The following is a 98,295-nucleotide window of genomic DNA, read 5'->3' as shown; positions in this document are numbered from 1 at the left end:
GGTCGCGCAGGTCCTGCATGGGCACCCATCATGCAAGCCCAGCTGCTTCGCGTCATTGGGAGTTGCGCTGTCAACGCACTCGCCGTTCGGCGGCCTATAGCCGCGTGATCAAACTCATCTCCGGCAGACGCTCCCAAGGCAGTCCCACCACCAGCGCATCGAACTGCGCCTGCGTCAACGACAGCGGGGCCACAGCGCTGCTTTCGCTCGGCCACACGAAGCGGCCGGCGTTGAGCCTTCGGGCGGCACACCACACGCCGAAGCCGTCGTGCACGAGAAGCTTGATACGGGTGGCCCGCACGTTGGCGAACAAGTAGCCGTGGTGCGCACGAGCGCTGCCAAGGGCGTGCACGACATGAGCCATCAAGCGCTCGGCGCCGGCACGCATGTCCAGTGGCTGAGTGCACAGCCACAGGGCATCGATGCGGATCATCGCAACAGCTCGCGCAGCCACGCTGCGCAGTCGCCCGCCGCCGAGACCGGCCACGCGACGCTCACGCCGAGAGCGCCGCGCTTGAGTTCGAGCCGGATGGTCTCGGCGGGTGCGGACGCCGTGGGTGATGACGCCGGTGAAGGAGGCGGCGCCGGCAACGACAGCGCAACGAACTCCGGCGCAGGTTCGGCGACCGTTGTCGATCCTGCCGATCGAACGGGACTCGCTCCGCGACCGCGACGCCATTGATGCACGAGGTTGTCGTTCAGCCCGAACGACAGTGCAACCGCTGCGACAGAGGCGCCAGGCTCGGCGCATGCCGCCAGAACCTGCGCCTTGAACGCTGCGCTGTGACGCCGGCGTTGCTTCGGATTGACGTCCATAGATGTCCAGCTAACTTAGATGGACAGCATGGTCTCCGTCTTGGCCTCAGATCTCAAGGTGGGGCGGCTGGCCGCTTACGTTCCGCCCGCAAAGCATCGACAGTAGCGAGCGCGCGAGCCCACGCCCGTCCTATGCTCAAAAAGTCCGGCGGCGCGGACGTTGTAGTGCCGAAAGCGCGCAATGCGCTTCAGGCTTACACCCGCGAGCGGCTCGACCGCGAACGCCAGGTGTTTAGTCCAGTCCCAAGCCCTGCCTCGGCCAGACAGAGGCCGTGGCGGCTGTCTTGAACTCCGCCGAAGCCACAACGATGGCTTTCCTCACGCGACTGACGTCAAGCTGAACGACCGCTTCGGAGCAAATCGAACTTCGGCTTAGGGCCCTAACCGGGCTTACAGCGGACAGCAATGGGGCTCGGAAGCGGCTGTTGGATGCTCGCTGCGCCGGCTCCGGCAGAACTTTGAATAGCCGACCGATGCAACTTTGAAAACGGTGCTCGCAAGCTATTGATTTCCTTGGGTGAACCAGGTGAGACAACCTTGGAGGAACTCACCGGCCGGCTGAGTTCGTTCAAAGTTAGACCGGACTCCCATCAAATTTACACCCTAACTTTGACGAGGACGCGCGCAAGTCGTTAATTCGATGGGAATTCGGCCGCCGCGCTGCTTAACGCGGTCCTCGAGCGACGGCGCCCATCCAAGCAAGGTGTTCCTTTTTAAGTGCTCGGGTCACCAGATCCACCGCATCAATAAAGCGCTCTACCGCTCGGGCAGCCGCTATGCATGAGTACGACGTTCGACTTAAGACCAGAGTCGAGCGGGTACTTCGGAGTGGATTGTTGTTGTTCAATGTTGTTCTATAGCGTATCGTCGCGTAACACAAATTCCCCAGCGAGACCTGACTTTGGGCGGTGCGGACGTGAATGTTGCTGCCCAAGAGGATGCCTCTGGGCCGCGCGAGAGTGACGGAATGCGGGGCACGTACCCCCAGCTCATCGCGCTTTGTACCTTGGCCCGGCTTCATCAGGTAGCCGCGGATCCGCACACGCTCGCGCACCAGATGGGCCTGTCGTCAGGCGAGGCCATCACAACGGATCTCCTGGTCCGTGCTGCTCGACTTCTAGGCTTGAAGGCCAAGGTGACGCGCACAACGCTCGACCGGCTGGCGCTGACGCCCGTACCATGTTTGGCTCTCCTGTCCGGCTCGGAATCAGCATCGGCTTCGGGCCAAGTGCCGGCCCGCTGCGTAGTCCTGGCGCAATGCGACGCCCAGCGTGTGCTGATCCAGGACCCTACTGCAGGCACTGCGCGTCCGGTCATCGAACCACTCGAAGTCTTCGGTCAACAATGGACCGGTGAGCTGATCCTCGTCACGAGCCGCGCCAGCCTGGCGGGCGAGCTCGCCAAGTTTGACTTTTCCTGGTTCGTGCCCAGCCTCGTCAAGTACCGCCGCTTGATTGGCGAAGTGCTGGCTATCTCGCTGATGCTGCAGCTCTTCGCACTCGTCAGCCCTCTGTTCTTTCAGGTGGTGATGGACAAGGTACTCGTGCACCGCGGGCTTACTACCCTCGACGTGCTCGTCATCGGGCTGGTTGTCGTGGTGGTGTTCGAAAGCGCACTCACGGGCCTTCGAGCCTACGTCTTCAGCCACACAACGAGCCGCATCGACGTCGAACTGGGCGCACGGCTATTCCGCCATCTGGTTCAGCTGCCGCTGTCGTACTTCCAGGCACGCCGGGTAGGAGACTCTGTGGCCCGCGTACGCGAGCTGGAGAACATCCGCAGCTTTCTCACCGGCAACGCCCTCACGGTGCTGCTGGACGTGCTGTTCTCGGTGATCTTTTTCGCTGTGATGCTGTTCTACAGCGTATCGCTGACCCTCATCGTACTTGCGAGTCTGCCGATGTATTTTGGGCTCAGCTTGGCCGTCGTGCCTCTCCTGCGGCGTCGACTTGACGAGAAGTTTGCTCGTGGCGCCGAGAACCAGGCCTTGCTGGTGGAGATGATCGGCGCTATTCAGACGGTCAAGGCCTCTGCGCTCGAGCCTGCCTTCGCGCGCCGCTGGGACGATCAGCTCGCTGCCTATGTGTCTTCGGGATTTCGCACTCAGAACCTGGCAAGTTGGGCGCATGAGGGCGTAAACCTGATCGGCAAGCTGGTCAATGCCGCAACCCTCTGGTGGGGAGCACGCCTGGTCATGGATGGCCACCTCACCGTCGGCCAGTTCGTGGCATTCAGTATGTTTGCGCAGCGCGTTGCGCAGCCCATCATGCGCATGGCGCAACTGTGGACAGACTTCCAGCAGACCGGCATCTCCATGGCAAGGTTAGGGGACATCCTGAATACTCGGACGGAGGTTCCATCCCATGCGACGGCGCAGTTTCCAGCATTGAAGGGCAAGGTTACGCTGGACAACGTCACGTTCCGGTACCGGCCCGAAGCTTCCCCGGCACTCCACGGCCTCAGCCTCGACGTCCGACCTGGCGAGATCGTCGGCATTGTTGGTCGGTCAGGCTCGGGCAAGAGCACTCTGACCAAGTTGGTGCAGCGCCTGTACAAGCCTGAGCAAGGGCGGCTGATCATAGACGGCATTGATATTGGGTTGATCGACGCTGCGCAGTTGCGCAGGCAAGTCGGTGTGGTCTTGCAGGAGAACGTCTTATTCAATCGGAGCGTGCGCCAGAACATCGCGATCGTCGATCCCTCCGCGCCCCTGGAGGCCGTCATCCAGGCCGCGGAGCTCGCCGGCGCTCACGAGTTCATCAGCGAACTACCCGAGGGCTACGACACGGTCGTCGGCGAGCAAGGCGCCAGCCTTTCGGGTGGACAGCGCCAACGCATCGCAATCGCCAGGGCCCTGTTCACGCAGCCGCGAATCCTGATCCTTGACGAGGCCACCAGTGCGCTGGACTATGAGAGCGAAGCCGTGATTCAACAAAACATGGCCCATATTTGTCGCGGCCGTACCGTCTTCATCATCGCCCACCGGCTCTCGGCCGTGCGCCACGCGGATCGGATCATCGTGATGGAACAGGGGCGCATCACCGAAAGTGGAGCGCACGGGGCGCTCCTAGCCAAGCCCGGCGGCGCCTATGCGCGGCTGTGGGCTTTGCAGGACGGTGGCCGTCCCACCAAGGAGGCTGTGCTGTGAACGCCGAGTTGTCGACCTCGACCCCAGCGGCCAACGCACCGAGCTTGCGGCATCCCGCTTTCGAACTGATCTCGCGCTATCGCGCTGTCTTCCGAATCGCATGGCAGCGGCGCCGTGAACTGGCCGGCCCAAGGCGACTCTCTGACGAGGCAGCGTTCCTGCCCGCGGCATTGAGCCTGCAGGACACGCCCGTGCACCCGGCTCCTCGGCGACTGGCCTTCGCCCTGATCGCACTTTTCCTTGTCGCCATCGCGTGGTCCGTCTTCGGGCAGATCGACATCGTCGCGGTCGCGCCGGGCCGCATCGTCGTGAGCGAGCGCACCAAGGTCGTCCAGCCGCTGGAGGTCAGCGTCGTCAAGCGGATTCTGGTCAAAGATGGGAGCCATGTGCGAGCCGGCGAACCCCTGGTGGAACTCGATCCCACCAGCGCCATTGCGGATAAGACCAGCGTGGACGAGCAGTTAAAGTCAGCACAGTCCGAGGTGCTGCGAACCCGCGTGCTGATGCAAGCGCTTCAACAACTTGCGCGAGAACCCGGACTAGGGAAGCACATCCCAGCGAACTGGACAGATCTCGACGCCAGTGCCGCACGCGTCCAATTGGCCGACGAGTGGAGCGATATCCAGGCCAAGCTCTCCAAGGCCGGGGCCGAGATCCAGCGCCGCCAGGCCGAGATCGCCACGGTTCGCGAAATGGTGGCCAAGTTGGAAACCACGCTGCCAATCGCCAAGCAGCGAGAAGCCGACATCAAGCGTTTGGCCGACCAGGGCTTCATGTCCAACCATGCCAATCAGGACCGAACAAGAGAACGCATTGAGCTGGAGCGCGACCTTGCTACGCAGCGCGCCCGGCTGTTGGAGGCCAACGCTACCCTGAGAGAAAGTGAGAACACCCGCAGCGCGTACATCGCCGAGACGAAACATAGCTTGAGAGCGCGCGAGGCTGCGGCAGAACTCAAGCGACAACAGGGAACCCAGGAACTCGCGAAGGCCACTCAGCGCGAGCGCCTGACAGTGCTAAAGGCCCCTGTAACCGGTACGGTGCAGCAGTTGGCCGCGCACACTGAGGGCGGCGTGGTGACGGAGGCGCAGCCAATCATGATCATCGTGCCGGATGGCGCGCACATCACGGCCGAGGTGACCCTGGAGAACAAGGACATCGGCTTCGTCAACGTCAATCAGGAAGCAGAGATTAAGCTGGAAACGTTTCCCTTCACACGCTACGGGACGGTCGGCGCAATAGTCAGCCGCGTGACTGCAGATGCGGTAAATGACGAGAAGCGCGGGGCGATCTTCCCTGTGACATTGCGTCTTAACGCCGCCACGATCGCTGTGGATGGCAAGTCGACCAGCTTGAGCCCTGGGATGAACCTCACGGCCGAGATCAAGACAGGAAAGCGCCGCATCATCGAATTCTTGCTTAGTCCGGTGCAGCGGGCGAGCAGCGAGAGCATGAGGGAAAGATGAAGACGGAAAGAATGAAACGTTTGCGATGAATCCATCGGCTTTACTCAACCCCTGTTGTTCAATCCAAGTCGGCGCACAGCAAGGCCGCGAAGGCAAATCATGAACCGAACCGATCCCGAGGCGGCAATGCAATCCGAAGGTGCTAGCCTGCCCCAACCTACGACGTCGGTTTCGCCAGCCTTTGTTGTGTTGACGTACTTCGCTCCGCTGTGTCTTTACGCCTTTGTCGTCCTTCTCGCACCTTTGGACGTACTCGACCGAGCGCCATTGTTGACAGTGTTCGCGAACGCTACGCAGCGATGGCTTTCTTCAATTTCCCCAGCAATCGACATATACCAGCACGCTCGCTCAACTAGCTTCCCGCAGATCGCAAAGCTTGCTAGTGCGCTTGCAGTATTCACGACTGCTTACATAGCGATCGCCATACTAGTGCGAACGCATCTGCGCTTCCGAGAGGTCAGGCCGCTCATACGCAATGTTGTGCGAACGACGAAGAGCCGCCTAGGCGGCTTGATCGTACTCCCTTTAGCCAGTCTGTCATGTTTCTGGGTTGCATTCTGTATTGGCGGAGATTGGAGCATTGCCGGAGGTTTGACAACGAAGTCTCGCCTAGGCTATCTGCTAATTGCTCTTCCATCCATAGGATTCGTCGGCGTTGCCCTTGGAAGTTGGCCACTCCAGGTAAGGCTTCTTTTGCTTGATTTTTTCTCTAGGAGAAACTCATGAGTACTTCGGCATATAGCGATGCAGTCTTTGCTGCTTGGGGGTCCCCGGATGCGTGGGATGCGGGGGGCTCTGCATTCGGAGGTTCGGAGCAGGCGTTCAAGGAGTTCGGGGAACTCGCTGCAAAGCAGAATGCTGGAACCCTCAGCGTCGCGGATGCAGAGCGCATGGACAAGGTAGCGAAGTACCTTTCGTCGAGCTTGGCGAAGGTTGCAGCTGCGGTGAGTGCTATTGACATACCAGCAGTAACTCCCGACGAGCTAAAGCTTAAAGCGTTCGTCTCTTCCATTGCTCAGCAGGGGCAGAAGCTTGCGCAGGGGACGGGGCTTCTTCTGGACGAAATTGCAGCCGGTGTTCCTTCGGCCGCCCAGACGCTTTCGGCGACGTCAGCCTTGCTTCTGAAGATCGGAGGTACCGTTCTTGCGGCGACGCAAGTGGGAATGGCCTACTACTTTGACGGAGCAGATGAGGGAGCTAAGAAGCTTGTCGGAGCATTGGCTGGTCTTGCACTCGCTCCGGCGGGCGCTTGGGCCGGAGGATTGGCGGTCGAAATAGCCGCCGCAGGAGCTGGTGCAGTCGCGTCAGGATTGGCAGTTGCTGCAGGCGCAATCATTGGTTCGGTGCTCGTTGGCTTTACGGCCGGTAAGGCATTCGAGGAATCGTACTCGCACATTATTCGCCCGTTCCTGGGCGAAATGTTCGACGCAGGCGGGGCAGCCATGGCTGCGGCAGAAACAGCTTGGACAGATTCGCTAGCGGCCATGGGTGAATTTGATGGCACATGGCTAGCGAGCTCAGAACTGGGCGATATGAGCGAAGAGGCTAAGGCTGGGCTGAGCACGCTAATTGCAGGTGCTTCACAGTTGCCACCGTCGGACGAACTGTATGCCGACGTAAATCGGATCTTTATTGCACCCTTTGTGGAAGGTGAACTTCTAGGGAGGGATGCGTTGCTTCGCTCGGTGCTCCTAATTGCTAAAGAGCAGAGCGCCTATGTAAGCGAACGAGTGACTCTTGTCGATGGAATCCTTTCGTTGGACTTCCCTGCTGGGGCCCCCGCAGCCCTTGACGCGTTGAGGGACCTAGTGCGCTCATCACTTACGGAATTTGATCAAGTTGGCTTCTCTCTCAAAGGTCCACGCCGTGTCGTCGTCGCACCTCAAGGTGGAACGCTTTCCGCTGAAAACGGCAAAGACAACATGCTCGTTGGCAGTAGCCAAGTGGACGGATTGATTGGCGGCGATGGAGCCGACGACCTCATCGCTGGGGATGGCGACGATACGCTGCTTGGCGGTAGCAATACCGACGATCTGTTCGGTGGCGAAGGCAACGACGTTCTCGATGGTGGGGCAGGTTCAGACTACTTGCGCGGTGGCACGGGGAGCGACCTCTACAAATTCACCGGTGAATGGGGTAGCGACACTATTATTGATAGCGACGGAGTGGGACGGATTGAGATCGACGGTGTTGTTCTGGAGGGCGGGAAGAAGGTCGGTGAGGGAGTCTGGATCAATAGGACACAAGGTGTGGTCTATTCACTCGCAGACATTGGGGGCGAAGCGATTCTCACCGTCCAGCGTGATTCGAGCCTAAACAGCATCCGCATCAGAGGCTGGCAGCCGGGAAATCTTGGCCTCACGATGGATGACGAGGAAGAAGAGCAGCCTGCCGGCGTCCAAGCCTATCTGGGTGATCAGCGCGCATTGATTCGAGGTGTCGAGATCGATCTCGACATTCTTCCGGGGGATGCCCGTTACAACACATACAAATGGGACGCAGCAAGTTGGGCTACTGATGGAACTCTTGTTGGCGGAGTCGTAGAAGAGAATTTCGATGACGTCATCTCCGGCGGTACGGGCGTCGACAATATCAGCGGACTGGGCGGAAACGATGCGCTCAGTGGTGGGGATGGAAACGACCAGATCGAGGGAGGTATAGGTGACGATCTCATCGGTGGCGGCGCAGGAGTTGACACCATCCACGGGGGCAGCGGCAACGACTATATTTTTGGAGCGACCGGGCTCAACGTGATGCAGCGCATTGCTCCGACCGATCAATGGAACCCTCCCCAAGGTACGACACTGGTGATCCGGGGCAGCACGTGGGGCGTGTACGACAACGGGGGTAGTACCGTCACAGTCGATGGCGGAGGTTCATTGTCGATGGACAGCGCCGGCGACATCGTCTATGCAGAGGCCGGAAATGACCGCGTGACTGGTGGACTAGGCGGAGATTACATCAACGGTGGCGATGGGGACGATGAGTTGTGGGGCCATGGTGGCGACGATGTCGTCGTGGGCGGCATTGGCGCGGATTTCGTGCACGGAGATGGAGTCAATCACTCTGGCGTCTACGAATCTGTTAGCGAGGCCCTGCACGGCGACGACGTGCTCGACGGCGGCGATGGCGATGATGGCTTAATAGGCGGGGGCCGTGATGACGTGTTGTACGGAGGCGCTGGAGCCGACTCCCTCTTTGGCGATGACCAGGACGAGACATATCTCGCCGGCGAGTACCATGGCAATGACTACCTCGACGGCGAAGCTGGAAATGATTTCTTAGCCGGAGGTGGTGCAGAAGACGTCCTTTTGGGCGGTACGGATGCCGATACCCTGTATGGCGACGAACGCGAATCGAAGCTGGCTGGCATCTTCCACGGATCAGACTGGCTGGATGGAGGTGATGGGATCGACTGGCTCATGGGAGGCGGAGCAGGCGACACGCTCTATGGCGGAATCGGCAACGACTTTCTGTTCGGCGATGACCAGACCGAAGCGTCGCTTGCGTCCGTATTCCATGGCAACGATTTTCTTGACGGCGAGGAAGGTGACGACCAGGTCGTGGGCGGTGGAAAAGATGACACCTTATACGGCGGCGCTGGCAACGACTCCATGTGGGGGGACAACACGGTGCAGAACCTCGCCGGCACCTCCCACGGCAATGACTTCATGGATGGCGGCGAAGGCAACGACTACCTGATTGGTGGAGGTAGGGACGACACCATCATCGGCGGTGCCGGTGTGGATGAACTCCAGGGAGACTCGTCGGAGACGTCCCTTGCAGGGGAGTTTCACGGCAATGATTACCTAGACGGAGGCGATGGTGACGATCTGCTGATCGGCCACGGCGGCAACGACATCCTGCTCGGCGGCGCGAATGACGATACGCTGAACGGCGACGCCAGCATATCCATACTCGCCGCAGCTTTCCACGGCAATGACTACCTCGATGGGGGTGACGGTAACGATACGCTATTTGGCGGAGGCGGCAACGATGAGCTCATAGGTGGGGCAGGTAATGACTGGCTCTCGGGTGAAATTCAACAAAGTACAGATCCCACCACCTCATTGGCCGGGAACGACACGCTGTACGGCGGAGAAGGCGACGATGTCCTCGTGGATGGCAGCGGGGACAATTTTCTTTCCGGAGATGAAGGTAACGACAATCTAGTCGGAGGAAGCGGGAATGATGTACTGTGGGGTGGAGCGGGTAACGACTCGATCTCGTCCGGCGGCGGAAACAATTCCATGGACGGTGGCACTGGCGCTGACACTTATTTTGTTTCTCTTGTTGGCGGTGGAACTACGCGCCTTTCGGACGTAGAGGATGGCAGTGTCAATAGTCTCGTGCTGGATGTTGAGTGGGACGATCTGAACCTCTCCCGAGGGTCGCAGGGTGAGCTAATCATGACCAACGCACAGGTCGGCGGCGGGCAGATTATCTTGGAAGGAATCGATCTCAGTGATCTCAGCACTTCACCAATCGACGAGATCTGGTTTTCGGACGGCTACCGAATGGATTTCGCTACTGGTATTACCAATCTATATGTGACTGGAAACTTTCTACAGTTTGCCGGAACAGAGGGTGCAGATATTCTCAACGGCAGCGTGTTCGGCGATGAGTTTCAAGCAATGGACGGCGACGATGTCGTTTATGGACTTGCCGGCGCAGACAAGTTGTTCCTTGGCGCGGGGAACGACATCGGCTATGGCGGGCTCAATAACGACATTCTTTACGGGGAGCTTGGCAACGATGAGCTCCACGGGGGTGATTCATTGGATCAGCTTTATGGCGGCGACGGTAATGACACGCTTTATGGGGACGAGTTGCGCGACATTCTTTGGGGGGATGCGGGAGATGACTGGCTCTATGGTGGCGACGGCAACGACGATTTGATCGGCGGCAGCGGATCTGACATGCTGTTCGGGGGACTTGGGAACGACTCATACAGTGCGGATGGTACCGACACGATTGTGGAGAACCCAGGAGAGGGCATCGATCGGGTGGGTACGACCGGTTCCTACGTCTTAGGCGCGAATATCGAGAATCTCTCCGGGGGGAGTGATCTATCATCTGCGACATTCACCTTGACAGGGAATGAACTGGATAACGTGATTCAGGGGGGACACAGCAAAGATACGTTAGTCGGTGGTGCGGGCAACGACACACTAGACGGGGGCTACCTCAACAGAGACATCCTGCTAGGTGGTACGGGCAACGACACCTATGTCGTTGATGATCTGGATCAAGTAACTGAGCTGGATGGCGAAGGGGACGACACGGTCCGAACTTCGTACACTTACACGCTTGGTGCCAATCTTGAGAACCTTACCCTACTTGGAACCTCCGCTAATAATGGCACGGGCAATGGGCTCAACAACGTACTGATCGGCAATAGCGCTACCAATATATTGAGTGGCGGTGCCGGCGACGACACGCTGGATGGAGGTGCCGGCAATGACGCCTTGAATGGGGGCGTTGGCAATGACATCTATGTTGTCGATTCTGGGGATGTCGTAACTGAAAACGCAGGCGAAGGCACCGACACCGTTCGCACATCGCTGACCTACACACTGGGAGCTAACCTAGAGAATCTGGAACTCACAGGAACGTCCGCGATCAACGGGACCGGTAACGCATTGGCCAACACGCTTATAGGTAATGCAGCGAGCAACACGCTCGACGGTGGTTCGGGCATCGATTCAATGATTGGCGGCGCAGGGGACGATGTCTACCTCGTCGACGCAACTGCGGATTCAGTGACCGAGCTGTCAGGTGGCGGCACTGATCTTGTGCAAAGCAGCGTTAGCTACACACTTTCTGCCAATGTCGAGAATCTCACACTTCTCGGTAGTTCAGGGATCAGTGCCACCGGCAACTCCGAAAACAACGTTCTTTCGGGGAACTCCGGAAAGAACACCCTCGTGGGTGGCGCGGGCGATGATCAGCTCGATGGAAAGGGAGGCAGCGACACGTTGCAGGGCGGCTCCGGGAACGATGTTTACTTCGTCGATGTGGCTCAGGACGCTGTGACTGAGCTGGCTAACGAAGGAACAGACACGGTCGTAGCAGCAATCAGCTATACCCTCGGATCCAATGTCGAGAATCTCCGCGTTGCCGGATCTTCGAACATCAATGGGACGGGCAATACCTTAGACAACGTACTATACGCAGGCGCTGGCAGTAACGTGTTAAATGGAATGGGTGGCATCGACACCGTCAGCTATGCTGATGCGGGCGCGGCCGTGACGGTGAGCCTGGCCTTGACCACCGCTCAAGCGACGGGCGGCTCCGGTAGTGACACCTTGCAGAGTATCGAGAACCTCACCGGCAGCAACTTCAACGACAGCTTGACCGGCAGCTCTGGTTCGAACGTGCTCGACGGAGGAGTTGGCAGTGACGCCCTTGCTGGCGGCACCGGCAACGATACGTACCTGCTGGGGAGGGGCTCCGGCGGCGACACGATCACCGAGAACGACACCACGTCGGGCAACACCGATGTCGCCCAGTTCGGATCAGACATCTCGATCGAGCAGCTGTGGTTCAGACAAGTGGGCAACAACCTCGAGGTGAGTGTGATCGGCACCAGCGACACGTTCACTCTGAACAACTGGTACCAGGGCGGCCAGTACCACGTGGAACAGTTCAGGACGAGCGATGGTCACCTCCTTGTGGATAGTCAGGTGCAGAACCTAGTGCAGGCGATGGCAAGCTTTTCGCCGCCTGCAGCGGGCCAGACGACATTGCCGCCAAATTACCAGAGCAGTCTGGCACCGGTGATTGCAGCCAATTGGCAATGATTAGATGCGTCCATAGACTTGCTCTATGAAGGGCCGCTTTCGGGGAGCTGTGATGTCCGCTTAGGGGCGGCCGTATCCTGCCATCTGCAGGACTAGGCCAGCGGGCCCCAAGCGGGCATACGGCGGAAGTGGAACCTGCCCGGAAGCCGTCGTTGAATGTCACATGCCGAAGGGCCAGCAACTTTGAAAAAACGGGCCGCGCAACTTTGAAAGCGGCGCTCGTAAGTCATCGATTTTCTTGGGTAACCAAGTGCGACAGCTTTTTAGAGGAACTCATTCGGAGGGAAGAATTCGAGCTGGATATCCGCTCCAGGTGCTGGCGGCCCAACGAGCTCCCGATCAAGGCCATTCGAGTGCGTCGAGCCGCCTTGCAGTTCGTGCCCTGACTCATTGGAGACCAGAGGCGTCAGCGGTGGCTGCTTACCGGCCTACGACCAAGACCGACCGACACTTCAAGGCATCGAGTTCGACTGGGGCGAGGAGGCACGGAATTTCTTTGTCTTAGAGAAGACCCCAGGGATCCTGTTCGGAGGGAATCTTTTGTACGCCGGCCGTTCGCAGGCAGGGAGGAATCCGAGCTGGATGTCCGCTCCAACTGCGGGCGGCCCCAACGGGCTTTCGATCAAGGCCATCCGAGTGCGTTGTGCCGCCTCACAGGTCGTGCCCTGACTCATTGGAGACCAGAGGTGTCAGCGCTGGCTGCTTACCGGCCGCGACCAAGGCCGACTGACACCTCAAGGCATCGAGTTCGACTGGGACGAGGAGGCACGGAATTTCTTTGTCTTAGAGAAGGGGCCCCAGGGATCCTGTTCGGAGGGAATCTTTTGTTCGCAGGCAGGGAAGAATCCGAGCTGGATGTCCGCTCCAAGTGCGGGCGGCCCCGTGGGCCTTGATCGAAGACCTGGATGAAGACCACCATCGCTGGCGGCTGACCAAACTGCTCTGGCAGGCGCGCGCCGAGCGTCGTGGCGGCTCGGAATCGGAGGACTTATTGTTGCGGTCATTGTTGCGTTGCGAATCAATGAGCGCAACAATGTTCGAACCCTGACGGAGCGCCGGCGACCCACCTTGGGCGATTAGATCCTGGACACTTCGCACAACCGGGTCGAAGCGGGCCGTGGGGCCGGATGGCCTCCGCGCGTGCGGCTCGTTCACGATGAGTCCGACGCCCCGTCCCGGTGACGAGGAGGCACGGAATTTCTTTGTCTTAGAGAAGGACCCCCGGGAATCCTGTTCGAGAGGAATATCGTTCGAAAGGAAAGAATCCGGTCTGGATTGTCCCTGCCATGTGCGGGCGGCCTCGAAGGCGCGTCTTGGATGTGTTTCGGCGATTGTTGCGCTGCGAACTAATAAGCGCAACATAGTTGACGCCTCTCGGCGCGACGCAGACGCAAGGGGTGGGTCCGTCGGGCCAGAGGAGGTCGGCCTCGCGCCAGATCACGCCCACCGGTACTGGCGGAAGCCGTCCTTGTTGCATTTATTGTTGCGCCGGGCAACAAAGAGCGCAACAAAGTCGACATCTCCCGGTGCAGCGCGAACGCACGGCCGACGCCTCGACCTGGAGCGATGGTGGCTCGGGGCCCTCTTTGTTGCGTTTATTGTTGCGCTGAGCAACAAAGAGCGCAACAAAGTCGACATCTCACGGTGCAGTGCGAACGCACGGCCGCCGCCTCGACCTGGAGCGATGGTGGCTCGAGGCACTCTTTGTTGCGCTTATTGTTTCGCTGCGCAACAAAGAGCGCAACAATCCGCGGCCGTGACGATCACGCGGCGACAGCCGCGGCGAGTTGATCGAGAGCGCGCGTGGCGGCGGCACCCTTCGACGCTTGCTTCGAGGAGCCGCTGGCCCGCGCTTCGAACGCGCCGTCGGCCAGATCGAGTCGAACCAGGCACTCGAACGAGCTCGGCGTCTTGGAGATCTCGACGAACTCGTAGACGGGGTGCGGCAGCCGGGCCTTCTGCGCATATTCCTGGAGCAACTGGATCGAGCGGCCGCGCTCGCTCACCGCCGTCGGCGCGGGCGTCACCGTGTTCGGGCCGGCCTCGGCCGCTGCCGGCGCTCGCGCAGGAGCTTCGACCTGGCCGCCACGCGCTTGGCGCGAGATGAGCTGCTCGAGCAGAGCGGCGGCAGCGAGTGCTTCAGCCTGGCGCTTCGCCGGCGTCGAGGCGGAGCTCGCGCAGAAGGTTTCCTCGCCAACGGTCAGTTCGGCCGTGCAGGCGAAGGCAGGAGCGTTCGACGGGCCAGTGCCCGTGCTCGTGAAGGTCGGCGTTCCCAGCTTCTGCTTCTGGCAGAACTCGAGCAGCGCTCCCTTGGAATTCGCGGTCTGGGGAGGCTGGAGCGCCTCGGGTTGCGGCGCACGAGTCACCGTGGGAGCAACCGGAGGAGGAGAGGAGGGCGCCGCGTCTTCGACGCAGCTGGGCGCCGGGCGGGCCACGCCCATCAGATCGCAGAGCGCCAGCAGCGCAGCGGCCTGTTCAGCTGCCTTCTTCTTCCCCTCGGTGGCCACCGCGCGGTAAGTCAGGCCGCGCTCGGCATCGCGCATCGTGGAGGTCGCCTTGAAGGATGGACCCGTCGGGCTTGGGAACTCCTCGAACTGCACTTCGAAATCGCTCACCAGATTGATGGCGCGCGCATGGTGCAGGAACGACACGGCCGCGGCCGGCTTGGCCCGGATCATCGAGATGAAGCCCTCGGCAACCACCGGGGGAAGGGCGGCACGACCTTCGATAAAGCGCACCGAGATCTTGTCGGCCAGCGTGCCGGCGGCCATGCGGCGAAGCAGCTCGTCGACCAACGCTGGCGCAAAGGTGCCCGCGAGGCCCGCTTTCACGGCCTGGCCCACTTCGTTGTCGGCGAGGGCGCGCAGCGCGTGCTGGGCGTGCGGCTCCAGGGCGGCCTGTGCCTTGGCGAGCACCGGCGCCTTGTAGAAGTCGGAGGCTTCTGCGGTGATCGCTTCCGAGACCTCGAACAGCTCGTTGCCGATCGCCGTCAGTTCGTCCTGCGAATAGGGGAGGGCGGCGCCCTGGATCAGCGCAATGAGCTGGCGCTGGTCGACCAGGTCGGCGTAGCGACGAAGGGGCGAGGTGATGTGTGCGTAGGCCGGAACGTTCAGCCCGTAGTGGCCCGTGAGGGTGCTCGTGTAGCGCGCCTTCTGCGTGATGAGGTTGAGCCGCTCGATCGCGGCCGCTGTGCTGGCATGGCCGCCGGCGAACCATGCCTCGAAGGACTCCGCCGCGGCGAGGCCTCGTGGCGCAGAGATCCGCGGCTCGTGGCATCTATATAGGAAGGGGACGTCGCTCCTGGCGGCGAATTCGGCCACGGCGGAGTTGGCCGCGATCATCAGTTCCTGCACCAGCAGGTGCCCGACCATCTCGCCGGCGGCGAAGTGCTGCACGCGCCCCTCCTCGTCGGTGAGGAGCAACTGTTGCTGGTCGAGGAATGCCAGCGCGCCGCGCGCGCGCCGCTGCTTCAGGAAGCCTCGAGCGATGGCGATCGCGTCCACCATCGACTGGTGTAGCGGGTGGCCCTGGTCCGCTGCGATGGCCGGAACATCCTGATATGAGAGGCGCTGCGCCACCGTGATGTCGCCCAGGGAAAGGCGTGTGTCCGACAGCTGGCCTGCCTGGTCGAGATCGAGGTCGATGACGACGGCCGATCGGGGAACGCCAGCTGTCAGCGTCGCTTGGTCCTCGGAGATCGCACGGGGCAGCATGGGCCTGGTGGCCTGGCGGGCGCGATAGATGGTCGCGCCTTGCTTGCGGGCCTCGAGGTCCTCGGTGCTCCCGATCGCAACATGGGCGGAAGGATTGGCGATGGCCACGCGCACCGTCCAGCCGGACTCATTCCTGGCGATCCCGATCGCGTCGTCAAGGTCGCGGGAGTGTTCGGCGTCGATGGTGAAGAGATGCATAAATCATTGTGCGCACGAGGGATGGCGCGCCGTCAAGGATGAAGCCCCGCGTGGAACTCCGCGCCAGGCAATCAAAAAAAAGTCGTCATCGCGATCGTTTCGAGTATTGTTGCGCAACGAAACAGAACTCGCACCAATGGTACAGCGCAAACTATACATTTGGGCCGTGCCAGCTCAAGCGAACTAAAGGCAACATGGCGATCCTTCCCCCACCACCCGGATCGGCGAAGCCTGCCGCGCCCGCCCGCCCGCCGCCTGCGGAGCAATCGGGCGGCGGCGGGACCGCCGCGCTCATCGAGCGTGCGCGCACGCTGCGCTTCCAGTTCGACCAGAAGGCTCGCGCGCAGTCGGTCGTGTTCCAGGCAGCTCGCGCGGCGGCCGACGCTGCCGCCGTCACGACGCCGGGCGCTGCGCGACGCGACGTCAAGTACGACGAGAACCAGCAGCAGTTGATCGACGCCAAGGACCACATCGTCATCGGCGAGGCCGTGGCCGGCTCGGGCAAGACGACCACAGCGGTTGGCTACGCCGCGGCGCGCCCGCGTGAAAGGATGATCTACCTGTGCTTCGGCCGCGCGAACGCCGACGAAGCACGGCAGCGGTTCCCGTCCAACGTCGACGTGTTCAATGTGCATAGCCTGGCGTTCAACGCCATCGGCCACAAGTTCAAGGACCGCCTGGTCAAGTCCTGGCGCCCGCGCGACATCGCCGAGCAGCTCGGGGTGGAGAACCGCATCGCGGGCTGCATCGGGAAGACGCTCGCCTCGTTCTATTCCAGTGTGGACTCCGACATCAACGCTTCGCACCTGGCTGCCGTAGCCGATTGGGGCCTCACGCCGTTGGAGGAGGAGCTCGTGCTCGGCCACGCCCGCAGCGCCTGGCAAAAGATCATCGCCCCCGGCTCGACGATGCCGGTCACGCACGACACGTACCTGAAGCTCTGGACGATGTCCGGCCCGCGGCTCGCCTACGACTGCATGATCCTCGACGAGGCACAGGACACGAACCCGCTCACCGAGCAGCTGGTCATGACGCAGCTCGATCACTGCCGGCTATTGGCGATCGGCGACCGCCACCAGTCGATCTTCGGCTTCCGTGGAGCGACAAATGCGATGCAGAACCTTCGCGCGATCGAAGGCAGTCGCGTCGTCACGATGCCCCGCACCTGGCGCTTCGGCCCGAGGACGGCGGACGTGGCCAACAAGATCCTGCAGAACCTGAAGGGCGAGTCGATCGTGATCCAGGGCATGGGCAAGGACACCGGCTGGGGCCGCCAGTCGACGCTGCTCACGCGCACGAACTCGGGCCTCTTCGAGGAAGCCGTCTCTCGCCAGGGCCGCGGCGTGCACTGGCTCGGCGGCGTGGAGAACTACAACCTCGACGTCATCGTCGACGCCTACAACATCTGGGCCCGCTCGCTCCATGCGGTCCGTGCGCCCTTCATGAAGCGCTTCCGCTCATGGAATGAGTTCGTCGACTACTCCGAGTCTTCGCGCGACGCCGAGACCCGCATGCTTATCAAGGTCGTCGAGCGCCACGAGCACAAGATCCCGCAGCTCGTCGCCCAGGTAAAAAAGCACGAAGTGAAGGATCCGGCCGCGGCCGAGCTCACCCTGACCACGCTCCACAAGTCGAAGGGCATGGAGTGGGACTGCGTTCGGATCGGCAACGACTTCGAGTTCCTCTTCGAGGCCGAGAAGGAGATCTGCGAGACAGGCGAGCTCTCCAAGGCCACCGAGCAGGAGGTCCACCTTCTCTATGTCGGCATCACCCGCGCCCGTGGCATGTGCAAGGTGAACGACGAGACCGAGCAATGGCTCAAGGAACTGCCCCAGCTGCAGGCCGAGCGTATTCGCGCACTCGAACTCATGAACAGCGCCGGCGCCACGCGTCCTGCTCACTGAATCCCCATGACTGATCCCATCGACAAGATCACGCTCGAAGGCGGCAAGTACACCGTCGAGCTCGGCGTAAAGAACGGCCGCTTCTCCTTCACCGCGCTTCGCCACGGCGAGCCCTGGAGAGACATGTCTTCCGACGGCGACAACCTCATGCTGGCCATGTTCCAGAAGATTCGAGAGCAGAAGGAACAGATCGCCAAGCTCGAGCGAGGCGTACAGGCGCCGCTTCAGCGCACATTGCGCCGCTGGGACGTCGAAGACGGCTCCACCGAGCCTGTGGAGGCCGAGCCCACTTACACGATGACCATGGACGCAGATCGAGGGCTGCTCGAGATTCGTCCAGCCGGCCTGAACGACGAGCAGCTCGACGGCGTTCCTCAGCTGCTCGTCATGGTCGAGATCATGAAGGGGCTCCCTCGCCTTCTCGTTCACACAGACATCCTTGGCGGCGAGGTGGAAGCCCAGTTCGTCTCGCTTCCTGACGGTCGCCTTGTGGACCGGCTCTACGCAACGCCTGACATCCAGGCGATTGGGGAGCAGATCCGCTCGCGCGCCGCGGCCCCATCCGAATTCCCCGAGTCCAACCAGGCGCCCCGCGTCTGACCGCAGTTTCCCCATCAGCAACACGGCACCACTAGAGCCATTCACCAAAGGCGTAAGCATCATGACGAACCCAGCAACTCCAACCGCCAACGTGGCACCTGTCCGCCGCTTCTTCGGATTCGGCGTCCCACGTCCGAGCGCGGCAGTCCCGCTAGCCTCGGCTCCCGCAGCGGCTGTTGCCGAGCCGGTCGCGACCAACAATGCCCCCCCCGTTCAGGAAGCAGCCTCCGCCGCACAGGTAGCCCATGGCGCAGCTGGTGCAGAAGGTCAAGCGATCGCCGCCGCGACCGAAGATGTCACGATCATGTTGCCGACCGGCGGCCGCTCGGGCCAGGTGTTCGGCGGCGTCTTCGGGCGGATGGAAGGCGACAAGTTCCGCACCGACCCGCTGCTCAAGTCCATCTACTTGCTCGAGCTGATCGACGGCGCTGTGCCGGCCGGTGGTCGCGATGACGAACGCGGCGAGATGCTGGAGCAGATGGGCGGCATGCCGGAGACGGTCACGGTCTCGGTGCCTGCCGAACTGGCCGCTTCCTTCAAGGCGACGCTCGCCAACCTGAGCGGAGCTCGCTGGCAGCAGCTCTACGGCCAGGCCGGTGCCAATGTCAATTCGATGGTCAAGTTCGCGCTCGACAACGAAGCGCGTGTGGCGCGCGAAACCGTCGCGCAGATCGCGCGCACCGGCGGTGAAGTGTTCAGCGTGCAGGTGGCCGAGCCGAAGGAACTGCGCTTCATGATGGTCGACGGAGACGACTACGACGACTACGACCGCGAGCTCTCGGGCGTTCCACAGACCGTCGCAGGATCGCCTGTGGTGACCGCAGTGGCCGGCGAGGTGACTGATGCAGCGCTGGGTCAGGAAACCCTCGCGAGCGCCTGTGGCGGGCCCCAGGAAGGCGACACGCTGACCTACACGCATATCGAGCTCTTCACGGTCCTGGCGGACAGCGCCGAAAACGCGGTCAAGGTGCAGGCGTTGGTGCCGGCCCAGCTCATGACCCGCACTGCGATGAGCGCCAGCGACGTGATGGTGAACGGCCAGCCGTTCGTCATGTCCGCCGCGCTGCTGGAAGACGAAAGCGCGACCGCCGACGTCCCGCGCTGAGGCGACGCAACTCGGTGCGATCGCCCAGGGTCGAAGCGTAGGAGCTCGCCCATCGTCCGGTCTGAGACCTTATGTTTTCAGGCGCGTGCCGAGTAATTCCCGCGAATGCAAAAGTAGCTGAAAACCTTGCGGAGAATCCGCGCCTCGATGGACAATAGTGCGCAAGGAGGGCCCTTCGGGGCCCCCTTAGGAGCGATGCAAGGGTCTCGGCGTCTCGCGCGTGCGGATGAGCTGGACCCGCCAGCACACGACCTGGAGTGGCTTCGGCCCTGGGGCTCGGTGCGTCACGGAGTAGTTGTGCGCCTGCTGTCAGGCGAGCCAGGAGAAAAGGGCAAAAAAAAAGCGAGCACCGGATAAATCCAGAATGCTCGCTGCAGGTGACCAAGTCACCGATCCAGACTGAAAGTGAAATCGAAGAGCGGGAAAAAAGCGCTTCGAACACCAACTCCAAACCGTTGCCTCGGTACCGAGGAAGATGCCTTAAGGCGGTCTCTCAGTACCAGACAGCGGTGCGGATAGGATAAGGAAGAAGTCTCTACCTAACAACGCGCCACCACCAGAGTGTGAAAAACACCAAAGGGCTTAACTTGGCGCAATTATGGTAGAGACTTCGACAAAGTGTCAACGCGACTCCCGCTCTACGGCGACTTTTTCCGTCCGGATCGGCTCTCGATGAGTCATCTGTGGCGGCATCCTCGGCGACTTAGGTCAGACTTAGGCCAGACTTCTACCAAGTAGTAGAAAGGTTCAGCTGAGCTGACTTTCCCCCGATGACCTCCACGTGTGAGGGATTCGGAGCAAGTCGATCGCAGGGTGCGGGCTCGGCCCGGCATTCTCGAAAAAATGGCCTTCAGGGCCACCGGCGCTCGCTCATTTGCGTGCGAGCAGTGCAAGAAAACGGTGTTCTATTTGAGGATGAGGCGCATGAGGCGCCGGGTCTTTCATCCTCGCTGCGTCACCTCCAGATGGGCGGCGTGCAGGAGTCATCATCGTGTCTTGGCATCTTGGGCATGAGCGATCTCCAGCTGGCTTCTGCTGGCTATACGGTGTACTTCAACCTGGATCCGAACGCCAAGAAGCGTCAGATGATCTGTCATGCATCCATGCACCCCGAGGTGGTCGCCGGAGCAGAGAAATCGCGCCTGAAAGACTTCTACTCAGCGGCCGCACTCTTCAAGAGCAAGGCCTCGCGCCAGATTGGGAACGTAAAGTCACTTCAACTGTGTTGGGTTGACCTGGACTGCTACAACAAGGGCATCGTACCGACGGACGAGTTCGTTCAGAAATTGGTCGACCGGGCAGTCTTCTCCGGGATCCCCCAGCCGAGTCACATTGTTCACTCGGGGCGTGGGCTCTACATCAAATGGCTCCTCGACGCTCCCGTTCCCGACAGCCACTTGAAGGTGTGGAACGAGGTGCAGCTGAAGCTGAACCAACTTTACCTAGATGTAGGCGCCGACATTGCTGCGAGGGACGCAGCGCGCGTTCTGCGGGTCGTGAACACGATGAACGGGAAGGTACTACCCGGAGAGGGCGGCGACCAAAGTGGCCTCGTGCGCGTGACCTGGCAGGGTGGCCAACGCTGCTCGTTCGAAAGTTTGGTGAGGGCGGTGAGCCTTCTCGACGACCAAACCGCCATGGACATCAAGAAGGCAGGCGCGAAATTCGCTCACCAGGTCGGGACGGCTGGGGCGCTGCTCGACTTCAGCCTTCCCGAGTCGGCGCTCGGCGACATCGGCCTTCTTGCGCAGTATGAGCTCTTGCGGCAACCCCGATTCGACCTCGAAGCAAGGTGCAAAGCCGAGGGCAAGGGCAACGGCTTCTCGACGCAGACGTTGGGCTGGAGCCGCTTTCTTGACATTCGGGACGTGATGGAAAGACGCATCGGGGCTACGGGTAGGAGCGGGATCCCGGAGGGTTCAAGAGAGTTGTGCCTCATGTGGATGGTGAACTCCCTCGCCCAATCAGGCGTCGTCAATTCGAGCAATGTTCAGGCGGAGATCAATTGCCTGCTGCGGGCCTTTGACGGGGTCGGGTTTCCGGGCAAGCATGGGTTCGAGCATCCGATGAAATCGGGGGCGCTGAACACCTTGATCGAGCGAATCAAGGCTAGCGAGGCGGGCCACCGTGTCCGTTTTGCTGGAGGGCTTTGGGATCCGAAGTACACGCCATCAAACGATTACCTGATCAACCTGTTCGGGATCACGCGTGAAGAGATGCCACTACTGCGCACCCTTATCGACCAGGACGAGAAGCAGGCCCGGGCGGACCGAAAGGTAGAGGGCCGGGCCGAACGTCGCGAAGTGCGCAAGTCGTGGAATGCAGAGGCGCTTCGGATGCGCGACGCGCAGGTCGCGGCCCGCAAGGCCGGGGACGAAGAGGCGGTCCCTGAGGAGAAGGTCTGTGCCACGATTGCGAAGGCGCTGGAACTTGCTCCTCGCGCCGTTCGGGAGTTCTTCCGCAGGCATGACGATGCGACAGCGCTCAAGGAAGCGCGGAAAGTGGGGAAAGCACCACCGCGGGCCTACAGGAAAGCAGCTGACCTCAGCCCTGACGAGCTCGACGAGCGGAACCGGCGAAACGCGAAGCGCAAGCACGCGCGACTGGTCGCGGGAATACGCAAGAACGGATACACGGGCGACGGAACCCCCGAGGACGTTCAGGCCTGGTTCGATGCGAAGAAGGCCGACTTCCAAGCCGAAATGGCCCGAAGTGCCGCTGCCGCGGCTGAGGAAGCCCGAGCGAAGCAGCAGGAAGGGGTGCGCAACATGAATGCGCAACTGGAGCGCCTGATGCGAATGGTCAGGGAAGGCGCGGGTGTGCCCGATGTTCTCGACCAGCTCCCAGTTGGCGCCTTCGAGTCCGAATCGCCACCGGCGGCCGTGTCTTCCAGGCCAGCTGCCATGGATCCCGACCACTCCAGTGGTGGTGGTGGTGGCGACGATCTGCCCATATCGCCGGAAGCTGCCGCAATGGCCGAAACAATATTCCGCGAAATAATCGCGCGGCGGGACAATCCGACAAACAAGGATTCTCCGCCGATCATGACCATGTTACCCGCTTCGCCATCGAGCTCTGTCCAACCGGCCGTTGCTGCCAGTAAGACGTCTTCCAAGCGTGCGCTGCTGGATAAGGCTCGCAAGGCCCAGGTCAAGGGGGCGTTGCCGGCGCCGGCGAGCGCAAACGATCCTTTGATCGGCAGCCCTGCCTCGGCAGCCGCCGAAGCCAATCCCCCTGGCGAGGCTCACATCGCCAGGAGCGTGATCCCCCCGGATCTGCTCGAGTCCTGGGAAGGAAACCCCGCGGACGAGCCCGATCGGCCCGGTATGCCGGATCTCGATGATGGCTACTTGGATTCCTTCGCGGACGGGGATTCGGCACCGGCTGGGCAACCGGCGCCGGCCGGACCAGCGCCCATCGTGTCCCCACCCGTCGCCGCCTCGCGGCCGCCGCCGGTTCTGGCGTTCGCTCGCGGGACGAAGCCCGGATCTCCAGCCGCGGCGCGAGGGTTCGGCTTCAACCGCCCAGCATCGTCTCCTGCACCAGGCGCGCCAGCCCGAACGGCGGCGGGGGCACCTGCAGCTTTTGCGCGCAAGCCAATCGTCGCGCCGTCGAGGCCTTTGGGGTTTGGCGCACCAGCGCGCCTCTCAACCGACCAGGCGCGAGTCAATGGCCAGTCCCAGGACTTCGCCAAGCTCTTCGACGAGCCGCAGTACAGCGAGGACGGCGTGCCGGCCACTTACCCGGCCGCGAGTGTATGGCCCAACAAAGATCTGCCCGCTGGCAGCCGCTACAAGCCGGAGGAATGGGCCCACGCGCGTGAGCCCGACGCAGAACTCCCGGCAGGGCACGTGGTCGTCGAGTTGCAGGTGGGCAATCCCGTCAGCTCCGCGCTGATCAAAGTGCCGCGCAAGGCAGCTCCCGAGTCGAACGAGAAGCCGGCGGCGCGAACGATCGTGGTCAATGGGAAGGTGGTCAAGCAGGAGCCGCATCGAGGCATTGACGACCCGATGGCCGATGCAATCGCCGACACGATCGTCGTCTCGAGGAAGGCGCCCATCGCTGCGGAAGTGCGGGGCGCTGTGGAGGGCGGTATCGAGATCTCGCACGGTGGGGTGAGCTCGTACTTCCGAATCATCCGCCCGCGCAGCCACTACTCGGATCCGGAAAAGTTCATCTACATCAACTCGAAGCTGCGTATGACCGGCTCGCTGAGCGACGCAGGCGCGCGGATGGCTCCCAAGGAGCCAGAGACGCTTGCGCACAATACCGTGGAGCAGGGCCAGCACGAGCAGCACGAGCAGCACGAGCAGCACGAGCAGCGCGAGCAGCAAGGCGTCGATCACCTGGACGACAGCCTGGTGGAAGAGACGAGCGAGCCGATGGAACGCATCGGCATGTAGCCGCGAGGTCACCCGGTCTGGTGCTGCTTGGGTGCGATATTGCACCGTTGCCTTGCGCGATTCGCGTCGCGACTGCTATGTTGAATGCATCACCCAGATCGGCACGCAGCTGTCCGCTCAAGCATTTCACCCATCACGCAGGCGACCTCATGGAGAAGACCCACGCAACCGTAGCTGCCCGCTTGGCCAAGGCCATCGCTGACGCCGAGACGAGCGCCCGCGCCGACGCCGTCGAGTGGCTGCGTGAGGATGCCAGCTCGGCGCGAGAGCACGATCCAAAGGCAGGCATCCATGCGAACCGCGCCCTGGCCGATCTACTCGATGTGATTGCTGATTGCCTCGGGGAGCCCGGATCGCAAACGGAGTCTTTCCCCGATCCTGCCGTGGTGTCGAAGGAAGATCTCGAGATCCTGAGCCACGTCGAAGACGTGGTGCGTGGCAGCGGCTTCGCCGAGAAGGCCGATCGCCTGGCGTACCTGCACGGAGTGCTGACGCGCGTAGCCCAGGGCCGAGAGGCCTCGCACTATCGTGAGTCCTACGAGCGCGCCGTGCAGCGCCTGGTGCTCATGCGCCAGTTGATTCCCGTGGAGGCCCTTCGCGCATTCGAGGTGGAGTGGCGCACGCGCAAGCGGGAGCCTCTCGCGAGCGCGGCGAAGCTGGATCTTCCAGACGCTGTTCGCGGGGAGCTGCGCCAGATGGCGGAGCACTGCGGCGCGGTGAGCTACTCGCCGCCGCCGATGCGTGCGGTGCGCGGCGTCAGCCTCACTTTCGAGCAGCTGGAGGCCCTGGCTGTGCTGATCTCGGGAGCGGTGTGGCCTGTGCCGGGTGGAGAGTCGCGATGAGCAAGGATCTGAACGCCTGGCTCAAAGCAGGGCGTCACCTGCCGACCGAGATGCGTGATTTCCACGACCAGAAGTCCCTGTTCGCTGCAATGCACGCGCTGCAGGATGACGGCGCAACGCGGCCGAAGAGCGCTGTGGATCAGCTGTACGAGGTCTCGCCCGTGGTGGGGCATGTCTACGTCGTTGACCGATTTCTCTGGTTCATGGCGCGCCGGGGATGGACGCTGCAGCGCAGCCGAGCAGATATGCCGTTCTCGGACCTCTCCACTGACGTGCAGACCGTGGCCGCCGAGCGCCGTGCTCAGTTTGGAGAGCTGATCGCCCCAGGAGGCTCTCGTGGCGCATAGCACCGAGTCGCTCGCGCCGTCGAGCACACGCCGGCATGCCAAGTCTAGAAAGTAGAAGATGAACGCTCGAACAAAGAACGCAGATACCACGGAGCGAGACAATCCCTGGCGAGACCTGGTCTGGACGCTGGCGGCCGAACTCAACTGCCTGCCAAGCGCTGCCGCAAGTGGCAATGATCACCTGATTGCAGCTGCGCGCAGGCTCGCCGATGGTGCGCCGGCGTTCCGAAGGCCACTCTCCGATGAGCAGATCCTGCAATGCGAGGCCTTCGCCTCGAGGTCGGCTCGCACCACGCGCGACCTCACGGTTCGGACGGTCCGCCTTGCGTCTGTCGTCGAGTCCACGCCGATGACCGTTGCAGCGGCTGCACGCTCGCTGGGCAAGCGCTATCTCGTCCGCAAGTCGAGGGCTGGTTGCGCCAGTGACCCGGAGCCGACGACCTGGATGGAGCGCTTCCGCGAGGCGATGGCAGTGATGTGCGGCGGCAAGATGCCTCCCCTGGACATGTGCGAACAGTGGGTGCGCAACGAGCAGGTCAACGGGGTCGATCTGCTCCAAGAGTGGGTCATCGACCACGCGGCGGTTGCGGTGAGCTGGCACACAGGCATTGGCACCATCGAGGCCGCCCAGGTATGGGCTGACACCCCGGAGGAGGGCGTCGGGCACGAGTACCGCGAGGACGCCTATCCGCGAGTCGACGATGAGTCTGAGGACGCGACCCAGGAGCGGCAGGCATGAAGGCGGACGAGATTGTGGCGAACGCGACCGAGTTCTACGTGGCCAACTTGAGCCACACGAACAAAGAGAACCGATACATCTCCTTCTGGAGGCCTGATGACAAGGGTTACGCTTGGCCGCTGCCTTGGGCAGGACGGTACGCACGCGCCAGGATCCTTGCAGAGCTCGACTACTACAACAGTGGCGAAAACATCGCGGTGCCCTGCGAGATCGTCGAGCAGCTCGCGGTCACACCTGCTCCGGGCTTGATCGATGGCAACGTCGGGCCGGTAGTCCCCAGCAACGCCGAGTGCTGGGACGTGCTCATCGCCTACAAAATCGCCGAAACCAAGTACGAGCCGAAGCCGGTGTTCCGGAAGGCGCCGCGCAAGCGCAAACCGCAGGCCCGTAGGCATCCTTGCTACGGGCTTGGCGATTCCGCCAGGTAGCCCATGGGGTCCACCGCCTTCCCCTGGCGGCGAAGTTCGAAGTGGAGCATCACACGGTCAGCGTCAGTGCTCCCCATGCGGGCAACCAACTGCCCACGTTTCACCGTCTGGCCCGCTTTTACGAGCAGCTCGCTGTTGTGCGCGTAGGCGCTCACGAAGGTGGCGTCGTGCTTGATCAACAGCAGGCGGCCGTACCCGCGCAGGCCATTGCCGGAATAGACCACCTTCCCACCGCGTGCGGCGTAGACCGGATCGCCCTCGACACCGCCGAAGTCGACACCCTTGCTGCGCTGCCCATCGAAGCGCGCCAGCACCGCGCCCTTCGCAGGGCGCAGGAATGTCCGCTCAGCGCCCGGCGCCGCGGCTGCCGCAACCGGCGCGGGTTGCTGACTCTGCGGCATTGATGCCCGCGGCCGATGCGCAGGGTGACTTGCCTGCTTCGACGAGGGCATTCCTGAGGAGGGCTTGGACGGCTTGGCGACCCGAGCCGCTGGCTTGCTCTCCGGCTTATTCATCGCTTCGGACTGGTGGCTGGCGGACGCCGGTGAACGCGGGGTCGCCGCATTTGGAGGCGTAGGTGGCGCGGCGCAAGCGACGGCGAGTGCTGCGCACACGCCGAAGACGAGTGGACGCAGGGACCAGCGGATCGCTGCCTCGAGCCATCCGCCAGAAGCCGGGTGCCAAGGTGGCAAGGGAATCAGGGCATGCGGCTTCACTTTAATGCTACTCACTATCTTCCAAACAACATTGCGCATTTTCGCACCGTGTCGCTATGCTGGTACGAAACGAACATAGCGCACAGATGAGTAGTACCAAAGAGATAAACATGAAGCCGATCCGGCCCATCACCATAGGCCAGGTCTGGGCGCCCGCTGACCCGAGGCTCCCCGAGGCTCCGCACGTCGAGGTGATGGCGATCGGCGAGCCCCGCAGGCATCTGTTCCCGCGCAACCGCGTCGCCGTCGTGCACGACATCTCGATCAGGAACGTGGCCACGGGCCGCACGTCGAAGGCTCGCAGCGATCGCTTCAACGGCAGGAAGGACGGCTACGTCTTCGTGCGGGAAGCCTTGGCATGAGCGAGCTGCCGCGATTCCCCCGTGTCTTGAGCAAGCGAGACGGCATGCCCTCGGGCGCCGTCTACGTCGGGCGGCCGGGTCGCTTCGGCAATCCGTTCGTGATCGGCCGGCATGGCGACCGCGCCGCTGTGGTTGCCCGTTTCGAGGCCTGGCTCCTGACGAACCCCGAGCTGGTCGATGCGGCAAAGGCGGAGCTGCGCGGCAAGGACCTGGTGTGCTGGTGCGCTCCAGAAGCGTGCCACGCCGACGTCCTCCTGCGGATCGCCAACGTCTAGCGCGCGATTCCTCATCCACTCTCTTCGCCCGGGCGCCAGCGCGGGCGCCTTAGTTTCCCTTAAACCCATTCCCTTCCCCATGAACTTCTCCAACGCGACCATCTATCGGATCACCGTCGATCCGGCCCTGCACACCGTCGACATGCTCGATGAGGCTTTGCAGAAGCTCGCCTTCATTCCCTGTGGTCCGACGCAGGAGTCGTCTTTTGGCTGGGTGCCCCCGCGCGGCGAGGAGCATGGGCCGATGCTGGAGTCCGTGGCCGGCCAGTGGCTCGCCAAGTTCATGACCGAGACGCGCTCGGTGCCGGCGTCCGCCGTGAAACGCAGGGTCGACGAGCGATGCAAGCAGATCGAGCAGGCCACTGGCCGCAAGCCCGGGAAGAAGGAGAAGAAGGAATTGAAGGAGGACGTGCTCCACGAAATGCTGCCGCTCGCCTTCACCAAGATCGGCACTATCTCCGTCTGGATCGACCCGGCCAAGGGCCTGATGGTGCTCGACACCGCCAGCGCCTCCCGCGGCGACGATGTCGTCACGGCGCTGGTGAAGTCCGTGGAGGGATTCGCCTTTACCCTGCTGAACACGCAGACGGAACCTTCGGCCGCCATGGCCATGTGGCTGTCTGAGCAGGAGCCGCCGCAGGGCTTCACGGTTGATCGCGAGGTGGAGCTGCGCGCGACCGACGAGTCGAAAGCGGTGGTGCGTTATGCGAAGCACGCCCTGGACATCGATGAGGTGCGCGGGCACATTGCGGCCGGCAAACGCCCAACTCGTCTGGCGCTCACCTGGAACGACCGCGTGTCGCTCGAGCTCACTGAAGGCTTCGCGCTGCGCAAGATCAAATTCCTGGAGGGCGTGGACGAGAAAACCGGACCGACGGCGGACGACTTCGACGCGGACATCGCGATCGCTACGGGCGAGCTTTCGGGCCTCATCGCTGACCTGGTCGACGCGCTTGGCGGCGAAATGGCCCTGGTCACCGCTGCTGGTGCTGGTGGCGGCGACGTAGCAACCAACTCTGTCGCTACTGCCGAGGCAGCGGACAACGACGATCTGTACGACACGGCAGTGCGCGTCGTCCGCGAACAGCAAAAAGCGAGCGTCTCCCTCATCCAGCGACACCTGAAGATCGGCTACAACCGGGCCGCCAGGCTGCTTGAGGCGATGGAAGCTCGCCAGCTGGTTTCACCGATGGCGGCAGACGGCTCGCGTGAGATCCTGAAGGCGGCCTGAGCCGGTGTCGAGCCCGCTCATTCTCATGCCCTGCTCGGGAACGAAGTTGGCTCACTCGGCGCCAGCGAGGGACCTTTACCAAGGGGTCATGTGGCAGTCGCTGCGGGCGAACGAGCCCGACGGTCGGCTGCCGCACATCGTGGTCCTCTCCGCGCTGCACGGGTTTGTTGCAGCCAATAAGGTGATTGAGCCGTACGACAAGTTCATGACGCCTGTGCGCGCTCGCGAGCTGGAATTCGACCTCGAGCAGTTCATAGAGTCGGTGGAATGGCCGCAGGACGCCACCCGCATCTTGATCGCAGGCGGTGGGCTCTACCGCTACCTCATGCGCCGGATGGTCGGCGAGCTGATTCGAGCTGGAACGTTGGCGCGAAACCTGGAGATCTCCGAGGTCACCGGTGGAATTGGCCTCCAGCGCTCGCAGGTGGGCAAATTCGCGCGCGACCCGTCCTCTCTGCCGGTGGTCCATGCGGGCTACCACCCCAACGGCACGCCCCTCCTGCGCGAAGCCTGGGGCCTGCGCGTCGGCGACCGCGTTCGCACGACCGGCATGTTCGCCGCCACCAAGACCGGTCCTCGCTTCGGCCGGGTGGAGGAGCTTTTCATGGGGCCCTCCGGTCCGACCGCAAGCGTCGAGTTCGAAGATGACCGCCCGCCGCTGGCGAACGGGAAGCCTCGCGTTCCGCGCCCGAGCCAAGGTGCTTGGGTGGGCGTCAGCATGCTCGCACGTGCCCGTGAAAAGCTGGCGGCCAGCGCGCCGCGGGCTCTCGATCCGGAAAGTTCCTGCAAGCCGATCGCGGAGTTGGCTCTGCTGGACAACTTCGAAGGCGAGGCTGACGAGGTGATGGGTTCGCTGTGCCCTCACGAGGACGCAGAGGACCAGGCCGAGCGCCCTGGGATGCGTTGACCATCGCACCCTGGCTCGACACGAGCGAGAGCGTTCGTGATGCTCTGCGCATGTGCACCGTGCGATTGCTTGTCGCCGTGCGGATGCGGGTGCAGAATCCGCTCCCAGCAATGGCAATTGTTGGCCGCAAGGCCTGTCGACGAAGGGCGCGAGCGCTGAGATGCAGGAACGCACCGGCGACTCGCCCGCCCGCTGAACGGCTTGGCCTCGAGCCAGACGCCGGGCCCCCCGACTTCTGCCTAACCACCCGCGCAATCATCGCGCAGCTGACGCTCGGAACATCTGAGTTGGCAAGGTAATCCGTTGCCGCTGCCCTTGCGGAACCGCGGTCTGTGCCGATATCCTTCTACGGAAGAATGAAGAACAGGCCGCCTCCTGCGGCTCGCCCATGGCCTCCACCCCGACCTTTCTGTCTCGCCTCAAGCTTTCCGACCCGGACCTGGCGCTCCTGTGCGTGCCGGCCGCGTATGTCGACTGCACGAGCTCGATCTCGGATCTGGACGAGGCTGACCAGTCGGGCAAGACCTCCCACCTGCTGAGCCTGGTAGTGACCGATCGCGTCATGGCGGTGAACAAGGACAAGTCACCCGCGTCCTGGGGCGGCCGCGTCATCACGTCCATGGCGGAACTGCAGGAGAAGCAGTACCCGTTCTGGAAGAACATCGGTCGCCTGCAGATCGAGGTCGCGGACGACACGGGCCGTATCGCCTACCTGAATTCCTTCGCTCCCTGGGGCTGGCGATCCACGCAGATTGGCTCGAAGGTCCATTTCCTCGGCACCGTGAAGCGCTTCGGCGACAAGCTCTATGTCGAGCCCGGCGCGGAGCAGCCGCACAGCGCAGCCATCGGCGGGATCTGGGCGCGCTACCTGGGCATGCCGGGCCGCGTCACCGGCGAGGCGGTCACTGGCGCGGTCCACGCGGTGCTGGACAAGGAAGCTGCCTACCTGAAGTGCGAGCGCCACATCGTCGCCGCGATGCAGCTGGACGAGGCGGGCGTGCTCGCGTGCGTGCAGTACGACCTGGCCGATCTCGCCAAGGGCGTGCCGGTCTTCTCTAGCCTGCGTGAACTGCTGGTCGCCCTGCACCGGCCCGGGTCGGTTGGCGCCGGCGAGAGGGCGCTCCAGCTCGCTCAGCGTATCGACGCGGCGTCGATCCGAACCGCCGCCCGCACCCAGAGCAAGCGGCAGCCGCATCGTGACGCGCCACTCATCGTGCCGGATCAGCAGGTGCTCGCCTTGGCCGCCAAGCAGGCCGAGACCCTGACGGACGATCAGCGCAATGCCATTCTGGGCATCGCGAGCGCGCTGCGATCGCCGGTGCCCATGAATGGCCTCATCCCGGGCGACGTCGGTACCGGCAAGACGCTCACCTTCCTGCTGCCCGCCATCGTGGCCCACCAGAACGGCGCGAGCGTCGTCATCATGGCGCCCACCATCATCCTGGCCAACCAGATCGCCAAGCAGATCGTGCGGCGCTTCGCCGGCGAGATCCGCGGTGTGGAGCGTGTCGAGGCTGGAAAGAAGATCCGCAACAAGGACCACATCCTGGTCGGTACCAGTGGGCTCACGAGCGCCTGTTCGAAGGCGGGCATCGTGCCCAACGTGCTGGTGATGGACGAGCAGCACAAGCTTTCGGTGCAGACGCGCGGCGCGCTCGTCGGCCCGGCAACGCACGTCATCGAGGCGACCGCGACGCCCATTCCGCGCTCCCTCGCGACCGTATTCTTCGACGGCATGCAGGTGTTCACGCTGCGCCAGGCGCCGGTGGAGCGCTTCATCACCAGCCACATCGTCGACGTGAGGAGCCGCGGCGCCGTGACCCGGGCGATCCGGGAGACGATCGCAGCCGGGCGGCGCGTGCTGGTCGTCTACCCGCGCGTGGACAGCGCAGAGATCACCAGGAAGGCCAAGGTCTCGAAGGAGGGCACTCAGCTCGATCTGCGGGCGGCCACGGAAGACACCACCCGCACGGCGCAGGGCGTCGTCGCCGCGGCGGCGACCTTCGAGCAGGCCTTCCCCGGCAAGGTCGTGGCGCTGCACGGCTTGCTTTCCGATGACGAGAAGGATGCTGCGATCCAGCAGATCACGAGCCTGGAGAAGCCGCTCGCGGTGGCCTCGGTGGTTGTGGAGACGGGCATCGACATTCCCGACATCGGCCTGGTCGTCATCCGCGATGCGGACCGGCTCGGGCTGTCCCAGCTCCACCAGCTGCGCGGGCGCCTGGTGCGCAACGGCGGCGCGGCCGACTTCTTCATGATGGTCGAGTCGATCGATACGCTGGAAGACGCGGCCCTCGAGCGGCTCATGGCCTGCAAGCTGACCACCAACGGGTTCCGCCTGGCCGAGATCGACATGAAGCAGCGCGGCTTCGGCTCCTACGTGGATGACAGCCAGACCGGTTCCTCACAGGGCGTGTTCAGGCTGACCAAAATCGCTCCGGCGGATTTCCTGGGCATCGCTACTGCGACCGCGGCGGCAGGTGAGCCCGGCGCTGCTGACGTCGAGGATGCGAACGAGGCGGATGCGCTGATGCGCCGGGTTCGCAAGGAAGTCGAGAAGCTGCGCCAGGCGGTGGCCGCCGGCGAGAGCCCGGTGAGCCCGGCGGGCCCGGTCGTACGAGACCTGCCGGCCCTGCAGGAGAAGCTCCCCACGCCTCCAGGATCCTTCAGGCCGCGACCCCCGGCTGCTGCGCCGATTTCGCGGCGAGCTGAGCCTACGCTCCAGGTGCGCCCGGCGCCAGCAGCACCAACGGGGCACCAGCAGCTGGGATTCCGCCTGCTGCCGGTCCGCCCGGAGATGCGTGTGCCGGCGAACCTCGCGCCTTTCGTGGGCCGGTTCCCAACGCCCGCGAGTCGCGCACCCGTTGCACCTCCCCCTTTGCCGCCTGGCGCGATGGAGCGCATCAAGGCGGGATTCGACTTCACTTCCGCCGAGCCGCTGCATGCTCCCGCCGCAAAGGCCGATCCGGCAGCTGTCCCTGGCTTTCCACCGCGGCGCGCATTCCCTCCCAGGGGCTGACCCGCTTGTCCACCCGCTTGGCACACGCCGGGCACGACCGCCTTCAATCCATGCACCACCTCTTCTATAGCGCTTGCCCCGTCGTGCGCCGCACCACCGAGACCTTTGTCGAACGCCTGCTGGTCGGCGGGGAGCGCCAAACCTTTCACTTCGAGCGCGAGATCGTCTGGCTGCAAGAGTCGGAGGCGATGGTGCGGTTCGTCCATGGGGGCAAAGAGATCAAGCACGGCTCGACGCACACGGACTTCTATGGGTACCTCTCGGCGGCGGAACATCTTGTCGACGAGGCCGCGCGCACGGCGCAGGCGTTCAGCGTCACGACGGAGAGCTCCCTCGCGATCGAGGTCGTGGCCAGAGTGCATCAACGCCCTGTGACCGAGCCAGAGGAGGCGAGGAAGTACAACGCCACAAAGCCTGCAAACTACAAGTCGCGCTGGGGTGAAGTCCCGGACGATTGGCGCAAGGACGTCCTGGTCGATGGTGAGGCGCTCAGCCGGTCGTTCGCTCGGGTCGAGTTGGCCGAGGAGCTGGTGTGGACATCGAAGCAAACGGCGCAAGCGAACCAGGGATTGCTGGCCGTGTTCCAGGCCCGCTGGGCAGTGCGCACTGCTGCATCTGAGCCAGTCGACGTCCTTTGAGCTGAAGCGGCTTGCAGGGCAACCACAAAACTGCGAGATCGCGCGACATTATTCATTCGTCTTGATCTGAGCCTCGCTCGATATCTTGAATCGGCACAAACCGGTTCGAGATGACACAGCCCGCCACCCTTCAAGTCCCTTCGGCTTCCCCTATCGAAGCGCGCATCGCCGCGATCGAGAAATTCCACCCGTTGGCCGCGGCTGCTATGAGGGTGATCGACGGCCTGATGGACAGTGGTTCGCCTACCGTCATGGGCTGGAGCTCGGGGAAGGACTCTTCGGTGCTGGTGAGCCTGGTGCTGACCGTCGCGGTCGAGCGCACGAAGGCTGCCCTGCCAGTGCCGCAGATGCTGGTCGTGCACACAGACACCGGCGTTGAGTCCCCAGCGGTGCGCTTGCTGGCCGACGGCGAGCTCGCCAAGATGAGTGCGTTCGCCTCGGCCCATGGGCTTCCCCTGGCGATCCGTGTTGGCAAGCCAAGCCTTTATACGTCGTGGCCAGTGCGAGTGATCGGCGGCCGAGCTTTGCCCTCATTCCCAGCAGGGAGCGCAGACTGCTCAAAGGACTGGAAGGTAGACACTGGCAACCGCTTGATGGACGAAGTGTTTGCGGAGCTGCGCAAGGACAAGACGGCACCGCAACCGGTGGTCATGACAGGTGTGCGCCTGGACGAGTCGGCGACACGCGAGGCGAACATCCGCGCGCGCGGGGAAAGCGCCTCGGAGATCTGGACGAACGCGAAGGGCCGCCTTGGACTGAGTCCGATCATCCATTGGGATGCAGATTCCGTCTTCGAATTTTTGGGCTATGCCTCTGCCGGCCTGATCGAAAGCTACTCGGATTTCTCCGAAACCCTGCAGTTCTACCGCGACGCCGGCGGTAGCTCGTGTGCTGTCGTTGGGGACATGCGCATGGCGGAGAGCGCTTCCAAGCAGAAAAGCGGCTGCGGTGCTCGCTCTGGTTGCTGGACGTGTGTCCGTGTGGGCAAGGACCAGAGCGCCGAGCAGATGATTGAGTCGGATCCCGAGCGGTACGGGTTCATGCGACCTCTGAACCGGCTTCGCAACTTCATCGCCAATACACAGTACGACTGGGACTCGCGCAACTACCTCGGCAGGACAATCGACGCAGATGGCAATGTCGCGGTCGGCGCCGACGTCTACAGCCCCACCATGCTCGAGCGCCTTCTTCGTTATACGCTCACTGCGCAGGTAAGGGAACAGGCTGCCGCTCGTCAGGCCGGCATCGCCCCGCGGTTCACGATCATGGGCTTCCGCGAGCTCGTCGCGATCGATGCCCAGTGGAGCATGTACGGCATCCACAAGCCCTTCCACGCCCTCAAGATCTTCTTCGAGGTGATGGACGGCAAGCTCAGCGATCCGCCCATTACCGGCCCGCTGCCGCGCACGCCCGTGCCCAGGTACGGGAAGATCCACGTGGGCCGGGCCTGGGAGGATGATCGTCGCACGGGAGATCCGAAGCGAGACCGCATGCTCTCCAGCGGCATCCGCTCGCACGCCCACGAAATGTTCAATGACTCCTGTGGTTTTGAGACGAAGCAGCTGACCAGCGGCGAGTTCACGACGGCTTGGGACACCGAAGACGCTTTCGACGTCGATGAGGACGGCGCTGCGGACTTCGTCGTGCTCATGGCAGACGAATACATTGAGCGGTACCACAACGACGAGACGGATCGCACCCAGGCCCTGAGCACCTACCTCAGCATGGGGATCGTCTCGCCGGCGCACGCGAGCATCGGGCGTTGGCACGCCATCGCCCAGCGCACCCAGTGGATGCAGCGGCAAGGCCTGGTCGGCGAGGTGCAGCGCGAGCGTCTGCTTGAGATGATGGAGGAGCAACGCCGCGAGGGACTGTCGACGCCCGAGCTTGTCGCGCCTCCGGCGGAGCCTTCGCAGGCTGCGCTGTTCGATGAGGATGAGTTGGTGGATTTGGGCGGTGTTGACGTGTTCTACGGCGACGAGCTCGAGCAGGACGAAGATGAGGACGCGCGCGCGCCTGCGCCGATGGGCTGATCGGCCGCAGTATGAGATTTTCGAGGTCCTGACCTTACGAATTGCACGTCGATCCTGTACCTTGATTCCGAAACGAATCGGATCCAGCGCACATGACCGCCGCCACCAACTACAGAACACGCAAGCTCTTCCAGATCCGCATCCACCGCCCTGGCCACACTTTCGGGGTGCAGGTCGGTCATAAGTGCCGCCTTCTACCGCGCGCCTCGGCTGCACGCGTCGCCCGACGCTTGCGTGAGGCCGGACATTGCGTCACGATCGATCCCATACTCGTCAAGCTCACACGGGAGCAGGTCTTCTATCTTGCCAAGCGGTACCCGCTGGCGATGTGAGCGCGGCGATGGCAGGGCAATCCACGCAGCAGCGCCTGCACCAATGGTTCACGCCCGCTTGGGCCGCCGAGGGCATCGTCGAAGAGGCCTTCGGATGGCTCCAGGCCGGCGATCGCGTTGCCGAGCCCTCGTGCGGCGATGGTGCGTTCCTGTGTGCCTTGCCGGGCTCGCTGGATGTCGTCGGAGTGGAGATCGACCCTGTTCAGGCCGAGCGCGCGCGCCGCGCTTCCGGGCGCCATGTGATCGTGGGCGATTTCCTCGAAGTTCCGGTGGAGGATCTGGGCCGCGTGCAGGCTGTCATCGGAAACCCGCCCTTCCAGTCGGACACGGTGGCCGCCTTCCTGCGCAAGTCGCACGAGATCCTGGAGGAGGGCGGTCAGGCCGGTTTCATCCTGCCTGCGTACATCCTCCAGACGAGCAGCAGCGTGGAGCGGCTCCATGCGCTCTTCAGTATCAAGCAGGCAATGATCCCGCGTAACCTGTTTCCGGGCCTCTCCCTTCCCCTGTGCTTCGCGACCTTCACGAAGGAACGCCAGCGCCGGCTACACGGTTTCATGCTGTATCGGGAAGCCCAGGAGATCGCAGCGATCGAAAGGCGCTGGCGCCTGGAAGTGGCCTCCGGCCGGGACAGCCGCGGCGTCTGGTTCCCGGTCGTGCGCGAGATCTTCCGGACGCTCGGCGGCTCGGCCGGGCTCGAGCAGATCTACAGCTCGATCCAAGCGGTGCGCCCGACATCGAACCCCCACTGGCGCGCGAAGGTGCGCCAGGTCGTCCAGCGCCATGCAAGCGCCTTCGAGCGCACGGCACCAGGTCAGTATCAATTACGAGAAGCCGTCGCCGCTTAAGCGACAGGAACCCCCCAATGAGCAGAGCAATTCAATCCCAGAAGCGGCTTCAGGCCGAGGTCGAGGCCTTCAACGCGCGCGTGCCCCTCGGCACCGACGTCGACTATTTCGAGTATGAGGGCGCGCCGCTTGTGCGCTACAAGACCCGAACCGAGGCACAGATCCTCAGCGGCCACACGGCGGTGGTCTGGCTGGCGGGCAAGTCCGGGTGCGTCTGCACAAGCCACTGCATCCCTGTAAAGACCGAGCCGAGCGCGGAGGCATCGCAATGAGGCTGTTTGCGGGCCTTTCGACCCCTTCCAGGCCAGCCTTGAAACCCCCGATACTGTCGGGCATGGAGCAGAAGCCCTCACACGATCAGAGCACGCCCAGCTGGCGTGCGGACGCCCTCGCGGCCGTCTCACACCTGGACGGCGGTGATCCTCCACCGGGTGTCGCCGCCGCGCTCAGGGCGTTGGCCACCGCGCTCGCCGCACCTTACGACCTGACCACGCCCGCGTGGCCGGCGCTCACCGAAAACGCCCAGGTGCACGGCACCGTCTTCGAGCCTGGCACATCGACGAGGGCTGTCGTGGAAGAAGCGGTGCGGTACTACGAGTTCGAGCGGCAGCCACCGCGTGTGGCGAGCCGCGCGAGCGTTCTGGATCGGTTTGGCGCGCAGGTCGGCGCGCTGACGAGTTCAAAGCCCGAAGGCGGGGACTAATTTTTCACCGCGCGCCCTAGCGAAAATTCGAGCCGCCCCTGTATCGTGGAGGGAAAATGATGTCCGCGATGCACTCCATCTACAAACGTAAGACTTTCTCATTCGCGGCGAAGCTCGCGAGTGCCGCGCTGCTGACGCTTGCTTCCCAGTTCGCTGGCGCGTGGAGCATCGGCGCCGCCGCCGAGCAGGCCGTCTCGAGTGCTGTTGCAAAACATGCGCGCGCCGCGCTCCAGGACAGGACCGGCGCACCCGTGGCGCTGCCCGCAGGCCGTGGCTTTGACTCCTGTGCTGACCTGTTCCCACAGAAGGCGCCCCTGAGCGTCGTCTCCGTGAGCGCCGATTGGAAGCCGGTCGCGCTCTGCTCGAATCACTTCGCTGTCCTTTACTCGGGTCTGAGCAAGACACCACTGGTCACGTTCGAGCGGCTGACCCGTGCGCAGCTGAGCGACGCCCGGGACGAGCAGCGCACCGAGCAGTTCTTCGCCGATCCGCGCCTGCCGCGCGGCGCGCGCGCTGAGCTCGAGGACTACCGAGGCAGTGGCCAAGACCGCGGCCACCTGGCTGCTGCAGGCAACCAACCGGATGCGGAATCGATGGCGCAGTCCTTCGCGCTGTCGAACATGATCCCCCAGGACCCGACCAACAATCGGAAGATCTGGTCGAAGATCGAGAGCGACGTACGCAAGTTCGCGCGCCGAGCACGAGGCGACGTCTTCGTCTTCTCGGGCCCGCTGTTCAACGGTCCGCGCCAGACGATCGGCTCCGGCCGCGTATGGGTGCCGTCGCACATATTCAAGCTCGTCTACGACGAGGCGTCTGGCCGCTCGTGGGCCTACATCCTTCCGAACACGGCAGACGCTCGCATCGAGGCGCCGATGGACTACCAGTCGTTCGTGAAGACGACAGGCTGGAACCTGCTGAGCGCAGTGCACGCGGTGAACCAATGAGCGAAGCCCATAACTGCCACTGGCTTGGCTGCCAGCGCCACGTCCCCCCGAAGCTCTGGGGCTGCGCACCGCACTGGTTCACGTTGCCCAAGGACATTCGCGACCGGATCTGGGCAGCGTATGTCCCGGGCCAGGAATTGACGAAGGCGCCCAGTGATGCCTACCTTGCCGTAGCTCGCGAGGCGCACGAGTTCGCACGCAGCCACGTCCCCGCGAAGCGGCCGTCGCCGGCCTCTCACCAAGCCCCATTGTTCTGAGCCAGCACGTGACCTGCGCGACCCACATTGCACCCGGGGACTGGTGCCTGTACCTCCTGGAATGCCGTGGCGGCGTGATGTACGCCGGGATCACCAACAAGCTGGCAGAGCGCTTCGCAGCGCACCAAGCCGGCAAGGGCGCGAAGTTCACCCGGGCGAACCCGCCGGTGCGCATCCTTGGTGCCAGGCAGTACGCCGATCGATCTGAGGCTTCCAAGGCCGAATACGCCATCAAGAAGCTGCCGCGAGGGCGCAAGCTGGCCTTCCTGGCCAATGCTTGAAGACATGACAAACCCCCAGTTGAAGCGACTCGCAAGCAGCCGTCCCGCCGCTGCGCTACCCCAACGAGCAACTGCATCGAGGTGGCCCGTCTGGGGCAGCGCCGCGGCGGTGGTGCTGGTCGTCGCTGCAGGCACTGTCGTCTACCTGGCGAACCAGAGGGGCGAGGAGATCGCCAGAGAACGGACCGCGCGTGCCGAGCAGGCGGCGGCCGGCAAGCTCGTCCAGGCGTTTGTGAATGCGAGGAGCGTCCTCGTGATGAAGGATGGCTCGCGCCGGCAGCTGGTGGGCGCGACGGCCACTCTGCTATCCACGAAGCCGCTGCCTGGTGAGAAGTTGACCTGGCTTGCACTAGGTCGTGCTGCAAGCGGCGCCTACTTCGGCCAGCGCTTTGGTGCGAACGAGAAGGGCGATGTGCGGCCGGTGACCGATGCGCAGGAGGTCTCGGCAGAGGTCGCCCTCGGCGAGCTGCGCTCACAGATATCGGCGAGCGGCGCTAAAGCCGATGCTGCCCAGGCGTTTCTCCAGGCCGCAACTTCGGGAAGGGCCGTGGCGCTGGGTCGATAGGCGGCATGCCACCTTTGCTTTGAACGACCTGTTCGTTCGCTGATGCGGCAGAACCGAAGCCTCGGTTAACCTTGGCATGGCCGAAGACCAATCCAATCTGCCTTCAAACGAACGCAATCTCATAAGGGAACGGGTCCTATGCAGCCAACTTGCCTGCCATTCTCAACCCCGAAGTCAACGCTACGCCGACGGCATGTCGTATTCGGGATTCTGGGAGGAGGCGTAGGGTTCGCAGGGTCTTGGGCGGCTCTGAATGAGAAGAGTCCGTCTCGCCGCACGATTCTTGTCCTTGGCGTTGGAGGAGAAGGCAACAGACGCGTGGAAGACATGGCCTCACGCGGGATGGATGGGGTGAGCTTCGCGGGCATTCACACGAGCCGGGAAGGGTATGAGGCTCGGCGAATACCCCGGAGCCTACTGATCGATGGAAGGGGGAATGCGAACAGATCCTTCAAAGCACGTCGACTCGCAGATAGCAACGCTGGGGGGATCAAGAGCCTGATTGAGGGCTTCGACATTGTTGGCATTGTGTCGGCGATGGCTGATGGCGACGGGCCAGGCATAGCTCCTGTGGTTGGTCGAGTTGCCAGCCGGGCCGGGGTCTACGCGATTGCGGCGGTCACCTTGCCTGAACCATGGCAAACAGATCAGCAGTTTCGGCTCGCGAATTTTCATGTGCAGACCCTTTCAATGCAGGTTAACCAGCTAGTGGCTGTCGATCAGGTCCGACTATTCGACGAAGACGGCTTTGAGAATCCGACCATGAAGCAGTTCTTCGCGCATGGCAATGCATTGTTGACGGACGCGCTCCTTTCTGCACTTCAGGCGGCGCCCACTTCTTCGCGGCGGGACCTCCTGAGACCGATTGGTTTCACGTCCAAGACCCATGCTCTGGAGGATGCAGAGGACTTTGAAAGGAGATATTGGGACAAGGTTCGTGGTAGGCCGCAATCGGGCGCCGGGGCTTAGCTGCCCGCTTTCATGCATCCAAAGATTTCGCTTCATGCAGAGCGACTGAGGCTGGGGCGTGGTTTGGCCTGAATCGCTGCTACCCTTTGCCCATTTCACTGCTCACCCAAAGGATCGACCGTGCCAGATCGAGATCGGATGGAATTCGCGAACGCGCTTTATGGCGACCCTGACGTAGAACGCATGTTGAGGCTGGCAGGAACAAGCAACCCGCTTCGGATCTGCTTCCCCAAAGAGATTCAGATCTCGAACATGCTGGCATGGTTGCTTGACCCATCGCAAGCCCACGGACTGGGTGATCATGCAATCAAGTCCATTCTCACGCGTGCAGGTCAATGTGAAGAGGCGGAAAGCCTGCCAGCGAACGATCGACGCTTCCTCGCGGCCTCCAGCATCCACAGTCAAGGGTTTTCGTCGATGGTGGTGGCAACAGAGGTCGATGTGGGGATGAAAGACGTCAAAGACCGCCTCGACGTGCTCATCGTGGATGCGGTAGCGAACTTCTACATTGCAATCGAAAACAAGTTTGGCGCCAAGCAATCGGATGGGCAGCTGAAGAAGTACCGCAAAGGGCTGGAGAAGCTCTTCCCCGATTTCCGGGGTGTGCACATTTTCCTGGATAGCTATGAAGCTACGGTTGACGACTCGCTTTGGTTGCCGATAGGGTACGACTGGCTTTCGGAATTTCTCAGACAGTGTGAGCAACGTGATTCGGTCTCCGATAGCGTAAGGCTCACGTTGACGCAGTTTCGAGCAGTGGTCGAAGAGGAAGATGAAGAATCTGCAGCCAGCACTCCTCTCGGAAAGCTTGTCTTGCAAGTGGCTACCACGCACGGTGACGCGGTGCTCGCGATGAAGTCGCTCGTTGACTCCCGCTTCCGATCCACGCGTGCAAAGGAACTATCGAGTCTTCTGAACGATGGGGTTGCCTCTATAGAAGGGAAAGCAAACCTTCGACTCTTTAGCCTCTTCTGTAAGCGCCCGCTTATCTGGGCCAACTGCTTCCGGCAGGTTGCTTTCGCGCCGTTCGTCTCGAGGATGAGGGATCTGTTTCCTGATGTTCTGATTCAGCCCTGGCGTGTTCGGACTGCATTCAGCTTGAATGCCTTCGAGCAATTTATCGACAAGCAAGGGAAGGATGATGATTGGAATTGGACGGCGGGGGTATGGGTGAGAGCTGTTGAAGAGAAATTTCGTGTGCAAACCTTCCTCAACCTCACGGACGTTAAGGCCGAAAAGAAGGCAGCTCTGTTGACGTTCGCGAACGCCGAGCGAAAGAAGAACGGCATTCGAAAGTCAAATGACGGTGCCGAGTCGTTGGTCCTGAAGCTCGTTAGCGGCTTGTCACAGGGCGAGGCCGTCGCAGAAGCAGTCGATCAGTTGGAGGCCCTAAGAACAGGGCTGGATGTATAGAGAGTCCCAATCGTCATGGACGGCGCATCTTGGTGCGGTTCACCTTGCTTTTTGCGGGTCGATGAACCGCGCGTGTGCGGCGCTGCGGCGGACCCATGAGCCAATGCGCGGTCTGCTCGGGGTCGAATGTCTTTATGCTGAATGAGTGCCCTGGACGCTTGTAGCTGACGGCCATGCCGAGAGGGACCCTTCGCTGCCGGACGTACTCGCCGGCGACCAGAATCTCGGTCAGGTCCAATCCAGCGCGGATTGCAATGTATGTCGGGGGGTCCTGGTTCAGGAAGTCCCGGGCGGTGGTCTCGCACAGATAGTCGAGAAACGCTGTTTGCTGAAAGAACTCCTCGAATCCGGGGGGCATGCTTTCGTTGTGGCAGGCGACAATGATCGCCATGCCTTCTCTCTCGAGGAAGACGATGGATTCGAATCGCGCTGTCGGTTCGCCCTTTCGTTCAATCTGAACGTCGGCGGTCCAAAAATCGCCCTTGGCGCCCGAAGAGTTGCGCAAGGTGAGGTTTCGCACGGTGACGGCCGAGGGAAAAATTGGGTGATGCATGTGGGTTCCCTGAGTTAAAGAAGCGGTGATCTCGCAAGTACATACACGGCAAGGACGATCCCCACTACAAAGGCGACGATCGTCCACAGATACGCATCAGTGATGCGATCACCCAGGTTGTCGAGGTCTGCGCGAAAGAAGCCCATGACAGAGCGCCGAAAGCCCAGCGAAAGCGCCAGACCGATGGCTGCGGCGACGGCCATGTGCCGGGCCTGGGCGGGGCGGTTGAAGCCAGCGAGGGAGAAGGTCCATAGCCAGCCCGCAGCGATGAGCAGGAGTTCCGTGCGTGATTTGATGCTTCCGAGGGTCATGACTACTTCAACCGGTGCACTGTCGACGTGACTGCCTGCGGGCGTTTTCGGACGCGCAGGGCGGGTTCGGCGCTTGGGGGCGTTCCTTCCTTCGTCTTGCGTGGCTTGATCGGATGGAAGGTAATTTTTTCGCCCCCGGGAATGAGGTCGATCTGGCCTGTGCGAGGGTTGTGACGCCGCCGCGCGGCGTACTCTGTGCGCTTGAAGGTCCCGATGCCCTGGATCCAGCATTCGCCGTTCACCATGGCGCTGCTGACGACACGATTCATGAGGTTGAAGAAGAAGGACACGCCGAACTCGGGCGAGATGTTCAGCAGCTCAGCCTCCTTGCGGACGACGGCGTTGGCGCTGTAGCGGGTGCGCCGCTTGTTCGGCTTGGATGGCTGTTGTGAGGGGGCGGGAGTCATTATTGGAGGTGGTCCTCGTAGAGTGAGGATGCCAGCTGGTGGGCGAGCTTGACCGTGCCGGTGGCGCCTTCGCGCTGCTTGGCCACGATCACTTCGGTGATCCCGGGCTCGGGGGTCTCGGGGTTGTAGGCCTCGTCGCGATACAGGAACATGATCACGTCCGCGTCCTGTTCGATCTGACCCGATTCCTTCAGGTCGGACATCATGGGCCGCTTGTTCGCGCGCTGCTCCACCGTCCGGCTCAGCTGTGCGAGGGCGACAACGGGGCACTTCAGCTCGCGAGCGAGCTGCTTGAGGCCCTTGGACGCATCGCCCACGACCACGCGAGCATCGGCACCCGGCTTGGCTGCTGCGCCGGCGGCAATGAGCTGCAGGTAGTCGACGCCGATGATCAGCTTCTTGCCCGCGTTCTGCGCGGCAAAGAGGCGCGAGCGCGTGCGGATCTCGGCAAGTGACAGGCCAGGCGACTCATCGATGTAGATGTGCTGGTTGCCGAGCTTCTGCGCAGCCTCGTAGATCGATTCGAGCCGATCGGGCAACTGCTCGGAGCTGTTGAAGACCGAACCAGGAACGCGTCCTGCACGCGAGATCATCCGCTTGGCCATGGAGGTTCCGCGCATCTCCATCGAGTAGAGGAGGGCAGCGCGACCCGCTTCGGCCGCGGCGAGCATGAAGTTCACCTCCATGGCGGTCTTGCCCATCGAAGGCCGCGCGGCGAGCACGATCAGGTCCTCATCGACCATGCCGTGGCCTCCGAGCAGCCTGTCCAGGCTCGGGAATCCGGTCGTAACGCCCGAATCGACCTCCTGACCCTGGAGTCGCTGCTCGATCTGCTCGAGCAACACCGAGATAAAGCCGACTACGTGCTCCGGGCCGGTGCGCGACGACTTGGCCGAGGTACGGGCGTTACCGGCGGCGTCTTCGAGCATGGTGGTCAGCGCTTCCACCGAGGTCTGCCCAAGGGCGGCCTTCTCCACGACGAGCTTGGCTGACGCAAGCACCGTGCGCGTCACGCTCAGCTCCTTGATCCGGGTCGCTGCCGCCTGGATGGCCTCCACGCTGGCCGTCAGATAGGTGGGGTTCGTCGCGAGATTGATGAGGTAGTCCTCGCCGCCCGTGAACACATTGTGCGTGCGCGAGGCGTCTACCAGCGCCGCCAGGTCGCGCGCCTGGCCCGACTGGCCCAGCTGCTGCCAGAGGCGGAACAGGTTGATGTGGATCTCTTCGCCGAAGTCCTGGGCATTCAGGGTCGCCGCGATCTGGCCTGACAGGTCCTCGCGGCCGTCTTGCATGAGCGAACACAGCACCGTGCGCTCGCTGATCTGCGAGACAAGGGGCTCGATCGAGGGCGGTGCCGCTACTGCTTCGATCGGGGCCTCTGCTGGGGGCTGCTGCTGTTGCGTACGTGGGAAGCCAAAAGGTGCAGTTGTAGCGGTCATGGAAGGATTTCGTACTAAACATTCCGAAACCGAAACCTTTAGATTCCAGTTTTCTTGAAACTGCACTTACGGATCGCGGTTCGTGTTGATATTCTGGAGACAAGAAGCAACAAACGTCAATGCAAGTACAAAAAGATTTTCCAAAACCTCCTTGCGCGACTACCATCGCGGACGAAAAAACATGATCAACACACGCACACATTCCGCGCTCGATATCCGCTGGTTTACCGAATGCGCGTGGTTTCACTCGCCGGACGCGGCTGTGGTGCGCGCAGGGGTTCTCTTGCTCGAGGCGGCGTTCCGTTCGACCCGGCCGGCGACGATTTCGGGTGACCCGCTGATCCTCTCTCGTTTGAGCGGTTTGAGCGCAAATGTTTGGGCCGAGAACGGCGCAAGCTTGCTCGAGGGGTTCGAGCAGGTTGAAGGTGGTGCGTGGCGCCACGCCAAGATGGCTGAGCTGTTCGATGCCGTCAACGAGCGCTTCGGGGCACAGATCAAGGAACTCGTCGCGTCGTCCGCGCTTGCGAGCCTGGCCGTGGAAGAGTTCCCCCTCGTCGGAGAGGTGAAGCCTGCCGGGCGCAGCAAGGGAAAGCGAGCGCTCCCGAAGGACTACCAGTTCAACGAAGGACTGTTGGCAAAGGCGGAGGAGGCCGGCTTCATCACCGAGGAGCACAAGGCATGGCTGCTGCAGAAGTTCAAGGACTTCGCGACATCGAGCACGCGCCTCTACTCGAACTGGGACGCCACGGCCCGCAACTTCTTCACCAGTTCCATCACGCAGCGAGACTTCTCGTCCAACTTCGGTTACTGGCCCCGTGACAGCAAGACCCGACTCATGCCCGCCCTGGGCGCGTCGTCTGGTCCAGTGCGCTCCGGACCCCAGTCCTTTGAGTCCGCCGCCCTGAAAGGCAGCAAATCCTCGGTCGACCGGGTGCTTGCGAAGCGCTTCGGCTCTAAAAGCGACGTCCAGGACGCAGATGTCAAGCCGGCGGCTGGCGCTTCTGCGGGTGGATTCGCCCCGGGTGGCTTTGGATTCGGCTTCGCCCGCCATCGCGGCGCAGCACCGGGAGCCGCGGCATGAGGACGCAGGACGAGAACGTGAACATGAGCGCGCAGGAAGAGATCGCAAGCGTCCTCGAGACCGCCGTGCAAGCCTGCGCCGCGTGCCGGCACGAGCTCAACGACCTCGAGGTCACCGCCTGGCTGGCAGCGATCGAGTCGTTCGGCCCGGACGCAACCACCAAGTTCCTTCTGAACTGGGTGTCAACGAACAGCCGCAAGGCGCCCACGGTCTCGGATCTGCGCAAGGCGCTTGACCCTACGTTCGTGGAGGAAGAGTCCGCGTTGGAGCGCTTGTACCTCCTGGTGTGCCGTGTGGGCCCGTACGTGGCGCCCAAGCTGGAGGCGACGGGCCCGGTGCTCAATCGTGCCATCGAGAACATGGGCGGCTGGGCTCGGATCAACGAAATCATGCCGGACCGTGGGGATCGGTTCGCCTGGAGCGCGTTCGCGGAGCGGTTTACGACGGCTTTTGGTACGGCACGCACCCAGGAATTCCAGGATTCGCTCCTGCCGCCCGACCGGCGCCCGGCCCTGCCTTTGCCCAAGGGGTTGCACGAGATCGGGATGAGGGCACCACGGGCCGAGGCCGACCTGCTCCTGGTAGACGCAGGCGGCGCGCCGCGAGGTTGAGCAATGGATGCCAGGACGCTGAACCCATTGGGCTCCGATGCCCTCGCACTTGCCGACGTGATAGCGCCGGAGATGACCGGCGCGCTCACGACCATCGCCGAATGGGCGGGCATCGTCGTCGCGGCTTTGTCGTTGTGCCTGCTGGGCGCGGTCATCTGGGCGGTCCAACTGGACTTCGAGGTCGTCGCAGTCACCCCCGGAGGCGCGCTGGTGCCATTGGATCAGCTCGACAGGAAGAACGAACAAGCTCTCCGCGCCCGGCTAGCGGCGAATGCTCCGAGCGGGCAGGCGAGCCCCGACGCTGCCGCGCGCCCGGTGCCCGCACTCAACAACCAGGCCGCGAAGGCGACGCAGAGCAACCCAACCCCCCGCAGGCGGGAAAAAGAATGAGCGCAGTGTTGAACAAGGCCAATGCGGCCAAGAAGGCGGTGGTCGTTGCTGGCGGGGCAGGAGGCAAGCCGGGCGGTGCTGCCGCCCAGGTGAGCAAGCTCACGCGTCTGGTCGTCTGGCTCTCCCTCGCGGTGGTTGCGCTGCTGGTGGCGCTGATCATCGCGTTCGTATTCCTGACCCGCACGCACCGCGAGGTGATTGCTGCGACGCCGGACGGTCGCCTGATTCCGATCGTCCCGCTGGACAAGCCCTACGTCAGCGACGCACGCGTGCTCGGCTATGTGGACGAATGCGCCCGTATGGTCTTCAGCCACGACTTCCTGCACTGGCGCACCACGCTTCAGGGCTCGAAGACCTGCTTTACCGAAAGGGGCGGCGATGCTGTCGAAGAGGCACTCGCTCCCTGGGTAAAGGACATCGTCGAGCGTGAGTTGACGATGTCCGTGAGCCTGTCGGACACACCCGTGATCGCAAAGCGCGGTGAGTTCGATGGGAAGTTTGCCTGGCGCGTCCAGGCTCCGATCTCACTGTTTCGTCGGGGGACGAAGGTGAGCGATATGCCACGACCGTTCATCTTGAATGTGGTCGTGCGGCGCGTGGGGCTCGACCAGAACCCGCGCGGCATCGCAATCGACAGCCTGCAGCTGGTTCCGGATTCGTCTAGGAACTAGCGGCAGGCGCCATCCCCCCATTTCCATTCTTTTGCAGACAACGAGGCGAAAAATCACATGAGCGCGAACCAACCCCAGCTGAACGTCGACCACGAATCGATCGGTATGTCCTTTGCAACAGCCGAGATGGACGCATTGGAAACAAGCCACCCCGAGTGGTATGCGACGTACAACGACGTGCTGCCCGACTTCCTGGCCAGCCGCGCCGAGCTCGCCGAGCTGTGGGCGACCGCGCCCACGCCATTCGCCAACGCCCTGATCTACGGAAAGATCTCCATGCGTTTGGAGATCGCAGCGCACACCGGCATTCCATTCGTTTGAATCACGCCACGCGACTCGGGCGCGAATCGCGTTTACAAGGCGAGTTTGCAGGACAATATTGCTATGAACGAAAAAACCGACGCGGCGAAGCGTTCGAGGACGGAGACCGCACTTGGCGTGAGTAGCATGCGCCCGGCAGCTGGGGCCTTCCTGATCGCCATGCTTGGGTGCGCCTCCCTAGGCGCGACGGCACAAGGCGTGTCTCGCGTCTCGAACCCGGCTGCCACGGGCGCCCCGGTGTCGAACCACCAGCCCCAAGGTCCCTCGGCAGCGAGCCCATCCGCCCAGAACGGGCCCGCGTCGCTCCAAGGACCAGGTGCACTTCCTTCTCCGGCCACGGCGCCTGCCCAGTCCGCATCGGCGGCCATGCCGACGCCTTACGTGGCGACGACGCAGGCCGTGCTGGACAAGATCGCGCCGCTGACGCCAAAGGAGATCGTGAACCTGCGCAAGCAGATCGATGAGCGCAAGGATGCCTTCACGGAGAACATCACCGGCCGCCCGCCGGCGCGGCCGACGAGCACCCAAACGACGGTTGACCTGTCGCCGGGTGGAACTCCTCCGGTGCTTCGTCTGGCTCCGCGTCAAGGCGCGACGATCATGTTCGTCGATGCCGCCGGCCGCCCTTGGCCTGTGGAGGCCGCGGACAACTTCAACGATGGCGGCTATGCGGTTTCGCAGATGGCCGAGCACGTGTTCTCGGTCGGGATGAAGCAAGCCCAGATCGGCAACATCGCGTTCAAGCTCAAGGACATCGCGCGTCCGGTCACTGTGACCGTGATGCCCGCCCAGGACGCCACGGACTACAACCTGGACCTGGTCGTTCCCAAGTTCGTGGGCGGTGTCCCGCCGACGGCCATGGCGAGCGCTGCGCCTGCGCCGACCCACATGGCCGACGAGTTGATGGCCTACCTGTATCGCACGCCACCGCGTGAGGCCCGTCGCCTGACGGTGGCCGGCAGCGGCACAGACGAGATCATGGCCTGGCAGATCTCTCCCAACAGTATGGCGGTGCGCACTTCGGCACAGGTCCTTTCCCCTGCGTGGATGCGCCGGCAGGGCTCATCCGACGGCGTCTTTGTCTACCAGCTCCCAATCACCCCGGTGGTCGTGATCTCGCAAGGCGGTGAACTGCGCAACGTGGCCCTTGGCGGCATCAGCGTCGAGCCGACAGGATCGAACGCCACGTCAGTATCGAGTGCCATCCTCTCGAGCGCGCGGAACCAGGGATTCACCAAGTGACGGCACAGACGCAGATGAGCAACGATAGCCAAGGCAACGACGCCGAACTCGAGTTCGCCGATGTGGAGCATGCAGAGAATGCGACGATCGGAGGGCCTGCTGCTGAGAGCGGGAGCGGAAAGCGCCTGGACCCCGGCGCGAAGCGCGTCATGAAGTGGGTGGGTGGCGCATTCGCAGTCGCCCTCGTCGCTGTGGTTGGCCTGGTTGTCATGGCCAGCGGCAAGAAGGAGATGAAGGCCAACGTCGACCTGCCCGCCCGGACGACCTCGGGGGCGCAGACCGACGTGGTGCAGACCGACTACGAGCGCGGGCGCCTGGCCGAGCTGCAGGAGCAGAAGGCGGCGAAGAGCCGGCAGGAGGGCGGGGTGTATGTCCCGCCCCCCGCTGGCGCGCCGGTCGCCAACGCGGGCGGACCGCAAACCTTGGGCGGTCCTGGCGCGAGCTCGTACCAGACCTACGTCACCCCGCCACAGGTTGCCATTCAGCCGGGTTCCTACCAGGATCCTGTGCGCCAGCAGGCCATTCAGGAGGGCCTGAATCGCCAGCTCGCGCAGCTTCTGGTGGATGCCCCAACCGGCGCCGCAATCGCTCACGTTGCTGCTTACCAGGACCCGAAGGCGAACGGAGCGGGCCAGCAGGGAGTGGCTGGCCAAGGGCAGGGCGTGGGCGCCACGAACATCGCGACCGAGGATATCGGTCTCCCAGGCCCCCTGACCATTCATGCTGCGCGCACCACGTCGCCGATCGATACCGAGAAGTCCCCGTACGTCTCGGCGGAGGTCATCGGTGGCAAGTTCGCCGGTGCGTTCCTGAAGGGAACGGCCGTGCTGAATCAGGGTGAAGGCCTCCAGGTGACCTTCACCGACATCCGCTTCAACGGGAAGGTCGCCAAGATCAACGCTGTCGCGCTGGACGAACAGACCTCGGCCGATGCCCTCAATGGCAGCATCGATCGACACATTCTGTCGCGCTACGTGCTCCCGATCACCTTTGCCACGGTGAGTGGTGCGGCAGGTGCGATCGCGCAGCGCAGCTCTTCGGTCGTGACGAATGGGCTCTCGACGTCGGTAGTTCTGCCTGAGGCAACTGACAAGCAGGCTGCAGCGGCCGGCCTGTCATCGGCCACGCAGGTCGGTCAGCAACTGGTTCAGTCTTTGTCGCAGCAGAAGAACACGGTGAAGCTGCCTGCGAACACCACGATCGGCGTGCTGTTCAACACCGTGCAGGCGGCGTCCTCTACGACGGTAAGCGCCCAGCAGCAGCAAGTTCAGGTGCAGCCGGAACAGCAGCATCGCCAGCACCAAGGCGGATACCAGCAAGCCCAACCGGCTGTTCCGTTCAATCTTGCGACGGGCATGAACTACGGGACGTTCGCCCCGAGCGTGGCGCCTATCAATCAAATGCAGGTGCGCTAACTGATGAGCAGTTTCGAAAAAGAGGGTACCGGTGCGCAGGGCAACGACGATGCGCTCGATGATCTCTGGGGCGCGGAGGGTGGTTCCGAGGCTTCGGTCCTTCATGGCCCCGATGAGCCCGCGTTCGACAACAGCGAAGCGCGGGACACCCTGAGCGAGTCGCTCGAGGATCCCGTGGACGCAATTCCCCGCGATCCAGGCAGCGAACCTGAGCCTGCGCCCAAGAAGAACTCCAGCCTGCCGTTCTATGGCGCGGTCGGAGCGTTCGTGTTCGTCGCCGCCGGCCTGGTCGCGTACAAGACGGGTCTCGTCGGGGGCTCGCCGCGGAAGCCGATCGAGCCAGCCATTGCGTTGGCGATCGATAGCACTTCGGCAGAGGACAAGGCAAAGAAACCCGACGGCATGCTCGACGCAGCCAGCGCCAGCAAGCTGACCACCTCGGATCTGTTCGGAGAGAGCGGTTCGAAGGCGGCGCCTGCGTTCGATGCCGAAGCTGATCTTCTGGCGGACAAAGGTCCTGCGCCTGTCGCTGCTCCGACCGCTCCTCCTGTCGAGGTTGCGCAGCCCGCCACGAAGGCGCCCGAGGTAGCTCCGGAAGTGGTGGCGCAGGCCCCAGCAACGACACCAGCCCCCGCTCCCGCCGCGATCGCGCCGCCTCTTCAGAGGGTGAAAGAAGTTCCGAAGGGCGCCCCCGTTGTCTCCCTGCCGGTGGAAGTTGCGAAGGCGACTCCGAAGGCCGACGCGACGACGGCCTTCGGTGCAAACAAAACAGAAACCCCCAAGCCGGCCAAACCCGTTCGCGTTGCCGCCGCACCGAAGGTGTCGACGCCGGCAAAGGCCTCGGCTCCGCGTGTCTTGGCGCACAAATCCGTGCACGTCGACGGGCTTTCCGATTCCCGCAAGCCTCCCAAGGCGAGCGGCCAACGTCGTCGCGCCCTCGAGAAGGATTCGACGCCCGAGTCGAAGGAAGTACTGGCTGGTTGGAAGCTGCGCGGCACCTGGCCGAGTCACGGCCCGAGCCAGCTCGCCTGGGTTGCCGACGAGCAAGGCCGCCTGACGACGGTGTCCGTTGGCGCAAAGGTGGCGGGTGCTCGCGTGCTGGCTATCGGCAAACGCGGTGAGTTGGTCCAGACCTCTGCCGGCCTGATTCTTCCCTGAGGTACTGACCCATGCCAGATTTCGCAGGTTTTCTGAATGAGTTCGCAGCGCTCGGCAAGGCATTCGTGCCCCTCGTCTACTGGGCTGCGCTGCTGATTGGCTTCTTCTTCGCGGGCTCGGCCTTGCACAAGATCGCCAAGATGGGTCACGACCATGCCGGCGGCCAGCAGCCGACGTGGGCGGGCGTTGGTGGAAATCTGCTCGTGACCATCGGCGCCACGATGCTCTCGGCCTGGGTGGAGTCCCTCACGAGGGACTTCGGTGGCCTGGGCGAGGGTGTGGCGTCGCAGATGGCCTACATGCGCGACGGTAGCTCTGGTTCCCTGAAGCCGCTATGGAACGCGATCTACGCCTGGCTCTTCCTGCTGGGGGTGTGCGCGATCTTCCGGGCATTCCTGCTTTTCAATCGTGCTGCGCAAGGCCAAGCCCAGGAGGGCGATGGGTTCTGGCGTGGGTTCTGGCACATCCTCGGGGGAGCCATATTGGTCAACATCGCTACGCATTAACACTGCCACCTTTTTTTTTGCGCGCTTCCGATTCGCGTCAATTACACGCCACGGAAGTGTTACCTGGCTATTCCTCACTTGTCAACCACCAATCTATCCAGGAGCTAACTTGAAAAACCTGATCTCCAATCTGAACGTGCGCATCGCCATGGGCCTTGCCAACCACGCTGCACTGGGCCGCAACGTCGCAGTCGCAGTTGCAACCACTGCTCTCGCAAGCAGCGCCTTCGCGCTCGACGCCAACACATCCGTCAATTCGTTGATCCAGCTCTTCAAGCTGGGCATCACGCTCTTCCAGTGGGCGATGGTGCTGGGCGGCATGGCCTCGATCTGCTATGGCCTCCTGAAGTGGAAGAAGAAGGGCCAGGACAATGGCGGCGACCAGGTCGAAGCACGCCAGATCTGGATGCCGATTTCCGCTGGCGCCGCAATGATCTGCATCTGGGCGATCGTCGAGTTTGCGGTGACCGCCGCCGGTGGCAGCACTGGAGATATCGGGAAAGTGCAGAGCTTTTGACTTGGAAAATGGCGACAGAAAAGGAATTCGCGAAAATACGCTATTGCAGGGTTAAACTGTAGTAGCTAGAACGCGAATTTTCCTGCGTCCGAGAGGACGCACCATGCTGGTCGACGTCGGGGGAGGGTTCGTCCCTCCTGGCGGTCGGCCATTTTTGTGCCCAAGAAGAATGTTCAAACTCATCCCTGGTATCAAGCGCAGCGTCTTCCGAGACAACGACCCGCGGGCCACGCAAGCCGACGCGGTCTTTGTTGCGCGCCGGCCCCAGGTGCTTGAGAAGGCGCGCTATACGTGCCAAGGGTGCCTGTACCGCTCGATGCAGACCGCAAAGAAGCCGACCAAGCTGCAGGTGCATCACAAGGACGACGACCACCACAACAACGACGACGGCAATCTGGCGCCGATCTGCAGCTTGTGCCACGGTTACCCGCATCTGGGCTGCAAGACGGCCTCGACCGGCGGAGGCGGGGGCCTCGCCTCGGACGCGCAACTGGCGGCGATCCCCGAGCTCGCGGCGGCCGACCTGAACAACTTGCTGCGCGCCATCGGGGCGGCGATGTCCGACCCTAACGAGGCGGCGGTGGCCAGGCAGATCTACGACGTGCTGTGCGAGCGTGTTTTGCCCGTGCGCAAGGCGTTTGGTACCTCCAAGGCGTTGGATTTTGCCGGCGCCATGTCGAAGCTCAATTCGGTCGATTACGGCGCGCGCGGCGATGCCGTTTTCGACCTGCGCATCGTATGGAAGGCTGACGTGCTCAAGAAGGCCGGCGCTGACATGCTCGATGACCACCCATCGTTGAAGCCGAGCTCGTGGAATGCCTCCTACGGCGAACTCGTGGAAGAGGCGCTGGCCTCCCAAGCCTAAGCCCAAGGAATAGACGCTCAAGATGGCAATCACGCAGGCTCGCCAAGGTTCCTACCGCAACTCCTTCCCGTCCGAGGAGGAGCTGCCCACGGCCGTCGGTGCCGCCCCGGAATTCGGCGTGGCGCATTTCGATCTGCAGGACGTCACCTCCGGCGGCATCTGCTACTCGACCAACGGCGGCTTCCGGCGATTCCAGTCTGGCGGCGACCTGATGAACCTGATCTGGGTGACGAACTTGGACATGGTGCCCAAGCAACTCCCCAGCCTGCGCTCGAACAAGTTCCTGCAGACCAAGCTCACCACGCTGGCCGAGGATCTCGGCGTCGAGCTCACCGGCTTCAAGCAGGTGAACGGAGTCGACAAAGGCGGAATGGTCGACGTCGCGCGCGTGCTGAACCACACCCGCGACTTGGTCGTGGCCGCCTACCCGTGGAAGGCCCCTGATCGCGAATGGAACAAGCCTCGCTTGAGCGAGTGCATCGCCGAGCTGCTGCCTTCCGTGGAGCGCTCGGTGCCGCAGATCGAGGTCGCACTGCGCGGGGCCTACCAATCGTGGTCCAGCCCACAGATGCAGCAGAAGATGGTGTACGACCGCGGCTCGCGCATGATCTACTTCCGCCGCAACCGCGTCCAACACGCTTTGGACATCATGCGCACGCCGCTGCCGACGAGCGGTTGGTACAAGCAGCCATTCCTGGACATCGACAACCTGCTTGACCCGGGCCAGCCAACGCTGGTCGAGGTCGCGATCGAATGGAGGCATGCGGATGCGGACACGGTATCGCTCATCGCCTTCGGGGCTGACGCTTCCAACACGACGATCCGTCGCTGGGTATCGCAGATCGAGTTGACGTGGCTATTGAAGTACGCCCGGATTTCGGTGCTGTCAGCCTATCAAGCAAACGCAGCCGCACCTCTTCCGGTGCAACTGCAGCTTCCGAACGTGATTGCCGGCGATCCGATCTACCAGCTGTCGATTCCGCACGGCCTTGTCGCCGAGGCGCATTGGGCAGGCTTGGCGAGGCCCCTCTACAACCGCATGAAGCGCCATTCCGACTTCACCACGACCGCTGTCTGGTACCGGGCGATGGATCGTGCGATTTCATTCCAGATGGCCCTCGCGGCGAAGGAACTGGGCGGCAATGTGACCGGCTACGGTTCCGGCGGCGTGCAGGTGCGCATGGAGAACTTGTCAGTACAGCAATTGCTTGAAGTGGCCGATGCCGTCGGCGCCAGCCATCCGTGCCTGGCGTCCGAGATCGTCGGCCGGGAGAGGGGGGATTCTTGAACGCAGTAACCACAGACAGCGGGGCGCGACTCGCGCACATGCTCGCACAGGCGCCGGTCTCCGCCGGCCCCGACTACGCGGAATGGCTCACGATTTGGTGCCAGAGCGGAGCACGCAACGAGGGCGATGCGCAGGCGCAGCCATTTCATTTCATGCTCCGTAAGGACCGTGCGCCTCGCGACCTTCTGGACGAGGACAACCTCCTGCCGATGCGCAGGATGCTTTCGCATCATCCGGGCGCCCCGATGGCGTACGCCGAGATCTGCCGGCAGGCCTCAGGCTTCATGCGCCTGCGCTCGCTGGTCGAGTACCTCAAGGTCCAGTCCGAACAGCCTTCAGTGACGAACGCGAGCGACCAAGGGTCGTCGACTGCCTATGTGAGCCCGCTGCACGTCAACGAAGTCATGCGTGGCTTCCACATCGAGGATTCCGATGAGGCTGAGCAGGAGATTGCACGGATGCGTGCGATCGCCCGCGAGCAGGTGATGCGGGATTTGCTAGAGATCGCGGGAAGCGCCTCGGAGCATGCCTTCAACGCTGCGGCGAACACGTGGCTGCGCAAGGAATACACGCGGCGCCAGGCTGCCGAGAAGCCGCCTCGGATCGGGGGTAGCGCATCGGCCGCTTCCAGCGCCACCGGTGTGAGTAGCGAGCGGGGCCAAGACCAGGCGATAGCACTTCCGTCAGAGCGGCCCAGCCGGCTCGCCTTCCGCGCCGGCCCGCCGGTTGGACAGCAGCCGACTGAGGCGATCAAGACAGCTCCGGCGACCGACAAGCCGCTCAGCTTCGGGTTTCGCCGGCCGGCCGGCTAAGCCGCTCCGAGCACCCAGTTTTCCACGCGCGTCGAGCGCACCAGACATCCAGGACCTCATGCTCATCAACGCAATCGAGTCGTTCATCTACTGGGCCGGCTCCCAGCTTTCCCTCGGCGACACCGATCTGGCCTGCGACTGGCGCGCGCCGATCCAGACGGAGGCTGACGCCCCGGCAGAGATCATGGCGCTCAAGAGTGGCAGCGTCGTGTCGTTCATCGAGATCAAGGGCATCCGGCGATACGTCGGCGCAAAGGAGTTCGAGCACCTGGCGCAGAACCTGGCCACGATCCTGTCGAACCGGATGAAGGCAGGCAACGGGCGCAACCACAGCATGTCGTTCTGCTTTCGCAGCGACCCCGCAGGGTCGGTTCGCCTGGCGCGCGAGCTCATTGCACCCATGTCGACGACCGCGAAGCGTCTGGGGATGACCGAGACCGCCTTCTTCGACGCTCGAGTCGAGGAGCTCGCGCGCGCCTGTACCGATGAGGCCGTCTACCTGGCCGTCTTCACGCACCGCGCGGGCATGAACTCCAACGAGCAGGCCAACTTCGTCGAGCGCCAGCGAAAGGCGGCCGCCGAGCTGAGCAAGCGCAAGGTGAGCGTCGCCTACAACGACACGTTCTCGCAGTCGATGGCGCAGCCCTCCAACTTGCTCGTGACGCGCCACAAGTCCATGGTGGAGAACCTGGTCAAGGACCTGTCCGTCGAGATCAACACCGGCGGCACGTACCTCCTGGCGAACACGATGACCGTGCGGGAGGCTGCGAACATGGTGCGTCGTGTGTTCGACCACACGGATTTCCCCTCCACCTGGGCGCCGAGGTTCCTCGGGGACAAGGGCGCGATGGGGGCGAGCCCTGTGCGCCGGGCCGACGAGGCGGCGGTCATGCCTGTGGCGCTCTCGCGCCAGATGATCCCCGCGAGCTTCAGGGAAGAGTTCAAGTCGTTCGAGTTCGCCCGTCAGGGCTCCACTCTCTCGGCGAGCGTGGTCGTCGAGGTGCTGCCCGAAGAGGGTTCCCAGCCCTTCAACAAGCTGATGGAGAAGCTGGGCCGTACGATTCCGCTCGCCTATTCGCAGGACGTGATCCCCTCGGGCCTTGAGTTCCGCAAGTCCGACCAGTTCTTCGGTAGCTTCATGGCTGCCATGGGCGACTTCAACAAGGGGATCAAGCGCGGCTGGGACGAGCTCAAGAACATCGAGAAGGAGGGCGGCTACATCGCGGCGACGCGCATGACGCTCACCACCTGGGCCAAGACGGAGGAGCAGCTGCAGTTCCAGGTGGAATACCTGCGCAGCTCGATCGAGGCATGGGGGTCTACCGTTTGCTCCAATGAAACAGGCGAGCCGGCGCTCGCCGCCATCTCGACCGCGGCCGGGTTCTCGCGCTCCAGCTCGGCGCCTTACCTGCCGGCGCCAATCGGCGAGATCACCCGGATGTCACCCGTGGTGCGCGCGGCTTCGATCTGGAAGACCGGTCAACTCATCGCATCGACCCTCGAAGGCCGGCCGTATCCGATCGCGCTGGGCTCGGGCCTGCAGACCTCATGGGCGACGGTGGGCTTTGCGCCGACCGGCTCGGGCAAGTCGTTCTTCATGAACCTGCTCAATTCCGGGCTGCTCATGGCGCCAGGCGCCCAGGACGTGCCGTATGTGACGGTGGTCGACGTGGGCCCGAGCTCGAGGCTCATCATGGACCTCTACCGGGCCATGCTGCCAGCAAGCAAGCGCGATCAGGTCGTGTCAATCCGGATCAAGAACGCTCCCGAGTACACGGTCAATCCCTTCGACACCTTCCTCGGCCTGGACCAGTGCACGGAGCAGGACCGGGACTTCATCGTCGCGGTGCTGGGCACCATCTCGCCGGGCCTGGGACCTGAGGCCGACAAGTTCTTCCAGAAGCTGATCGCCGCGGCGTACGAGCGCTTCTCACGCGCCTCCTCGGACGCGAAGCCCTGGCAGAACGCCATGGATCCCGAGGTCGGCGCGCTGTACCAGCATCTGGGGAACGAGATCGTCGACGGCCGCACCCGGGTGTGGGACGTTGTGGATGCCTTGTTCAAGGCCGGCCACGTCGTCATGGCCGAGCGCGCGCAGCGCTATGCGATGCCGATCCTGAAGGACTTGTCGAAGGTCGTCTCGCAGGCCGACATCATGCTAATGTACGGCGAGGCACTGGCGGCCAATGGCGTGGAGACGATGGTCAAGGTGTTCCAGCGCAACCTGAGCGCGGCCTCGACCGGCACCTACACGCTGCTGAGCAGCTACACCCAGGCGAACCTCGGCGCGGCGCGTGCTATCTCGATCGACCTCGAGGAGGTGGTGGGCTCGACGACCTCGGAGGAGGGCCGCCGGCGTTCCGCTCTGATGTTCCTGTTCGCGCGCCGCCTGGGCGCCAAGAACTTCTTTGCGCGCTGGGAAGAGATCGCGCCGCTGGTCCCCGATCTGTACCGCCGGTACCAGAAGGATCGCGTCGAGAAGATGTGGGAGCAGATGAAGTTCCTCGAGTACGACGAGGTGCACTACGCCTCGGGCGCCGAGTCGTTCCAGATGCTGCTGCAGCAGGACTTGCGCGTGGGGCGCAAGTTCAACATGGTCACGATGATGATGAGCCAGCTGATCTCCGACTTCCCGGAGGCAATCATGGCCAACTCGACCAACTTCTATGTCTTCGGCCTGGGCGACGGCAGCATGGCCGACCAGGTGAAGGCGGCGTTCAAGCTGAGCGACGCGGAGATGCAGGCGATCAGCACGCACTGCCGCCGGCCAGGTACGCTGTTCGCGCGCTTCGCGACCACTGAAGGTGTCCTGGCCCAAGTGCTGAAGACCACCGCCAGCGCGCTCGACAAGTGGGCCTTCACCACGAACGCTGCGGACGCGCCGGTGCGCGCCGCGCTGGCGCTCAAGCTGGGCGGTACCGACGACAGCTACTGGCAGGCGCTGCGACTGCTGGCCAAAATGCTGCCGGCCGGCACGGCCAAGCCGATGATCGCGGCGCTCATGGCCGAGAAGGGAGAGTTCGACGTGAGCGACGAGTCGGTGTCGATGGACGTGGCCGCGCGACTCATCGTTCGGGCGCAGAGCGAAGGGCTGCTTTCTGCCGATGGACTCGCGGAGACAGAGACGGAGCTGGGGACAGTTTAGTGAGCGCCGGTACCCTTTGTGAATACGACAACATCAGCAAGTCGATATTCGTTCTCTCGTGCACCAGATCGCAATTCAACGCCTGCGCACGCCGCCAGCTCATCTAGCGCGTCCTGTACTTCGCTATCAGACACCTTGGATTGACCAGCTCTTTCCCGAACCTCGTTGAGTAGGGCTGCAATCTCGCCAAGGGAAAGATAGTCCTTTTCAGATTGGATCGTCAGTACGTACATGAGTTGAGCCGCGGTCTCCGCCAACGTGATCGTGAAAGCCGCTTTCAACACGTGGCTGGTGTGTATTACCGCAACTATCCCGGCGATGATTTCGGCAGCGAGAGGAAGGTGGCCGAGCGCCTCGGCACCGACCCCGACGGCTTCGATCATCAGCGGACGAAGTCGGAGTCGACGAATTCGCTTCAGATCCGTGAGCTTCTCGCTCACCGCCGTCCAGGTTCCATTGTTGGCCCGGTAAAGCCTAACGGCCCCGATTGGCTCGGGAGCGATCGCCCAAAAATAAAACATCTTCAACCGCTCAACAAAGGTGTATTGACCCTCATATTTCGCGACCAGATGTCGGGCTAGTTCCTGGGATGCCGCCTGCTGTTCCATGTTGCTCTTTCCGCTCCTGGTTGACGGGTGGACGTCGAGCTCGCGAAGCGGTCTCGATCCCAGGAGGGACCCGGAGAATAGGCGCCTCGGCGATGGGAGTCTCTCTGCGCGACCTCAATCCGTCAACTCGCCGGACAAGCTTTAGAGTGGCTGCGCCGCTCTCACGAGGAGGTCAGCTAGCCAGGGAGTACGGCGAGCTCAGTACCGGATGGCGCCGCAGCATTTCGGCCACACTGAACCTGTACCGATCCAACACGCCGGCCCGCAGCAGGGTGAACCCCCAGTCGAAGGACTGCCTCACTGCATGCGCCGCATCGATCGTTCCGTCGTTGTGCATGATCGCCAACGCCCGCACCAGCACCGTGGGCGTGAGCTCCTCATGGCGAGCGATGCGCAGTAGCGTCTGGAGCTCAGGCCCGATGCTCGTGTGGTACTCCTCGCTGAGGTATTCCTCGACGGTTCCGAGATCTCCGTAGCCTTCCATGGAGCGCACCGGTACCAGGATGGGGTCGTCTTGGTCGATGCCGTCGATCCAGCCCAGATCCACGCCGTCGATGTTCATGACCGAGAAGATGCAGTCCACCTGCAGGAGCTGCCGCTCGACCGGCAGGGTGAAGTCGCTCGCGTAGGGCGAGTAGAGCGCCGATGCGACGCGGATGGCTGAGCGTTGCGTTCCCAAGGCCTGGTCTCCTGTTTACCGGGGTGCACCGGGAGCCTTGTCCCGGAGCATCCTGTTCAGGCCGATCCGCCGGCCCTGTACGGCGCTGGCCAGCTGCACCGCCTTGGCGTTGGAGGCGGCGAACCGCTGGCGCGCGACGGCCTCGAACTGCTCTGCGCCGTCCGCGCGCAACTCGTCCGCGCTGTCCTGCTGTGGCGATTCGTCGTGGCGGCGCTGCGCCTGGCGCGCACGCAGTTCGTCGGTGCGACCTTCGGCCTGGTTCAGCTCGGCCAGGTCGGAGAGGGCCATGGCGTGCGCGTCCGCGCATCGGTCAAGCAGCACTTGGCGCTGAAACGCCGCGTGCTCCCGCGCCGCGCTGGCCATGGGCCGATCCGGGTCGGAATCAAGTGGAGGGGCCTCCTGATCGGTCAGGGGAGCTTCTTCGTGCCGGAGGTTGAGCCGTGGCTCGTCCCTGCGTGGCTTGATGCTGTCGGGCATCATGCCGGTGAACCGTTCCGCGGAAGCGTCCGTCGGCCTACCCCGCGTGGACGTGGCGGCTTGGCTGAAATGGGCGCGCTCGACCTCGCGCTGGATCTCCCGGAACAGCTCGAGCCCGACTGCATCCAGCTGAACGCTTCGACGGTCGCCTGATCGCCGGGCTGACTTTTGAGCGAGGATGTGATTGCGCTCGCGCAGCTGGAACATCTCTACCATGTTGAGGGCGTTGCCGGGCAGGTGCTGCATGTTCGTGTGCCTGCTGCCATCCCGGCCGGCACCCGTACCCGCTACGGTGCCCGACTGGGGATCGACCTCGTCGACGCCGAGGCCCGCGGCCGCATCCTCGCCAGCGTCCCCCGCGCCGACGCCGGTCCCCGAGCCCGAGGCCGAAGTCGAGGCCGACCCAACCCCGCTGCCGGAAGCCGCTGCCCCGGTTGCATTCGCGCGGGCGAGGCCGAGCGCCTCCATGAGGGAAGGGCGGCGGGAAGGCGTTGTCTGGGAGTCCATGGGGACAAAGCTCGTGTGAAGGGCGGGTGGGCCTAGTAGGCGTAGCTCTTCGAGGTGTGGCTCAGCGCGTAGGCGAACTCTTCGGTCAGGTCGCCGACCTCCTCGCGCGATTCCTTCAGTGCGATCAATCTGCCGCCGTCGACCACGTCCTCGCCGCCGAGATCCCGGATGAGGGTGACGGCGGCAGCGATCGCGTCATCCCCGGCCAGGGGATGCAAGGTGGTTCCGATCAAGAGGGCATGGCTGGCAATGGACATCTTTTTAGCTACTCAGGAGGCGCGTCGTGTCGATTGCGCCGCATTTGCGCTGCGACCGACACCGCTGTCATTGACCTTGAGAAGTTCGTGCCGATATCATAGTACGGTTAAATAGTTCAACGAGGGTTTGAGAGTATGAGCAGCATCAGCAACGTTTCCGCCGCCGCGAGCGAGCGGGCAGAGATTCCCGCATACCTTGCGAAGACCGCGTCCGCCCCGACAGTGATCGGTGTCCAGTCCAACTTCATCGGGGACCTCAGCATCAGCGAGGGCCAGGACCTGCACATTGAAGGTTGCGTGGTGGGCAATGTCTTCCACGGCGGCAAGGTCGTGGTTGCCCCATCGGGCATCGTGCTCGGCTCCATCTTCGCTTCGCACCTGGAGGTCCACGGAGTCGTCGACGCCCCTGAAGGCGAGATCCTGTCTGCGAATCTGGTGGTGCACGGCACGTCACGCATCACCGCAAGCGAAGTGACCGTGGCCGCCGGCTGCATGAATTACGAACGGGGCGGCTTCATGAGCGCCCAGATGGGCATGCTCGCCGCCGGCGAGGTCACCGAGCGCATCGTGTCGCTCCTGAGCAAGGAGCTCGATCGGGCGAAGGAACGTCGCGCCGCCATCGAGCACGCACGCAACGCTGCACGCTCCTCCAATGCGCCTGTCCGCGCCAGCGCTCCCCAGGCCGGCTACGCGGCAGCTGCTGCTTACGTCCCGGCGATCAATGACGAGCTGGCTCCCGCGGCAGCGCAGCCCGAAGTCGCTGTCGCGCCCGCCGCTGTGGTTGCAGAAGCTCCCGTGGGCGCTCCGGTGGCACCTCCCGCCTCTCCTCGCGTCCCCTTCGCCCTCGTTCCCCCGGTCGCCGATTCCGGAAGCGAAGAAGCCGACGAGTCGAACGATTCGAACGATTCGGACGAGTCGATTCGGGCTTACGCGGCCTGACGCCGCGAAGTGCCGAACCCTCGCCACTTCGTGCGTGAGGGTCCGGCTGTCCCCAGCGATCGCGACCTCCATAGATTCAACGCTCCCGCCGATGACCCCCAGTCTCTCCAGCATGCCCAAGGGCACTTTCGACAGCAAGCTGGCGAAGGTCGTCTTTGGCGACGACGTCACCCGCCAGCGCGGGCCGCTTTCCTCCGAGCAGCAAAGGGAATGCGCCGAGAAGCTCCTGCGATGGCTGGATTTGACGCCCTCGATCGTGATTGCGCGGCATGCCGGCGAAGTGGACCGGCAGCTCGTATCAAAGCTTCACGGCGAGCACCTCCGGGTGGTCGTCAAGTGGTTCGCCGAGAACGCTGCAAGCGTCGGAGCCCTCATGCCTAAGGTGACGCGATACGCGACCGCGATGACGCGTGCCGTGGGATACAACTCGCTGTATCAGCCAGGCCCTCTTGAGCGCTTCCGGCTCGCACTCGAGCTGGACAACCAGAGCGGTTCCACGTCGTCCAACGGAAGCTGACAATGGCTGACCCGAAGCTGCGTCGCGTCGCAAAGGTTGCGAACAGTGCGCTGGTCCCCAAGGGCGTGGGCCTGGCGGTCGGCCAGTTCGGCCGATCGAAGCAGAACCTGAGCGAAGCATGGCAAGCGGCGCGCGAGACGCGCCAGCGCCTGCTCAACGAATCGAAGCTTCCGGTCAAAACCGTGATCCTGAAGGACGGCACCGAGCACTACCTCCCTGCCGATCCGTCTGAACGTTTCGAATTCCTGTACCGCGTGATGGATTGGAGTCCCGCCCACCACGGGAGCCAGATCAGAGCGGCGCGCAGGGCCAAGCACGGCTCGATCATGATGACGATCCTCTCCTTCGCGCTGGTCTGCTTCATGATTTTCAACGTGCCGATGTGGATCGCCTTCCTGCTGATCCCGACGAGCCTGACCGTTCTTGCGGTCGGCGCCGCGACCACCTTCCGCTGGGCGCTCATCGAGTACCAGTACACCCGCCGCTCGCTCATCAACTTCAAGACGTTCATCGTCCAGCCGAAATTCTTCCGATGGATTTTCTGCTGATCACCGTCCTGGCCGGATCGCTCGGCATGGGTCAGCCCGCCCAGACCAGTCAGGTCAAGGTGGCACTTCCGGAGCAACTGCCTGCGAACTGCGTGCAGGCGGCTGCGAATCGATACGACGTGCCTGCCATGCTGCTGCTGGCCATCGTGAAATGGGAGTCGCGCGGCAAGCAGGCCGTGAACTGCAATAACGCCGGCGGCGGATGCGACCTGGGCATCGCGCAGATCAACACGAAGTGGTGGGCGCCGCATCTGATGAAGAACTACGGCATCGCGCCCGAGCGCCTGCTCAATGACAACTGCCAGGCCTTGATGGCCCAGTCGTACATCCTGCGCAAGGAATCGCTCGCCGAGCAGTGCAAGGGCAATCTGTGGTGCGCCGCCGCGCGGTACCACTCGCCCAACTCGACCGAGCTGCAGCAGAAGTACATCGCCCGGGTGTGGGATGCGCACCTCGGGATCTTGCAGCGAGGAGCGTTCTGATGGCGAAGGGGAACAGCGCTACGTCGAACGCGGCCAGCGCGGAGAGCCAAGCCATCCAGATGGTGCTGGGCATGGGGCTGGTCGTCGTGATCCTCGGCGCTGCGCTCTGGTTCACCGGCTCCAACCGGATCGTCTACTACTCGACGCCTTTCTTCAAGGCGGTCGCGCGGCTCTATAGCCTGGTACCGGGCGGCGGTTTGACGTGGGGACGCATCAGCTACCTGCACGACGCGTTCCGCGCCCGGCCGAAGGACGTTTCGATCTTCGACTTCCTGCGTTTCGTCGACATGGCGCTGCTGCCGCTGGTGACTCTGATGGCGATTGTCATGGGCGGCCTGGTCGCTTGGACCTTTACGCGCAAGGCGAACAAGCTGGCGCGCAAGCCGACGCCCGAGTCACTCACGCAGATCCTGTCCCGGCGCTTCTCTGGCGTCGTGCCGGTCATGCACCTGGGCTCGCAGCTGATCCTTGACCAATTGCCGAAATGGCGCCGCCAGATCTGGCCAGAGGAGGTGCTCATGAAGCACAAGATCAACGGCAAGCCCATGCTCACGGACAACAAGGTCAACCTCGACCAGATCCGCCTGTACTTCCAGGGCGAGCCGAGGCTCATGAAGGGCACCAACCGCCTCAAGAGCCACATGCTGGGCGTCCAGCTGGTCTCGGTCATGCACGACCGTGGCATCAAGGTGGTCTACCCCGATCGCATGAGCGCGACGGGCAAGGTCATGTACGCGCTGCTGGTGGCGCACGCCTTCGGCGGCAAGGAGGGCAAGGAGGACTACGAGCGCGCGATGAACGAACTCAACTACTCGTGCACGGCCCACCCGGAGGGTTTGCCCAATCTGACCGTTGCGCAGTGGATCTTCGACAAGTACCGCACCCACGAGAAGGCGGCGAATCTCTTCGCTGTGCACCATTGGGAGTACACCTACCTGTATGCGCTGTTCTTCATGGCCAAGCGCCAGGGGAAGGTCACGCACCGGCAGTGGATCTGGCTCAAGCCGCAGGACCGCATCCTGTTCTACGTGCTGAACACGGTGCTGCGCAAGGTGCCTCACACGGAATCGGCAGCGGTGTGGTGCCAGTTCGACTTCGAACGCAAAGCCGCCAAGGCCGGGCTCGTGCCGATCAGTCCCCAGGGCTACCCGCAGATCGTCGTGCAGCCGGCCGAAGAGGCGATGGTCGAGGCCTGGAATCATCACGTCAACGGCACCGACGACGACGAGGACAAGTGGTGGGCCGAGGGCCAGGTGTGGCGCCGTGCGAACAACGTGAAGTTGCAAGCGCCCCCGTTGCCGCCGGCAGAAGCGCTGACGTCTGCGAACGCCGATAGCCGGTTTGACGACGAGGCCCGTCGCGAGCGCGAGGAGTCTGCCCGCCGCTTCAACGCCAAGTCTCGCGACGGCGCCGAGTCCCTGATGGGTACGGGCGAGTCGATGGCCGACTTCGCGGCGCTGGCCGCGGCTGCCGGCCGAACAGGCGCAGCTGGCGGTGCTGGCGCAGCTTCTGGTGGCCTCGATTTCTGAATCCGAACACAAGCAAAGAATGAACGATCACAACCCCCAGCCAAGCGTGGCAAAGCCGGTACCGACACTGTCGCTAGTCGGCACCCCCTTCAACTTCGTCTATACGGGCGACGCAGATCCGGCGCGTACCGAGAACGTGCCGATCTGGACGGCAGTTCGTCCGGGCGAAGTTTGGAAGATCTGGTGGAATGGCCAGAAGTCCGAGCTCGAGCTGCGCTTCAACGAGTCGACCCTCTGGTCTTCGCTGGTCCACCAGTTGCCGGGTAGGCTTCAGGACCTGCCGGCCTACCGCCAGATCGTCGAGCAGTTCGCCCGTCCGAACGCTGGCGCGGCCGGTGCGGCCAGGGGCGCCGGTGCGGCAGGGACGAGCATCCTCAGCGCCGCGGGCAAGCGCCTGGCCGCGCAGGTCAACACGCCTCGCGCTCTCGGGCAAACGACACTGCGGTTCGTGCGCTGGTTCCTGATGTTCATGGGACTTGTGCTGCTGGTGACCATGTTCTCTCAGTGGCGGGCTCGCGGTCTCGGCAGCCTGCCGCCGGGCTCGCACTACGGTGTGACTGCGCCAAAGGGCGATCCTGTCGCAGAGAACCATGAAGTCCCTCCGGAGCTGCGCGACCGCACGCTCTCCGACAGCCTTTCGGCGACCGAGATGCAGGTCGTGGCCAACGCGACGCGCGAGATGGGCATACAGATGCGTCCGTCCGGCCAGCCTTTCGTGATCTTCAGCGACCCGAACTGCCCTTCCTGCAAGGACCTGGAGCCGAAGCTGTCGCAGATTGACCCGCGGTTCGTGCCCGTCATCGTGCCGGTTTCCTTCAAGGTTGGTTCGGAGGAGCTGGTCAAGAACGTGCTGTGCGCGAAGGACACGGTTTCGGCCTGGTCTGCGGCAGTCGGTGGCTATGCGCCCACGGGCGACGCGGTGAGCGACGGCACCTGCGCCGGCGCGGCGGACAAGGCCATGAAGGCAAACGGCGCCTTCGTCGCGCTGAACTTCACCGGTACCCCGACCCTGGTGTCGGCGACCGGCAAGGTGATCGCTGGCTCTGGGTCGCTCGACGACATCAACAAGTGGCTCGCTGAGAACGGTGGCCTGAAGGACGGCGCTGCGCGCTGATCCGCATGAAAGCTTTTCCCCTCAGTGGCCTGTTCGCGAGCGTGCGCGGCCTGCTGAACCGCCAGCCTCCTGAGCCGGGCCCTGCCCCTCAAGAGGTGCACGCTGATCCCTCGCCAGCGGTCGCGGATTGCGTCACCGCCTTTGATGACGGGCTGCGCGCCGCCGCGAAGGCCTGGTCGAGCGGCGCGCTGCTGCCCAAGGTGAATCCCCGGCGTGTGGAGCGCGTGCTCGAGGTGCTGGCATCGCGCGAGACGCTGGCGATCTCGGCACTTCTCGTGGAGATCGCGGCACCGGACAACGCAGTGTCCCCGGTATCCACGTTGACGGCGACCAACAACGTGATGCGCGAACAGTTCGTGCGCGGGGTGATGGGCGCAGTGATGGCAGCCATCGTGGACGTTGAGAAGGCGCACCGGGCCGGCATCCTCCAGGCCAGTGCGCTTCTGGATCGCACGCGCGACTGGATCGCGCGACCGCTTTACAGGCAGAGCCCAGGGCCAGGCTCGGACGTGAAGGAGCTGGAGGCTGCGAACGACGTGCTTTGCAGGATTGCCTCCGACGTGCTCGAAGGCAGCGATGAGCAGTCGGCTGCGATGGTGCGCGTGGGCATGGTCGGCCCGCTGGGTGTCGCGCTGCAGATCACCAAGATGCTGCAGGAGACGCCCCGTTCCGTGCTCGGCCTCCAGGTGGCGGGGTTCGAGTTCGCGGCGGCCGATGCAGCCGCGCATGCAGCCGGGGCGGCAGATCCTGCTGGCGCCGGCGTCAAGTCCTGATCGCCCGGCGGCAGGGCCTTCACTTTCAAATGTCCAGCGCCAGCGCTGCACCGGATCATCATGGCTCTCATCGAACAGCACCAGGAAGTAAAGCTCTCACGCAACATCGCCGATACGCGAGGCTGGGGCGACAAGTACGCTGAGAAGCTCTCGAAGCCCTCGTTCCTCGCCGTCAACGTCGTGGCGGTGGTGTTGGCGATGTTCGCGATCAAACCGCTCTTTCCCGTGTGGGTGGTGGCCTTCCTGTTCCTGTTCTTCACGCACCTGAGCTATCGCGTGATCCTGCCGCTTCGTTACCCGCCGGACGGCGTGGACGAGAAGGGCAAGGAAGGCGACGGCATCATGTACGTGGGACACGTGCGCTCGACCAATCCGTACGAGAACTTCCGCGAAGTGTGGATGGCCGACTCGGACCTGCGCACCCACTTCTTGATCCTGGGCTCCACTGGTTCCGGGAAGTCCGAAACCCTCAAGGGCATGTTCTACAACGCGCTGTGCTGGGGCTCGGGCTTCTTCCTGGCCGACGGCAAGGCGGACAACAAGATGCCGCTGGACTTGATGGCCATGTGCCGGATGCTCGGTGCGGATGACGACTTCCTGGCGCTCAACTTCCTGATCGGCGGCAGTTCACCCGAGAAGATCCGCGCGTCGCGCCGCCGGCGCACGAACATGATCAACACGTTCTCGGACTCGGACGCGGACACTCAGATCCAGATGGGCGCCAACCTGCTGCCGAAAGCAGAAGGCGACGGCAAGAGCTGGCAGGAGAAGGCCCTGAACTTCTGGCGCTCCCTGGTGGCGGCGCTTTGCTACAAGCGCGACACGCAGGGCTTCGAGATCTCGGTGGGCGCGTACATCGACTACATGGGCCTGCCGAAGGTCGAGGAGCTCTATGCCGAAGGCTATCGCGAGTACATCGAAAAAGGCGAGTGGTCCTACGGTTTCGTTGGTATCAAGAGCTACTGCGAGTCGGGCGGCTGCCCCGGTTTCATGGTCGATCGCGTGATCGCCAAGTACAACCTGCCGCCCGACCCGAACTCGGCGAGCCGCACGGGCCTGCCGACCGATCGAGGCCTGGGCGGCCGCGGCGCGCCGGCGGCGGCCGCGGGCAAGCCTGCCCAGAAGACCGAGCAGGACCAGGCCACCTACGACCAGCACGGCTACCGCATCGGCCAGCTCATGCCGGCGCTGAACCTGCTGGACAAGACTTATGGCCACATCTTCCGCGCGAAATATTCCGAGATCGACATGGTCGACGTGGCGCTGAACAACCGCGTGCTGGTCATGATGATCCCGTCGCTCGAGAAGTCCGCGTCGGAAGCGGAGAACCTGGGCAAACTGGCGATCGCGTGCCTGCGCGTGATGATGGGCCGCAACCTGGGCGCGGACATTGAAGGCGATCGCTCGATGGTGCTCGATTCGAAGGCGACGGAGGCGAACTATCCCTTCCTCGTGGCCCTGGACGAGCTGGGCTACTATTTCTCGGACGGCATCGCCGTGATGTTCGCCCAGGCTCGCAGCCTGGGCATGAGCATGATCGCCGCGGCCCAGGACATCGAAAAGCTGACCGAGGGGAGCCGGGCCTCCGAAGCGGGTGCGATGCTCGCCAACGCTGTCGCCAAGTACTTCATGCGGATCGACGATGCGCAGAAGACGCAGAAGCTGATCTCGGACTACGTGGGCAAGGCGCGTGTTGCGGTCTACAACCAGTACGCGCTCAACGCCGGCGGATTCCGTCGCGACATGGCGCTGTCGGTGGAGACCGTCGAACGCGTCACGATCGACGACATGCAGAGCATGAAGACCGGCCAGGGCCTGATCAACACGCGCGGCAAGACCTTCGGCATCGCTGGCTTCTACGTTGGCGACTACCTCGACAAGTACAAGATGAAGACGTTCCGGCTGAACCGGTTCCTTCAGGTGCGGCCCGTCTCGATGGCGGAGGTCGAGGCGAATGCGATCAAGGCGGACGCGCTCGAGGACAAGGTCTCCAAGGGCCTGAAGCTCATCGACATGCTCACCTACAAGACAAGCCCCAACCTGCAGGTCGAGGACGACATGCTGATCGGGCGGGTCTCGATGGTCGCGCAGGGCCTCCCCGCCAGCATCACCGGCGCCGAGCGAGGCGCAGCCCTCTACGTGGCGGCTCGCCGAGCTGCGGAGGATCTGGGCCTGATCAAGGTTGCCGCGACCGGCGCAGCTGGTTCGCTCGGCGGCGGGGACCGTCCGCTCACGGACGCCGCCGTTGGCAACACGGCCCAGCCAGGTGCTGGAGCGGCGGCTGGCGCCGGGGATCCGGAAGAGAGCGTGGGCCTGCCGTCATCGGGCGAGTTTGCATCGTTCACCAGGCCGGCCGGCGCACCGGCCGCGGAAGCTCAAAGGCAGGACGGCGTTGAAGCGACTGCGTCGCCGCTCGCGCCGGAGGTGAGCGACGATCCGTTCGCCTACCTCGACGATGCGATCTTTGAGCGCAGGCCCGTGGAGGAGGTCACCTCGCCCACGCGCCGCGCGCCGCCGGCGTTGCCGGTCGCGCCTGTGAAACCTGCCGCGCCAAGACCTGCACCTGTTGCGGCGCCGGCAGCCGCGCGGCCTGGTGCCATTGACGTAGACGCTTTCATCGACGGGGCGCTAGGCGCCGGCACTGCCGAGCCGGCCCGGCCCCTGGTCGCGCCGACGACGGCTCCCAGCGACCCTGCGGCCCTCTTTGCCGACCTGGACGGGCAGGGCGGTGCTCCGGCGGCTACGGATGCAGTTCAGGGCATCGCGGGCGAGCCACTCGTGGCTGCATCGGACATCTTTGCGCCGGACATCCTGTCGTCGGCTGTGAAAGCGACTATCGCCGCGCTCCTCTCCACAGGAGACGTGGTATACGAACATAATAATCGGGGCGCGGCCGGAAAAGACGCGGTTCCCACAGATAATGCGGCGGCGACATCAGTAGTACCAAAGGTGACAGCGTCCGCGACGCTCGGACAGAACCCGGGGTGGGTGACGAACGCGCTCGCTGGTGCTGAGACAACGCTCAAGAAGGTGGGCCCGGACGCGATCGGATTCGATGATCGGACCCGTGAGTTGGTGGTTTCAGTGGAGGCGGCGTTGGGCGGGCCAGACCCGCTGGCAGCCGCGCAGATCACGGAGCGGATCGTGGCTGCTCAGGTGACGCCGGTGGAAGACGACGATCTGCCGGACGGCAAGGAACAGAGCGTCGACGAGTTCCTGGCGAGTCTTGGTGGTGGCATGTAGGCCGAGTTTTTTGCGCTTAGCATGTGGTTTCCTGAAAAAAAGGGGCGGACACCTACTGGTTACGGTCTGCCGGACTGATATAAACGTTTGTGCAGCAGCTATTCCGTGGAAAATTGAATCGAACGGATCGGACGACCGATCGATGCTTTTGACCCGAGAAACTGCACTACGCCATGACCGTCCTCACAAACGACTCAACTTCCTTTGTAACCACTCCGATCGCCGCGGCGGCGGGCAGTGACGAGCGCATGGAGGCGTCTGGCTTGGTCCATGGCGCAGCGCCCAAAGAAAATTCGCTTAAGTTGGAAGACGCCGCGCGTCTCATCCGGGAAACCGCCGAGCGGCTGTGGACGGGATCCAAGGCCGCCGTTTGGGGCCTGGTGCAGATGCTGCTCAATTTCTTCCGCTGGATCACCCGGCCGTTTCGCGCAGGTCCGAAAAGCGGAACTGGTGCTCCGGTCGACGGTGAGTCGACGCAGCAAGCCGGCCCCGGCAGTTCCGAAGATATCAATCGGCTGACCGATGGTCCGGCTGACAACGCGCTCGATGGCAAGGCACAGGGCGAGGCCAAGGGGACCCAAGAGTCGACGGCGAGCAGTGGGGCTCCTCCGGAGGAAAGTAGTGCCGTCCCCGACGATTATGTCGGGCGGGACGGGGGTGTCGATTTACCTGTCCCTGGTCTGAAAAGGCCGGTGAAGTTCGCGTTCCCCGCGGGATTCGCAGGGAACAAGCTCGGGGGCGATCTTCCGCTCGGTGAAGAGACGGTCGTGGGTGCCATGGAGCGAATGCACGAGATGTACCCGGACCTGGATGGCGTCGATATGAGCAAGATGCCTCTTGCTGCTGCCATCAGCCTACTTGGACAGTGCGTATCCGACATGGCGCAAGCCCAAGCACAAGCGCTCGCGCTGGACGAACAGATCAACACGCAGCTGGTGGCGCTGGCCGCCTTGGGCAACACGCCGGCCGTCCAGTTGTTGGCGGAGGTGCTGGCGAGCAACGAGCTTGGGGGCCTGCAGGGTGCCGAGATCCGGCGACTGCACGCTAAACGGGTGAATTGCGAGCAGAGAGCCGCAGCGCTCCAAGAGGCTATCGAAACTTCGCTGCTGCGTGCGCGCCTGGACGTCACAGACATCGCGACTCGCACGAAGGTCGAGGAGGCCCTGCCGGACTGGAGGGGCAGGATCTCTCTGCCGGCCGATCGAGAGCCTCCGGCCCTGACTCCAGCGGAGCGCCAAGAGCTCGCGCTCGATGTCGATCCGGAACTGGACATTGAGCCCGCAGAACCGAGCCCGGAACGGGTGGCCAGCCTGAAGGCAGCACTGATTTCAAACGTATCGAATGACAATGAGCACGAACACGAAAGCCGCCCCCGCGGCTAGAAAGATCTCGGCCAAGGCCGTGGCCAAATCTCCCGCGGCGAGAAAGCCTGTCGCGACGGCTGCGGCCAAGAAGCGCGTGAGCAAGCCTCGCGTTCCCTCGCAGAAGCAGCTGCTGGCGCGCCAGGAGCGACGCGAGAAGAAGGAGATCGAGCGGGCCGAGCGCAGCGCCAAGCGCCTCCTCCAGATAGAGCTGGCGAAGAAGGAGCGCCTGGCCGCGCGTGAGGAGCGGCAAAAGCAGCGCGAAGCCGCCAAGCTCGCCGAGCGCCTGGCGCGCAAGGAAGCGAAAGCAGCGAAGAAGCTCGCGCGCAAACTCGGGCGCCCTGGGGTGCCCACGATCAAGAAGGACATGGAGATCGACCACTCCGAACTTCTCAAGCCCTGGTCGGAGCGCCCCCTCACGGGACGTGACGTGGACACGCTGTGCAAGCGTTTCGATCTCAATGCTTCCGAGTTCGCCTCGGCGCTTGGCCTGCAGAATCGCTTCGCCTTCGCCAAGCTGCTGCGATCGAGCAAGGTCATCCCTTTCGACGTTGAGATGCTCTGTCGGCTTTACGACGAAAGTCCTTCACCAGCGCCCTGGCGCAAGTACGAGGCCGACGAGGTGTTCAGGTTGTTGTACGGCCCACTGATTGACCAGGTCTCCATAGCGGGGGACGCCGAGGATCGTCACCACGTCGAGATGCAGTACTCGAAGCGCTTCACATCCGCGCTCGATCGCTCTTCTTCGACCGCCTACCGCTGGATGGAGAAATCCGAAGGAAGCGGCGCGCGGCTGGTGATCGATCTGCTCCTGCGCAAGATCATGTCAATGCCAAACCCCCTGGAGGCGCTCGAACGTGTATCGACCGTCGTGCACCGTGTTCGTGGTGGAGACTTCGAGACGCGTGGTCCGGCTCCCATTCCGGGTGCACCGCGCAGCAAGCGCGGCCGCGCATCGGGTCGTAGCGCCGCTCGCCGCGGCTCGGCGATGCCACTGCCCATCCGCTCACTTACCCTCTGATCGCCTGAAATGAAGCAACCTGTTGTTCTTCCGCCGCGAGACGAAAAGCGCATTGGTCGTCCCAACGGAGCGACGTTCTTTCGTTCGTTCCTGCTGGCCGACCGCCGTCCATCGGTCATCAACTTCCGCGAAACGCTCGTGGGACTGGAGGGGACGAATCCGCGGGACCTGCCCGACGATCTCGTCTGGGCTGTCCACGGTACCCGTTCGATTTCTGATGCGGGCATCTATTTCTCGAAGGCCTCGATCGACGAAGGCAAGCTCCTGTACGAGGTTGAACTCTGGATGGCCTTCGACAACCTCAAGGACTCGACGACCTCGGTGACCGAACAGTCGGTGCGCAACTCGGGTCTCCTCACCTCGACCCGGCTTCGTGCTGACTACGAGCAGGAGCTCAAGGAAATCGTCCTGTCGTATCTGGAGGGTCGGATCACCAAAAAGGACTACAACGTGGTGTCCACGTTCAGCCTGCAGCAGCTGCTGATCCAATTCCCGTCTGCCGTCTGGCGATTCATGCGTGAGCGCCCCTACGTAAAGGGTTTCGTCCACCAGGCGGTGGTGCGCGTCGCCGAGAAGAACGACAAGCGCGATGCTGTGGCGGCCCGCCTCAACGTCATCACGTTCCGCCCGGAAGCGAAGCGGGTCGTGGAGGCTTCCGTGCGACAGGACGCAACGATCAAGATCACGCTCTAAGACAAGACGATGTTGGATTTCGCAATGATGAGCGCCGAAGAGGCGCTGGAACAGACGCTGGTCCTGGCGGCCAGGGCCAAGGAAGAACGTCGCCTGGGTGCCCCACCGGTGCGGCATGTCTCGCTCGCGGAAAGCGATCTGGAGCGGCTTCGCGACTGCCTCTTGGCTCACGTCGAGAACCTGGGCCATGTCGAGCTGAGTTCGCCGACGATGATCGATGTCTACCTGAACACCGCTGCGCGTGCGCTGATCGAAGAGGCGCAGTTGGCGGGCGTCTGCACCAAGCCGGGTCTGCACTGGTTTGCCCGCCTGGGAAGCGTGTGCATGGTGCTGTTTGCCGATGAGCAGCGCCTGCGAACCGTCGATTCGAATCATCTAGTGGCGCTCGCCCACGAGAGCGCCATTCGCACCGCGCAGAAGGCCGGCCGGCCGTTCAACAGCCAGGCGCTCGCGACCTACGAAGCGCGGGCTGGCGCCGCCAACCACGGCGAACGTATCGGCTAACTGGCTCCCGCAGGCGCGGAGCCTCGGCCCGCGCCGCACCCATCTTCCAGCCTTCAACGTCGCCCTCCGACTCGCTCGGACGGGGCGTTGTTGCGTAGCACCTGCACGGTTCTCCAAAAATCTCCGGCGGCAGTGGCGCTCACTGATACCATCGGCGCAGGGGTCGTACGTCCGTAGCAATACCAAAGCGCGGACTAAAACGACGGTATTCGCGGCCACGTCGAGCGGCATCTCGTTGCTCTGGGGTTGTCGCAAGCAAAGGTTCAGGTCAGGATTTCCCATGCGTTTCGCCCACGCTGCAACGACACACTCTGCCGGCTCCGCCTCAGGCGCGCCGTGCCCAACCTCGCGCTCGCGGGGCCGTTCCGTGGTGCACATCGCCTGGGGCCTGTTCGCCGCGCTGGCGTTGATGCTCATGGCGGGCGTGGCCTCGGCGCAGAGCGCCGGCACGACTCAGCTCACGCAGCCGTACATCGATGCGACCAAGTCCTCGGACATGTCCACCCAGGCGTTCACCGCATTGCTGGGCACATTCTTCACGAACCCGTTCTCGGCGATCGGCACCGCGTCGACGCTGCTGGGCAGCATGTTCCTGGTGTTCAACACCTTTATCCTGGTGGCTGGCACGATCTGGGCGACGTATGGGATCGGGGTGGCCATCGTCCAGACCGCTCACGAAGGTCAGCTCATGGGCAAGAAGCTCTCACAGGTGTGGCTCCCGATCCGGATGGTCACCGGCGTGGCCAGCCTGATCCCCGCGTTCGGAGGATTCTCGCTCTCGCAGGCCGTGCTGGTGTTTGCGACGACGCTCGGCATCGGCGCGGCGAATCTCGGCTACAACGCGATGATCGACGGGACGAACAACCTGACCACGGTGGTGGCCCCGTCGTTCGTCACCCCGAAGGGGCAGGGCGCAGCTTCACTGGAACAGGCGACCTTCGATCTGTTCCGATCGCACGTGTGCATGCTGGCCCAGAACGCCTACGTCGAGGCTCACGAACGCGAGGGCCTGAACATGACGGCAGAGCGAGTCTCGCGAATCAATGGGGCAAGCGGGAGCATGGCCGCCGTGAGCTATGGGAAGCCCGGCTCACCCACCTACTGCGGTGGTGTAGGTGTAGATGCAACGAACGTCACTTCGGAAGGCCGCAGCGCAAGCTCCATCGGAGGCTACCGGGTGGCGTCGGTCAACTATGACGGGATTGCACAGGCCATGCAGCAGCGGGCGGCATCCAACTTCTCAAGCTATGCGTCACAAGTCGAGAGCCTTGCGAGCAACTGGTATGCGAACTTCGTAGCGAGCCAGAACGGCGGCCCCACGGCTACTTTGCCAAGGCTGCAGCTCGAGGGGATTGCGGCGAACTATTACGCTGGAATTCAGGCAGCGGCCGGCAACCAGCAGCAGCAATCCCAGGCGCTGAATTCGTCGGCGATCGAGTCGATGAGGAAGTATGGCTGGTTTGGTGCCGGCGCCTGGTACGCGACGCTGGCCGAGGTCAACGCTGCGATGGCGCAGGCGGCCCAGAGCGTCAACTTCCGTGCCTTCCCGATGCTCGTCAACTCTACCGGGAACAACACGAAGCTCAACGAGGCCCTGAACGGCCTGATTGCTTCCACCGAGAAGGCGGAGAGCGCGCCGGAGAACGCCCAGGCAAAGGGCAACTCTTCGGGCCCACAAGCGCTCTGCGCGCTTCTGTCGAGCTCGTTGGCAGATGCAACGACCACCCCGACCGGCAATTGCAGCTTCGGCCAGTCGTTCGCGATGAAGCTGATCGACCTTTCGACCTCGGGCGCCGGCGGAGCGACCGCCTCAAGTGCCTCCGGCCTGCGTCTGATTGATCCCATCATCGCCATGAAGAACATGGGGGACTACCTCATGGTCGCGGCAGAGTCGGGATTCGTCATCTACTCCTACGTGAAGCAATACAGGCCAACCGACGATGAGGACGATGGCAAGAGCGGCGGCGTGATGTCGACCGCGAAGTCGGTTGCTGGAACGGTGCTCAGCAAAGTGGCGAAGTTCACGCCGATGAGCGGCCTGGTCTCCGCGTTCGAATCCCTGATGGCCATTCTTCCGACCTTGCTCGGCGCCATGTTCATCCTCGGCGCGGTCATGAGCCTGTGGCTCCCGATGGTGCCCTTCGTGAACTGGTGGGGTGGCCTGGTGCAGTACCTCACCATCTTCTTCGAGGGGATCGCAGCGGGCCCGATCTGGGCGTTCGTCCACTTGGATGCGAACGGCGAGGGGATGGGCCAGCGCACGGAAACTGGCTACTTATTCATTATTAATATGCTCTTCCGGCCCTTCCTGATGCTCCTGGGCTTCGTGGCAGCTGCGGCACTTATGATCGTGATGGGCAGCTTCCTGTTCTGGATTTACCCCTCGGTAATGGGCAACGTGCAAGGAAACTCGGTCACCGGTGTTGCGTCGATCATCGGATTTCTGGTGATCTTCTGGGTATTGATGCACACCTTGGTCACGACCTTGAGCAACATGTCTGTGCTGCTGCCAGATCAGGCGCTAGCATGGGCGGGTAAGGCCATTGGCGCTACGCTCGGCCGGGACGCGGACCAGCAGACCCGTGGAACGTTCATGGCGTTCGGCCGGTTCGGTCAGCAGGGGATGGGGGAAGTGGCCAAGGGCGCGCAGCAGTTGAGGGCGGCCAACGCGAAGGCGAAAGCGGAAGGTGGCGGAAGCACCGCTAGACCTGGCGTCAGCGAGTGAATAAAGGACGACGATGAGTCAATTTGATGCGTTTCTTGCAGATTCCTCTCGTATTGGGAGCGAGATCCGAGCCGCGAAGGCGCAGGCCGACGACGCTGAACTCGCGCTACGACGTGCACAGAAAGCGAACAAGTTAATTGCCGACCTGGAGCAGTCCAACGCAGGCAATCTGGCCATGAAGTACTTGGCATTGCGCGAACTGAAGAGGTTGGACCCGACTCATCCGCTAGTGCGCGATGCAGCATTGCGTGAGCAGGTCTCGGCTGCGGCGAAGAAGGTTCTTAAAGTGTCTGGCAATTGGGACGACGTTCGCGACTTCGGACAGAACTACAAGCTGCCCGGCCGCTGACCCTCGCGGTGCCCTTACGGAAAGGGATTGCGGCCCGTATGCTGGTTTCATGACCGCGAAGCCAACCCCCGACGTCCACTTCATCCCCAGCCTTGACTATCACGCCTGGAAGATGAGCCAGGCGCGCGGAATTGCGGCTGTGCTCGCCCAACTCGGGGCAGAGACGTACTATGCTTGGGTCGCCCATGCTCTGGTGACCAAAAGTGCCATTCCTGTGCCGGGCCTTCTCGGCAACGTGCCGAAGCTGAATGGCTTCGCCCTGATCGAGAAGCCGGGTGTTTATCGTGTCGAGCTGCTCGGTCCGGAAGCGATTCGCGGCAAGCCTCGCACCGGGACACCGATCACAACAATCTACAGTTTCCACGTTCCCGGTAAACCATCTCCCGGCGTTCTACGGGAATGGGATCAGATCCTCCATGACTATGGCTCGATGAACCGCTGCCCCCTACTGGCGCCTTCTTTCATCACAGTCATCAACCACAAGTACGAGAAGCTCGACGCAGAGCTGACTCAGGCCGTGGCGGAAATCAGCAACTACATTGGCTTTGCGGCTTGGCTGCACAGCACGGGGAAGATGTCCTCTGCCTTTATGCAAGCGAAATATCTTGAAAGCTTGCCCGCCTGGGACATCGAGGGTCGGGCGATCGTCACGGCATCCATCGCACGCGCCGAGCAGGCGGCACGTGCGGACCTGGAGAGGAAGCTCAATCCTCGCTTCAGCACCGCGGAGCGATAGTTTCAGCGAAGGATTGCTCGTCATCGAGCTCATCGAGTTGGCGTGCGTGCTCGATCTCGTACACCCCCCTGATGGCGGAGGCCGAGGACACGCTTGCCGTGTGGAACACGAGGTGGAACACCACAGGCGACTCGCCGCTCGCATCTCGGATTGGCAAGTAGAGCACCTGGCTGTCGCCGATCTTGCCGTCCTGGAGGCTGGACTGGACCCTTGCGCGGAAAGCCTGGAGCGTCTCGCCCTCATTGACCATCGCGGGCGCATGACGGTACATCTGCGCAATCGCGCGGCGGAACCCAGCCGAGTCGTCGGCGAGAAGCATCGCCTTGTCGCGCCGGCCGAATCCGGCCTTTACCTGGACCGATGTGGCCACGTTCGCGAACTCGTCTGCGCTGAGTTCGCTGACAGGTCGAGCCGCGAGGAAGGCGAATAGCGCGTCCTCCGCGGCCTCGCGCTTGCCGTTGGCCTGACCCTTCGCGTTGCCGTCGGCGTCGACGCAGTTCCACACGACGAGCGAACTCGTTGCGCTCGCCGAGGGCTCGAAGCTGTAGCCGCGCAGGCTCGGGCAGAAGTCCGACGGCTGCTGGGCGTGGTACGCCAGGCCGATCGCGGCCGACGTCGCGGCGTGAGCCTCGGTTGGCCCCGACCCCAGGACGCGGTGGCCATACCGCTTGTAGATGTGGTCCGGGGCCAGCACCAGGAACTGCTCCTGCGGGTCGCGGAACACGTGGATCGTGCGTTTGCGCCAGGCGAGGGCCTCGATCTCGGGCGGAAGACCGATCGAGGAGGGGATGTACGGCGCGCCGAGCTCGGCGTCCCGGATGGAGCTGGTTTTCATGGATCTTCCTTCGGGCATCAAAAAGATGCCTGTTCGCGCGCTCGGGTCGTGTTTGCAACTAGCCCCAAGCACGGATTCGCAAAATTGCATCGTCAAAGTTGATCGTATCCTTGCATCCAAAAGTCTCAGCATGTTTTAATCTGAGCATTCGGTTTGTAGAGACGTGTTAGCGAGGAAAGAAACAAAAGAGCGCAGTAGTTCCAGGAAACTTGTTGCGCATCGGGGGACCGGCAGCCCAGCCAAGCGTCCAGATCCGCATTTCTCACACGTCGCCCACCCATCCAACCACCACCTACCTCGACCTTTACTTCTCAAGCATGTTCAAGAACGCACCCCGACGCGCCTCGGCGCTGGCAACCACCAGCGCTCGCCGCGCAGCCCTCCTCGTACTCGTCCTCTGGGCGTCAGCCGGGAGTGCCTTGGCCGGTTTCGTGGATAGCCGGCCCGCTCCAGCCCCGGTGGCTCCGGCGGCAGCGGCCACCGGTGCGGCGGTGCAGGGCGGTGCGGCGGTGCAGGGCGGTGCGGCGGTGCAGGGCAGCGCGGTGGCAACGCCCGTGGGTGGTGAAGGAACCGCACCTGCCGCGCCGGCTGCACCTGTGGCGCGTCACTTCACGATCTCGCGCAGCGACAAGACCATTCGAGAAGCGTTGGTCGCCTGGTCGGGTCGTGCTGGCTGGACCCACGATGCCGAGCACTGGACCGTTCCCTTCGATTTGCCGGTGCTCTCTTCGGCCGACCTCGGCACCGACTTCAAGGACGCCGTGCGCGCGCTGCTCGCCAGCACGGACCTCACAAATACGCCACTTCAGCCTTGCTTCTATTCGAACAAGGTGCTGCGCGTCGTTCCCAAGGCGGAGCTTTGCGACCGGATGGCCGCCCATTGACTCGAGGCGACCCGCCGCCGAATCGCCCCACGCTCGTTTAGGACTCACCGATGATGAAATCCATTCGCCTCGCCATTCTTCCTGTGGTTGCCGCCGTCCTCGCAGGTTGCGCTTATCAAGAGCACGTCCGGGTCGATGCCCAAGCCGCCGACAAGGAAATCGCCACCACACGCAACGCCCTGATCGACCAGATCAAGGATTCGGAGAAGGTGCGAATCGCCGCCCAGGACGTGCCGCGCCCCTTCATTGCAGGCAACCAGGAACCGTTGGCTCGTGAAATGAAGATGCCCTCGGCGCTTCGCCGCTCGGTGCCGATCACGGCGAACTTCCAGCGCGGCTCTGTCGACCTGCCGACCGCGCTGAACCAGGTTGCCGAGGCATCGGGCTTGATCATTACGGCGACTCCGGATGCGCTACTCCCGCCAAGCCAGTTCGCCGCGAAGCTGGCGGCAAAGGACGCACCGATCCTGGGCCCTTCCCGCGTTCAGCTCCAGGCGTCGAACGTGCCCTTGTGGCAGCTGCTCGACGACATCGCTCGCCAGGCGGACGTGTCATGGCGCCCGGTTCCCACCGGCGCCGAGTTCTATCGCGTCGAGACCCGGATCTTCAACCTGCAGGCGATCCCGCAGATCGCTACTACCTCGGCCACGCTGGGCCGCAATGGCGGTTCGAACACGGTCTTCGAGTCCCAGAGCAAGACGGGTTTCACGAGCAAGGATCAGAACCTGATCACCGGCATGAAGGACACCATCGACGCACTGCTCACCATGAGCGGCAAGGCGGTGATCAGCCAGGAAAGCCAGACGCTCGTCGTGACCGATACGGCCAAAGCGCTCGCGCGGGTGGCCAAGTACGTGGAAGACCAGAACAAGCTGATGTCGCGCCGTGTGCGCGTCCTGATCGAGTCGATAGAGGTCACGACCAAGGACGACAACGACTATGGCCTGGACTGGAACCTGATCTACAAGGCCGCGAACAGCGCGGTGTCGGTCGCATCGCCTGCATCGCTGGTGGCCACGCAGGTAGGCACGACGGGCTGGGCTCGCACGACCGGCAAGCTGTCGGGCAGCGACGCAGTGGTCCAGGCGCTCAACGAAGTCGGCACCGTCGTGAATCGCCGTTCGTTTCCGTTCACGACCACTTCGGGTCGCCCCGTCACGCAGGCCATCCGAACGACCTTCAACTACGTTGATCAGGTGCAAGCGACCGCCGTCAGCTCCTCGATCATCAGCACGGCCGCCCAAGCCCCGACGGTGACGCAGAAGGAAGAAACCGTGGGGACGTTCGTGACCCTCGTGCCCACCGCAAAGGCCGACGGCACGATCTTCCTGTCGGTGAGCTTCGACGTCACCAGCGCGCAGCCCCTGAAGGCTTTCACCGTGGGTTCTGGCGACTCGGCTGTGACGGTTCAACAGAAGACGATCGACGGTCAAGGCGTCATTCAGGAAGTGCCGGTTCGCTCGGGCCAGACCGTCGTGATCGGTGGCATCGAGTCGAACTCGAACTCGGTCACCAACCGTCGTTTGGGCGCCAACTTCCCGCTGGGACTCGGCGGCTCGGATCAAGGCCGTGCCACCAAGAGCCGGATGGTCCTGCTCGTCACCGCGATCGCGGAGGAGGGCGTCTGAAGCCAGCGAGCAGGGTGCCCAGCGCCCTCATGCCTGCTTGATCAGATCTCTCAGCGAACCAGGAACTCCCTCTGTGGCCTTTCTCAAGAAGAAGACGAAATCCAACCAAGACGGCGGCCGCTTGCCGCTGGTGGTTGCGGTCGACGAGAACGAGCCGAAGGCGATCGCCTTCGGCGTGAGCTGGCGCGCAGTGGCTTCGCGCTCGTCGACGCGCTCCGATGCCATCAAGATCGCCCGCTCGGGCGGCGCAACCCACCTGGTCTCCTCGTTGCAGCAGTTCGGCTACGGACTCGTGCCCGCTGACGCTGCGCCGTCCGGCACCAAGGTCTTCGCAGCTGCTCGGGTCGCCGCGCGCCAGCACGGGGGTGATGCGATCTACGCGCTGAAGCTGTTCCCCGACAGCAACGAGTACTGGTTCGCGGTCATTCGTGGCGGCCAGCCCTCGTCGATCGACCGGATCATCCTGTCGGACAACGACATGGAGCTCATTGACGCGGCTCGCAAGGAGATCGACAGCGGCCTCGAGGACGACATCACCTACGCGGTCTTCACGAACCTCGAAGACCATGAACTGAGCGACAAGGCACGCGGCCTGACGGTTGCGGACCTGATGCTCGCGGCGGCCGGGGAAGAGGACGTGCTGCAGCCGCTGCCCAAGAAGAGCGGCGAGATCCCGAAGCCGGTCATCGGCGTTGTCGCGGTGGCGCTCCTCCTGGCGCTCGGCAACAAAGGGTGGAGCATGTACCAGGAGAAGGAGCGCAAGCGCCTGGCGCGGCTCAATGCACAGGCCGAAGAGCCGCCGGAGCAAGCCTGGGCGCGCGCGATGAAGTCCTGGGCCGACGCGCATCGGGCGGCCGATCCCCAGGGGCTGGCCGCCGTGCGCGTGTCTCTCGGGACCGTTCCGCTCGTTTGGGGCGGGTGGGAACTGCAGAACGCAACCTGCAACGCCGCGCCGCCCGTCGCCGCTGCAGCAGGCGCTGGCACGCAAGGGGATAGGCGCTGGGGCTGCTCTGCAATCTACACCCGCAGCCCCACCGGTCGCCTGAACCGGGAGATGAAGGCCACCACGCCCCAGGGCTGGACGGTCCAGTACCGGGGGCTCGACACGATCGTGGGGAGCTGGAGCGTCACGCAGGCGGCGCAGCCCTTCAGGTACGAAGCGCTGCGCTCGGTCGAAAGCCACATGGTGGAGACCATCAGCCGATTGCAGAAGCTCAGCGCCGCCTTCGGCCAGGTCGGGGAGGTGTCGTTCACGCCAGTCGAGATCACGCCGCCTCGCAGGAAAGATGGCACCGCAGTCCCCATAGTCGCCTCCGTGCCTCAGCTGCGCGCCGCGACGTTCACGCTCAAGGCACCGCTGCGCAGCGTCGACGCTCTCATCGACGCCGGCGTCGAGGCGGACTGGCAGCAGCTCAGCATGTCCTTCAAGCGGGCCGATGGTGAAAAGGTCGACATCAAGACCTCCGCGTTGACTGCGGACCTCAAGGCCGTGATCTACGCAAAGCAGTGACCAGCTCCGGATCTCAATTTTTCAAAGCACCTCGCCCATGCAAAATCTCCGTCTTCGTCAAGTCGCAGCGCTGGCTGTCACCGCGTTCGCCGGCTTGTCGTTCTCTCCAGTTGTCCTCGCGGCCGACGCCTCGGCAGCTCTCGACAAGGCGCCCCAATCGGCGGCGATGCGCGACAGCGTGGTCACCGTGGACACGCTCATCACGAACGAGAACCAGCAAGCGCTCGCTCGCTCGATGGAGCAGTCGGTGGCGTCCGGCTTGATCCAGACCCCGAAGCCCGCGACGCCTTCGGGTCCGGCGCCAGCACTCATCTTCGTCGCTTCTATCTACGGGATCGGGAACGACCTTCGGGCGAACATCGGGTTCAACGGTGAATCGTATGAGCGTGTGCGGGCGGGAGCGCGTGTCGGTGCCTGTGTGATCACCGAGATCACCGGCCGCGCGGTTGTGCTGAAGCCGTCACGCAAGGGCTTGGCGGCGGCCCAGTGCCCCACCGGCAAGTGGACCGGCGTCAATCCGCTCTCGCTTGCGAACCTCGGGATGGGCGTGGATCCAGCCAGGTCCGGCGGCGCAGCCCTGCCTTCTCCAGCTATTCCGACGCCATTCAGCTCGGTCGGCGGGCCCTCCAGGCCGATCGAGACGGTCCCGCGTGCCCCTGCTCCGCTCAAGGTGAGCCAGCCGACGATCCAGCTGGTTCCGGGTGGCCCCGCGGCCGCAGGTCAGACGGCTGTACCGCTCATCCCGCGGCAGCTCGAGCCTGTGCAGGACGGGCGGTTGCAGCAGCCTGCTGCAACCAACTGAACAAGATCGGACCCACGTCTAATGCTCTTCGGACTCGGAAAATCCAAGAAGAACGCGGCACCGGCAGTCCGCGCCGCGGCGGGCCCCCGTACCGTCGCACGGCCGGCCAGCGCCGCTACGGCTCCCCGCCGGGTTGTGTCGCCTGGGCAGCCGGCGGGCGCAGCGGGTGCAGCCGCGCCGGAGGGCTCCGACGTGTCCAACTGGGGCGGTGTTCGGTTCAGCCGCACGCCTATCGCGATGGCTGACGACCTGGCCAAGATTCTGTTCGACAAGGTGATCAACGAGGAAGTGAAGCTCGCGCCTCACCTCTATGCATCGATCGCAGTCGCGAAGGTGCGCGCGACCGACAAGGTCGTTATGCTGTTCGTGGACAAGGAAAAGGCCAAGCGCGAGGAAGTCGAGGCTGTCGTCAACCAGCTCGCCAAGCGCAACTTCCATTTGGTCGATGCCCATATCCAGGGCCACTTCGCGAGCTCGGGTCTCGTGATGGCGCTCTCGCAGGGCGATATCACCCAGTCGAGCCTCCAGTTCGAGCGAGACGTCTCGCGCGACCCGACGAAGAACGCGCTCATGTCGGCGTTCACCGACGTGGTGTCCTGGGCCTATGCCAACAAGGCGGACGACATCGACTTCGCCGTCGACCGGGAAGCCGCGAAGAGCCAGATCTGCTTCAAGATCGGCGGTCGCTACATCCGTCCGGAGCGTTTCCTGCTGCCGACCGACACGGTGATCGCCATGCTGGGCATTGCCTGGCAGAAGTCGGGCGGCGGAGCGTCGCCGCAGTTCGACATGAAGGTCGAGCAGCAGGCGCTGGTGAAGATCAATCTGCCGCGCAGCGCAGCGATCCCTGACGGCGCGCGAGTGCGCCTGCGCTGGAGCGGCATGGCCATCGACAAGGGCGTGGTGGTCACCACCCGGATCCAGCGCCTGGGCGAGTCAGCGGCAATCCGTTCTCTTGACGAAGCTGGCTACCTGCAGAGCCAGATGGACATCATCCGCCGGGTGATCAATTCCGAAGGCGGCATGGTGGTGCTCGCCGGCGTGGTGGGCTCGGGCAAGTCGACCTCGCTGGTGCAGATGATCAACATGCTGCCCACTGACATCAAGATCCAGTCGTTCGAGGATCCGGTGGAGCTCGAGCTCAAGAACGCGTACCAGAAGACCATCACGCGCGACCTGGCGCAGGCCGGCGACGACAAGTCCTTCCTGTCCGCGACCCGGGCGCTCTACCGCTCGGCGCTCGATGCGCTGTACCTGGGTGAGATCCGCGACCGCGAAACGGGCCTGGTGGCTCGCCAGGTGGTCGAGTCGGGCCATAGCGTCTACACGACGACCCACGCCCGCTCCAGCCTCGGCATCGCCGAGCGATTCGCGTCGCCCGCCATCGCGATCAACCGCGAAGTGCTGGCCACCCCGGGAATTCTGAAGCTCCTGGTGTACCAGGCCCTGCTGCCCACCAACTGTCCTCATTGCGCGCTGTCGCCCAACGACTACTCCCACGCATTCACGCTCAACCCCGAGCAGCTCGCCGCGCACAACCGGTATTTCGATCGCCTGGAGCGCCTCTATGGCATCAGCCGCGACGTCTACCGCATGCGCAACTCGCGCGGCTGCAAGTTCTGCATCAAGGATGAATTGCCCGAGCTGAACGGGTTCTCCGGCCGCACGGTGGTCAGTGAGATGGTCGAGCCGGACGAGCAGATGCTCGAGTACATCGGTGCTCCCGACGGCGCGCTGAAGCTCTTCAAGTACTGGCGCTCCATGGCGTCCAACCGGTTTGATGACGAGAACCTTGTGGGCAAGAACACGATGGAATGTGCGATCTACAAGGCTGTCCGTGGCACGACCGACGATGGCAAGTACGTCGGCCTGATCGACCCGCGTGAGATCGAGCCTCGTTTCATGAGCTTCGAGACCGTCGAGAACCGCCGGGACCACGAACGCGCGGTCGCTGCGCGCCGCAACACGAGTTCGGTTCCGGTCCCTGAGAGCTACGCCTTGCCTCGCGCTGCGTCAGCCGCGGTGGTTCCTATTCATGCGTCGGTCGCCAGTGGCGGGCGGGAGGGCGTCTAAATGAGCGTCAAGGTTCCGTTCGCCATCCGCCAGGCGGCCGCGAAGTTCCGCCGCCAACGTGCGGACTACTACACCTACATCGCCGACAAGCTCGACGGCGGCAAGGGCGACATCAAGCTCCTGGGAATCTTCGAGAAGGATGCCGATCGTTACGGGTCGACCGCGCGCGCCAAGCTCTCTGCCTACTGGGCGGAGGAGTATTCCACCAACGGTGCAAACCTGTCGGCGGCCTGGCGCGGCACGCTCCCGGACGACGAGGTGGCCATCATCGACGTGGCGCAGGACGCGGGCGCCGGCGCTCTGCTGGCGGCATTGCGCGACGTGGCCCGTATCGCCCGTTTGTCCGACCAGGTGCGCAACGAATCGGTGGGCACGCTGGCAGCCGCGGCGGTGGGCCTGACGATCGCACTCGTAATGCTGACCGTGTTCCCGTGGTTCTCGGCGCACAAGCTCCAGGACATCTACTCGTTCATCCCACTGGACCAGTGGGGCCCCAAGGGCACCTTCTTCAATGCCTGGGCCGCCAACGTGCAGAGCTATGGCCTGTATGGGGTGCTGCTGCTGATCTGCGTCATCGTGACGCTCCATTGGACCCTCAACAACCTGACCGGCGGCCTGCGCGACTGGCTCGACGAGCACGTGGCCTTGTACCGGGTGGTGCGAGACGTGAAGGGCGCGCTCTTCCTGGCCACGATGGCCACGCTCACGCGCAAGCGGGGCAACACAATGTTCACCCTGAGCGAATCGCTCAGCACGTTCGCCCGCTCCGTGCGCTCACCCTGGCTGCGCTGGCGCGTTGAGCAGATCGCCGAAGGCGTGGACGCCACCGGTGCCGTCGGCACTGAGGCGTTCCGCACGAACCTGCTCTCGATGGAGATGTACTACTTCCTCCAGGACATGCAGGAGGCCCGTGGCTTCTCCGAGGGCTTCGAGGAGACCGGGCGCTATGTCGAGAAGACGATGCTCGCGCGGATCCTGAAGCGCATGGCGGTCTATCGCTGGGTGATGCTGATCTCCGCGGTGTGCTGCGTGGTCGGAGTCATGGCCACCCAGTTCGGCGTCATCTACGAGATGAAGGGCGTCATGTCCGCCTACTACAGCACCAAGTGACCAGTTTCGACCACCCCCATTCCAACTTTCAAACCGAAGGACTGACAAAAATGAACCTCCGTAGCACCCGTGCCGCGTCCCTGAACAAGGCCAAGGGCTTCACCCTGGTGGAGCTGATCGTCGTGATCGCAATCGGCGCGCTGCTCGCACTGTTCGCCGTGCCCTACGCCCGCGGCGTGATCATCAACGGCAAGGTGGAGCCAACCGCGAACGACATCAACAAGACCGTCACCTCGATTCGCGGCAACTTCGCAGGCCAGGGCGTGACGCCCTACAACAACCTGGGCGTCGGTGCCGCTGCAACGGCAATCTTCGCCAACACGGCGCGTGGCCTGTCGTCCGCGCTGACAGTGAATGGCAACGGCGCCTCGGCAACCGTGCAGCACGATCTGGGCGAGACCGGCTCGCAGATCACAGTGGCCTCATCCACGATCACAACATCTGGCGATTCCTTCACGGTGAGCTTGCCCACTGTGAACAATGCCGCGTGCCCTGGTCTCGCCGCGCAGCTGTCGCGCGTTGCAGAAGTCATAACGATCAATGGCGCCGCAGCGAAGGCGGTCGGCAACACCTACAACGGCGGCATCGCGCAGAACGCCTGCACGGACGGCGACACGAACACGTTCGTCTTCACCTTCCGCTGATCGGCGCCGGCTTGCCCGGCTCCAGGTGGAGGCGGGCACCAGCAAGGCCTCTTCGGCGCGACCGGATGGCTCTCCAATTGCTCCCTACCTTCGTTCAATGACCTACCGCACTCTGCCCATTGCCATGCGCGTTCGAAGCGCTCAGCGAGGCTTCACCCTGGTCGAGCTGATCGTTGCACTCAGCATCGCGGCCATCCTCGGCATCTATGCGCAGGCGCGAATCGCCAAGGAATCGGAGGAGCAGATTGCGCGCGCCGCGGGCACGTTCATCAGGCAAGTTGCGGGCGCGGCGGAACAGCACGCGCTGAGCCACTTCGACGAGCTCGCCAATGGCACGGACGTCACGACCACAGCCGACGACCTGGCACCCACCATCGCCGAGCTGGTTGCCGAGAACCTGCTGCCGAGTGGATTCCCGAGCACAGCCGGTGCCATGCCCACCAGGCAGAGCCTACGCGTGGACGTCATCAAGACCAGCTGCCCGGGTGCGGGATGCAACATCGTCACGACCGTGTGCACGACGACCGGCGTGTCGCTCGGCGCGACAGCGATCCGCTACGACCTGGCGCAGGTCATGGTCGACCAACTGGACGGCACGGGCGGCCAGTCGTCGTACACGACACCGGCCACGATCCGAGGGCCGGCCCTGAACATGGTCAATCCCAACGGAGCTGTGGCGGGCACTGTCTGCGGAAGTGCGACGCTGAACACGGCCATGTTCCAGCAGTTCGTTCGCGTTCGCGATCCGCGAAATCCTGACCTGCAGGGAGACCTGAGCGCCCAAGGCAACCTGACCATCACCGGAACCTCGAGCCTGACCGGCAACGTGGCTGCCGGCGGCAACATGAGCGTCGCGGGCAACGGCGGATTCGGCGGCGCGGATCCTGTAGCCGTGCCAGCGGGCTTGAAGGGTGTGAACGCGCAAGACATGGTCGCAAGCGGCAACATCGTGGCCACCGACCTGGGCGCTGGATTCACCGGCGCGAACGGCAACTATGTGGCCATGACGACGAACAGCGGAGGCGAGGCTGCGGTGGTGACGTCCGGCCGCTTGGCTGGCCGGCGGCTGATTCCGACCGGTAGCTACACGAGAGGAACGGCGTGCATCGAAGCTGGCGCGCTGGGGCTCTCGGCAACGGAGGCTTCTGGCTCGCTCGTGGTGTGTTCGTCCGGCCGGTGGACCCCTCTCACCACTTCGGCGGTCGACGGAGGAGCATGCGCGCTCGAGGGGCAGGGTGCACAGGACCCGGACGGCCTTACGCTCTACTGCACGGGTGCGCGCTGGACATCCATGAAGCAGTTCCTCGAGCCGGCGTTCGACAACACGGCATGCGCTACCGCGGGCCAGGTCGGCTACTCCGCGGCCATAGCGGGGAGGAAGAAGGCGATGCTGTGTCGCGCGAACCCGCAGGGCGGCGGCGCGGTCTGGAAGCGGATGGAGGACATCACGACCAACCTGGTCTTCGTGAAGTCGGAGGAGGTCGTCGACACCCAGATTGTGGTCAAGCCGGTGTGCGCCAATCCAGGGAACCCGGCGGCTTCGGCCATCATCCAGCTGATCCCAAAGACCGAATCAACGGTCGACGGGGGATTTGCGCGCTTCGCGAGTGATTTGGGGGCCGTCTGGCAGGTGAGGCTGCTGACGGGAGCATCGGGGCCGCTGGAAGGTGCAAGCGCTATTGCGCATACGTACTGCTATTTTCCGTGACGCCCGTGTGGCTCAAACCCCCGGTAGTTTCCTAAAGTTGTGGTCATTTTCACCCTGTGTGGACCCCCAGTTTTACTAAAAAAAATGAGTTGTGGGCATCTTTGGCTAAGAAAACCGGGTTGGGTTTTTGCTCGCTCCGCCAACCGATAAGCGCCGACTGCTCAGGCTACCCAAGTCGCAGTTGCTGACTGCCGGCCGTCCCTCGTGTGCCACTCGGGACCGACAGCTAATCTTCAGCCGGCCAGGCAGCAGCAGCAGGGCTACTGAGCGAGCGGGGGGCTCGCAGAGAGGCCCGCGGCTACTCGATATGGAAGGGCAATACGAAGTAGGAGTCCAGCGAGGCTGCTTCAGCTGGGACGCCGTACAAAGGAATAGGGTTGAATTGGTTGCACGGGCCGCCGTACTGGCCCTGAGAGTAGATCGTGATGCGATGCACAGTCGAACTCGTAGGTATGTAAAGCGTGAACCGCTGATCCGCCCCCTTGACGCTGCCGATCGCCGGCATGGAGGGGAGGCCAGTTCCTGGCACTGAGCCGCCGGCAGGTATCACCCACGAACCAGCGCAGTGCGGAGCAGCCGAAAACACCGTTGATTCCGAAGGCATCAAATACGGCCCGTCTTCCACAAGCCGGAGCGATCCCAGCGCGTTGCCGAAGCGGATTACTACAAAGTCTCCCTTCGCATTTCCATACAGTCGCCCAACGAAGTGGCCCGCAGCGTCCACAACTTTTAGGGGCTGGTCGGCGTCCTTGTCCTTGGCAAGCGCTCCAGTTGATGTCAATGCGCCCGCGACTAAGCCGCACGCAATCAGCGCTGCAATCTTTTGCTTCAAGTTCTTCTCCGGTTAAAGGAGTCGAAGTATGGAACATGCAACCCCGCGCCTGCAAGCGAAAGTTCTCATGTTGGGACAGTGGGCCCATCGGGCTGCTAGCCAAGTTGTGGCGGTGGATGCCTGATCTCCACCGAGGCTATCAATGGGCACTCGCTCGGCGGCCGCAAAAAATGCACCCGCTGCCGAAAAAAATTAACGACAAAGTACCATGGCGGTTACACTCCGTGCACGTCGTAAGTCACAAACGGATTATTGTCAATGAATTGCGATGCTGTTCTGAGACACAAATAGGTAGAGAAATGGAAATTCTCAAGTTGCGCGTTGTTTCTCGATCGCTCCAGCTTCTTGCTGCGGGTGCCATTGCTTTCTCGGCCGTCCCCGCGGCGGCGCAGAGCTTCCAAGTTGCGAACTCGACTGCGGGCAGGCAAGTGACTGCTGCCCCGATCAACCAGGTCGTTGCGAACCTGAACAACGGCATCAACAACGCCCAGTGGACCGCGAGCGTCGCCAACAACACGGCAACGTACGCGGTGAGTGTGGGCGCCTCTGCCCAGGAGACGGCGAACTATGCGGTGGCTGTGGGCGCCAGTGCTCAGAACACGGCGAACTATGCCGCCAGCGCTGCGGACATTGCCTACCAACACGGCGATTGGGTGCTGGCCACTGCCAACAGCTACACGACTGCCGTGCAGCAGGATCTGAAGGGCAACGCGCGTACGGCCTGGGAATACACCCGTCAGGTCCAGCACAACGTTTGCCAGACCCAGCAGGCCGCAATGGGCGTTCCGGCGTACATGTCCGATGGCCCGTGCTGGAACCTGATTGCCGGCGGGGCGCCCTACTGATTCACGGGTCCAGCCCCATGAACCGGCAGGGCTAGGCCGAACCACCTCATCGATAGAGGCTCACGCGATGAGTCCGATCTTCATCGCGTAGTAGGTGAGCTCGCTGTTGCTGGTCATGCCCATCTTCTCCATCATACGTAGCCGGTAGGTCGACACCGTCTTTGCGCTCACACCCAGGGCTTTCGCGACTTCGAGGGTGTTGCTACCTTGGGCAAGTTTCATGAAGACCTGGAACTCGCGATCCGAGAGCATCTCATGCGGTGCCTTCACCTCCTGCTTGCCGCTGGCATCGTTGAGCTGCTCAGCCAGCGCCGCCGTGAGATGGGTGCGCCCCGCAGCAAGCGCCCGACTCGCCTCCAGGAACTGCGCTCGGCGAGCGTCAGTCTGAATGTGTCCCTTTGCGCCCAGGTGGATCGCCTTGGCGGCCAGACCTTCCGAAGGCCATCCAGTGAAAACGCCACCTGCGGGAGGGTACTCGACCCGCCCGCAGGTGGCGCTGCTGTTCAATGGGTGACTGGCGGGTGCGCTTAGCTGCCGGTCGTGAACGAGAACGTCTTGTTGAACGCGCCAGTGGCGTTGTCGGTGATCGCCGGATTCGTGCCCGTGCTGTTCCAGTTCGTGCCGTCGAAGGTCAGCGTGGTGTTTGTGCCGGCGATGCTCACCTCGTATTCCGTGTTCGGGGTCAGCGGTGCGTCGGGCATCAGGACAGCCTGGCTGGGATTCAGCATGCCATTGGCGTCGTTTGCCTTCGTCATGACAGGTCGGAGGGTCACGATCGCTCCGCTGGCCTTTTCCTTCATTGTGGCGCTCGAGATCGCGATGCCTTGGCCGGGGCGGACCACGACGATGATCGGCTGGCCGATCGGGTTGACGTTCAGATCACGACCGGGAATCGGGTTCGGGCTCTCGTTGCGAAGGGTATGCGCGGTGCCCACAGTGCCATCGCATGGATAGGTCTGCACGGCGGCGCTGTTCGGCTTCTGCGAGAAGGCGCCCTGCGCCAGGGCAAGGTTGAACTGGGAGATAGAGCGCGGGCCATGGGTGCCGGTGGTTCCGGTCGTGTCGCTGCTCATGATCGAGATGCCGATGTCGAGCTCGGAGCTCAGCAGGCTCAGCGCATGGTATGGCGCGCTCAGCAGGCTGCGAACGGATTCGATGCCGCGGCCGGTGATCAGGTTTGCCCCGGTGCCCGTCACGTCCGAGTTGTCGTCGAGAACCAATTTCGGCGAGTAACCGGCGGCCAGAGCACGGTCAAGCGCGTTGTTGCCCGTGAAGAAGGAGTCCGCAGGATTCTGGAAGTGACCGGCCATGTTGTTGCGCAGCAGGTAGTTCGCATGTCCTGCGGCAGCTACGTCGAGCTGCTGGTTCTGCTGTAGGAGACCAAAGCCGCACTTCAGGCGCTCGGCGTTGAGCCGCGTGAATGCCGCGAGCTCTTCCGAGCTGTCCGCGTAAGTGGCCGCGTTGATGCTCGTCACGAGCGTCGAGTCGCCGCTGCTCGGCAGGGTAGGGACCACGCCGGTGTTGCCGCCGTTGCCCCCAGTGTTGCCAGTATTACCGGTGCCGCCCCCCGCCGTGTCGGTCGGTGCGGCAGGCGCTGCCGGCGCGACCGGCGCTGCTGCGTCCGAGCTCGGTGCGGTGCCAGTCCCAGCAACCGGGAGTGCAAAGCTGCCACCGCCGCCACCGCCACCGCCGCCGCAGGCGACCAGGGTGAGAGCCGCCAGAGCCAGCACGATGGGAGTGAGAACCTTTTTCTGCATGATATCGTCGAAGAAATTAATGACGATTCATAGTATCCGTGCGGAGTTAATTCGCGTAAGTGCAAGTCGCAAATAAAAATTGCTCAAAGCGTCGGGTTGTTCCGCCTCGTCGCTCAAGGCTTATTTCCTTGGTACTAACTTCTCAGCCGAATCCGCAGCTTGTGTTGCCGGGGCGTCGCAGATCAGCGTCCCCGTCAGCTTTGCGAGAGGCCAGACCGCCTCAAAGATTTGCGTGCGAACGCCCTACGCACGCGGCGCGGACGCCTGCTCGGGTTCCGCATAGGGCCCGAACGGCGCGGCAGTAACCTGGTGGTGCAGACGGACGATGCCTTCCTCGCGAGGCCGCGCCAGTTCGCTGGTTTGGAAGGCGATGTTTGCGATCGTGAGCGATGCGCCTGGTCGATCCGAGATCTCGGCGAAAACTGCGCCCGTATCAATCGCGAAACAGTTCCCCAGGCGCGCGGCGCCGCCAAACTGGGGCGTGTGGCCTGCGAAGATGCGGCCGATGCCGGGTACGCCACGCGTGTCGCCGTGCTTCAGGCGCTTGCGGCCGCGCAGACATGATTCCAGCACGTCGGCATCGCCTTCCTCCAGGCCCGCGACGAAATCCTCCCAGTCCATGCCGCGGGGGACCTCGCCGTGCAGCACGCCGACGGTGCCGCGTGGACTTCGGACTTCCATCGCATAGGGGAGGGCGGCGAATCGCTTGAGCAGCTCGCCCCGCTCCTTCGCTGTGAGCTTGGCGATCCAGCCCATGCCATTGAAGTTGATGCGCGCAAGGACTTCGAGCGCCTCGTCCGGATCGTCGTTATCCATGTGGAGGTCGATCAGGTCGGCCTCGTGGTTGCCTCGGACGGCAAAGACATACGGCTGCGCGAGGAAGCGCCCGGCGCGGTGGGAGCCCTCCCCGCGGTCGACCAGGTCTCCGACGCTGAAGAGTCGATCCCGGGCGCGATCGAATCCGGCGAGCCGCATGGCATTCCAAACCTGATCGAAGGCACCATGTGTGTCTCCGATCACGAAGTCGCGCCCTATTACGTTGCAATCTTGACGGATGAAGCGCGGCGATGCAGCGGCGATCTCAGTCAGTTCGTCTCGTAGGTGGGCCAGCTGAGAGCGTGTGAAGCGCTCCATCAGTTCGCCTCCGCGATAGGGAAGGGCGAGGTGCCGGCAAGGTGCCGAAGGTCGAATTGGGGGCCGAACTCGCGGGCATGCGGAACGTCGCATCCCTTGATGCAGTGGCTTTCGATGACGCGCATTGCCTCGTTCAGCCTGTCTTCGTGGGCGCGGTTCCCCAACAGGGCGCCGCTGTCGGCTGAGCGCCGGGCCAACAATGCTTCATGGCGTGCGAGCGCGTACGTCCAGAGCGCGCGCACGAGCTCGGCGGAGGACGCGGGGGTCAGTCGGGCCTTTCGGTACTGCTTCCGGTCCGCAAAGACCATGTCAAGGGCGTACGGTCCCCATTCGGGAGGCATGCCCGTGCTGGTAGCTGTGATCGAATTAGGTACGCCGGTGTTGACGGCTGGCGTGCCGGTGTATTCTGGCTCGCTGAAGAGGTCGAGGCTGGTTGGGGTCATGGGAGGTGTTTCGTGCGGGCGAACTCGAGCGTTTTGACGACTCTCTCGTTTGTAGAAAGCCATCGTAGCGGAATAACGGGACTTCGTGGGATCGCTTCTGCGCGCTTCGCTCTGTACGCTCAAAAAGCACTGAGCCCCGGAACTGTTTCTCTGACGCAACAAGGACGGGCTTCGGGGCTTGCAGCTGTGATCTTGTGACTGGTCTGCAGGGACCACTCCTGAAAAAATTGGGAACGATGACAGTACCCGTTTCGCACACCACTAAGACCTTACGCAAGCGCTTTGGTGCCTGGCTCAAAGCCAAGCGCGAGGAAGCAGGAATGACGCAGCTCGACCTTGCCGATCTGCTCGACTATGCCTACAGCACAACGGTCTCCCAGATCGAGCGAGGCGTATCGAGCCTGCCGCCCGGCGAGCTCGAGCGTTGGTCGCTCTCCATCCGCGTGCGGCCCGCCGAGATGGCAAAGACCTACCTGTACTACACAGAGCCGTTCCTCTACGAAGCCCTACACGGCACGGACGTTTACAGGAAGGAGGGCCTTCCGAAACCCGTTCCGTCGATCACTCGCCGGAATGCTCGTGCCCAAAAAGCCGACGGCGAACTCGAGCAAGCCTGAGGCCAGGGGCGAACTGGTAGCCTCGACCCCCATGAGTGAGGCGTCCCAGTGAGATATTCAGCAAGGCCGATTGAGGAATACGGGCGGATCGTCGACGGTGAGTTCCGCGGGCCCAGCACGCTTCCAGCTCTCAAGCACGACCTGGAGGCATGGAACCTCGCCTATTTGTCGTTCAACTTCGAGGCAAAGCCAGTGTGCCCGTTTCCCGAGTTCGGTCACCTGATCGCCAAGACTCTGCGAACTGACCTATCGACGGGGGTCTCGCATCCCGCTGGTGTCCCTCTGCCGCGCCAGCTCACGGTGCGACCGTTCCTGCGCCAGCGCCCTCGCGAGTTCGTGAGCACGGTGCTGGCGCATCCGATGTTGCGCAGGCTGCCGCTTTACAAGGCGTTTGGTGAGGATTGGATCAAGGTCATCTTCGAGCGCAGCTGGATAGGCGGCGAAGTGGCCGATGACGGGCTCGAGGAGGAGGCCGGGTTGCTGGAGATGCGGAGGCTGATGCAAAGGCTCGCGGGGAAAGTCGAATAGCAGTTCCGCTCGCGGCCAGTGAGCAATTGCCCTTCCGGCCGCGCGCGTCGAAACGGGCCAGGTGGCGGGCCGGCGGCCGGGCGGGCAGTGAAAAGCTCCTTGCTGGGCCTGAGCACTCTCAGTCGTTCCGCTTGCAGATCGCCCATCAGGTCGGCTCGCATGGCGAACAGCACGTTGTCCAAGGATTCTGACGAACCGTCCTTGTTGAATTCGAGCGCCGCGCGGACGACGTCATCCAAACCGACAACCCAACTCTTGAGGGTGGGCCGACGTGGCGATGCGATCGCCGAGACGCGACCGAAGGGTAAGCGCGCGATTCCAACTCTGATCGTCCATATCAGCTCGGGGCGGTTGGCCACCGGATTGGTGGAACTGCATCATTGCACTCAGGGGCGACGTCGTCCAGCCGAGAGGTGCCGGAGGCTTCACTTCCATTGGGGGGCGCTCGGAGTTGTCCTCCTCCGCATCCTTCCCCTTGCGCACTAGCCGCTTCGATGCGGCTCGGTTTGCGCTTCGGGCGGAGCCCAGAGCGTAGCGTTGGAGACATACGTCGCGCCTTCGACAAGCGTGAACAGCTCGAACTCGCCGAACGGCTCACGGGTCCTGTAGCACCCGGCATGTGTTATGAGTGCGCCGACCACCTCGCTCGCGAGCGCATCCATGTCCAACGTCGATCTTGCGGCCTCCGCCTGGAGGGCAGCGCAGGCTTGCCCGACCGTCAGGTTCGCGCGTGGGATCGAGGTGTTGAAGGTGTTGTTGCGGCGCCGCTCGGGATGCGCCGGCGTGCAGGACTCGATCAGCACATTGATTTCGTGCATGCCAGCGTGGTCGATGACGTCGACCTGCATCAGCAGTTCGTTGGCAGCATCGAGAATGACCTGCACCATTCGGAACACCTCCTGAACGACCGGCCAATCCTCGGCTGTCGCGAGCTCGCACGTCTCGTGGTATTTGCCGAAGCGCCGGCCGGTCGCCGCCGACAGGATGTGCCCCATCTCAAATTTGGCGTCGTTGCTCTGGGAGTTCCAGAGGCTCGTCGTGCTGGTCGCGGAGCGAATGGCTTCCGGACGGGTGAAGTGGAGCGAGTAGGGCATCGGGCCTCCTGCGGCCGGCGAATGGCCGGGGCGCCATGGAATCACGATCGATCTCGATCGTCAACATCCCAGCTGGTGAGGCTGGTGGCTCCTTCGAGAGGGCCTCGACCGGCAGCTGATGGCCGGCAACCACCTGCGCCTTCATGACGTGGATCCCTCCGGGGAGCGGGCGTTCAGTCGTGTGGCCGTTTCGCCAACTCTTCGTCCTCGGCCAGGCGTGCCAAAAATAAATCCTTTTGTTGCCTTTTTTTTGGGCACCTCAATGGAGGCCAAGCCAGGCATAGCTCCGAGAGGTTGCTCAGGGCTTTATCCACAAGGCTTTGCACAGACCAAGGGGAAAAGGGGGGCTTGACAGCTCAGCCGCGTGGGCGTTCTCGCAACTCTTCGTCTTGGTCGATTTCGGCTTCGACGGGGTCTGTTCCGCGCACCTTGATCCGCGTCACCTGCGCCAGCACGGCCGCGTCTTCGGTCATGTCGGGCCGCGCCATCTTGAAGACCGGCTGCTCGAATTTGCCGTCGCTGTATCGATAGAGGTATCGCACTTCGACCAGGCTGCCGACGGCGGGCAGGGCCTCATTGGGCGGGATCGTGACGTTGCCCATGTCGATCACGGTGCCGTCGTCGTCGCGCAGGCCGACCGCGACCGAGCGCTGGGCATTTTGGCGCAGCACGAGGCAGGTCGCTGTCTCGGTGAACTTGAATTTCAGGCTGTGTTCGCTGCGGCCGGCTTCGAAGTGGGCGTCGAGCCGCTTGAAGACGAACCCCTCCCCATTCGATGCCAGGATCTCGGCTGCGCGGCGGCGCTTGTCTTCCGTGGCGATGCTGAGCTCGAGCACTTCCATCCATAGCACCGAGCTGGCGATTTGTTCGAGGTCATGAAAGCGGCTCAGGAACGGGCGGCCCCGATAGTCCTGACCCCTGAGCTCCAGGAGGTCGAACGCCATGAAGCGATCGCCGACATGCTCGCCCGCGATGACGGTTCGGCCGCCCGCGTTCGGGATTGTCCAGTGCTGAGGGATGTCGACGAAGAGGCCGCGTCGGTTCGTGCCTCGGACTTTGGTGCCTTCCACGATGAGGATGCGGTTCTCGCCATCGGCCTTCTGCTGCAGACCCCAGCGCGTGTCGCTGAAGAGCAGCTCGGCCTGGTCGTCTGTGACCGCCGTGGGCAGCTGCGGCAGCTCGCCGCTCTTTCTGCCGGCCAGTTCGCTCGACGTGTAGAGCGTGCCAGACTGGTCCGTGGTGTAGCCGTCTCGGGTCTTCTCCTTCACGAGTTTGTCGTATGCCTTCTTGGCGACTGCGTAGTCGACGGGGACAGCGGTCTTCGTCCCGGTTCGCAGCGACCCGCCGCGCGGACCGTTGCCATAGTCGACGACCCATCCAGCATCCCTCTGGCGAAGGTGCGCCTGGTAGACCTTGTCGGATCCGTTGCCGGTGAAAAAGAGGAAGCTCGATTCGGGGACTTGTTCGAGGGTGGACATGATTCGTTGGCGGTTCAGGTCGGTTCAGGGAAAAGGATGGCCGCCAGCGCGATCACGACGGTCTCGCCGCCGAGCATGCGCGTGCCGAGGTTCTCGCGGCCGGGCTCGTCCAGCTGCATGAGGCCCCAGTTGACGAAGCGCGCGCCGGCGTTCGTCAGGCCGAGATAGTTCGGGAAGACCTCGTAGGGACGCGGCTGGTAGCCGGGCTTGTGCTCAGGGTGCAGCTTGTTGCGCTCGGCGATCCAGGCCTTGCAGTCCCGCTCAGGGTTCCTGGAGTTGCTGCGGTTGAACTCCTTCGCGCAATTGGTTTCCTCGTGGTCCATCACGCGCCAGACAATTTCTGCTGGCTCTCCCATGGCCTCGCCGATGCGCCGTCGCGCGTGCTCATCGATCAGGGTCTGTCTCGGATCCATTGCTCTACTACCTTCACAAATTCGTCGCTGGAACGGACGACCGCGGTGAGCCAGCCGGCAGCAGCTGCGTCGTCCAAAAAGTCTTCTTGCTCGTCGCTCACGGTCCCGCAATGCGACTTAAGGAGATGCTGATCAATGAACGACGCCGTCGGATCTGTGGG

General features: G+C 63.3%; 90 protein-coding genes. 68 read left to right on the top strand and 22 right to left on the bottom strand.

What is annotated here, in order from left to right:
* Positions 1 to 94: 94 nt before the first annotated feature.
* Both tnpB and tnpA read right to left on the bottom strand, forming a co-directional pair.
* Positions 95 to 433 carry an IS66 family insertion sequence element accessory protein TnpB gene (tnpB, locus tag APY03_RS38260; RefSeq protein WP_068685839.1) on the bottom strand — a complete coding sequence of 113 codons (339 nt, stop codon included), beginning with the start codon at positions 431 to 433 and terminating at the stop codon, positions 95 to 97.
* Complete coding sequence (gene tnpA / locus APY03_RS38255) at positions 430 to 816, bottom strand: IS66-like element accessory protein TnpA (protein WP_068685837.1); 387 nt, start codon at positions 814 to 816, stop codon at positions 430 to 432. The genes tnpB and tnpA overlap by 4 nt, the downstream gene beginning before the upstream one ends.
* A gap of 967 nt (positions 817 to 1,783) precedes the next feature.
* On the opposite strand from tnpA, the gene APY03_RS38250 reads away from it, so the two are divergent.
* From APY03_RS38250 to APY03_RS42180, 4 genes are all read left to right on the top strand, one after another.
* Positions 1,784 to 3,964: a type I secretion system permease/ATPase gene (locus APY03_RS38250; RefSeq protein WP_068685835.1), complete on the top strand. Its 2,181-nt coding sequence runs from the start codon at positions 1,784 to 1,786 to the stop codon at positions 3,962 to 3,964.
* Positions 3,961 to 5,430, top strand: coding sequence for an HlyD family type I secretion periplasmic adaptor subunit (locus APY03_RS38245; RefSeq protein ID WP_232081431.1), 1,470 nt, complete (start codon positions 3,961 to 3,963; stop codon positions 5,428 to 5,430). The genes APY03_RS38250 and APY03_RS38245 overlap by 4 nt, the downstream gene beginning before the upstream one ends.
* A gap of 722 nt (positions 5,431 to 6,152) precedes the next feature.
* The gene (locus tag APY03_RS45460; RefSeq protein ID WP_068685833.1) at positions 6,153 to 12,233 is read left to right on the top strand and encodes a calcium-binding protein; all 6,081 of its coding nucleotides are present in this window, start codon (positions 6,153 to 6,155) and stop codon (positions 12,231 to 12,233) included.
* A gap of 889 nt (positions 12,234 to 13,122) precedes the next feature.
* Positions 13,123 to 13,281, top strand: coding sequence for a hypothetical protein (locus APY03_RS42180; protein WP_157103523.1), 159 nt, complete (start codon positions 13,123 to 13,125; stop codon positions 13,279 to 13,281).
* A gap of 715 nt (positions 13,282 to 13,996) precedes the next feature.
* Here the strand turns inward: APY03_RS42180 and APY03_RS38235 are convergent.
* Positions 13,997 to 16,144: an RNB domain-containing ribonuclease gene (locus APY03_RS38235; RefSeq protein WP_068685831.1), complete on the bottom strand. Its 2,148-nt coding sequence runs from the start codon at positions 16,142 to 16,144 to the stop codon at positions 13,997 to 13,999.
* A gap of 194 nt (positions 16,145 to 16,338) precedes the next feature.
* Here APY03_RS38235 and APY03_RS38230 point away from each other — a divergent pair, with 194 nt between their 5' ends.
* The 8 genes from APY03_RS38230 to APY03_RS38195 all read left to right on the top strand — a co-directional run bounded on the left by APY03_RS38230 (position 16,339) and on the right by APY03_RS38195 (position 26,512).
* Positions 16,339 to 18,048, top strand: a complete 1,710-nt coding sequence (locus APY03_RS38230) for a UvrD-helicase domain-containing protein (RefSeq protein WP_068685829.1) — start codon at positions 16,339 to 16,341, stop codon at positions 18,046 to 18,048.
* A 6-nt stretch (positions 18,049 to 18,054) separates the two neighbouring features.
* Positions 18,055 to 18,648: a hypothetical protein gene (locus tag APY03_RS38225; RefSeq protein ID WP_068685826.1), complete on the top strand. Its 594-nt coding sequence runs from the start codon at positions 18,055 to 18,057 to the stop codon at positions 18,646 to 18,648.
* Positions 18,649 to 18,952: 304 nt separating this feature from the next.
* Entirely contained in the window at positions 18,953 to 19,753 is an 801-nt protein-coding gene (locus tag APY03_RS38220) for a hypothetical protein (protein WP_068685824.1), read from the top strand.
* A 1,010-nt stretch (positions 19,754 to 20,763) separates the two neighbouring features.
* On the top strand, positions 20,764 to 24,156 hold the full coding sequence (locus APY03_RS38215) for a hypothetical protein (RefSeq protein WP_068685822.1): 3,393 nt from the start codon (positions 20,764 to 20,766) through the stop codon (positions 24,154 to 24,156).
* A gap of 149 nt (positions 24,157 to 24,305) precedes the next feature.
* A complete protein-coding gene (locus APY03_RS38210; protein ID WP_068685820.1) occupies positions 24,306 to 24,998 on the top strand; it encodes a hypothetical protein in 693 nt (230 codons plus the stop codon).
* On the top strand, positions 24,995 to 25,345 hold the full coding sequence (locus APY03_RS38205) for a hypothetical protein (protein ID WP_068685818.1): 351 nt from the start codon (positions 24,995 to 24,997) through the stop codon (positions 25,343 to 25,345). The genes APY03_RS38210 and APY03_RS38205 overlap by 4 nt, the downstream gene beginning before the upstream one ends.
* A 58-nt stretch (positions 25,346 to 25,403) precedes the next feature.
* Entirely contained in the window at positions 25,404 to 26,084 is a 681-nt protein-coding gene (locus APY03_RS43045; RefSeq protein ID WP_068685816.1) for a hypothetical protein, read from the top strand.
* Positions 26,081 to 26,512 (top strand): hypothetical protein, encoded by a 432-nt coding sequence (locus APY03_RS38195; protein WP_068685814.1) that lies wholly within the window; start codon positions 26,081 to 26,083, stop codon positions 26,510 to 26,512. Before APY03_RS43045 ends, APY03_RS38195 begins: the two co-directional genes overlap by 4 nt.
* Here the strand turns inward: APY03_RS38195 and APY03_RS45160 are convergent.
* Positions 26,485 to 26,913, bottom strand: a complete 429-nt coding sequence (locus APY03_RS45160; protein ID WP_068685812.1) for a M23 family metallopeptidase — start codon at positions 26,911 to 26,913, stop codon at positions 26,485 to 26,487. The two genes, APY03_RS38195 and APY03_RS45160, sit on opposite strands and share 28 nt — an antisense overlap.
* A gap of 425 nt (positions 26,914 to 27,338) precedes the next feature.
* Here APY03_RS45160 and APY03_RS38185 point away from each other — a divergent pair, with 425 nt between their 5' ends.
* From APY03_RS38185 to APY03_RS38105, 16 genes are all read left to right on the top strand, one after another.
* Entirely contained in the window at positions 27,339 to 27,590 is a 252-nt protein-coding gene (locus APY03_RS38185) for a hypothetical protein (RefSeq protein WP_068685810.1), read from the top strand.
* On the top strand, positions 27,587 to 27,865 hold the full coding sequence (locus tag APY03_RS38180; RefSeq protein ID WP_068685809.1) for a DUF4326 domain-containing protein: 279 nt from the start codon (positions 27,587 to 27,589) through the stop codon (positions 27,863 to 27,865). Before APY03_RS38185 ends, APY03_RS38180 begins: the two co-directional genes overlap by 4 nt.
* Positions 27,866 to 27,944: 79 nt before the next feature.
* Positions 27,945 to 29,096 (top strand): recombination-associated protein RdgC, encoded by a 1,152-nt coding sequence (rdgC, locus tag APY03_RS38175; RefSeq protein ID WP_083944900.1) that lies wholly within the window; start codon positions 27,945 to 27,947, stop codon positions 29,094 to 29,096.
* Positions 29,097 to 29,121: 25 nt separating this feature from the next.
* Positions 29,122 to 30,003: a DUF6884 domain-containing protein gene (locus APY03_RS38170; RefSeq protein ID WP_332112737.1), complete on the top strand. Its 882-nt coding sequence runs from the start codon at positions 29,122 to 29,124 to the stop codon at positions 30,001 to 30,003.
* A gap of 388 nt (positions 30,004 to 30,391) precedes the next feature.
* Positions 30,392 to 33,022: a DEAD/DEAH box helicase gene (locus tag APY03_RS38165; RefSeq protein ID WP_068685804.1), complete on the top strand. Its 2,631-nt coding sequence runs from the start codon at positions 30,392 to 30,394 to the stop codon at positions 33,020 to 33,022.
* A gap of 83 nt (positions 33,023 to 33,105) precedes the next feature.
* Positions 33,106 to 33,660, top strand: coding sequence for a hypothetical protein (locus APY03_RS38160; protein WP_146039583.1), 555 nt, complete (start codon positions 33,106 to 33,108; stop codon positions 33,658 to 33,660).
* A 281-nt stretch (positions 33,661 to 33,941) separates the two neighbouring features.
* Positions 33,942 to 35,693 (top strand): hypothetical protein, encoded by a 1,752-nt coding sequence (locus tag APY03_RS38155; protein WP_232081430.1) that lies wholly within the window; start codon positions 33,942 to 33,944, stop codon positions 35,691 to 35,693.
* 92 nt (positions 35,694 to 35,785) lie between these two features.
* On the top strand, positions 35,786 to 36,025 hold the full coding sequence (locus tag APY03_RS38150; RefSeq protein ID WP_068685798.1) for a hypothetical protein: 240 nt from the start codon (positions 35,786 to 35,788) through the stop codon (positions 36,023 to 36,025).
* Positions 36,026 to 36,033: 8 nt separating this feature from the next.
* Positions 36,034 to 36,870: a methyltransferase domain-containing protein gene (locus APY03_RS38145; RefSeq protein WP_068685796.1), complete on the top strand. Its 837-nt coding sequence runs from the start codon at positions 36,034 to 36,036 to the stop codon at positions 36,868 to 36,870.
* Positions 36,871 to 36,887: 17 nt separating this feature from the next.
* Positions 36,888 to 37,142 (top strand): hypothetical protein, encoded by a 255-nt coding sequence (locus APY03_RS38140; RefSeq protein WP_068685795.1) that lies wholly within the window; start codon positions 36,888 to 36,890, stop codon positions 37,140 to 37,142.
* Between the two features lie 62 nt (positions 37,143 to 37,204).
* A complete protein-coding gene (locus tag APY03_RS38135; protein WP_068685793.1) occupies positions 37,205 to 37,573 on the top strand; it encodes a hypothetical protein in 369 nt (122 codons plus the stop codon).
* A gap of 59 nt (positions 37,574 to 37,632) precedes the next feature.
* Complete coding sequence (locus tag APY03_RS38130; protein WP_232324565.1) at positions 37,633 to 38,520, top strand: DNA/RNA non-specific endonuclease; 888 nt, start codon at positions 37,633 to 37,635, stop codon at positions 38,518 to 38,520.
* Between the two features lie 265 nt (positions 38,521 to 38,785).
* Positions 38,786 to 39,058: a GIY-YIG nuclease family protein gene (locus tag APY03_RS38120; protein ID WP_232324564.1), complete on the top strand. Its 273-nt coding sequence runs from the start codon at positions 38,786 to 38,788 to the stop codon at positions 39,056 to 39,058.
* Between the two features lie 109 nt (positions 39,059 to 39,167).
* Complete coding sequence (locus tag APY03_RS38115) at positions 39,168 to 39,623, top strand: hypothetical protein (protein ID WP_068685789.1); 456 nt, start codon at positions 39,168 to 39,170, stop codon at positions 39,621 to 39,623.
* 318 nt (positions 39,624 to 39,941) lie between these two features.
* Entirely contained in the window at positions 39,942 to 40,592 is a 651-nt protein-coding gene (locus tag APY03_RS38110; protein WP_068685787.1) for a hypothetical protein, read from the top strand.
* 138 nt (positions 40,593 to 40,730) lie between these two features.
* On the top strand, positions 40,731 to 42,005 hold the full coding sequence (locus APY03_RS38105; RefSeq protein ID WP_083944899.1) for a PDDEXK-like family protein: 1,275 nt from the start codon (positions 40,731 to 40,733) through the stop codon (positions 42,003 to 42,005).
* A gap of 13 nt (positions 42,006 to 42,018) precedes the next feature.
* On the opposite strand, the gene APY03_RS38100 is transcribed toward APY03_RS38105, so the two are convergent.
* The 4 genes from APY03_RS38100 to APY03_RS38085 are packed head-to-tail and all read right to left on the bottom strand — an operon-like array spanning position 42,019 to position 44,715.
* Positions 42,019 to 42,558 carry a hypothetical protein gene (locus APY03_RS38100; RefSeq protein ID WP_068685783.1) on the bottom strand — a complete coding sequence of 180 codons (540 nt, stop codon included), beginning with the start codon at positions 42,556 to 42,558 and terminating at the stop codon, positions 42,019 to 42,021.
* A gap of 14 nt (positions 42,559 to 42,572) precedes the next feature.
* Positions 42,573 to 42,869, bottom strand: a complete 297-nt coding sequence (locus APY03_RS38095) for a hypothetical protein (protein WP_068685781.1) — start codon at positions 42,867 to 42,869, stop codon at positions 42,573 to 42,575.
* Between the two features lie 2 nt (positions 42,870 to 42,871).
* On the bottom strand, positions 42,872 to 43,276 hold the full coding sequence (locus tag APY03_RS38090; protein ID WP_068685779.1) for an HU family DNA-binding protein: 405 nt from the start codon (positions 43,274 to 43,276) through the stop codon (positions 42,872 to 42,874).
* On the bottom strand, positions 43,276 to 44,715 hold the full coding sequence (locus tag APY03_RS38085; RefSeq protein WP_083944897.1) for a DnaB-like helicase C-terminal domain-containing protein: 1,440 nt from the start codon (positions 44,713 to 44,715) through the stop codon (positions 43,276 to 43,278). Before APY03_RS38085 ends, APY03_RS38090 begins: the two co-directional genes overlap by 1 nt.
* Positions 44,716 to 44,896: 181 nt before the next feature.
* Between APY03_RS38085 and APY03_RS38080 the strand changes: the two genes are divergently transcribed.
* From APY03_RS38080 to APY03_RS38010, 14 genes are all read left to right on the top strand, one after another.
* The gene (locus tag APY03_RS38080) at positions 44,897 to 45,796 is read left to right on the top strand and encodes a hypothetical protein (RefSeq protein ID WP_068685776.1); all 900 of its coding nucleotides are present in this window, start codon (positions 44,897 to 44,899) and stop codon (positions 45,794 to 45,796) included.
* Positions 45,793 to 46,407 carry a hypothetical protein gene (locus APY03_RS38075; RefSeq protein ID WP_068685774.1) on the top strand — a complete coding sequence of 205 codons (615 nt, stop codon included), beginning with the start codon at positions 45,793 to 45,795 and terminating at the stop codon, positions 46,405 to 46,407. The genes APY03_RS38080 and APY03_RS38075 overlap by 4 nt, the downstream gene beginning before the upstream one ends.
* A 3-nt stretch (positions 46,408 to 46,410) precedes the next feature.
* Complete coding sequence (locus APY03_RS43040; protein WP_068685772.1) at positions 46,411 to 46,797, top strand: hypothetical protein; 387 nt, start codon at positions 46,411 to 46,413, stop codon at positions 46,795 to 46,797.
* A gap of 8 nt (positions 46,798 to 46,805) precedes the next feature.
* Positions 46,806 to 47,468, top strand: a complete 663-nt coding sequence (locus tag APY03_RS38065; RefSeq protein WP_068685770.1) for a DotI/IcmL family type IV secretion protein — start codon at positions 46,806 to 46,808, stop codon at positions 47,466 to 47,468.
* A 57-nt stretch (positions 47,469 to 47,525) separates the two neighbouring features.
* Positions 47,526 to 47,789, top strand: a complete 264-nt coding sequence (locus APY03_RS38060; RefSeq protein WP_068685765.1) for a hypothetical protein — start codon at positions 47,526 to 47,528, stop codon at positions 47,787 to 47,789.
* A 366-nt stretch (positions 47,790 to 48,155) separates the two neighbouring features.
* Positions 48,156 to 49,031: a DotH/IcmK family type IV secretion protein gene (locus APY03_RS38050; protein WP_068685760.1), complete on the top strand. Its 876-nt coding sequence runs from the start codon at positions 48,156 to 48,158 to the stop codon at positions 49,029 to 49,031.
* Entirely contained in the window at positions 49,028 to 50,446 is a 1,419-nt protein-coding gene (locus APY03_RS38045) for a DotG/IcmE/VirB10 family protein (RefSeq protein WP_102906941.1), read from the top strand. Before APY03_RS38050 ends, APY03_RS38045 begins: the two co-directional genes overlap by 4 nt.
* Before the next feature lie 3 nt (positions 50,447 to 50,449).
* Positions 50,450 to 51,604, top strand: coding sequence for a hypothetical protein (locus APY03_RS38040; protein ID WP_068685751.1), 1,155 nt, complete (start codon positions 50,450 to 50,452; stop codon positions 51,602 to 51,604).
* 11 nt (positions 51,605 to 51,615) lie between these two features.
* Positions 51,616 to 52,110: a hypothetical protein gene (locus APY03_RS38035; protein WP_068685750.1), complete on the top strand. Its 495-nt coding sequence runs from the start codon at positions 51,616 to 51,618 to the stop codon at positions 52,108 to 52,110.
* Positions 52,111 to 52,219: 109 nt separating this feature from the next.
* The gene (locus APY03_RS38030; protein ID WP_068685748.1) at positions 52,220 to 52,627 is read left to right on the top strand and encodes a DUF6750 family protein; all 408 of its coding nucleotides are present in this window, start codon (positions 52,220 to 52,222) and stop codon (positions 52,625 to 52,627) included.
* Positions 52,628 to 52,730: 103 nt separating this feature from the next.
* Positions 52,731 to 53,492: a hypothetical protein gene (locus tag APY03_RS38025; protein WP_146041339.1), complete on the top strand. Its 762-nt coding sequence runs from the start codon at positions 52,731 to 52,733 to the stop codon at positions 53,490 to 53,492.
* A gap of 22 nt (positions 53,493 to 53,514) precedes the next feature.
* A complete protein-coding gene (locus APY03_RS38020) occupies positions 53,515 to 54,780 on the top strand; it encodes a hypothetical protein (RefSeq protein ID WP_068685744.1) in 1,266 nt (421 codons plus the stop codon).
* Complete coding sequence (locus APY03_RS38015; protein ID WP_146039587.1) at positions 54,777 to 55,592, top strand: hypothetical protein; 816 nt, start codon at positions 54,777 to 54,779, stop codon at positions 55,590 to 55,592. The genes APY03_RS38020 and APY03_RS38015 overlap by 4 nt, the downstream gene beginning before the upstream one ends.
* A 58-nt stretch (positions 55,593 to 55,650) precedes the next feature.
* Positions 55,651 to 58,737 (top strand): hypothetical protein, encoded by a 3,087-nt coding sequence (locus APY03_RS38010; RefSeq protein ID WP_068685739.1) that lies wholly within the window; start codon positions 55,651 to 55,653, stop codon positions 58,735 to 58,737.
* Here the strand turns inward: APY03_RS38010 and APY03_RS38005 are convergent.
* The 4 genes from APY03_RS38005 to APY03_RS37990 form a co-directional block, all read right to left on the bottom strand.
* A complete protein-coding gene (locus APY03_RS38005) occupies positions 58,734 to 59,345 on the bottom strand; it encodes a hypothetical protein (RefSeq protein ID WP_068685737.1) in 612 nt (203 codons plus the stop codon). The two genes, APY03_RS38010 and APY03_RS38005, sit on opposite strands and share 4 nt — an antisense overlap.
* Before the next feature lie 172 nt (positions 59,346 to 59,517).
* Positions 59,518 to 60,024, bottom strand: a complete 507-nt coding sequence (locus APY03_RS38000; protein ID WP_068685735.1) for a hypothetical protein — start codon at positions 60,022 to 60,024, stop codon at positions 59,518 to 59,520.
* Positions 60,025 to 60,039: 15 nt separating this feature from the next.
* Complete coding sequence (locus tag APY03_RS37995) at positions 60,040 to 60,969, bottom strand: hypothetical protein (protein WP_068685733.1); 930 nt, start codon at positions 60,967 to 60,969, stop codon at positions 60,040 to 60,042.
* 71 nt (positions 60,970 to 61,040) lie between these two features.
* Positions 61,041 to 61,265, bottom strand: coding sequence for a hypothetical protein (locus APY03_RS37990; RefSeq protein ID WP_068685732.1), 225 nt, complete (start codon positions 61,263 to 61,265; stop codon positions 61,041 to 61,043).
* A 135-nt stretch (positions 61,266 to 61,400) separates the two neighbouring features.
* Here APY03_RS37990 and APY03_RS37985 point away from each other — a divergent pair, with 135 nt between their 5' ends.
* The 15 genes from APY03_RS37985 (at position 61,401) to APY03_RS37915 (ending at position 77,799) form a co-directional block, all read left to right on the top strand.
* Positions 61,401 to 62,204 (top strand): bactofilin family protein, encoded by an 804-nt coding sequence (locus APY03_RS37985; RefSeq protein ID WP_068685729.1) that lies wholly within the window; start codon positions 61,401 to 61,403, stop codon positions 62,202 to 62,204.
* Positions 62,205 to 62,295: 91 nt separating this feature from the next.
* Entirely contained in the window at positions 62,296 to 62,721 is a 426-nt protein-coding gene (locus APY03_RS37980; RefSeq protein WP_146039589.1) for a hypothetical protein, read from the top strand.
* A 65-nt stretch (positions 62,722 to 62,786) separates the two neighbouring features.
* Positions 62,787 to 63,269, top strand: coding sequence for a hypothetical protein (locus APY03_RS37975; protein WP_146039590.1), 483 nt, complete (start codon positions 62,787 to 62,789; stop codon positions 63,267 to 63,269).
* Positions 63,254 to 63,751: a lytic transglycosylase domain-containing protein gene (locus tag APY03_RS37970; protein ID WP_068685723.1), complete on the top strand. Its 498-nt coding sequence runs from the start codon at positions 63,254 to 63,256 to the stop codon at positions 63,749 to 63,751. The genes APY03_RS37975 and APY03_RS37970 overlap by 16 nt, the downstream gene beginning before the upstream one ends.
* Positions 63,751 to 65,280, top strand: coding sequence for a secretion/conjugation apparatus DotM-related subunit (locus APY03_RS37965; RefSeq protein ID WP_068685721.1), 1,530 nt, complete (start codon positions 63,751 to 63,753; stop codon positions 65,278 to 65,280). The genes APY03_RS37970 and APY03_RS37965 overlap by 1 nt, the downstream gene beginning before the upstream one ends.
* Positions 65,281 to 65,299: 19 nt before the next feature.
* Positions 65,300 to 66,394: a thioredoxin fold domain-containing protein gene (locus APY03_RS37960; protein WP_068685719.1), complete on the top strand. Its 1,095-nt coding sequence runs from the start codon at positions 65,300 to 65,302 to the stop codon at positions 66,392 to 66,394.
* 5 nt (positions 66,395 to 66,399) lie between these two features.
* Positions 66,400 to 67,167 (top strand): hypothetical protein, encoded by a 768-nt coding sequence (locus tag APY03_RS37955; RefSeq protein WP_068685715.1) that lies wholly within the window; start codon positions 66,400 to 66,402, stop codon positions 67,165 to 67,167.
* 60 nt (positions 67,168 to 67,227) lie between these two features.
* A complete protein-coding gene (locus APY03_RS37950) occupies positions 67,228 to 70,410 on the top strand; it encodes a type IV secretion system DNA-binding domain-containing protein (RefSeq protein WP_068685714.1) in 3,183 nt (1,060 codons plus the stop codon).
* A 173-nt stretch (positions 70,411 to 70,583) separates the two neighbouring features.
* The gene (locus tag APY03_RS37945; RefSeq protein WP_068685713.1) at positions 70,584 to 71,792 is read left to right on the top strand and encodes a hypothetical protein; all 1,209 of its coding nucleotides are present in this window, start codon (positions 70,584 to 70,586) and stop codon (positions 71,790 to 71,792) included.
* Positions 71,758 to 72,792 (top strand): hypothetical protein, encoded by a 1,035-nt coding sequence (locus APY03_RS37940; protein ID WP_068685712.1) that lies wholly within the window; start codon positions 71,758 to 71,760, stop codon positions 72,790 to 72,792. The genes APY03_RS37945 and APY03_RS37940 overlap by 35 nt, the downstream gene beginning before the upstream one ends.
* A gap of 9 nt (positions 72,793 to 72,801) precedes the next feature.
* Positions 72,802 to 73,485 carry a hypothetical protein gene (locus APY03_RS37935; protein WP_068685711.1) on the top strand — a complete coding sequence of 228 codons (684 nt, stop codon included), beginning with the start codon at positions 72,802 to 72,804 and terminating at the stop codon, positions 73,483 to 73,485.
* A gap of 27 nt (positions 73,486 to 73,512) precedes the next feature.
* Positions 73,513 to 73,989, top strand: a complete 477-nt coding sequence (locus tag APY03_RS37930) for a hypothetical protein (protein WP_198161379.1) — start codon at positions 73,513 to 73,515, stop codon at positions 73,987 to 73,989.
* A 367-nt stretch (positions 73,990 to 74,356) separates the two neighbouring features.
* Positions 74,357 to 76,714: a DotA/TraY family protein gene (locus tag APY03_RS37925; protein ID WP_068685709.1), complete on the top strand. Its 2,358-nt coding sequence runs from the start codon at positions 74,357 to 74,359 to the stop codon at positions 76,712 to 76,714.
* 13 nt (positions 76,715 to 76,727) lie between these two features.
* The gene (locus tag APY03_RS37920; RefSeq protein WP_068685708.1) at positions 76,728 to 77,063 is read left to right on the top strand and encodes a hypothetical protein; all 336 of its coding nucleotides are present in this window, start codon (positions 76,728 to 76,730) and stop codon (positions 77,061 to 77,063) included.
* 49 nt (positions 77,064 to 77,112) lie between these two features.
* Entirely contained in the window at positions 77,113 to 77,799 is a 687-nt protein-coding gene (locus tag APY03_RS37915) for a hypothetical protein (protein WP_068685706.1), read from the top strand.
* Here APY03_RS37915 and APY03_RS37910 read toward each other — a convergent pair.
* Complete coding sequence (locus tag APY03_RS37910; RefSeq protein ID WP_068685704.1) at positions 77,780 to 78,634, bottom strand: hypothetical protein; 855 nt, start codon at positions 78,632 to 78,634, stop codon at positions 77,780 to 77,782. The two genes, APY03_RS37915 and APY03_RS37910, sit on opposite strands and share 20 nt — an antisense overlap.
* Before the next feature lie 317 nt (positions 78,635 to 78,951).
* On the opposite strand from APY03_RS37910, the gene APY03_RS37905 reads away from it, so the two are divergent.
* From APY03_RS37905 to APY03_RS37870, 8 genes are all read left to right on the top strand, one after another.
* Positions 78,952 to 79,518, top strand: coding sequence for a toxin co-regulated pilus biosynthesis Q family protein (locus APY03_RS37905; RefSeq protein WP_146039593.1), 567 nt, complete (start codon positions 78,952 to 78,954; stop codon positions 79,516 to 79,518).
* A 50-nt stretch (positions 79,519 to 79,568) separates the two neighbouring features.
* A complete protein-coding gene (locus APY03_RS37900) occupies positions 79,569 to 81,146 on the top strand; it encodes a hypothetical protein (protein ID WP_068685699.1) in 1,578 nt (525 codons plus the stop codon).
* Between the two features lie 73 nt (positions 81,147 to 81,219).
* Entirely contained in the window at positions 81,220 to 82,656 is a 1,437-nt protein-coding gene (locus tag APY03_RS37895; RefSeq protein ID WP_068685697.1) for a type 4b pilus protein PilO2, read from the top strand.
* A gap of 37 nt (positions 82,657 to 82,693) precedes the next feature.
* The gene (locus tag APY03_RS37890; RefSeq protein ID WP_146039594.1) at positions 82,694 to 83,458 is read left to right on the top strand and encodes a hypothetical protein; all 765 of its coding nucleotides are present in this window, start codon (positions 82,694 to 82,696) and stop codon (positions 83,456 to 83,458) included.
* A 237-nt stretch (positions 83,459 to 83,695) separates the two neighbouring features.
* A complete protein-coding gene (locus APY03_RS37885; RefSeq protein ID WP_068685693.1) occupies positions 83,696 to 85,531 on the top strand; it encodes an ATPase, T2SS/T4P/T4SS family in 1,836 nt (611 codons plus the stop codon).
* Complete coding sequence (locus APY03_RS37880; protein WP_068685691.1) at positions 85,532 to 86,641, top strand: hypothetical protein; 1,110 nt, start codon at positions 85,532 to 85,534, stop codon at positions 86,639 to 86,641.
* A 50-nt stretch (positions 86,642 to 86,691) separates the two neighbouring features.
* Positions 86,692 to 87,285: a type 4 pilus major pilin gene (locus APY03_RS37875; protein ID WP_068685689.1), complete on the top strand. Its 594-nt coding sequence runs from the start codon at positions 86,692 to 86,694 to the stop codon at positions 87,283 to 87,285.
* A gap of 97 nt (positions 87,286 to 87,382) precedes the next feature.
* Entirely contained in the window at positions 87,383 to 88,993 is a 1,611-nt protein-coding gene (locus tag APY03_RS37870) for a type II secretion system protein (RefSeq protein ID WP_068685686.1), read from the top strand.
* 298 nt (positions 88,994 to 89,291) lie between these two features.
* On the opposite strand, the gene APY03_RS42175 is transcribed toward APY03_RS37870, so the two are convergent.
* Positions 89,292 to 89,825 (bottom strand): hypothetical protein, encoded by a 534-nt coding sequence (locus APY03_RS42175; protein WP_146039596.1) that lies wholly within the window; start codon positions 89,823 to 89,825, stop codon positions 89,292 to 89,294.
* A 299-nt stretch (positions 89,826 to 90,124) separates the two neighbouring features.
* On the opposite strand from APY03_RS42175, the gene APY03_RS37860 reads away from it, so the two are divergent.
* Positions 90,125 to 90,670 carry a hypothetical protein gene (locus APY03_RS37860; RefSeq protein WP_068685682.1) on the top strand — a complete coding sequence of 182 codons (546 nt, stop codon included), beginning with the start codon at positions 90,125 to 90,127 and terminating at the stop codon, positions 90,668 to 90,670.
* 60 nt (positions 90,671 to 90,730) lie between these two features.
* On the opposite strand, the gene APY03_RS37855 is transcribed toward APY03_RS37860, so the two are convergent.
* From APY03_RS37855 to APY03_RS37835, 4 genes are all read right to left on the bottom strand, one after another.
* On the bottom strand, positions 90,731 to 91,177 hold the full coding sequence (locus tag APY03_RS37855; protein WP_068685680.1) for a LuxR C-terminal-related transcriptional regulator: 447 nt from the start codon (positions 91,175 to 91,177) through the stop codon (positions 90,731 to 90,733).
* Between the two features lie 20 nt (positions 91,178 to 91,197).
* Positions 91,198 to 92,400 carry a CAP domain-containing protein gene (locus APY03_RS37850; RefSeq protein WP_146039598.1) on the bottom strand — a complete coding sequence of 401 codons (1,203 nt, stop codon included), beginning with the start codon at positions 92,398 to 92,400 and terminating at the stop codon, positions 91,198 to 91,200.
* 270 nt (positions 92,401 to 92,670) lie between these two features.
* Positions 92,671 to 93,561 carry a metallophosphoesterase gene (locus APY03_RS41030; protein WP_162487253.1) on the bottom strand — a complete coding sequence of 297 codons (891 nt, stop codon included), beginning with the start codon at positions 93,559 to 93,561 and terminating at the stop codon, positions 92,671 to 92,673.
* Positions 93,561 to 94,004, bottom strand: coding sequence for a hypothetical protein (locus tag APY03_RS37835; protein ID WP_068685676.1), 444 nt, complete (start codon positions 94,002 to 94,004; stop codon positions 93,561 to 93,563). Before APY03_RS37835 ends, APY03_RS41030 begins: the two co-directional genes overlap by 1 nt.
* A 236-nt stretch (positions 94,005 to 94,240) precedes the next feature.
* Here APY03_RS37835 and APY03_RS37830 point away from each other — a divergent pair, with 236 nt between their 5' ends.
* Both APY03_RS37830 and APY03_RS37825 read left to right on the top strand, forming a co-directional pair.
* Positions 94,241 to 94,621, top strand: a complete 381-nt coding sequence (locus APY03_RS37830; protein WP_083944883.1) for a helix-turn-helix domain-containing protein — start codon at positions 94,241 to 94,243, stop codon at positions 94,619 to 94,621.
* A 165-nt stretch (positions 94,622 to 94,786) separates the two neighbouring features.
* Positions 94,787 to 95,149, top strand: coding sequence for a hypothetical protein (locus APY03_RS37825; protein WP_146039599.1), 363 nt, complete (start codon positions 94,787 to 94,789; stop codon positions 95,147 to 95,149).
* A 482-nt stretch (positions 95,150 to 95,631) separates the two neighbouring features.
* On the opposite strand, the gene APY03_RS37820 is transcribed toward APY03_RS37825, so the two are convergent.
* From APY03_RS37820 to APY03_RS45155, 4 genes are all read right to left on the bottom strand, one after another.
* On the bottom strand, positions 95,632 to 96,243 hold the full coding sequence (locus tag APY03_RS37820; protein ID WP_068685663.1) for a hypothetical protein: 612 nt from the start codon (positions 96,241 to 96,243) through the stop codon (positions 95,632 to 95,634).
* A 356-nt stretch (positions 96,244 to 96,599) separates the two neighbouring features.
* The gene (locus APY03_RS37815) at positions 96,600 to 97,721 is read right to left on the bottom strand and encodes a hypothetical protein (RefSeq protein ID WP_068685660.1); all 1,122 of its coding nucleotides are present in this window, start codon (positions 97,719 to 97,721) and stop codon (positions 96,600 to 96,602) included.
* A gap of 14 nt (positions 97,722 to 97,735) precedes the next feature.
* Complete coding sequence (locus tag APY03_RS37810; protein WP_068685658.1) at positions 97,736 to 98,134, bottom strand: hypothetical protein; 399 nt, start codon at positions 98,132 to 98,134, stop codon at positions 97,736 to 97,738.
* A partial coding sequence (locus APY03_RS45155; RefSeq protein WP_443082870.1) for a hypothetical protein occupies positions 98,113 to 98,295 on the bottom strand: 183 nt, incomplete at its 5' end. The genes APY03_RS37810 and APY03_RS45155, both read right to left, overlap by 22 nt.

This window comes from Variovorax sp. WDL1, assembly GCF_001541225.1.
Lineage (GTDB): Bacteria > Pseudomonadota > Gammaproteobacteria > Burkholderiales > Burkholderiaceae_C > Variovorax.
This window is presented reverse-complemented; position numbering and strand designations above follow the sequence as displayed.

Coding starts and splice junctions, on each gene's coding strand:
- APY03_RS37980 (WP_146039589.1), top strand. CDS start 62,296: ATGACCCCCAGTCTCTCCAGCATGCCCAAGGGCACTTTCGACAGCAAG.
- APY03_RS38050 (WP_068685760.1), top strand. CDS start 48,156: ATGCCGACGCCTTACGTGGCGACGACGCAGGCCGTGCTGGACAAGATC.
- APY03_RS37965 (WP_068685721.1), top strand. CDS start 63,751: ATGGCGAAGGGGAACAGCGCTACGTCGAACGCGGCCAGCGCGGAGAGC.
- APY03_RS38250 (WP_068685835.1), top strand. CDS start 1,784: ATGCGGGGCACGTACCCCCAGCTCATCGCGCTTTGTACCTTGGCCCGG.
- APY03_RS37815 (WP_068685660.1), bottom strand. CDS start 97,721: ATGTCCACCCTCGAACAAGTCCCCGAATCGAGCTTCCTCTTTTTCACC.
- APY03_RS38130 (WP_232324565.1), top strand. CDS start 37,633: ATGTCCGCGATGCACTCCATCTACAAACGTAAGACTTTCTCATTCGCG.
- APY03_RS38195 (WP_068685814.1), top strand. CDS start 26,081: ATGAAGGCGGACGAGATTGTGGCGAACGCGACCGAGTTCTACGTGGCC.
- APY03_RS45160 (WP_068685812.1), bottom strand. CDS start 26,913: ATGCCGCAGAGTCAGCAACCCGCGCCGGTTGCGGCAGCCGCGGCGCCG.
- APY03_RS38060 (WP_068685765.1), top strand. CDS start 47,526: ATGAGCGCGAACCAACCCCAGCTGAACGTCGACCACGAATCGATCGGT.
- APY03_RS37915 (WP_068685706.1), top strand. CDS start 77,113: ATGACCGCGAAGCCAACCCCCGACGTCCACTTCATCCCCAGCCTTGAC.
- APY03_RS38220 (WP_068685824.1), top strand. CDS start 18,953: ATGTTGCCGACCGGCGGCCGCTCGGGCCAGGTGTTCGGCGGCGTCTTC.
- APY03_RS37875 (WP_068685689.1), top strand. CDS start 86,692: ATGAACCTCCGTAGCACCCGTGCCGCGTCCCTGAACAAGGCCAAGGGC.
- APY03_RS38100 (WP_068685783.1), bottom strand. CDS start 42,558: ATGCATCACCCAATTTTTCCCTCGGCCGTCACCGTGCGAAACCTCACC.
- APY03_RS37890 (WP_146039594.1), top strand. CDS start 82,694: ATGCAAAATCTCCGTCTTCGTCAAGTCGCAGCGCTGGCTGTCACCGCG.
- APY03_RS38205 (WP_068685818.1), top strand. CDS start 24,995: ATGAGCAAGGATCTGAACGCCTGGCTCAAAGCAGGGCGTCACCTGCCG.
- APY03_RS38150 (WP_068685798.1), top strand. CDS start 35,786: ATGACCGCCGCCACCAACTACAGAACACGCAAGCTCTTCCAGATCCGC.
- APY03_RS38180 (WP_068685809.1), top strand. CDS start 27,587: ATGAGCGAGCTGCCGCGATTCCCCCGTGTCTTGAGCAAGCGAGACGGC.
- APY03_RS37910 (WP_068685704.1), bottom strand. CDS start 78,634: ATGAAAACCAGCTCCATCCGGGACGCCGAGCTCGGCGCGCCGTACATC.
- APY03_RS37990 (WP_068685732.1), bottom strand. CDS start 61,265: ATGTCCATTGCCAGCCATGCCCTCTTGATCGGAACCACCTTGCATCCC.
- APY03_RS37905 (WP_146039593.1), top strand. CDS start 78,952: ATGTTCAAGAACGCACCCCGACGCGCCTCGGCGCTGGCAACCACCAGC.
- APY03_RS38035 (WP_068685750.1), top strand. CDS start 51,616: ATGCCAGATTTCGCAGGTTTTCTGAATGAGTTCGCAGCGCTCGGCAAG.
- APY03_RS37820 (WP_068685663.1), bottom strand. CDS start 96,243: ATGCCCTACTCGCTCCACTTCACCCGTCCGGAAGCCATTCGCTCCGCG.
- APY03_RS37940 (WP_068685712.1), top strand. CDS start 71,758: ATGAGCACGAACACGAAAGCCGCCCCCGCGGCTAGAAAGATCTCGGCC.
- APY03_RS37835 (WP_068685676.1), bottom strand. CDS start 94,004: ATGACCCCAACCAGCCTCGACCTCTTCAGCGAGCCAGAATACACCGGC.
- APY03_RS38040 (WP_068685751.1), top strand. CDS start 50,450: ATGAGCAGTTTCGAAAAAGAGGGTACCGGTGCGCAGGGCAACGACGAT.
- tnpA (WP_068685837.1), bottom strand. CDS start 816: ATGGACGTCAATCCGAAGCAACGCCGGCGTCACAGCGCAGCGTTCAAG.
- APY03_RS38095 (WP_068685781.1), bottom strand. CDS start 42,869: ATGACCCTCGGAAGCATCAAATCACGCACGGAACTCCTGCTCATCGCT.
- APY03_RS45460 (WP_068685833.1), top strand. CDS start 6,153: ATGAGTACTTCGGCATATAGCGATGCAGTCTTTGCTGCTTGGGGGTCC.
- APY03_RS37860 (WP_068685682.1), top strand. CDS start 90,125: ATGGAAATTCTCAAGTTGCGCGTTGTTTCTCGATCGCTCCAGCTTCTT.
- APY03_RS38185 (WP_068685810.1), top strand. CDS start 27,339: ATGAAGCCGATCCGGCCCATCACCATAGGCCAGGTCTGGGCGCCCGCT.
- APY03_RS38235 (WP_068685831.1), bottom strand. CDS start 16,144: ATGCATCTCTTCACCATCGACGCCGAACACTCCCGCGACCTTGACGAC.
- APY03_RS37810 (WP_068685658.1), bottom strand. CDS start 98,134: ATGGATCCGAGACAGACCCTGATCGATGAGCACGCGCGACGGCGCATC.
- APY03_RS37995 (WP_068685733.1), bottom strand. CDS start 60,969: ATGGAGGCGCTCGGCCTCGCCCGCGCGAATGCAACCGGGGCAGCGGCT.
- APY03_RS41030 (WP_162487253.1), bottom strand. CDS start 93,561: ATGGAGCGCTTCACACGCTCTCAGCTGGCCCACCTACGAGACGAACTG.
- APY03_RS37945 (WP_068685713.1), top strand. CDS start 70,584: ATGACCGTCCTCACAAACGACTCAACTTCCTTTGTAACCACTCCGATC.
- APY03_RS37955 (WP_068685715.1), top strand. CDS start 66,400: ATGAAAGCTTTTCCCCTCAGTGGCCTGTTCGCGAGCGTGCGCGGCCTG.
- rdgC (WP_083944900.1), top strand. CDS start 27,945: ATGAACTTCTCCAACGCGACCATCTATCGGATCACCGTCGATCCGGCC.
- APY03_RS37830 (WP_083944883.1), top strand. CDS start 94,241: ATGACAGTACCCGTTTCGCACACCACTAAGACCTTACGCAAGCGCTTT.
- APY03_RS38025 (WP_146041339.1), top strand. CDS start 52,731: ATGCTGGTCGACGTCGGGGGAGGGTTCGTCCCTCCTGGCGGTCGGCCA.
- APY03_RS38165 (WP_068685804.1), top strand. CDS start 30,392: ATGGCCTCCACCCCGACCTTTCTGTCTCGCCTCAAGCTTTCCGACCCG.
- APY03_RS37920 (WP_068685708.1), top strand. CDS start 76,728: ATGAGTCAATTTGATGCGTTTCTTGCAGATTCCTCTCGTATTGGGAGC.
- APY03_RS38215 (WP_068685822.1), top strand. CDS start 20,764: ATGAGCGATCTCCAGCTGGCTTCTGCTGGCTATACGGTGTACTTCAAC.
- APY03_RS38225 (WP_068685826.1), top strand. CDS start 18,055: ATGACTGATCCCATCGACAAGATCACGCTCGAAGGCGGCAAGTACACC.
- APY03_RS38140 (WP_068685795.1), top strand. CDS start 36,888: ATGAGCAGAGCAATTCAATCCCAGAAGCGGCTTCAGGCCGAGGTCGAG.
- APY03_RS43045 (WP_068685816.1), top strand. CDS start 25,404: ATGAACGCTCGAACAAAGAACGCAGATACCACGGAGCGAGACAATCCC.
- APY03_RS37930 (WP_198161379.1), top strand. CDS start 73,513: ATGAGCGCCGAAGAGGCGCTGGAACAGACGCTGGTCCTGGCGGCCAGG.
- APY03_RS38230 (WP_068685829.1), top strand. CDS start 16,339: ATGGCGATCCTTCCCCCACCACCCGGATCGGCGAAGCCTGCCGCGCCC.
- APY03_RS37960 (WP_068685719.1), top strand. CDS start 65,300: ATGAACGATCACAACCCCCAGCCAAGCGTGGCAAAGCCGGTACCGACA.
- APY03_RS38020 (WP_068685744.1), top strand. CDS start 53,515: ATGGCAATCACGCAGGCTCGCCAAGGTTCCTACCGCAACTCCTTCCCG.
- APY03_RS38105 (WP_083944899.1), top strand. CDS start 40,731: ATGGAATTCGCGAACGCGCTTTATGGCGACCCTGACGTAGAACGCATG.
- APY03_RS37935 (WP_068685711.1), top strand. CDS start 72,802: ATGAAGCAACCTGTTGTTCTTCCGCCGCGAGACGAAAAGCGCATTGGT.
- APY03_RS38135 (WP_068685793.1), top strand. CDS start 37,205: ATGGAGCAGAAGCCCTCACACGATCAGAGCACGCCCAGCTGGCGTGCG.
- APY03_RS38085 (WP_083944897.1), bottom strand. CDS start 44,715: ATGACCGCTACAACTGCACCTTTTGGCTTCCCACGTACGCAACAGCAG.
- tnpB (WP_068685839.1), bottom strand. CDS start 433: ATGATCCGCATCGATGCCCTGTGGCTGTGCACTCAGCCACTGGACATG.
- APY03_RS37985 (WP_068685729.1), top strand. CDS start 61,401: ATGAGCAGCATCAGCAACGTTTCCGCCGCCGCGAGCGAGCGGGCAGAG.
- APY03_RS37870 (WP_068685686.1), top strand. CDS start 87,383: ATGACCTACCGCACTCTGCCCATTGCCATGCGCGTTCGAAGCGCTCAG.
- APY03_RS38075 (WP_068685774.1), top strand. CDS start 45,793: ATGAGGACGCAGGACGAGAACGTGAACATGAGCGCGCAGGAAGAGATC.
- APY03_RS37970 (WP_068685723.1), top strand. CDS start 63,254: ATGGATTTTCTGCTGATCACCGTCCTGGCCGGATCGCTCGGCATGGGT.
- APY03_RS38090 (WP_068685779.1), bottom strand. CDS start 43,276: ATGACTCCCGCCCCCTCACAACAGCCATCCAAGCCGAACAAGCGGCGC.
- APY03_RS37950 (WP_068685714.1), top strand. CDS start 67,228: ATGGCTCTCATCGAACAGCACCAGGAAGTAAAGCTCTCACGCAACATC.
- APY03_RS38010 (WP_068685739.1), top strand. CDS start 55,651: ATGCTCATCAACGCAATCGAGTCGTTCATCTACTGGGCCGGCTCCCAG.
- APY03_RS37885 (WP_068685693.1), top strand. CDS start 83,696: ATGGCTGACGACCTGGCCAAGATTCTGTTCGACAAGGTGATCAACGAG.
- APY03_RS38170 (WP_332112737.1), top strand. CDS start 29,122: ATGCCCTGCTCGGGAACGAAGTTGGCTCACTCGGCGCCAGCGAGGGAC.
- APY03_RS38145 (WP_068685796.1), top strand. CDS start 36,034: ATGGCAGGGCAATCCACGCAGCAGCGCCTGCACCAATGGTTCACGCCC.
- APY03_RS38005 (WP_068685737.1), bottom strand. CDS start 59,345: ATGGAACAGCAGGCGGCATCCCAGGAACTAGCCCGACATCTGGTCGCG.
- APY03_RS37880 (WP_068685691.1), top strand. CDS start 85,532: ATGAGCGTCAAGGTTCCGTTCGCCATCCGCCAGGCGGCCGCGAAGTTC.
- APY03_RS38210 (WP_068685820.1), top strand. CDS start 24,306: ATGGAGAAGACCCACGCAACCGTAGCTGCCCGCTTGGCCAAGGCCATC.
- APY03_RS43040 (WP_068685772.1), top strand. CDS start 46,411: ATGGATGCCAGGACGCTGAACCCATTGGGCTCCGATGCCCTCGCACTT.
- APY03_RS37900 (WP_068685699.1), top strand. CDS start 79,569: ATGATGAAATCCATTCGCCTCGCCATTCTTCCTGTGGTTGCCGCCGTC.
- APY03_RS38080 (WP_068685776.1), top strand. CDS start 44,897: ATGATCAACACACGCACACATTCCGCGCTCGATATCCGCTGGTTTACC.